The organism is Streptomyces sp. 3211.6, from assembly GCF_003634815.1.
Taxonomy (GTDB): Bacteria; Actinomycetota; Actinomycetes; order Streptomycetales; family Streptomycetaceae; genus Streptomyces; species Streptomyces katrae_A.
The window spans coordinates 1-115343 of sequence record NZ_RBXC01000002.1; the positions used below are offsets into that span (position 1 = coordinate 1).

General features: G+C 73.6%; 78 protein-coding genes and 2 pseudogenes (1 of these 80 running past the window's edge). 53 read left to right on the plus strand and 27 right to left on the minus strand.

Annotation, left to right across the window (positions count from 1 at the left end; genetic code table 11):
- The 7 genes from BX286_RS34155 to BX286_RS34185 form a co-directional block, all read right to left on the minus strand.
- On the minus strand, positions 1–399 hold a 399-nt coding region (locus tag BX286_RS34155), incomplete at its 3' end, for a MarR family winged helix-turn-helix transcriptional regulator (protein WP_121017918.1).
- A 138-nt stretch (positions 400–537) separates the two neighbouring features.
- Positions 538–1092 carry a telomere-protecting terminal protein Tpg gene (gene tpg / locus BX286_RS34160; RefSeq protein ID WP_100865017.1) on the minus strand — a complete coding sequence of 185 codons (555 nt, stop codon included), beginning with the start codon at positions 1090–1092 and terminating at the stop codon, positions 538–540.
- 3 nt (positions 1093–1095) lie between these two features.
- Positions 1096–3336: a telomere-associated protein Tap gene (tap, locus tag BX286_RS34165; protein ID WP_121017819.1), complete on the minus strand. Its 2241-nt coding sequence runs from the start codon at positions 3334–3336 to the stop codon at positions 1096–1098.
- Positions 3337–3450: 114 nt separating this feature from the next.
- Positions 3451–4377 carry a ParB/RepB/Spo0J family partition protein gene (locus BX286_RS34170; RefSeq protein WP_100865016.1) on the minus strand — a complete coding sequence of 309 codons (927 nt, stop codon included), beginning with the start codon at positions 4375–4377 and terminating at the stop codon, positions 3451–3453.
- Complete coding sequence (locus BX286_RS34175) at positions 4374–5636, minus strand: ParA family protein (RefSeq protein ID WP_121017820.1); 1263 nt, start codon at positions 5634–5636, stop codon at positions 4374–4376. The genes BX286_RS34170 and BX286_RS34175 overlap by 4 nt, the downstream gene beginning before the upstream one ends.
- Before the next feature lie 135 nt (positions 5637–5771).
- Positions 5772–6443 (minus strand): ScbR family autoregulator-binding transcription factor, encoded by a 672-nt coding sequence (locus BX286_RS34180; RefSeq protein ID WP_237293446.1) that lies wholly within the window; start codon positions 6441–6443, stop codon positions 5772–5774.
- A gap of 217 nt (positions 6444–6660) precedes the next feature.
- Positions 6661–7395 (minus strand): SDR family oxidoreductase, encoded by a 735-nt coding sequence (locus BX286_RS34185; protein ID WP_269467137.1) that lies wholly within the window; start codon positions 7393–7395, stop codon positions 6661–6663.
- Between the two features lie 213 nt (positions 7396–7608).
- Here BX286_RS34185 and BX286_RS34190 point away from each other — a divergent pair, with 213 nt between their 5' ends.
- The 7 genes from BX286_RS34190 (at position 7609) to BX286_RS34220 (ending at position 13997) form a co-directional block, all read left to right on the plus strand.
- Positions 7609–8574: an NAD(P)-dependent oxidoreductase gene (locus tag BX286_RS34190; RefSeq protein WP_079432380.1), complete on the plus strand. Its 966-nt coding sequence runs from the start codon at positions 7609–7611 to the stop codon at positions 8572–8574.
- Between the two features lie 89 nt (positions 8575–8663).
- Entirely contained in the window at positions 8664–9401 is a 738-nt protein-coding gene (locus BX286_RS34195; protein ID WP_261993667.1) for a TetR/AcrR family transcriptional regulator, read from the plus strand.
- A gap of 429 nt (positions 9402–9830) precedes the next feature.
- Positions 9831–10466: a ScbR family autoregulator-binding transcription factor gene (locus tag BX286_RS34200; protein WP_187344320.1), complete on the plus strand. Its 636-nt coding sequence runs from the start codon at positions 9831–9833 to the stop codon at positions 10464–10466.
- 239 nt (positions 10467–10705) lie between these two features.
- Positions 10706–11554 carry an AfsR/SARP family transcriptional regulator gene (locus BX286_RS34205; protein WP_079432378.1) on the plus strand — a complete coding sequence of 283 codons (849 nt, stop codon included), beginning with the start codon at positions 10706–10708 and terminating at the stop codon, positions 11552–11554.
- Between the two features lie 84 nt (positions 11555–11638).
- Positions 11639–12367: a ScbR family autoregulator-binding transcription factor gene (locus BX286_RS36860; protein ID WP_079432377.1), complete on the plus strand. Its 729-nt coding sequence runs from the start codon at positions 11639–11641 to the stop codon at positions 12365–12367.
- Positions 12368–12531: 164 nt separating this feature from the next.
- Positions 12532–13353: an AfsR/SARP family transcriptional regulator gene (locus BX286_RS34215; protein WP_079432376.1), complete on the plus strand. Its 822-nt coding sequence runs from the start codon at positions 12532–12534 to the stop codon at positions 13351–13353.
- 137 nt (positions 13354–13490) lie between these two features.
- Positions 13491–13997 (plus strand): DinB family protein, encoded by a 507-nt coding sequence (locus BX286_RS34220; RefSeq protein WP_121017822.1) that lies wholly within the window; start codon positions 13491–13493, stop codon positions 13995–13997.
- A gap of 4 nt (positions 13998–14001) precedes the next feature.
- On the opposite strand, the gene BX286_RS34225 is transcribed toward BX286_RS34220, so the two are convergent.
- Positions 14002–14550 (minus strand): flavoprotein, encoded by a 549-nt coding sequence (locus BX286_RS34225; protein ID WP_079432419.1) that lies wholly within the window; start codon positions 14548–14550, stop codon positions 14002–14004.
- 204 nt (positions 14551–14754) lie between these two features.
- Between BX286_RS34225 and BX286_RS34230 the strand changes: the two genes are divergently transcribed.
- From BX286_RS34230 to BX286_RS34240, 3 genes are all read left to right on the plus strand, one after another.
- The gene (locus BX286_RS34230; RefSeq protein ID WP_121017823.1) at positions 14755–14964 is read left to right on the plus strand and encodes a DUF4287 domain-containing protein; all 210 of its coding nucleotides are present in this window, start codon (positions 14755–14757) and stop codon (positions 14962–14964) included.
- Between the two features lie 73 nt (positions 14965–15037).
- Positions 15038–15865: an NAD(P)H-binding protein gene (locus BX286_RS34235; RefSeq protein ID WP_121017824.1), complete on the plus strand. Its 828-nt coding sequence runs from the start codon at positions 15038–15040 to the stop codon at positions 15863–15865.
- 27 nt (positions 15866–15892) lie between these two features.
- Positions 15893–16888 (plus strand): AraC family transcriptional regulator, encoded by a 996-nt coding sequence (locus tag BX286_RS34240; RefSeq protein ID WP_121017825.1) that lies wholly within the window; start codon positions 15893–15895, stop codon positions 16886–16888.
- On the opposite strand, the gene BX286_RS34245 is transcribed toward BX286_RS34240, so the two are convergent.
- The 3 genes from BX286_RS34245 to BX286_RS34255 all read right to left on the minus strand — a co-directional run bounded on the left by BX286_RS34245 (position 16885) and on the right by BX286_RS34255 (position 19542).
- Positions 16885–17388 (minus strand): GNAT family N-acetyltransferase, encoded by a 504-nt coding sequence (locus tag BX286_RS34245; protein WP_185117376.1) that lies wholly within the window; start codon positions 17386–17388, stop codon positions 16885–16887. The two genes, BX286_RS34240 and BX286_RS34245, sit on opposite strands and share 4 nt — an antisense overlap.
- Positions 17389–17684: 296 nt before the next feature.
- Positions 17685–18359, minus strand: a complete 675-nt coding sequence (locus tag BX286_RS34250; RefSeq protein WP_079432371.1) for a ScbR family autoregulator-binding transcription factor — start codon at positions 18357–18359, stop codon at positions 17685–17687.
- 187 nt (positions 18360–18546) lie between these two features.
- Positions 18547–19542 carry a ScbA/BarX family gamma-butyrolactone biosynthesis protein gene (locus tag BX286_RS34255; RefSeq protein WP_315974788.1) on the minus strand — a complete coding sequence of 332 codons (996 nt, stop codon included), beginning with the start codon at positions 19540–19542 and terminating at the stop codon, positions 18547–18549.
- Positions 19543–20692: 1150 nt separating this feature from the next.
- On the opposite strand from BX286_RS34255, the gene BX286_RS34260 reads away from it, so the two are divergent.
- The 4 genes from BX286_RS34260 (at position 20693) to BX286_RS34275 (ending at position 24113) form a co-directional block, all read left to right on the plus strand.
- On the plus strand, positions 20693–21514 hold the full coding sequence (locus BX286_RS34260; protein ID WP_079432370.1) for an AfsR/SARP family transcriptional regulator: 822 nt from the start codon (positions 20693–20695) through the stop codon (positions 21512–21514).
- Between the two features lie 324 nt (positions 21515–21838).
- Entirely contained in the window at positions 21839–22660 is an 822-nt protein-coding gene (locus tag BX286_RS34265) for an AfsR/SARP family transcriptional regulator (protein ID WP_045946957.1), read from the plus strand.
- A 153-nt stretch (positions 22661–22813) separates the two neighbouring features.
- Positions 22814–23077: a phosphopantetheine-binding protein gene (locus BX286_RS34270; protein WP_159036903.1), complete on the plus strand. Its 264-nt coding sequence runs from the start codon at positions 22814–22816 to the stop codon at positions 23075–23077.
- A 76-nt stretch (positions 23078–23153) separates the two neighbouring features.
- On the plus strand, positions 23154–24113 hold the full coding sequence (locus tag BX286_RS34275; protein WP_121017826.1) for an SRPBCC family protein: 960 nt from the start codon (positions 23154–23156) through the stop codon (positions 24111–24113).
- An 87-nt stretch (positions 24114–24200) separates the two neighbouring features.
- On the opposite strand, the gene BX286_RS34280 is transcribed toward BX286_RS34275, so the two are convergent.
- Positions 24201–24815, minus strand: a complete 615-nt coding sequence (locus BX286_RS34280; RefSeq protein WP_257790384.1) for a ScbR family autoregulator-binding transcription factor — start codon at positions 24813–24815, stop codon at positions 24201–24203.
- A 231-nt stretch (positions 24816–25046) separates the two neighbouring features.
- Here BX286_RS34280 and BX286_RS34285 point away from each other — a divergent pair, with 231 nt between their 5' ends.
- The 25 genes from BX286_RS34285 to BX286_RS34405 all read left to right on the plus strand — a co-directional run bounded on the left by BX286_RS34285 (position 25047) and on the right by BX286_RS34405 (position 51819).
- Entirely contained in the window at positions 25047–25817 is a 771-nt protein-coding gene (locus tag BX286_RS34285) for a response regulator transcription factor (protein WP_079432366.1), read from the plus strand.
- A gap of 37 nt (positions 25818–25854) precedes the next feature.
- Positions 25855–26715: a hypothetical protein gene (locus BX286_RS37735; RefSeq protein ID WP_261993669.1), complete on the plus strand. Its 861-nt coding sequence runs from the start codon at positions 25855–25857 to the stop codon at positions 26713–26715.
- Between the two features lie 237 nt (positions 26716–26952).
- Complete coding sequence (locus tag BX286_RS34295) at positions 26953–28416, plus strand: FAD-dependent monooxygenase (protein ID WP_121017827.1); 1464 nt, start codon at positions 26953–26955, stop codon at positions 28414–28416.
- Between the two features lie 82 nt (positions 28417–28498).
- Complete coding sequence (locus BX286_RS34300; protein ID WP_079432364.1) at positions 28499–29176, plus strand: TetR/AcrR family transcriptional regulator C-terminal domain-containing protein; 678 nt, start codon at positions 28499–28501, stop codon at positions 29174–29176.
- Positions 29177–29220: 44 nt separating this feature from the next.
- Positions 29221–29550, plus strand: coding sequence for a TcmI family type II polyketide cyclase (locus BX286_RS34305; RefSeq protein ID WP_100865011.1), 330 nt, complete (start codon positions 29221–29223; stop codon positions 29548–29550).
- Positions 29551–29587: 37 nt separating this feature from the next.
- Positions 29588–30856, plus strand: coding sequence for a beta-ketoacyl synthase (locus BX286_RS34310; RefSeq protein ID WP_079432362.1), 1269 nt, complete (start codon positions 29588–29590; stop codon positions 30854–30856).
- Entirely contained in the window at positions 30853–32070 is a 1218-nt protein-coding gene (locus BX286_RS34315) for a ketosynthase chain-length factor (RefSeq protein WP_079432361.1), read from the plus strand. Before BX286_RS34310 ends, BX286_RS34315 begins: the two co-directional genes overlap by 4 nt.
- A gap of 130 nt (positions 32071–32200) precedes the next feature.
- Positions 32201–32470: an acyl carrier protein gene (locus BX286_RS34320; protein WP_079432415.1), complete on the plus strand. Its 270-nt coding sequence runs from the start codon at positions 32201–32203 to the stop codon at positions 32468–32470.
- A gap of 107 nt (positions 32471–32577) precedes the next feature.
- Positions 32578–34965: an SDR family oxidoreductase gene (locus BX286_RS34325; protein ID WP_121017828.1), complete on the plus strand. Its 2388-nt coding sequence runs from the start codon at positions 32578–32580 to the stop codon at positions 34963–34965.
- A 170-nt stretch (positions 34966–35135) separates the two neighbouring features.
- Positions 35136–36545 (plus strand): MFS transporter, encoded by a 1410-nt coding sequence (locus tag BX286_RS34330; protein ID WP_079432359.1) that lies wholly within the window; start codon positions 35136–35138, stop codon positions 36543–36545.
- Positions 36542–36919, plus strand: coding sequence for an acyl carrier protein (locus tag BX286_RS34335; protein ID WP_123996004.1), 378 nt, complete (start codon positions 36542–36544; stop codon positions 36917–36919). Before BX286_RS34330 ends, BX286_RS34335 begins: the two co-directional genes overlap by 4 nt.
- A complete protein-coding gene (locus BX286_RS34340) occupies positions 36916–37743 on the plus strand; it encodes a 4'-phosphopantetheinyl transferase superfamily protein (RefSeq protein ID WP_079432357.1) in 828 nt (275 codons plus the stop codon). Before BX286_RS34335 ends, BX286_RS34340 begins: the two co-directional genes overlap by 4 nt.
- 23 nt (positions 37744–37766) lie before the next feature.
- On the plus strand, positions 37767–38717 hold the full coding sequence (locus tag BX286_RS34345) for an ACP S-malonyltransferase (RefSeq protein ID WP_079432356.1): 951 nt from the start codon (positions 37767–37769) through the stop codon (positions 38715–38717).
- An 83-nt stretch (positions 38718–38800) separates the two neighbouring features.
- Positions 38801–39040 (plus strand): acyl-CoA carboxylase subunit epsilon, encoded by a 240-nt coding sequence (locus tag BX286_RS34350; protein WP_045946973.1) that lies wholly within the window; start codon positions 38801–38803, stop codon positions 39038–39040.
- 188 nt (positions 39041–39228) lie between these two features.
- Entirely contained in the window at positions 39229–39726 is a 498-nt protein-coding gene (locus tag BX286_RS34355; protein ID WP_079432355.1) for a nuclear transport factor 2 family protein, read from the plus strand.
- 7 nt (positions 39727–39733) lie between these two features.
- On the plus strand, positions 39734–40648 hold the full coding sequence (locus BX286_RS34360; RefSeq protein WP_100865007.1) for an alpha/beta hydrolase: 915 nt from the start codon (positions 39734–39736) through the stop codon (positions 40646–40648).
- Between the two features lie 161 nt (positions 40649–40809).
- Positions 40810–41499: a phosphoribosylanthranilate isomerase gene (locus BX286_RS34365; RefSeq protein ID WP_221265298.1), complete on the plus strand. Its 690-nt coding sequence runs from the start codon at positions 40810–40812 to the stop codon at positions 41497–41499.
- Between the two features lie 98 nt (positions 41500–41597).
- Positions 41598–42263: a uracil phosphoribosyltransferase gene (upp, locus tag BX286_RS34370; protein ID WP_079432353.1), complete on the plus strand. Its 666-nt coding sequence runs from the start codon at positions 41598–41600 to the stop codon at positions 42261–42263.
- A complete protein-coding gene (locus BX286_RS34375) occupies positions 42263–43180 on the plus strand; it encodes an EamA family transporter (protein ID WP_100865006.1) in 918 nt (305 codons plus the stop codon). The genes upp and BX286_RS34375 overlap by 1 nt, the downstream gene beginning before the upstream one ends.
- A 138-nt stretch (positions 43181–43318) precedes the next feature.
- Complete coding sequence (locus tag BX286_RS34380; protein ID WP_079432351.1) at positions 43319–43552, plus strand: tautomerase family protein; 234 nt, start codon at positions 43319–43321, stop codon at positions 43550–43552.
- A 10-nt stretch (positions 43553–43562) separates the two neighbouring features.
- Positions 43563–44507, plus strand: coding sequence for a pseudouridine-5'-phosphate glycosidase (locus tag BX286_RS34385; protein ID WP_079432350.1), 945 nt, complete (start codon positions 43563–43565; stop codon positions 44505–44507).
- 59 nt (positions 44508–44566) lie between these two features.
- Positions 44567–45643 carry an alkene reductase gene (locus BX286_RS34390; RefSeq protein WP_079432349.1) on the plus strand — a complete coding sequence of 359 codons (1077 nt, stop codon included), beginning with the start codon at positions 44567–44569 and terminating at the stop codon, positions 45641–45643.
- A 14-nt stretch (positions 45644–45657) separates the two neighbouring features.
- Positions 45658–46599 (plus strand): ribose-phosphate diphosphokinase, encoded by a 942-nt coding sequence (locus BX286_RS34395; protein WP_079432413.1) that lies wholly within the window; start codon positions 45658–45660, stop codon positions 46597–46599.
- Between the two features lie 311 nt (positions 46600–46910).
- Entirely contained in the window at positions 46911–50759 is a 3849-nt protein-coding gene (locus tag BX286_RS34400) for an amino acid adenylation domain-containing protein (protein WP_079432348.1), read from the plus strand.
- Between the two features lie 271 nt (positions 50760–51030).
- A complete protein-coding gene (locus BX286_RS34405) occupies positions 51031–51819 on the plus strand; it encodes an AfsR/SARP family transcriptional regulator (RefSeq protein WP_100865005.1) in 789 nt (262 codons plus the stop codon).
- 39 nt (positions 51820–51858) lie between these two features.
- On the opposite strand, the gene BX286_RS34410 is transcribed toward BX286_RS34405, so the two are convergent.
- From BX286_RS34410 to BX286_RS34420, 3 genes are all read right to left on the minus strand, one after another.
- A complete protein-coding gene (locus BX286_RS34410) occupies positions 51859–53181 on the minus strand; it encodes a UDP-glucose/GDP-mannose dehydrogenase family protein (RefSeq protein WP_121017829.1) in 1323 nt (440 codons plus the stop codon).
- An 85-nt stretch (positions 53182–53266) separates the two neighbouring features.
- Positions 53267–54511: a hypothetical protein gene (locus tag BX286_RS34415; RefSeq protein ID WP_100865003.1), complete on the minus strand. Its 1245-nt coding sequence runs from the start codon at positions 54509–54511 to the stop codon at positions 53267–53269.
- Between the two features lie 60 nt (positions 54512–54571).
- A complete protein-coding gene (locus tag BX286_RS34420) occupies positions 54572–55870 on the minus strand; it encodes an aminotransferase class III-fold pyridoxal phosphate-dependent enzyme (protein WP_159036901.1) in 1299 nt (432 codons plus the stop codon).
- 159 nt (positions 55871–56029) lie between these two features.
- On the opposite strand from BX286_RS34420, the gene BX286_RS34425 reads away from it, so the two are divergent.
- The 3 genes from BX286_RS34425 to metK all read left to right on the plus strand — a co-directional run bounded on the left by BX286_RS34425 (position 56030) and on the right by metK (position 59913).
- Positions 56030–57463: a helix-turn-helix domain-containing protein gene (locus tag BX286_RS34425; protein WP_121017921.1), complete on the plus strand. Its 1434-nt coding sequence runs from the start codon at positions 56030–56032 to the stop codon at positions 57461–57463.
- A 509-nt stretch (positions 57464–57972) separates the two neighbouring features.
- The gene (locus BX286_RS34430; protein ID WP_148710327.1) at positions 57973–58587 is read left to right on the plus strand and encodes a replication/maintenance protein RepL; all 615 of its coding nucleotides are present in this window, start codon (positions 57973–57975) and stop codon (positions 58585–58587) included.
- Between the two features lie 117 nt (positions 58588–58704).
- Positions 58705–59913: a methionine adenosyltransferase gene (gene metK, locus BX286_RS34435; protein ID WP_121017831.1), complete on the plus strand. Its 1209-nt coding sequence runs from the start codon at positions 58705–58707 to the stop codon at positions 59911–59913.
- Positions 59914–59941: 28 nt separating this feature from the next.
- Here the strand turns inward: metK and BX286_RS34440 are convergent, their stop codons facing one another.
- From BX286_RS34440 to BX286_RS34450, 3 genes are all read right to left on the minus strand, one after another.
- Entirely contained in the window at positions 59942–60790 is an 849-nt protein-coding gene (locus BX286_RS34440) for an SDR family NAD(P)-dependent oxidoreductase (RefSeq protein WP_121017832.1), read from the minus strand.
- On the minus strand, positions 60787–61740 hold the full coding sequence (locus BX286_RS34445) for an aromatase/cyclase (protein WP_100864998.1): 954 nt from the start codon (positions 61738–61740) through the stop codon (positions 60787–60789). Before BX286_RS34445 ends, BX286_RS34440 begins: the two co-directional genes overlap by 4 nt.
- Positions 61741–61803: 63 nt before the next feature.
- Positions 61804–62607 (minus strand): SDR family NAD(P)-dependent oxidoreductase, encoded by an 804-nt coding sequence (locus BX286_RS34450; RefSeq protein WP_079432343.1) that lies wholly within the window; start codon positions 62605–62607, stop codon positions 61804–61806.
- Positions 62608–62782: 175 nt separating this feature from the next.
- Between BX286_RS34450 and BX286_RS34455 the strand changes: the two genes are divergently transcribed.
- The 4 genes from BX286_RS34455 to BX286_RS34470 are packed head-to-tail and all read left to right on the plus strand — an operon-like array spanning position 62783 to position 67399.
- Positions 62783–63961: a DegT/DnrJ/EryC1/StrS aminotransferase family protein gene (locus BX286_RS34455; protein ID WP_079432342.1), complete on the plus strand. Its 1179-nt coding sequence runs from the start codon at positions 62783–62785 to the stop codon at positions 63959–63961.
- Complete coding sequence (locus tag BX286_RS34460) at positions 63958–65229, plus strand: beta-ketoacyl synthase (protein WP_079432341.1); 1272 nt, start codon at positions 63958–63960, stop codon at positions 65227–65229. Before BX286_RS34455 ends, BX286_RS34460 begins: the two co-directional genes overlap by 4 nt.
- On the plus strand, positions 65226–66485 hold the full coding sequence (locus BX286_RS34465) for a ketosynthase chain-length factor (protein ID WP_237293441.1): 1260 nt from the start codon (positions 65226–65228) through the stop codon (positions 66483–66485). Before BX286_RS34460 ends, BX286_RS34465 begins: the two co-directional genes overlap by 4 nt.
- A 23-nt stretch (positions 66486–66508) precedes the next feature.
- Positions 66509–67399 carry an MBL fold metallo-hydrolase gene (locus BX286_RS34470; protein WP_121017922.1) on the plus strand — a complete coding sequence of 297 codons (891 nt, stop codon included), beginning with the start codon at positions 66509–66511 and terminating at the stop codon, positions 67397–67399.
- A 210-nt stretch (positions 67400–67609) separates the two neighbouring features.
- On the opposite strand, the gene argG is transcribed toward BX286_RS34470, so the two are convergent.
- Both argG and ccrA read right to left on the minus strand, forming a co-directional pair.
- Positions 67610–69064, minus strand: a complete 1455-nt coding sequence (argG, locus tag BX286_RS34475) for an argininosuccinate synthase (RefSeq protein ID WP_079432340.1) — start codon at positions 69062–69064, stop codon at positions 67610–67612.
- A 110-nt stretch (positions 69065–69174) separates the two neighbouring features.
- Complete coding sequence (ccrA, locus tag BX286_RS34480; RefSeq protein WP_121017833.1) at positions 69175–70515, minus strand: crotonyl-CoA carboxylase/reductase; 1341 nt, start codon at positions 70513–70515, stop codon at positions 69175–69177.
- Positions 70516–70760: 245 nt separating this feature from the next.
- On the opposite strand from ccrA, the gene BX286_RS34485 reads away from it, so the two are divergent.
- The 7 genes from BX286_RS34485 (at position 70761) to BX286_RS34515 (ending at position 79432) form a co-directional block, all read left to right on the plus strand.
- Positions 70761–72413 carry a class I adenylate-forming enzyme family protein gene (locus tag BX286_RS34485; protein ID WP_261993670.1) on the plus strand — a complete coding sequence of 551 codons (1653 nt, stop codon included), beginning with the start codon at positions 70761–70763 and terminating at the stop codon, positions 72411–72413.
- 186 nt (positions 72414–72599) lie between these two features.
- The gene (locus BX286_RS34490; protein ID WP_167747667.1) at positions 72600–73568 is read left to right on the plus strand and encodes an aromatase/cyclase; all 969 of its coding nucleotides are present in this window, start codon (positions 72600–72602) and stop codon (positions 73566–73568) included.
- Complete coding sequence (locus BX286_RS34495; RefSeq protein ID WP_121017834.1) at positions 73565–75598, plus strand: condensation domain-containing protein; 2034 nt, start codon at positions 73565–73567, stop codon at positions 75596–75598. The genes BX286_RS34490 and BX286_RS34495 overlap by 4 nt, the downstream gene beginning before the upstream one ends.
- A 253-nt stretch (positions 75599–75851) precedes the next feature.
- Positions 75852–77477, plus strand: a complete 1626-nt coding sequence (locus tag BX286_RS34500) for a class I adenylate-forming enzyme family protein (RefSeq protein WP_261993671.1) — start codon at positions 75852–75854, stop codon at positions 77475–77477.
- A 53-nt stretch (positions 77478–77530) separates the two neighbouring features.
- Positions 77531–77833, plus strand: a complete 303-nt coding sequence (locus tag BX286_RS34505; RefSeq protein ID WP_079432409.1) for an antibiotic biosynthesis monooxygenase — start codon at positions 77531–77533, stop codon at positions 77831–77833.
- Positions 77834–77940: 107 nt separating this feature from the next.
- Positions 77941–79143 carry a hypothetical protein gene (locus BX286_RS34510; protein WP_121017835.1) on the plus strand — a complete coding sequence of 401 codons (1203 nt, stop codon included), beginning with the start codon at positions 77941–77943 and terminating at the stop codon, positions 79141–79143.
- A 100-nt stretch (positions 79144–79243) separates the two neighbouring features.
- A complete protein-coding gene (locus BX286_RS34515) occupies positions 79244–79432 on the plus strand; it encodes a DUF5302 domain-containing protein (protein ID WP_079432334.1) in 189 nt (62 codons plus the stop codon).
- Positions 79433–79488: 56 nt separating this feature from the next.
- Here BX286_RS34515 and BX286_RS34520 read toward each other — a convergent pair whose 3' ends face one another.
- The 7 genes and pseudogenes from BX286_RS34520 to BX286_RS34550 all read right to left on the minus strand — a co-directional run.
- Positions 79489–80925: a DHA2 family efflux MFS transporter permease subunit gene (locus BX286_RS34520; protein WP_260338142.1), complete on the minus strand. Its 1437-nt coding sequence runs from the start codon at positions 80923–80925 to the stop codon at positions 79489–79491.
- A gap of 26 nt (positions 80926–80951) precedes the next feature.
- Positions 80952–81728 (minus strand): thioesterase II family protein, encoded by a 777-nt coding sequence (locus BX286_RS34525; RefSeq protein ID WP_079432333.1) that lies wholly within the window; start codon positions 81726–81728, stop codon positions 80952–80954.
- A 107-nt stretch (positions 81729–81835) separates the two neighbouring features.
- Complete coding sequence (locus BX286_RS34530; protein WP_079432332.1) at positions 81836–82684, minus strand: metallophosphoesterase; 849 nt, start codon at positions 82682–82684, stop codon at positions 81836–81838.
- Positions 82684–88971 (minus strand): annotated as a pseudogene (locus BX286_RS34535) (acyltransferase domain-containing protein); the annotation flags it as partial. The pseudogene BX286_RS34535 and the gene BX286_RS34530, both read right to left, overlap by 1 nt.
- 108 nt (positions 88972–89079) lie before the next feature.
- Complete coding sequence (locus tag BX286_RS34540) at positions 89080–100839, minus strand: type I polyketide synthase (protein WP_261993672.1); 11760 nt, start codon at positions 100837–100839, stop codon at positions 89080–89082.
- Between the two features lie 108 nt (positions 100840–100947).
- Complete coding sequence (locus BX286_RS34545; RefSeq protein ID WP_121017838.1) at positions 100948–111543, minus strand: type I polyketide synthase; 10596 nt, start codon at positions 111541–111543, stop codon at positions 100948–100950.
- Positions 111544–111683: 140 nt separating this feature from the next.
- Positions 111684–115343, minus strand: a pseudogene (locus BX286_RS34550) (type I polyketide synthase); its annotated part runs 1215 nt beyond the window's last position; the annotation flags it as partial.

The window sequence follows — 115343 nt, forward strand, 5'->3', positions numbered from 1 at the left end:
GCTGTCCTGGCCGCCGAACGGCTCGAGGAGCTGGTCCAGCAGGTGTTGGACCGTGGTGATCGCGCGGCCTGTGAGCTCGTGGCCCCGTTCGGTGAGCGACAGCTGCATGGCGCGCGGGTCGTCCGGGTCGCGGGTGCGGGTGACGAGGCCGGAGGACTCCAGGGCGCGGGCGAGCTTGGAGACGTACAGCGGTTCGAGGCCGGTGTGGTCGGCGAGCCGGCGCTGGCTGGGGCGGAGGCCGGTGCGGGCCATGCCGTAGAGGGAGGCCAGGAGGGCGTACTGGGCGTGCGTCATGCCCAGGGGGGCGACGGCCCGGTCGACTGCCACCCGCCACTTCGTCGACAGGCGCCAGACCAGGAAGCCGGCTGTGGCGTCTTCGGATGATGATGCTGCGCTCATGGGGATAGTGTGCATGGCTATTATGTACATGGCTAGTGTTTGGTGAGAGGAGGGGATGGGGGGACGACGTCGGGGGTTTTCCTTTCGATTCGTCGTTCCGGCTCGGGTATCTCGGGCCCTACGCCGGTGGGGGAGGGCTTAGAAGGCGAAGTCCACGTAGTCGATGTCGGTGAACTCGACCAGGAGGCTGGAGGCGCGGGCGCCGTTGTCCTTGAAGTAGATCTCCTGGAGGGCTTCGGCCGTGATGTGGCGCAGTTGGGCTTCGGTGGCGCCGGTGTCCTGGGCCGCGAAGAGGCGTTGGGCGTATTCCGGGGGGAGGTGCTGGGTGATGCGGCGCATGCGGCCGTCGTCGGTGGTGCCCGGGGCGGCGGTGAAGCCGAAGCGGGCGCGGGTCTCGATGACCAGGCCCGTGGTGCGGGCGGCCTTTTCGCGGGCGCGCTTGCGGACCAGGGGCTGCCAGCGGCGGCGTACCTCGGTTTCCATGCGGGCGGCGAGGGCCGGCTTGGGCTGCTTGATCTCGTTCTTCACGTAGCGCTCGACCGTGCGTTGGGAGATGCCGAGGAGGGTGGCGACGTTCTTCGTTGATTTGAGCTGCTTGACGAGGTAGCGCATCTGGGCGCCCGCGGACTTGGGGATGGGGCGGGTGAAGTGTTGTTCGTCGGCCTTGGTGAGGCTGTCGGAGATGTCGGACATTGCTTACTCGCCGTCTGCTGATGCGTCGTGGCCCTTGATGTGGCGGGCGGGGTTGAGGTGTTCGTCGAGGAGCTGGACGGCCCACAGGAGGGGCTGGGTGCCCTCGTGCTTGACCATGCCGGGGCTGACGCCGAGGCGGAAGCCGCCGGGCAGCGGCTTGCCCTCCGGGGTGCGGGGGAGGAAGTCCAGGGGGCTGGGGCCGTCGGAGAGGTAGACCGCGCAGTCGGAGAGGACCGCGATGGGGTAGAGGCCGGCGGCCGTGGCGAGCTTCTGCATCTTGCGGTGCATGTTGACGCGGGCCGTGGAGATGACGGCGGCGCGGATGTCGGGGCGCCAGGTGGGGCGTTCGAGGGCGGGCCAGGGCTCGCCCGGGCGGTAGCCGGCGCCCTGGGGGCGTTCGCGGAGTTTGCCGATGCCGCCCTTGACGGTGGACTTGATCGCGGAGAGGACGGCGGCGGGGAGGGGGGCGTGCTGTTTGTGGGTCTCCATGGCGGTGAGGAAGTCGGGTTCCGTGAGGGTGGTCGTGACGCCCATGTCCGCCATCGTGGCCAGGTAGGCGTCGCGGAGGCGGCTGTACCAGGCGTCGAGGTAGGCGCCGTGCTCCGGGCGGACCCAGGCCTCGGTGGGGTGGACGTCGTGGCCGAGCTCCTGGGCGTAGGCCAGGGTCGGGGTCGCGTACCAGGCCGGGCCGGCGGGGGGCCTGCCGTGCGGGGTGAAGGGGCTGGGGAGGCGGGGGTCGAGGGAGAGGGAGGAGAGGTCCGCGAGCCAGCAGCCGGGGAGCTTCGGGTCGAAGCGGGGGGCGGTGGTGTGGACGGCGGGGCCGGTGCCGACGGTGAGGCGGTTCGCGGCGGCGGCGAAGGCCATGTTCACGTCGATGCCCACGGCGTGGGTGCGGGCGCACTCGGCGTCGGTGAGGAGTTCCGGGTCGCGGATCCAGTCGTACGCCTCCTCGTCCAGGACCTGGTCCGGGGTGCGCTGGTGGGAGCGGGGGTAGAGGGAGGCGACCACCGGGTGCTCGTCGGGTGCCTCCGGCGGGGCCGGGTCGACGGGGCGGGTGAGGGAGCCGGGAACGGGGGCGGACTCCCAGGCGTTGGTCGCCGGGTTGCGGGCCGCGCGGGTGGGCGGGCGGAGGGCCGTCATCAGCTCCAGGCCCGTCACGGCGGTGGAGCCGCGGGGGGTGAGGACGCGGGCGGCGTAGGTGGTGAGGAGCTCGGCGAGTTCGGGGGCGGGGAGCTCGGAGGTGTCCTCGCCCCAGGCGCGGGGGTCCAGGGCGCCCCAGGGGAGCACCGCGAGCTGGACGCACTGGCGGCCGGTGGTGGGGGAGGCCGGGCGGTAGATGCGGGCCCAGGGGCCGAAGCCACGCCGGGTGAGCTGCCACTTGGCCTTGGTGAGCTGCTTGATGACGGGGTGGTTGTCCGGGAGGCGGAGGGCGCGGCGGTCCTCGAGGGTGAGGGGGAGGCCGAGGCGTTCGGCGGCGGGGGCGGTGAGGACGAGGAGGGGGTCGCCGTCCCTGCCGTTGCGGTGGAGGCGGGGGGCGCGCAGGTCGGCGTCGGGGCTGAGGGCCCAGGTGATGAGGGAGGGGAGGTCGGTGGTGGGGTGGGTGAGGAGGACCCCGCCTGCGGCGTGGGCGTGGCCGGTGCCGTCCAGGACGGCCAGGGGGCCGTTGCCCTGGAGGGGAGGGAGGGGGGTGGGGGGGGAGGGGTGGGTGGTTGGGGTGGCGTTAACGCCGTTAATGGTGGGTGGGTGGGTGGGTGGCGTGGTCTTGGGCTGGGGGGGCGTTGCTCGGGGGGTGGAGGGGGAGGGGGTGTTAACGGCGTTAACGGTTGCCGGGGGAGTGGGGGGAGTGGGGGGCTCGGCGTTAACGGCGTTAACGGCGTTAACGGGGGAGGGGGGGACGGGGGGCTCCGCGTTAACGGCGTTAACGGGGGCCGGGGGCTCGGTGGGGGGCTGGGTGTTAACGGCGTTAACGGTGGGGGTGGCCGGGTGGAGGGAGGCGAGGCCTTCCAGGAGGCGGGCGTAGGCCGCGCGCTTGGGGGGACGGGGGGCCGTGCGGCCGGTCTCCCAGGAGGTGACGGTTTCGCGGCGGACGGAGAGGGCCTTGGCGATCTGGTCCTGGCTGAGGCCGGCCGCCTCGCGCAGGCGCTTGCGCTCGTCGGGGGCGGGGAGGCCGTCCTTGGCCGCGGCTTCCTCCAGCAGGGCGTCGACCGCTGCGAAGAGGGTGGTCTGTTCGTTCGTCTCGCTCATTGCTACCTCCAGGGGCACCCTATGTGAACCGCACGGTTGAACGCACATGAAACGCACGTGGGGGCGTTAACGGCGTTAATGCCGTCAGCGCCCCCGGCGTGCGTGCGGTGCGGCTCAGATGCGCTGCATCAGGAGCTCCGTGACGGCCTTGAGGTCGTCCGGGGTCAGGTGGGCGGTCAGGGCGTCCGCGATGGTCTCCGGGGACTGGGCGGAGATCGTGATGCGGGGGGCGGGGCTGGGGGAGGGGGCGGGCTGGGAGGGCGGGGCGGGGGTGGGGGCGTTAACGGCGTTAACGGTCGGGGGGGCCGGGCGGGTGCGTTGGCGCGGGGGGTTGACGGCGTTGATGCTCTCCGTGGCGGCCGCCGCCTGTTCCTCCTGGGGGAGGCGGCCGATGCGGCGGGCCGGTTCCACCTTCAGCTCGCCCGTCTCGACCTTGTCCTGGAGCTCGGGCGTCAGGTTGAGGAGGGTCAGGCGCTGGGAGACCCAGGCGGGGGTCTTGCCGATCCGCTTGGCCACCTGGGCCTGGGAGCCGTGGACGTCGACGAGCTCCTGGAGGGCGCGTGCCTGGTCCATGGGGGCGACGTCGACCCGGTGGACGTTGGCGATGAGCGCCGATTCGAGGATGTCGGCGGCCGAGGCGGACAGGGCGTCGTTGACGTGGATGTGCATCGTCTTGAGCCCGGCCAGCTGGGCGGCCGCGAGGCGGCGGTTGCCGTCGATGACCACGTACGGGGCGCGGCCGAGGCCGTCGGTGGCGCCCGGGTGGGCCTCCATGAAGGCCATGCGGGTGGCGACCGCCAGGGGCTGGAGCTGGCCCCGTACGGCGAGGGACTGGGCCAGCTCGTCGAGGTCGGTGAGGTCCTCGCGGAGGTTGAACGGGTTGTGGGCCAGGGCCTCGATGGGTACCTCGGAGGGCGGGACCACACCGGAGGTGGGGGCGCCCGTGGCTTCGGCGATGGCGGCGCGGCGGGAGCTGACGCTGACGGGCTGGGCCCGTGCGAAGGACGCCGAGACGCCGAGCTTGTCGGCCTTGCTGCTCATGAGATCTCCCGGGCGAGGGCGCGCAGGGCGACGGCCTGGTCGCCGTTGGGGGCGTAGACGAAGAGGGGCTGCTTCAGGCGGACGGACTCGCGCTGTTCCTTGAGGTCGGGGACGATCGCCACGACCCGGGGGTCCTTTATGTCCATCCAGGCCTGGAGGGAGCTGGTGGCGATGTAGCCGCGGCGGCCGTCGTAGAGGTTCACGACGAGGCCGAGGTAGTCGATGTCCAGGCTGAGGTCGTCGCGCAGGTCGTTGATCTGGGAGGTGAGGAGGTCGTAGGCGTCGGCCGAGGAGTCCTCCGCCTGGACGACGATCAGCGCGCCGGAGGCGCCCGGCTGTTCGGCGTCGCGGCGGCGGCCGTAGTAGATCGCCGCGTCCATGCTCAGGCCGAGGCTGGGCGGGCAGTCGATGAGGATGACGTCGTAGTCGGACTCGACGGGGGCGAGGGCCCGTTCGAGGGCGGCCTCGCGGGCGCGGACCGTGGAGAGGCGGACGTCGAGGAGGAAGGCGTCGGTGCAGGCGGGCAGCAGGTGGAGGCGGTCGCCGAAGCGGTCGTGCTCGATGGGGGCGATCAGGTCCTGGAGGGGCCCCTTGGCCTCGCCCGCCATGTGGCAGGTGAGGCTGTCGCCGCCGATGGGGAGCGGCTGCTGGCCGAGCTGCTTGGTGAGGTGGCCCTGGGGGTCGAAGTCGACGAGCAGGACGCGCATGCCCAGGCCCGGGAGGTCTTCGAGGTCCAGGGGGGTCGTGGTGGTGGGGTTCGCGCCGTCCGCTTCGCCGGGGTCGGCGAGCTTCGCCAGTTGGCGGGCGATGCGGACGGGGTGCAGGGTCGCGGGGTCCTCGGCGAGGGCCTCGGCGGTGCCTGCGGTGATGGCGGTCTTACCGACGCCGCCCTTCTGGTTGCACACCACGATGCGGCGGACGACCGAGGGGCGCTGGACGGTGGGGGCCGGGTTCATCTCCAGCCAGAGGCGCACCGCTTGGGCCAGGCCCTGGATGAGGGAGACGCCCCGGTCCTTGGAGCCGGTGCGGAAGGACTCCCACTGGCCGGCGGGGAGCCACGTCGAGAACGACTCGGCGCCGGAGGTGTCGACGGGGGAGGGGGCGGAGGCGAGGGCGCTCCAGTGGGCGATGCCCTGGTGGACGGCGTCCTGGATGTCGACCCGCAGCTGGGCGGTGCGGATCTTCAACTCCTGGCGGAGCCACGGGGGGAGCTTGGAGACGACCTTCTCTCGGTCGTTCGGGGACGAGGGCGAAGTCATGAGAGGGACTTTACTAACGTTCTTGGGTCTGTGTGGGCGCCACGCTTGGGTTTTGCTAACGAAATGGGTGGGGAGGGGGGCCGGGCATGCGAAAGGGCGGCCCCGCGGGTGTGCGGGGCCGCCCTGGAGGGGGTGTCAGGGGACGGGGAGGGGTGGGGCGGTGGGCAGGTCGAACTGCCTGCGGCACTCGGGGGAGCCCGCCGGGTCGAAGAGGGCGAGGCGGTCGGCGGGCACGATCCCGGGGAGGAGGTGGGTCCAGAGGTCGAGGATCCGGGCGTGCAGGTCCTCGCGGCCGGTGCGGACGTACGAGGTGACCTGGACGCCGGTGAACGAGCCGACGAGGAAGGTCGAGAGGTCGTGCACGTCGACCGAGGGCAGCAGGTCGCCGCGCTCCTGGGCCGGCGTCAGGCAGCTGCGGCAGGTCTCGATCCAGGAGTTGTACGGGGACGGGTCCGGGTCCGTGAACGAGCCGAACTCGATGACCAGGCGGATGCCGGCGCGGATGCGGACGTTGGTGCGCAGCCCGAACGCCATCTGGTGGGTGAGGTCGATGACGGTCTGGAGGCCGGGGTCGTCGATGGCCTCGGGGACGCCTGCGGAGACCTGGAACTGCTCGTCCACCAGGGTGCGGGCGAGGGCCTGCTTGGACGGGAAGTGGAAGTAGAGGGCGCCCTTGGTGACTCCGGCGTGTTTGACCACGTCGCTGAGGCTGGTGCCGCCGAAGCCGGCGTGGTCGAAGGCGATGGCCGCGCCGTCGAGGATCGCCTGTCGGGTGATCTCGGCCCGTTCCTGCCTGACCCTCGCCACGTGTGTCTCCTGATGTCGGTTTCGTCCGGTGGTATTGAAGATCAATCTAAGGGGAGGGAGGGAAAGAAAACCAGTCGACCAGTACTTTTAAGGCGTTTAGTAGGTATGGATTCAGGGGTTGTTGGGGTGGTTTGCGGTGTTGTTTTTCGTCAGGTGGGTGGAGTGGGGCATTAACGCCGTTAACGGGGCCGGGTGTTAACGGCGTTAACGGAACCGGCTACAGGTGCATGCCGCCCGAGGCGTCGAGGAGCTGGCCGGTGACCCACAGGGCGTCGGGTGAGGCGAGGAAGGCCACGGCTCCGGCGATGTCGGAGGGTCTTCCGATGCGGTCGAAGACGGACAGGCCGGCCAGCCGCGCCACCCCCTCGGGCGTGGTGCGGAGTTTCGCGTTCATGTCGGTCGCGGTGAACCCGGGCGCCACCGCGTTCACGGTGATGCCCCGGGAGCCGAGCTCCTTGGCGAGGGCGAGGGTGAGGGTGTTGAGTGCGCCCTTGCTCATGGAGTACACGACGGACTCCGGGTAGGACATGCGGGTGATGGCCGAGGAGATGTTGATGACCCGGCCGCCTTCCGGCATGCGGGTCAGTCCCTCCCGGGTAAGCAGGAGCAGGGCCTTCACGTTGACGGAGAAGATCCTGTCGTACAGCTCCGCCGTTACCTCGTGGATCCGCGCCGAGCCGCTGACGGCGGCGTTGTTGACGAGGACGTCGAGCCGGGGTTCGATGCCCCGCCGGACAAGGGCGGAGTCGAACGCGGCGTAGAGGGTCTCCGTATCGCCGGCCACGCCCAGTTCGGTGCGCACGGGGAAGGCTTCGCCTCCAGCTGTCCGGATCGAGGACACGACCGCGTCGGCTGCCTCGGCGTTGCGCGCGTAGTGGACCGCCACCAGGGCGCCGTCGGCCGCCAGCCGCTCGGCTATCGCGCGGCCGATGCCGCGGCTCGCACCGGTCACCAGGGCCGTCTTCCCGGACAGGGGTCCCCGGACGGCGCCCGTGCGGGACCGTCCTGGGAGTTCGTCGTCTGCCGGATGCGGCTGCGTGGGAGCGACGGGCGGCGGCAGGGGCGACGGGATCAAGATGAGTGCCGTTCTGTGGGGCGGGTCGGGACGACCACACATAGCATTTCGGCCGATCGGTATTTTCCCTGGGGGAGGGGCAGTTATCTGATGGCCGAGCCGCAGCAGCTGGTGATCACCGGCGCCACCGGTTTCATAGGTTCGGCGGTACTCGCCGAACTCGCGCGCATCCGGGACGGAGCGGGGCCGGGGGGCCCGCGCCTGGTCCTGCGGGCCGTGGGCCGCGGGGCTCCGTCGGCCGACGGCCTGGCCGACGAGTGGCGGCGGGCCGATCTGGCCGACCCCGGATCGCTGAGCGGGAGCTGTGAGGGGGCGGACGTCCTGGTCCACCTGGCCTCGCGGATCGGCTCCGAGGAAAGCGAGTGTGCGGCCGTCAACATCGCGGGAACCGCGGCGCTGATGGCCGAGGCAGCGGCGGCCGGGGTCCGGCGGATCGTCCACCTGTCCACTGCTGCCGTCTACGGCCGGGGCCCCCACCGGGGGATCGGCGTCAACGCCGTCCTGCCCGCGCCCCAGTCCCCGGCGAGCCGGACCCGGCTCGCCGGGGAAGGGCCTGCGCTCGCCGCCGGGGCAGTGGTGCTCCGGCCCGGTCTGGTGATCGGAGCCGGGGACCGGTGGCTCGTGCCCGCCCTGGACCAGCTGCTCGAAGCCACCGGGGCGCTGTGGGACGGGGGACGGGCCCTGCTGTCGGTGGTGGCGGTCGGCGATCTCGCCCGGCTCGTCGCCCTTCTCGCGCTCGGAGCCGGCCCGGCCGGCGGGACGGTCTGGCACGCCAGCCATCCCGTGCCGGTACGGGCTGCCGACCTGATCGGGGCCCTCACCGAACGGGGTGTGCTGCGGCCCGTGGACGGACACCTTTCCGAGGCCGAGTGCCTGGAGCGCATGGCCGCCTCGGGCTGCCGGGTGGGCCCCAGCCAGTTCAAGCTCGTCGCGCAGGACCACTGGTACGACAGCGCGCCGGTCTGGGACGCCGTCGGCTGCCCGCCCGGGCCCGGCCCGCTGACGTGCCTGGACGAGGCCGCCCCCTGGTACAGGGAGTTCCTGGCCCGGGTGTGAGCCGGGCCGCGTGGGGCCGGGCCGATGGGTGCCGACACGTGTTGTGTACGGTGGACGCGGTTTTGGTGTCCGGGGTGAGGGAGTGTGTGGTGGCGGACGGGCAGTGGGGGGCGGCGGTGCGGTTGCTGTGGGGGCCGCCGGTGACGCCGGCGCGGGGGCCCCGGCGGGGGCTGACGCTGGAGCAGATCGCGGTGGCGGGGGTGGGGATCGCCGATGCGGACGGGCTCGGCGGGGTGTCCATGCAGGGGGTGGCAGCCGAGTTGGGGGTCACCAAGATGGCCCTCTACCGGTACGTGCCCGGCAAGGCGGAGCTCGTCGCGCTGATGGTGGAGGCGGCCCTGCCGGAGCCGGGCGCGGGGCTGGACCCCGCGTTGGCGGTGGCGGGGGACGGCTGGCGGGAGCGGATCGGGGTGTGGGCGCGGGAACTGCTGGCCGGGTACCGGGCGCATCCGTGGGTGCTGGACGCCACCGTGGGGGCGCGGGCGCTCGGGCCGCGGGAGGTCGGCTGGCTGGAGCGGGCGCTGGCCGCGCTGGAGGGGCTGGGGCTGAGCGGGGCTGAGGCCATGGACGTGGTGGTGCTGGTGACCGGGCACGTACGGGGGATCGTGGAGCAGGAGCGGGCCTCGGGTGGCGCGGGCGGGGTGGACGCCGAGTTGGGGGCCGTGCTCGGGCAGGTGGTGCGGGAGCGCGGGGAGGAGTACCCGGCGCTGGCGGCGGCCTTGGGGTCCCTCGCCGTGCACGGGGGGCAGGAGCAGGGGCTGGAGTTCGGGCTGGAGCGGATCCTCGACGGGGTCGGGTTGCTCGTGGAGCGGCGGGCGGGGCGCTGAACCGGGACGCCGGTTCCGGGGGTTCTTGCTGCGTGCCCTTGCTCGTGGCCGGGAGGATGCGTGGTGGGCAGGCGCCGCCCGCCCGGTTGACGTCGGGGGCGGGTGCTGCGGGTCGTACGCGGATCGGGGGGAGAGGGCCGCGCCGTGGGTGGCCGGGGGCGTTAACGGCGTTAACGGCGTTAACGCCGAGGAGCCGTGGTGCCTGCGCGGGAGCTGTGGGCGGTGTCGGGGGTTGGTGGGCTTGAGGGGTGAACGTGGCGGTCTGAGGGGGTTGGAGGAAAGGGCCGGTTTCCTCGGCGTGGACGGGGGCGGTGCTCCGGTGGGAGTCCGGTCCGGCTCCGGCGGGGGAACCGACTGTGACGCAGGATGTCTTGTACCCCATTTCTGCGGGGCGGACCGCTGATGCGGCGGATGTGTGGAGAGCCCCCCATGGTCAAGCAGGAACGTGCGGCGCGCACGCGGGAGTCGCTGGTGCACGCCGCCGCGGAGGTGTTCGCCGAGGAGGGGTTCGCCGCCGCGTCGATCGCCCAGATCAGCCGGCGGGCCGGAGTCACCTCAGGTGCCCTGCACTTCCACTTCGACGGCAAGACCTCCCTCGCCCTGGCCGTGGAAGAGCGGGCCGCGCGGGCGATGAGGGAGGCCGCCGCGGTGCTGGAGGAACGCGACCGGGCCGGCGGGCCGCTGCGGGTGCTGGTCGGATCCACCTACACGATGCTGTCGCTGCTGACCGAGGACGTGGCCGTGAGGGCGGCGTTCGCGCTGTGCGCGGACACCGCGCACAGCGGCCGGGTGGACCTGCGCCGGCAGTGGCGGTCGTGGGTCGAGGGGGTGCTGGCCGACGCCGAGCGGGCGCGACTGCTGGCCGAGGGGGTGGCCCTGCAGGACGCGGTGGACCTGGTGGTGGCGTTGACGGTGGGGCTCGACGGGCTGGGAGGGTTCGAGCCGGACCGTGGCGCACGGCAGCTTCTGAACCGGATCTGGACCGTGGTCCTGCCGGGGATCGCGGGCGGCGAGGTGGCGGCTGCGGTCCTCGTCGAGGCGTTGGCGGAAGACGAAACAGACTGACTGGTTTGCTTTTTGAGCCCCTGGGGGTGTTATATGGCTGCTGTTGCGAGGCGGCTGAAGAGCGCCGCACTGGCATGAGTGGGCGCGTGAACCCATAAAAGGCCAGGTCAGGCGTACTTCTGAGCGGCGTTGCGCATCTCGCCGAGGCGGAAACTGGCTGCCCGGTTTCGTATTGACAAACCGTCCGGCCTGTTTTCTACTGACTCTTGCGACTCATCCAAAGGACAGGGGAGTACGACGTGGACATCGATGTACTGGGCGCACTCGCCGTGCGGGAGAACGGGATCTCCATCACGCCCACCGCCCCCAAGCCCCGGCAGGTCCTGGCACTCCTGGCCCTCCACGCCGACCAGGTCGTACCGGTGTCGGCGCTGATAGAGGAGCTGTGGGGGACGATGCCCCCGCGCAGCGCCCGCACCACGCTGCAGACGTACGTGCTCCAGCTGCGCGCCCTGATCGCCACCGCCCTGGAGGGCACCGACGGGGAGCGCACCGCCAAGGACGTGCTCGTCACGCTGCCCGGCGGCTACCTGCTCAACAGCGACGGCGGGACCAGTGACGTGCGGGAGTTCGACCGGCTGGCCGGACTGGGCTACCGGGCGATCGACGCCGGCGACTTCCCGGTCGCCGCCCAGCGGTTGCGCGAGGCGCTGGCCCTGTGGTCCGGGCCCGCCTTCGCCGACGTACAGGGCGGAGTGCAGCTGGACATGGAGACGCGGCGGCTGGAGGAGACCCGGCTGTGCGCGCTCGACCAGCGCATCGAGGCCGACCTGAAGCTGGGCCGCCACCGGGAACTCCTCGCGGAGCTGACGGTGCTGGTGAGCCGGTACCGCACCCACGAGAACCTGCACGGGCAGTTCATGCTCGCCCTGCACCGTTCGGGCCGCCGGGGCGAGGCGCTGGACGTGTACCAGCGGCTGCGCGCCACGCTCGTCCGGGACCTGGGGCTGGAGCCGTCGACCACGCTGCGCCGGCTGCAGCGGTCGATCCTGATGGCGGGTCCGGAGGCGGGTGCGGGCAAGCCGGCGCCGGTGGCCGCCGCGGTCGCCGGAACGGGTGTGCGGGCCGACCGCCTCGTACGGGCCTGACCCGCGCGGGCGGTGCCGGCCCGGGCGGGTCGGCGGGGCCGGGGGACGGCCAGGGACGCAGCGGGGGCGGAAGGAGACGGAGCGGTGCAGGAAAGGTCGGAGCGGACGCGCAGGCGGTTGGTCTTCGCCGGGGCCGAGTTGTTCCACCGCAACGGATACGCCAACGCGACGCTCGGTGAGATCGCGGGTGCGGCCGGGGTGACGAAAGGGGCGCTGTACTTCCACTTCGCCTCGAAGGACGAGCTCGCGGACGCCGTCCAGCGGCGCGGCTGCGGTCTGCTGCACGAGGCGGTGCGCGGGCTGCGGGAGGGCGGAGCCTCGCCCTTGCAGGCACTGATCGACACCACGCACTGGCTGGCGCGGACGCTGCACGAGGATCCCGCGATCCCGGCGAGCTTCCGCATCACCAAGGAGTGCGCCGGTCAGCAGCCGCCCGCGGTGGACTTCCACGGGGCGTGGCTGGCGGTGGTGTACGAACTGCTGCGGATGGCGCGGGACGTGGGCGAGCTGCCGCTGGACCCGCCGGACGCGGGGCTGGACGGCGGGGACCCCGCCGGTGACGGGGCTCCGGCCGCCGACCGGTGGGAGAGCGCCGAGGCGCTGGTGTCCGCCGCCGTCTGCGGGATCGAGGTACTGGCCGGGACCGGGCTGTCCTACGCGGAACTCCAGCGGAAGGTGGCGGCCCTGTGGGGGCTGCTGCTGCCGAGCCTCGTCGGCGCGGAGCGGGCGCGGGAGTACCGGACGCGGGCGGGACGTGACACGCGCGTGGCGGACGGGGAACGGAGCTACGAGTTCCTCGGGAGCGGGGTCTAGCACCCCGTGCCCCGGTGTGGCCGGGGCGGAACGAACCTGCCGGGGCCGGGCCGTGGAGGAACCGGTCCGGCCCCGGCGCAAGAGGTCCTGCCGGCGCCGTGCGCAAGCCGGTCCGGCGGGGCGTGGAGGAGCGGGACGAAGCGACGGACTGAGGAGGGGAGACCATGAAGATTCAGGTTCTGGGTCCGCTGAGTGCGGAGGTCGACGGGGACTCGATCGTGCCGACGGCGTCCAAGCCGCGTCAGATCCTGGCCCTCCTCGCGCTGCACCCGGGGCAGGTGATGCCGGTGCCCACCCTCATGGAGGAGATCTGGGGGCACGAGCTGCCCAACAGCGCGCTGACCACGCTGCAGACGTACATCCTCCAGCTGCGCCGGCGGCTCGGCACCGCCATGGGGCCCGGCCGTCCGGGCGCCGCGAAGGAGGTCCTCACGACGCGGCACGGCGGGTACCTGCTCCAGGTGCCGCCCGGCGCCGTGGACGTCAACGTGTACGAGGGGCTCGTCGCCCGGGGACAGGCCGCCTTCGACGGCGGTGACGACGAGGGCGCGGCCGCGCTGCTGCGGGATGCGCTCGCGCTGTGGCAGGGGCCCGCGCTGGTCGACGTAAGGGTGGGGCCGGTCCTGGAGATCGAGGTGATGCGGCTGGAGGAGAGCCGGCTCGGCACCGTCGAGCGCCGGATCGACGCCGACCTGCGGCTCGGGCGGCACACCGAACTCCTCGCCGAGCTCACCGAACTGGGCGCCCGGCATGCGCAGCACGAGGGGCTGCACTCGCAGCTGATGGTCGCGCTGTACCGGTCCGGGCGGCAGGCGAGCGCGCTGGACGTGTACCGGAGGCTGCGCGGGCGGCTGATCGCGGAGCTGGGGGTCGAGCCGTCGCCGCAGCTCCAGCGGCTGCACCAGGCGATACTGCGGGTGGACCCCGCGTTGGACGTGGTGGCGGGGCCCAAGCGGGGGTCGACCTTCGACCTCTACGCGGCGTAGCCCTGCGGGATCCGTTCGCTATGCCCTTCGGGAACGTGTCACGTCCGGGTGCCGGTGGGCGTGGCGCGGGCGGGGGGCGGTGTCCGGTATGTGGAAACGGATCGGTGGGGTGGGCGTGGCGGTGTGATCATCGGCCGATGAGCGATGAGCAGCGGACCCCGCCCGAGCTGACGGGTGACGAACGGGCCACCCTGACCAGCGTCCTGCAGTGGCAGCGGGACACCCTGCGGATGAAGTGCGCGGGCCTGACGGACGAACAGCTGCGGCGCAAGGCCGTCCCGCCGTCCGGGCTGAGCCTGCTCGGGCTGGTGCGCCACCTCGCGGAGGTGGAGCGCGGCTGGTTCCGCAACGTGCTGGCCGGAGAGGACGTACGCGGCTACTTCCCGCAGAACGAGGCCGGGGAGTGGACGGAGTTCCACGTCGAGGACGCGGACCCGGCCGAGGCGTTCCGGATCTGGGAGGACACCTGTGAGCGCTCGCGGAAGATCGTGGCGGCCGCCGAATCCCTCGACGTGCGGGGGCACTTCGGCGACCAGCCGTACTCGCTGCACTACATCCTGGCCCACATGATCGAGGAGTACGCCCGGCACAACGGGCACGCGGACCTGCTGCGCGAGGCGATCGACGGGGCCACGGGGGAGTAGCGGCTCAGGAGGCCCGCTCGGCGGCGGCGCGGTCCACGGCGTCCAGGGCGGTCTGCCACGGGAAGTGCGCCGGGGCGTCCTGGCCGGCCGGGCCGGGGACGAAGCCGCCCTCGCCGAACAGCAGCTCGGCGCCCGCGCCGCGCAGGACGGCGAGGGACTGCTCGAACTGGGGGTGCGCGGCGAGCGCCGCGTTGGTGCAGGGCATGGCGACCACCGGGACGCCCTTGCCGAGCGCTTCGGCGGCGACCCCGACGGTGAACCGGTCGGTGAGGCCCAGCGCCCAGGCGTTGACGGTGTTGAAGGTGGCGGGGGCGAACAGCACGGCGTCCGCGGGCGGCCACACGTCCGGTTCCCCGGGGAGCTTGTACTGCCAGCGGACCGGGTTGCCGGTCAGGGCGGCGAGGCCGTCGAGGCTTCCGGCCACCCACTGCGCCGCCGTCGGGGTCAGGCCGACGCAGACGTCCCAGCCGCGCGACTGGGCATCCTCGATCACGTGGGCCACGTCGAAGACGGGCGGGGCGGCGGAGCAGAACAGGTAGAGAGTCCTCGTCATGTGGATCATGGGATCACATGCCCGGAGCCGGAGTGTCCTGAGGGTCCGACAGATCCGCAAAAGCCCGGTGGTTCTGGTGGTGGTGCTGGTGGCGGGGGCGGCCGGAAGATCTTTCGGGATCCGCGATGAGTTCCGGTGCGGGCCCCGGTCTACCTCTGTGGGGACGGGAGGCGTTCCCGCGGAACACCTACGAGGAGTCATGACATGAGCGAGCCGGTGAAGGGCCCCGCGAGCTACTTCCCCTCCATCGAGAAGAAGTACGGCCGTCCTGTAGCGGAGTGGACGGAGCTGATCCGGAGCTCTCCCCTGACCAAGCACATGGAGCTGGTCTCCTGGCTCAAGAGCGAGCACGGGTTCGGGCATGGCCACGCCAACGCCCTCGTCGCGCACACCCTCGCCGAGAAGCGGGGGTGAGCTGGACGCACGCGTATGCGAGCGAGCGTCTGGGCCATGTCGCGTCTCGTTGCGGGGGGATTGACTGGTCCCCATGACGACGAACACGAACGGGATGAGGAAGACCCTGGTCATCGGGGGTCACGGAAAGACCGGACGGCGCGTGGCGGAGCGGCTGCTGCTCCAGGGGCGGGAGGTGCGGATCGGGTCGCGGACGGGCGAGCCGGCCTTCGACTGGCACGCTCCGGCCACCTGGGGCCCGGCGCTGCGCGACGTGGACCGGGTCTACGTCACCTACCAGCCCGACCTCGCCTTCCCCGGGGCCGCCGACCAGGTCGGCGCCTTCGCGGAGGCGGCCGTCGCGGCCGGGGCGCGCCGGCTGGTGCTGCTGTCCGGGCGGGGCGAGGAGGCGGCCCGGCTCGCCGAGGACCGGCTGAAGGACTCCGGGGCCGACTGGACCGTCGTGCGGGCCAGCTGGTTCAACCAGAACTTCGACGAGAGCTTCTTCCTGGAGTCCGTGCGCGCCGGGCAGATCGCCCTTCCGGTGGCGGACGCGGTCGAACCCTTCGTGGACGCCGGTGACATCGCCGACGTGGTGGTGGCCGCGCTCGCCGACGACCGGCACGCGGGGCGGACCTACGAGCTGTCCGGGCCGCGGCTGCTCGGTTTCGGGGAGGTGGCGGGCGAGCTGTCGAAGGCGACCGGGCGCGAGATCGCGTACGTACCGGTCACCGACGGGGAGTTCCGGGCGGCGCTGCGGGAGGAAGGGCTGCCGGAGGAGTTCGCCGAGCTGTTCGCCCTGATCCTGGACGGGCGCAACGCGCACCTGGTCCACGGGGTGGAGGAGGTGCTCGGGCGTCCGCCCAGGGACTTCGCGGATTACGCGCGGGAGGTGGCGGCGACCGGCGTCTGGGACGTCTGAGGGACCGCGGGGACGAGGATGGGGCCCATGGACACGTTGACCGGGCTGCTCGACGGGCCCAAGGCCCGCGGCGCCGTGCTGCTGAAGTCCGTCTTCGATCCGCCCTGGGCCGTGCGGATCGAGGACCGGGCGCCGCTGTCGGTGATCGCGATGGTGCGCGGTCCGGCCTGGCTGCTGCCCGACGACGGGGAGCCGGCGCTGATCGGCCCGGGTGACGTGGCGGTCGTCCGGGGGCCCGGGGTGTACACCCTCGCGGACTCGCCGGACACGCCGGTGGAGATCACGGTCGGCCCCGACCAGCGGTGCAATTCGCCGGCGGGGGAGTACCTGGGCGAGCGGCTGGCGCTCGGGGTGCGGACCTGGGGCCGGCCGGGGCCGGGGGCCGGGGCGGCGGTGATGCTGAGCGGGACGTACCAGGCGCCGGGCGAGATAGGACGGCGGCTGCTGGGCGCCCTGCCCGCGGTGCTGGTCCGCCCGGCGGGGGCCGCCGACGCCACCCTGATCAGGCTGCTCGCCGCGGAGGTGGCACGGGACGAGCCGGGGCAGGAGATCGTGCTGGACCGGCTCCTCGACCTGCTGCTGATCGGAGTGCTGCGGGCCTGGCTCGCCGCGCCCGGGGCGGGGGCCCCGGGCTGGTGCCGGGCGCAGGAGGATCCGGTGGTCGGGGCGGCGCTGCGGCTGCTGCACGGGGACCCCGCACACGGGTGGACCGTGGCCGAGCTGGCGCGGCGGGCGGGGGTGTCGCGGGCCGCGCTGGCCCGGCGCTTCACGGAGCTCGTCGGGGAGCCGCCCGTCGCCTATCTGACGGGCTGGCGCCTCGCCCTGGCCGCCGACCTGCTGCGCGAGCCGGACGCCACGGTGGCGTCGGTGGCCCGGCGGGTGGGGTACGGCAGCGCGTTCGCGCTGTCGGCGGCCTTCAAGCGGGTCCGCGGGGTGAGCCCGCGGGAGTTCCGGGCGGGGGCGGCCTTGGCGGGGGACCCGGCGGGGGCGGGGGGCGCGGCCGGGACGGTGGTGCTCTGCTAGGCGGGCTCGGGGGCGGGGCCGGGGTTGGGGGCGAGGTCGAGGACGCCCACCGGTTCGCCGTCGTTGACCTCGCCGGTGCGGCGGAAGCCGAGGCCGAGGTAGAAGGGCTCCGGGTTGTTCTCGGCCGGCTTCCAGGTGACGTACACCTGCTTCCCGCCGCGGCGGCGGATCTCCTCCGTGACCGCTTCGACGGCGAAGCGGCCGTAGCCCCTTCCCTGCCGGTCGGCCGCTATGTTCAGGCGCCACAGGCCGGAGCGGACGTCCTCCGGATCCTTCGCGGGGTCCCACCGGTAGTCCATGAAGGCCATGACGAACCCGACCACCTCGTCCCCGTCGACCACGGCGCGCGGCCAGGCGGTCTCGCCGTGGACGTAGGCCTCGGCGAGGGACTTCACGACGGGGGAGACGAGGTGCTCCTGATCGGGGTGGACCCGTACGGCGCAGACCGCGGCGAAGTTGTCCGGGGTGACCGGGACCAGGCGGAGTGAAGAGCTGATCATGCGCGCAGCTTAGTGGGGGCGGAGGGCTTGAAAAGAACGGGATGCGCGGTATATTTTCTGCAGCAGACACCAGGGGGACACGTGTTGCAGGCACAAAGAGTGAGGGCCCACGGGGCGGCACCCCAGGGGCCGCGCGAGGGGCCGTTTCCGGTTCTCCGCGGCGCTCCGGGACCCGGCCGCCGAGGGACGCGGGAGCAGCCCGGCGCGCTCCGCGCGGGAGTGCGCCAGCCGGTGGTGCGCGGTGGGAAACGGAGCCGCCCCGGGGGTGGTGCGGAGCGGCCGGGCGAGGGGACCGCTCAGGGAGCGGTGGTGTCCTCGTCGGCCAGCTCCCGGGCCAGCTGCCGGGCCTCGTTGTAGACCTCTTCCGCACGGCTCTCGCCGAGGTGCAGGGAGGCGAGGACCGACGGCTGGGCGATGCTCGGCATGAGGTGGCGCAGCAGTGCATTGACCCGCCGGCCGAGATCCTGATGGTCGGTGAGGGCCTGGGACATCGACTGGACGCCGCCGTAGGCGCCCGTGATGACGTCGGCGGTCTCGGCCGGCACCACGTGGGGGAGCAGCTCCCCCTGGGCCTGGGCCTTCTCCAGGAGGTCTGTGAACTTGTCGACCCAGTTGCGGAACGGGCTGCTGCGGTCGAGTCCCACCGCGTTCACGTCGAGGCTCAGCCTGACGCCCGCACGGACCATGGGATTGGTCCGCAGGCGGTGCGTGTGCAGCATGACGGCATCCACCACCTCCTGGAGCTTGGCGGGGCGCTCCGGCAGCAGGAGGTCCTCGTTCTGCGCGGTGAGGACCCCCTGGGCCAGATCCTCCTTCGACTGGAAGTGGAAGTACAAGGCACCCTTGGTCACCCCGGCGGCCGTGAGGATCTCCGAAATGGTGGCCGCCTGGTAGCCCCGTTCGTCGAACACCTTGGCCGCCGCGCTCAGGATCGCTTGGCGCGTGCGGATGGCTCGGACCTGTTCAGCCACGTTGGCTCCTTCCCTCGCAGATGCCCGGAGCGTCGGAAGCGCTGCTGCAAACCGTCCGTCCCGTTCGTATCTTACAGCGGGTGATGCCAACGCCAATGAGCGGCCGCGCCGTGGAGCGAAAAATGACCGAGGTTGGTCAGGTCTCCGGGGTGGCCGAGATGCGGGGAGGGGCTGAGGGAGGTACGGGTCAGCAGCCGTAGGAGGGCGCCGTGACGATGCCGCTGAACGTGAGCTCCCCGTTCTGGTGGCCGGTCACGCGAACGACTTCCTCCGCGCCGGGTACGTCCTGGTACAGGCGCTCGGACTCGATGATGCAGGGTGCGTCCAGCTCCACGTACCGCTTGAACTCGCCGGCGACGGTGAGCGGCATGAAGGAGGGGCGTCCCAGGGTGGATGCGGCGGCCTGCCGGGCCGCCTCCATGAGGACCATGCCGGGCACGTGGTCGACCCAGTGGTCGAAGAGGACCGGGTGGTGGGTGTCGACCCGCAGCTGCCAGCGGTTCTCCTGGCCGCGGGGGGAGAGGACCACGTCGGTGGGGGACAGCCGGGCCACGCTCTGCGGAGCGGCCGGCGCCGTAAGCGGCAGCGGGCGGTGCTCGGGCGTCAGGACGTGCTCGGGCCGGATCCGCTGGTACACGGCCGGGCTGGCGCAGGTGATGGAGGCGCGGCCCGTCGCGACGACGTGTCCGTCACGGCGCACGACCGCTTCGTAGTCGAGCCCGGACAGCCGGCCGGCCCGCCGCTTGATCTCCACGCAGGTGATGTCGAGCTCGACGATGGCCGGTGCGAGGCCGACCCGCAGGCGCTGCGGTCTTACGACGTTGACGCTGAGGTCCCACAGGACGAACTGGTAACCGAACGGAACGGCGAATTCCGCATGCCCCAGGAGGTAGGCGATCTGACGAATCGTTTCGGCGCAAATGAGGGGATCGTAGTAACCCCCTGCCACGGGGGTGAAGAACGCGTGCGAGCGGGGCCATTGGGCGGTTACGGAGAAGTGGGCGTCGTCCTGTCGCCGCCAGTCGGTGAGCAGGACCTGCTCCTCGGAGGTGCGGTGCACCAGTTCCTTCGGAACGGTGGTGAGGGACGGGAAGCGGGATTCATGTCGTTCTTCCGGGGCCGTGGCCGGCTCCGCCCGGTCGTAGACCGCTGTGCGCCCAACGTGAAACGTGCTCGCGCTCATTGTTCCCCCTAGACAGCGCTGACCAGTAACAGGTGTGACTGCTCAAAAAATATATACCAACCGGTTTTTTCTCCAGGGGTAGCTGGAAGCAGGTCCGGGAAATATATGGAAGAGCAGATTCCGGCCAACTGCTCAGCGCGTGTTTGCCCAGGTCTCCGCCGGTCGGCCGGCGGAGAATCTTCGCCACACGCAGAGAATGATCTCAAGCGCGTCAAGAGCAATCCTTTAGCCGGAAGGCGGTTGCCGGGGGGCCGGGCGGGGCGGACGGGCAGTGGTTGCGCGGCGGCGGCTTCCCTTTGCGCTACGGGGGCCGGGGTGGCGACCCCCGGGGGGAGAAGAGCGCGGTGGGACAGCACGAGGGGGCTGGTGGCTGCCGAACGCGGCCGATATCTGCCAGTTCATGCGCTTTGGCCGGTCCCGTGGGGTACCCGCTCGTGCCCGGGGGAGAAATGGGGAGAGGGGCTCTGGCTGCGTCTGGGAGTCGCCGGGATGATTCGCCAACGTGAAGCTCCCGGGAGGTGGCGGTGCCCCGGAGAGGGTTCGTCCGACATGTGGACATACGGGAATCGGCCAAAAGGTGCCCTCTGGGCCACCTCGTGGGGGTGGGCGGGCCGCCCGGCAAGAGGGGTCGACAGCAGGCCGTCCGGAGCCCGGATGTCGCGAGGGGTTCCCGGTGCGGGGGAGGCCCTCGCCCCCCTGGCATCGAGTCACGCTCCAGCGGCGCTCGGCCACCGCTCTGCCGTCCGCCTATCGATGGACCACGTGAGCAAACCGGGAGAGCGGTTTGTCTAGTCCTGCTAATTCCGTACTGCCGGGCCTGGGGGGCCTTGGATGGGGCCCGCCCGGCGGAGCGCGAGAGGCCCGGTGGGGCGGGAATCAGCCAACTAGTTGGTCAATTTTCGGCCGTTTCCCCTCATTTGGAGGAAGGATCTACAGGGGCTGTCTGGCCCCTGAGGGCGGCCCTGAGGCCTTCTGGAGCATCGTCAGACCATTGAACGTGCAGTTCAGAGGCTGTTTTAAGGGGTTGATAGAGCGTCCGCAAGCAAAAAACGGAACAGCCGGTTTGGTATTGACAAACCGGCTCAGCTGTTTTTTGCTCGTTCCAGCGAACTTCGAGGGTTCATCCAAGGACGAAGCAGGGGAGTACGGCGTGGACATCGATGTACTGGGCGCACTGACCGTGCGGGAGAACGGGGTCTCGATCACTCCCACCGCCGCCAAGCCCCGCCAGGTGCTGGCGCTGCTCGCGCTCCACGCGGACCAGGTGGTGCCGGTGGCCGCGCTCATCGAGGAGCTGTGGGGCAACGAGCCGCCGCGCAGCGCCCGGACCACGCTCCAGACGTACGTGCTCCAGCTGCGCGGCCTCATCGGCACCGCGCTCGAGGGCACCGACGGGTCGCGCACCGCTAAGGACGTGCTCGTGACGCTGCCGGGCGGTTACATGCTCAACAGCGGCGGCGGCACCAGCGACGTCCGCGAATTCGACCGGCTGGCCGGAATGGGCTACCGGGCCATGGACGCGGGGGACTTCCCCACGGCGGCGCGGCTGCTGCGCGAGGCCCTCGCCCTGTGGTCGGGCTCGGCCTTCGCCGACGTCGACGGCGGCGTGCAGCTGGACATGGAGACGCGGCGGCTGGAAGAGACCCGGCTGTGCGCGCTCGACCAGCGCATCGAGGCCGACCTCCGGCTCGGCCGGCACCGCGAGCTGCTCGCGGAGCTGACCGTGCTGGCGAGCCGCTACCGCATCCACGAGAACCTGCACGGGCAGTTCATGCTCGCCCTGCACCGCTCGGGCCGGCGCGGCGAGGCGCTCAGCGTCTACCAGCGGCTGCGCGCCACCCTGGTCCGCGAGCTCGGCATCGAGCCGTCCGCCGCCCTGCGCAGCCTGCAGCGCTCGATCCTGATGAGCAGCCCCGAGAGCCCGGCGGAATCCCCCGAGACCGCGCGCAAGCGGCTCGCCCGCGTCGGCTGATCCCGAAGGAGCGCAAAACCGGCAGCTGATATGAGAAATCTTTGTCAGGTCTTTTGCAGAAGCTACCGGAAAACCTGAGACGCATTTTGCACAGCCGGGAATCGGAACAGATGCGACGAGCCCGATCCATGGGCTGAGCACGGGGTTTGACGTCCTGTCGGAATCTTGTGCTGGGAATCCGTCGTCTGTTCGCCCGTTTCGGAGGTCCGCTCGACGTCGGCTTGAGTGCCCGGTGATGTTGCCCTGGGCTGGCTTACCGTCATCGGGTCGAATACTGATAACCGAGGGTATCTCGACGAAATGTGGAGGGGAGACGGGGAGACCGTGGAGATTCAGGTTCTGGGTCCGTTGAGTGCCGAGGTCAACGGGGCATCGATCGTTCCTACGGCGGGCAAGCCGCGTCAGATCCTGGCGCTTCTCGCGCTCTACCCGGGCCGGGTGATGCCCGTACCGACCCTCATGGAGGAGATCTGGGGCACCAAACTGCCCGAGAGCGCGCTCACCACCCTGCAGACGTACATCCTCCAGCTGCGCCGCAGGCTGGGCACGGCCATGGGGCCGGGCGCACCGGGCACGGCCAAGGACGTGCTCGCGACGCGGCACGGGGGCTACCTGCTCCAGATCCCGCAGGAGTCCGTGGACGTCCACAGCTACGAGGCCCTTGCGGCCGCCGGCCAGAACGCCTTCGACGAGGGCGACGACGAGCGCGCAGCGGACCTGCTGCGCAAGGCGCTCGACCTGTGGCAGGGCCCCGCCCTGGTCGACGTACGGGTCGGGCCGATCCTGGAGATCGAGGTGCTGCGGCTCGCCGAGAGCCGGCTCGTGACCACCGAGCGGCGCATCGACGTCGACCTCCGGCTGGGCCGGCACACCGAACTCCTCGCGGAGCTCACCGAGCTGATGGCCCGCAACCCGCAGCACGAGGGCCTGCACTCGCAGGCCATGGTGGCTCTCTACCGCTCGGGCCGGCAGGCGACCGCCCTGGACGTCTACCGCCGGCTCCGCGCCCGGCTGATCGGCGAGCTGGGGGTGGAGCCCTCGCAGCAGCTCCAGCGCCTGCACCAGGCGATGCTGCGGGTGGACCCCGCGCTGGACGTGGTCGCGGGACCGCGCCGCAGCTCCACCTTCGATCTGTACGCCGCATAGGTATATCAGGGGACGGCCGGACGGCCGGGCGGTGCGGTGGCGGGGCTCCAGCGCGGCTGGGGCCCGGTGTGAGCGTCCCTCCAGAACCCTCGGCCAGGCTCCTGGCGACCCGGTATGCGTCGCCACGCCGGCGGACCAGGAGAGAGGCACACCATGCACCGGCTGGAACTCACCGACCTGACCCGCATCCTGCGGTTCTGGGGAGGCGAGGAGGAGTGCGTCGAGCTGACCGAGGAGGTCCAGGACCTCTACTGGGACGAGCTCGGCTACGACTCGCTGTCCGTCCTGCAGACCACCGGCTCCATCGAGCGCAAGTTCGACGTCCTCCTCGACGGGGAGCTCCTCGAACTGGGCGACACCCCCCGGCGCTTCCTCGAGCTGGTCAACCGCGTCCTGGGCAGCCGGGCCGCGGTCTGAGGCTCCAGCGGCGTTCCGTCCGGACTCCGGCGGACCGCGACAGGATCTGTGGCAAGAGCCGAGAGAGGGGTGCCCGATGTCAGTCGAGCGAGTGCACCGGCTGTCGTACGCGGTCGACGCGGCCGCGCCGGCCGCGGCCCTGTACGCCCTGGTGGCCGACACCGCGCCGTGGCCGCTGTTCCTGCCGGACACCGTCCACACCGAACGGCTGGACTTCGACGGCACCGTCGAGCGGTACTCCCACTGGGCGGGAACGGACGGGCGGGCCGGGCGGTCGCTGTGGCGGCGGGCCCTGGACGCCGGGCGGCGGCGCGTGGACTTCCGCGAGGAGCGGCCCGCCGGCCCCGTGACGGGGGCGGCCGGCAGCTGGCGCGTGGAGGAACTGGCACCGGGCTGGTCGCGGCTGCTCCTGGAGCAGGACCTCACCGTCGCGGACGGCCCCGGGACGGAACGGGTCCTCGCCGAGGCCGGGGCGCGGGGGCGGGCGGCGGCCGACGGGCTGCGGGCCGTCGCCGAGCGGTGGCGGCGGCTGGAGGGGCTGCTGTTGTCCTTCGAGGAGTCCGTACGGATCCAGGGGCCCGCCGAGCCGGTCCACGCCTTCCTCTACGAGACGGGCTCCTGGCCCGGCCGGGTGGCGCACGTCGCGCAGGCCGAGGTGGTGGAGGACCGGCCCGGGGTGCAGCGCGTCCGGCTGGTGAGCCTGGCCGAGGACGGCTCCTCGTACCCGGTGGAGGAGGTGCGGGTGTGTTTCCCGGCGGCCGGGCGCATCGTCTTCAAGCGGCCCCGGCCGCACCCGCTGCTCGCGGCGCACGCCGGGGAGTGGTCGGTGGAGCCGGATCCGGGCGGGGTGAACCTGGTGTGCCGCAACGACGTCCTGCTGGACGAGAGGGCGGTGGAGCAGGTGCTGGGGCCCGGCGCCGACCTGGGGCGGGCGCGCCGGTACGTGCGCGAGCTGCTGGGGAAGGAGAGCAGGGCCGTGCTCGGGCCTGCGGGGGAGTACGCGGGGGAGCCGGTCAGGGCGCTGCGGTCGGTGTGAGGCCGTAGGGTCCCGTTGTCGTCCCGCGAGTCGCCGGGCGGGACCGTGGCCCGCCGCCGCGGTGTGCGGCGGCGGGCCACGGGCGCGTCAGCTGCCGCGCCCGGCCGTGTCGAGTTCGCGCAGCACGGCGGGCGCGGCCAGACAGGGCATGACCACCCGCCAGAACCCGGCCAGCGTACGGGGGGCGAGCCACTGGGGGTCGTCCCGGCCGAGGGCCTCGAAGCCGAGGGTGGCCGCCACCACCGTCGTCGCGACGTTGCGGTGGTTGAGCCCGGGCAGCAGGGCGCCCTCCTCCGCGGCCTCGACGAGCAGCCGGTACACGTAGTCGTGCCACTCCCTGGGCAGGGCGAAGGACGACGGATAGGCCGGCTCCCGGTTGAGCTGGAACGCGGCCCGGGCCACGACGTCGGACAGCAGCAGCCCGGCGAGCGCCTGGGAGCTGTCCGCCAGGGCCTGGAGGGCCGACGTCCGCCGCGTGTACACCTCACGGGTGACCGCGCGCAGGGTCCGGGCCCCGGCGGCCTCGACGGCCTGCGCGACGGCCGCCTTGTTCTCGAAGTGGAAGTGGAGCGCGCCCGGGCTCACTCCGGCGCCGACGCTGATCATGTTCAGCGTCGCCTCTGCGTACCCGCGCCGTCCGAACACCGTGGCCGCTGACTCGAGCAGTGCTTGACGGGTTCGGACGGCGCGTTCTTGTTTCATCACGCATAGCTCCTGTATCAGTTTCCTTCTATTATTAAACCGCCCCGTTGGTATGGGAAGAGGGCGCCGGGCGCCTCTGATGGCTTGATCAACGGCGATTCCTGCCCCGCTGTGGCCTGATTCGATCCACTTATCGCGAACCTTGCCGCGATTTGCGGGCTTTGACAAACCGACGAAGCGGTTTGTATCTTCGTTGACGTTGGCTCGACTGAGCTTGAGGGAGGGGGGCAGATGAACCAGCGGACGTTCGCTGTACTGGAACCTCATACAACCGCCGCGGGGGCGAACGGTGGGTTCCTACCGGCCGAGGGACTGAGGGTGCCACCGCACGCGCCGGCCCAGTCGGCCCTGTGGCGGGTCCTCATCGTGGAGAGCAACGCGATGGAGGCCGAGACGCTGGCGCGCGGTCTGCGCCGGCACGGACACGAAGTGGACATCGTCGGCACCGGGAGCGAGGCGCTGCGCGGCTACGCCGACGCCGACCTGGTCCTGCTCGACCTGGAACTGCCCGACCTCGACGGACTGGAGGTCTGCCGGGGCATCCGCGCCGCCCACGAGATCCCCGTCATCGCGGTCACCGCCCGCGGCAGCGAGCTGGACCGGGTGCTGGGCCTGCAGGCCGGAGCGGACGACTACCTCGTCAAGCCCTACGGCTTCCGCGAGCTGATGGCCCGTATGGAGGCGGTCATGCGCCGCGCCCGGCCGTCGAGGCCCGCGGCGGCCACGATCACCTGCGGGCCGCTGCGCATCGACGCGGGCACCCGGGAGGTGACCCTGAACGGGGAGCCCGTCGAGACCACCCGCAAGGAGTTCGACATGCTCTACCTCCTCGCCTCGCACCCCGACACGGTCATCCCGCGCAAGATGCTGATGCAGCAGGTCTGGGGGGACTCCTGGTCCCGCCGCACCGTCGACACGCACGTGAGCACGCTCCGCAACAAGATCGGCGCCAACTGGATCATCACCATCCGCGGCGTCGGCTTCCGGTTCGGCCAGGGCTGAACCCGTCCGCACCGCGATGAGCCGAGGGGGGAAGACCATGGCAGTGACGGCACCGTGCCAGGGGGAGGGCTGCCGCCGCCGGACCGCCGACGGGCGCTCCCGCCGGCGCACGGCCGAGGTCGGGCGGCTGTGCCGGCCCTGCCGGGAACGCCTCGACGCGGGGCTGGCCGAACTCGCGCACCTCTACGAGGAGTGCGGCAGGATGCTCGCCGGCGCCGCGCCCGGCAGCCTGCGCGAGCGCACCACCGGCGGCGACCTGCCCGGACTGCCCTTCAACGGGGCCGCCGCCGACGTACGGGCCAGGATGGTCTCCGTACTGGGCTCCTGGAGCGGACTGGTCGCGCAGGAGCGCGGCTTCGCCTCCCCGCCGCGCACCGTCGCCGCGCTCACCGCCTTCCTGCGCCGCAACGGGGACTGGCTCGCCGCCCACCCCGCCGCCGCCGAGGCCACCGAGGAGACGGCCCGCCTGGTGCGTGCCGGACGCCGCGCCGCCTTCCCCGACCGCGCCCGCAGCATCCGCCTCGGCGCCTGCCCCGAATCCGGCTGCTCCGGCTCCCTCACCGTCGCCGTCCGCACCACCGACCGGGACACCGGACGCGACAGCGGCCAGGCGGTCGTGTGCGACGCCGACCCGGCGCACCGCTGGACCAGCGACCAGTGGAGCGAGCTCAGCGACACCATGGACTCCGGCCGCGCCGGCGCCGCCCCGGCGGCCGCGCCCACCGAACGCTGGCTCACCGCAGCCGACATCGCCCGCCTGTGGCACACGCCGACCGGCACCGTCTACCGGCTGGCCAGCGAGCAGCGGTGGCGCCGGCGCCGGCGCGCGGGCCGTACCTACTACAACGAGACCGACGTGCGGACCTGCTTCGACCAGCGGGCGGCCGCGCGCACCTGAAACGGTCTTCCCCCGCACGATCTTCCACAGCGGTCCGCACTCGATCCGGTAGGAGCCGGATCGAGGAGTCTGACCGCGGTTTGACATTCCCTTGGCCGGTTCGCGAAGCAGCGGACCGGCCCTTGTGGAACCTGACCGACTCCTGAACCCCACGCCATTGAACGGCCGCTCGCGCCCGAAGAACCTTGTAGTCAAGATCCGGTGCACTGTCTCCGGAGGCGAATTCAAGGAGACGTGATGGACGCCCCTGTGATCGTCGTCGGCGCGGGTCCCGCGGGACTGATGCTCGCCGGTGAACTGCGGCTGGCGGGAGTCGCCGTCGTCGTCCTGGAACGCCTGGAGCGGCGTACGGGAGAATCGCGCGGCCTCGGCTTCACCACGCGCACGCTGGAGACCTTCGACCAGCGCGGCATCCTCGCCCGCTTCGGCGACATCGAGCGCAGCACGCTGGGCCACTTCGGCGGGCTGCCCCTCGACTTCGGCGTGCTCGACGGCGCCTGCCAGGCGGCCAAGACCGTGCCGCAGTCGGTCACCGAAACGCATCTGGAGGAGTGGGCCACCGGCCTGGGCGCCGACATCCGGCGCGGCTGGGACGTCCTCTCCCTCCACGACGACGGCGAGGGCGTCGAAGTGGAGGTCCGCGGCCCCGGCGCCGCCACGCGGACCCTGCGCGCCTCCTGGCTGGTGGGCTGCGACGGCGGGCGCAGCACCGTGCGCAAGGCCGCCGGCTTCGACTTCCCCGGCACCCCGGCCACCATGGAGATGTTCCTCGCCGACATCAAGGGCATCGAGCTCAAGCCCCGGATGATCGGCGAGACCCTCCCCGGCGGCATGGTCATGGTCGGCCCGCTGCCCGGCGGCACCACCCGCATCGTGGTCTGCGAACGCGGCACGCCCCCGCGGCGGCGCGAGAGCGCGCCCTCCTTCGACGAGGTCGCCGCCGCCTGGCAGCGGCTCACCGGCGAGGACATCTCGGCCGCCGAACCGGTGTGGGTCAGCGCCTTCGGCGACGCCGCCCGGCAGGTCACCGAGTACCGGCGCGGCCGCGTCCTGCTGGCCGGCGACGCCGCACACATTCACCTGCCCGCCGGCGGACAGGGCATGAACACCGGCATCCAGGACGCCTTCAACCTCGGCTGGAAACTCGCCTCCGTGGTGCAGGGACGGGCCCCGCTGGGCCTGCTCGACACCTACCACACCGAACGGCACGCGGTCGGCCAGCGGCTGCTGATGAACACCCGCGCCCAGGGGCTGCTCTTCCTCAGCGGCGCCGAGGTGCAGCCGCTGCGCGACTCGCTGCGCGCACTCATGGAGTACGAGGACGTGGCCCGCCACCTCGCCGCCATGGTCACCGGCCTGGAGATCACCTACGAGGTCGGCAAGGGCTCCCACCCGCTGCTCGGCCGGCGCATGCCCCACCTGGAGCTGGCCGCGGCCGACGGCACCACCTCCAGCACCGAACTGCTGCGCCCCGGCCGCGGGGTGCTCCTCGACCTGGCGGACAACCCGCGGCTGCGCGGACGTGCCGCCGCCTGGGCGGAACGGGTCGACACCGTGACCGCCCGGCCGCGCGGGGCCGCCGACGGACTGCACGACACCACCGCCCTGCTGATCCGGCCCGACGGATACGTGGCATGGGCCGCGCCCGGCAGCCACCACGACCTGCCGATGGCGCTCGAGCGCTGGTTCGGGACCCCCTGACGACCGGGGCCCCGGCGACCGGCACCCCCTGAGGCCGACGCATCTGACGGCCGGACGAGCACGTCAACCGGAGGAACCACACATGGCAACGCCGCAAGCAACGATCGAGCGCGCCCCCGCAGGGCCCGGAGCCGGCCAGGCCGGCCCCGACGGGGAGCGAAGCGACATCGTCCGGGCGGCCCGGACCGTCCTCGCCCGCGAGGGCTGGAGGCACTGCACCGCCGAGGCCACCGCCGCCGAGGCCGGGCTCCCGACGGCCGCCGTCGGCCGGCACTTCCCCGACCACGAGCAACTGCTGCTGGGCGTCCTCCTGGACAGCTCCGCCTCCGTCGCCGCCTCCCTCGCGGCCGTCGCCGAGAGCTACCTCGCCGAGATCCACGACCTCCGCGAGGACCTGATCGCGCTCGGCCGGGCCTGGCTGGCGCCGCTGGAGGCCTTCCGCGAACACTTCGCGATCGTCCGGCACATCAGCGCCGAGGTCACCCACCTGCCCGCCCAGGCCGTCGACAAGTGGCAGGCCACCGGCCCCCGCCAGGCCCGGCGCGAACTGGCCCGCCGCCTCCAGCAGGTCGCCGCCCGCGGCCTGCTCGACATCGCCGACGCCGACCAGGCCGCGGAGCGCTTCATCCTGCTGGTCCCCTCGTCCGTCGTGCAGCGCTCCTTCCACGGCGCGCTGCCGCTCGGGCGCGCGGAGGAGGACGCGCTCATCGCCGACGGAGTAGACGACTTCATCCGCCTGTACGGCCCGGCCTCCCGCTGACCGCCGGCCCGCCGACCCGCCGATTCCCGGAGAGAGTGGAAACAATGCACAGCAACCTGATCGTGGCGCGGATGGACGTCCGTTCGAGCGCCGAGGTGGCCAAGATCTTCGCCGAGTTCGACCGCACCGACATGCCGGAGCGCATGGGCACGCTCCGCCGGCGCCTGTTCTCGTACAACGGGCTCTACTTCCACCTCCAGGACTTCGCCGAGGACGACGGCGGCGAGCGCATCGAGCAGTCCCGCAACGACCCGCGGTTCATGCGCATCAGCTACGACCTCCAGCCCTTCATCCAGCCGTACGACCCGGAGACCTGGCGCTCCCCGGCCGACGCGATGGCGACCCGCTTCTACGACTGGACGGCGACGGAGTGATGTCCGCGACCGCAGAGATGACGGGAGGGCACCGACCGTGGGCCGCCGGGTAGTCATCACGGGCATCGGGGTGCTGGCGCCGGGCGGCATCGGTGTCCGGGAGTTCTGGGAACTGCTGAGCTCGGGGCGCACGGCCACGCGCGAGATCACCCACTTCGACGCCTCCCCCTTCCGCTCCCGGGTGGCGGCCGAGGCCGACTTCCTGCCGGAGCTCCACGGGCTGACCGACGAGGAGATCCGCCGCATGGACCGCGCCGCCCAGTTCGGCGTGGTCGCGGCGCGCGAGGCGGTCGCCGACAGCGGCCTCGACTTCGCCGCGCTCGACCCCTACCGCACCGGCGTCAGCATCGGCACCGGCGTGGGCGCGGTCTCCAGCCTCGACAAGGCCTACCGGACGGCCACCGACCACGGCCGGCTCGCGGCGGTGGACCACATGCGCGCCCCCGCCGACCTCTACGACCACTTCGTGCCCGGCTCCTTCGCCACCGAAGTGGCCTGGGCCGTCGGCGCCGAAGGCCCCGCCACGGTGGTCTCCACCGGCTGCACCTCCGGCATCGACTCGGTGGCGCACGCCGTCGATCTCATCCGCGAGGGCAGCGCCGACGTCATGGTCACCGGCGCCACCGACGCCCCGATCACGCCCCTCACCCTGGCGTGCTTCGACGCGGTCAAGGCGACGACCAGCCTCAACGACGATCCGGCGCGGGCCTCCCGGCCCTTCGACGCCACCCGCCGGGGCTTCGTCCTCGGCGAGGGCGCCGCCGTGTTCGTCCTGGAGGAACTGGAGGCGGCCCGCCGCCGCGGCGCGACCGTCTACGCGGAGGTCGCCGGCCACGCCTCCCGTTCCAGCGCCTTCCACATGACGGGACTGCGTCCCGACGGCCGCGAACTGGCCGAGGCCATCACGGTGGCGCTCGACGAGGCGCACCTGAACCCGTCCGACCTCGACTACGTCAACGCCCACGGCTCCGGCACCCGGCAGAACGACGCCCACGAGACGGCCGCCTACAAGCTGGCGCTCGGCCCGTACGCCCACCGCACCCCGGTGAGCTCGGTCAAGTCGATGATCGGGCACTCGCTGGGTTCCGTCGGCTCCATCGAGATCGCCGCGTCCGTCCTCGCGATGCGCCACCACCTCGTGCCGCCGACCGCGAACCTGCGCACCCGGGACCCCCAGTGCGACCTCGACTACGTCCCGCTCGTCGCGCGGGAGCACCGCACCGATGCCGTCCTCACGGTCAGCAGCGGGTTCGGCGGGTTCCAGAGCGCGATGGTGCTGGCCCGGCCCGACAGGAGGACCGCATGAGCGCCCGAACCCTGGTCACGGGCATCGGCGTGGCCGCCCCCAGCGGCCTGGGGGTGGAGGACTTCTGGGCGGCGACCCGGATCGGCAAGAACGCCATCGGTCCCGTCACCCGCTTCGACGCCTCCTCCTACCCCGCGCGCCTGGCCGGGGAGATCCACGGCTTCGAGCCCGCCCAGCACCTCCCGGGCCGGCTCGTCCCCCAGACCGACCGGGTGACGCAGCTCGCCCTCGTCGCCACGGACTGCGCGTTCGAGGACGCGGGCCTGGACCCGGGGGACCTCCACCCCTGCGACATGGGCGTGGTCACCGCGGCCGGCTCCGGGGGCGCCGAGTTCGGCGAGAAGGAACTGCGCAAGTTCTGGAGCCAGGGGCCCAAGCACGTCAGCGCGTACCAGTCGTTCGCCTGGTTCTACGCGGTGAACACCGGCCAGATCGCCGTCCGCAACGACCTGCGCGGGCCCACCGGGGTCCTCGTCGGCGACCAGGCCGGCGGGCTCGACGCCCTCGCCCAGGCGCGGCGCCGGCTGCGCAAGGGCAGCCGGCTGATCGCCGCCGGCGGCTTCGACGCACCGATCTGCTCGCTCGGCTGGGCCGCGCACCTCGCCGGGGGCGACCTGTCCACCAGCGACGAACCCGAACGGGCCTACCTGCCCTTCGACGAGGCCGCCCGCGGCTACGTCCCGGGCGAGGGCGGCGCGCTGATCATCCTGGAGGACGAGGAGGGCGCGGTCGCCCGCGGGGCACGGGACGCCTACGCCGAGTTCGCCGGATACGGTGCCACGCTCGACCCCCGGCCCGGCAGCGGCCGCGAACCCGGTCTGCGCCGGGCCGCCCTGACGGCGCTCGCCGACGCCGGCTGCCATCCGGCCGAGGTCGACGTGGTCTTCGCCGACGGGGCTGGCGTGCCGCGGCTCGACCGGGAGGAGGCCGAGGCCATCACCGCGGTCTTCGGCCCGCTCGGCGTGCCGGTCACCGCGCCCAAGACGACGACCGGCCGGATCGGGGCGGGCGGAGCCCCCGTCGACGTGGTCTCCGCGGTCCTCTCCATGCGGGAGGGACTGATCCCGCCGACCACCAACGTGGAGCTCTCGCCCGCGTACGACATCGACCTGGTGGCCCTCCGGCCGCGGACGGCGTCGGTGCGCACCGCGCTCGTCCTCGCGCGCGGCCGCGGCGGCTTCAACTCCGCGGTGGTGCTGCGCGCGCTCGACTGAGCGGCCCCGTCCTCCCGGCCCGCGCCCGTCCCCGCCCCCTTCCCCGGGCGGGAACGGGCGCTCCCCATGCCCCGCACCGAACTCCCGCAGCCGGAAACACCGGTGCGGTACACCGATGAAGGGACCCCACGTGTCCAAGCAGGAATTCACCTTCGCCGACCTCAAGCGCATCCTCCTGGACGGCGCCGGAGCCGACGAGGAGATCGACCTCGACGGCGACATCCTCGACACCGACTTCGAGTCGCTGGGCTACGAGTCGCTGGCGCTGCTCGAGACCGGCAGCCGGATCGAGCGCGAGTTCGACATCACGCTGGACGACGACATCTTCGCCGACCACACCACCCCGCGCTCGCTCGTCGAGGCCGTCAACGCGAGCCTCAAGGTCACGGTCGACGCCTGAGCCGCCCGGACCGGCCGGAGCCGCGGCACCTCCGCGAGGGCCGCGGCTCCGGGCCTGCGCCACCACCTCTTCCGCCCCCACCCCGCCCACAGAAAGGGAGTACGCCCATGGCCATCGATCAGGACCTCACCGAGAGCCAGGTGATCGTGGTCGGCGCGGGCCCCGTCGGACTGCTGCTCGCCGGAGAACTCCGGCTGGCGGGCACGGACGTGGTGGTGCTCGACACGCTCACCGCCCCCACCTCCGAATCGCGGGCGTCCACCCTGCACGCCCGCACCATGGAGATCCTCGACAGCCGAGGCCTGCTGGAGCCGATCGGCGAGGTACCGCACGACAGCGCCGGACACTTCGGGGGCATCCCCCTCGACCTCGGCCTGCCCGGCCCCTACCCGGGGCAGTGGAAGGTGGCCCAGACCCGCCTGGAGGAAGTCCTCGGGGAATGGGCCGCCGACCTGGGCGCGGACATCCGGCGCGGCCACGAGCTGACCGGACTGTCCCAGACGCGGGACGGCGTGGTCGCCACCGTGCGCACCGAGGGCGGAACGCTGTCCCTGCGGGCCGCGTACGTCGTCGGCTGCGACGGCGAGAACAGCGCCGTCCGCCGGCTGGGCGGCTTCGACTTCCCCGGCACCGACGCCGAACGCGAGCTGCTGCGCGCGGACGTCGCCGGCATCGACATCCCGAACCGCCGCTTCGAGCGCCGGGAGGGCGGTCTCGTCATCGCCGCCCGCCGGCCCGACGGGGTGACCCGGGTGATGGTGCACGAGTTCGGGGCGCGGCCCCGGCCCGGGCAGCCCTCGTTCGAGGAGGTCGCCGACAGCTGGAAGCGCATCACCGGCGAGGACATCGGCGGCGGCACCCCGCTGTGGGTGAACTCGTTCGGCGACGCCTCCCGGCAGGCCTCCGAGTACCGGCGGGGCCGGCTGCTGCTCGCCGGGGACGCGGCGCACCAGCAGATGCCGATCGGCGGCCAGGCCCTCAACCTCGGGCTGCAGGACGCCTTCAACCTCGGCTGGAAGCTGGGCGCCCGGATCGCCGGGCACGGCACCGACGCGCTGCTGGACACGTACCACGAGGAGCGGCACGCGGTCGGGCAGGCCGTCCAGAGCAACGTCAGGACCCAGGCGCTGCTGCTGCTCGGGGGGCCCGAAGTGGACGCGGTGCGGGAGGTGTTCGCGGAGCTGAGCGCCAGTGAGAACGTACGGACGCACCTGGCGGGGCTGGTCTCGGGGCTGTCCGTCCGCCACGACGTGGGGGAGGACGGCCACGGCCCGGCCGGCTCGCGCGTGCCGGCCTGGGAGGTCACCACCGCCGAGGGGAGCACCACCACGCTGGGGCTGCTGCGGCCGGGGCGGGGGCTGCTGCTCCTGCCGCCGGGCGAGGAGGCGCGGCGGGCGGAGCTCGCGCAGACTGCGGGGGCCTGGGGCGACCGGGTCCGGGTCGTGCCGGCGGTGTCGGTGACCGGCGGGGCGGGTGCGTCCGGTGTGGCTGATGTGCCTGAGGGTGCGGTGCTCGTGCGGCCCGACGGGTACGTGGTCTGGGCCGACGGGCCGGAGGCGGGGGCGCTGGACGAGGCGCTCGCGCGGTGGTTCGGAGCCGGGGGCACCGGTGCGGGCGGGGGCGCGGGGGTGCGGGAATCCCGCGCTCCGGCCGTCGCCGCCGTCCCCGCTTCGGAGCCGGCCCGTACGGCCGCCGCGCCGCAGGCCCTCGCCGGGGTCCGGCGGGGCGTCGGCGCGGAGCGGCTCACCGGCCGGACCGCGCTGGTCACCGGGTCGAGCCGGGGCATGGGCCGGGCGGCCGCGATCCGGCTCGCCCAGGAGGGCGCGCTCGTCGCCGTCCACTACCACCGGGACGAGGCGGCGGCGCGTGAGGTCGTCACCTCGGTGGAGAAGGACGGCGGGCGGGCCTTCGCGGTACGGGGAGAGCTGGGTGTCGACGGTGACGTGGACGGCCTGTTCGCCGTGCTGGAGGAGGACCTGCGGGAGCGCACCGGCTCCACCGACCTGCACATCCTGGTGAACAACGCCGGGGTGATGGGCGGGGTCTCGGCGGACGAGGTCACGCCGGAGCAGTTCGACCGGATCTTCGCCGTCAACGCGAAGGCGCCGTTCTTTCTGATCCAGCGGGCGTTGCGGAACATGCCGGACGGCGGCCGGATCATCAACATCTCGTCCGGCCTGACGCGGTTCGCCAACCCGGACGAGATCGCGTACGCGATGAGCAAGGGCGCGCTGGAACAGCTCGCGCTGCACTTCGCGAAGGCGCTCGGGCCGCGCCGGATCACCATCAACTCGGTCGCGCCGGGGATCACCCGGAACGGGAACCCGGTGTTCGACATCCCCGAGGCGGTGGAGCAGATGGCGGGGCTGTCGGCGTTCGGGCGGATCGGTGAGCCTGAGGACGTCGCGGACGTGGTGGCGTTCCTCGCCACCGACGAGGCCCGCTGGATCACCGGGTCGTTCGTGGATGCCACGGGCGGCACGCTGCTGGGCTGACGCCGCCGCTGCGCGGTGCTCCTCCCCGCCCCGCAGCGGACACCGTGTCCCCTTCGACTCCGTCGGCGTGTGTATCCCACGCCGCCACGCCGGCGGTGGGCGGGGCCGGCCGGGGATCCCTCCCCGGGCGGCCCCGCCCCCTTCTTTCGAATGCGAGTGTGTACTCCCCGATGAGCATTGCCTCCGGCGCCCGGGCCGGGGCCCGTTGGGCTCTGGTGGCCGTGCTTGCCGCGAACATGTTGGTGGACGCCCTGGAGGTGTCCGCGACCCTGGTGGCGCTGCCGGCCGTCGGCAGCGGGCTGGGGTCTTCCGTCACCCGGGTGCAGTGGATCGTCACCGGCTTCGCCGCCGGGTTCGCCGGGTCGGTGCTGCTCGGCGGGCGGCTGGTGGAGTGGTTCGGGCGGCGGCGGGTCTTCCTCCTCGCGCTGCTCCTCTTCGCCGCCGCCTCGCTCGGCGGCGCGCTGACCGACCGGCTGGACCTGCTCGTCGCCACCCGGGTGGTGAAAGGTTTCTGCGTCGCGCTGACCGCGCCCACCGGGCTCGCCATCATCGTGGCCTCCGTCTCCGGACGGGAGGCGCGGCGGCGGGCCGTGTCGGTGTACACGCTGTTCGGGGCCGCCGGGTTCTGTTCCGGGCTGCTGCTGTCCGGGCTGCTCACCGGGGCGGCCGGCTGGCGCTGGACCCTGGCCTTCCCGGCGCCCGTCGCGCTGGCCCTGTTCGCCGTCGCGCTGCGGGTCGTGCCGCGGGAGCCCGCCCCGGCGGGCGGCGGCGGGGCGCGGTGGCACGCCGTGGTGGCCGGGGGCGCGTTGACCTCGGCCGTGCTGTGGCTGGTGGAGGCCCTGGCCCGCCGGTGGTGGGGCGGCGCCCTCGCGGCCGCGGCGGCGGCGCTGGTCTGCGTACGGGCCGAACGGGCCTCCGCGCGGCCGCTCGTGAACACCGCGCTGCTGGGGCACGGGCCGCTGGTGCGCTCGGCGCTGGGGGCGGCCGCGCTCAACGGCTCGTACGTGAGCTTCCTGCTGGTGGCCGCGCTCGATCTGCGGCGCGGCGGCTGGAGTTCGTGGGAGACGGCCCTCGGGTTCCTGCCCGCCGGCGCGCCCCTGGCCCTGACCGCCCTGCACTCGGGGCGGATCGCCTCCCGGCTGGGGCCGGCGCGGGCGGTGGCCGCCGGCGCGCTCGCCGCCCCGGCCGGATACGCGCTCTACCCGCGCTCCGGCGCGGGCGGGGCACGGTATGTCGAACTGTTGCCCTCCATGTCCCTCGTCGGCCTCGCCTTCGTGCTCGCCTTCACGGCGCTGCACCTCCAGGCGACCGGCTCCCTCCCCTCCGGCCTCCAGGCGGCGGCCGGCGGGCTCTACCAGACCTCCGTGCAGCTCGGCGCGGCGCTCACCCCGGCGCTGACGTCCGCGCTGTACGCGGCCTCCGGCCGGAGCGCGGCGCTCTGGCTGGTCACCGCCGTCGGCCTGGGCGGCGCGGGCGTCGCCCTCGCCGGCCTCGCACACCCATCGACCGACCCGTCCCGAGAACCGCCGGAGCTCCCTCTCCCTCCCGCGGTGCCCACCTCGACCAGGAAAGCATCATGACCACACTTCACATGTCACAGACATACGAAACAGACAACGGCCTGGTCCACATGACCCGGCCCGACATGGCCGTCCTGGCCACCGCCGGCCTGCGCGAGCGCACGCGGATCCTCGAGCAGTACGTGCGCGAGGAGCTCGGGCGCATCCTCGGCATCGAACCGCACCTCGTCGACACCACGGGCCGCCCCATGGGCTGCCTCGGCATCGGCTCGATCTCCGGCATCGAACTCCAGTACCGGATGGAAGCCACGCTCGGAGTCGACGTCAACCTCCAGCGGCTGCTGCTCGCCAACAGCGCCCAGGAGCTCATCGACTGCCTCGCCGGTCAGCTCGGCCCCGAGGCCCACCTGCACGGGGCAGCGGTGCCGGCATGACGACTACCGCTCTGCTGCCGGCCGCCCGCCCGGTGGTGAACCACCAGGGCCTGGACCGGCCCGACTTCACCCTCTCCGCCGACCGGGTCGACCTCTGGCTGATCCGCCGCCCGACCGGTCCGGACGCCGACGCCCTCGCGGTCGGCGAACTCGACGCGGAGGAGCGCAAGCGCGCCGACGCCTTCATCCGCCGCTCGGACGGCATGCTCTACGCCGCCGCGCACGTCGCCGTGCGCCGGCTGCTCGGACGTTACACGGCCACTCTGCCCCAGGACGTCCGCTTCATGCGCGAGCCCTGCCCCGGCTGCGGCGAGGCGCACGGCCGCCCGGCGCTGTCACCCCCGCCGCCGCCCCTGCACTACTCGCTCTCGCACAGCGGGGGAGTGGCCATGGTCGGTGTCGGAACGGTTCCGCTCGGCGTTGACGTGGAGAAACTCCCCGGCGCCGAGACGGTGGACATCTGCTCCAAGGCGCTGCACCCCGACGAGCAGATCGAGATAGCCGAGGCCGGGTCCGCGGAGACGCGCCGGCACCTCTTCGGGCAGATCTGGACCCGCAAGGAAGCGTTTCTCAAGGGGCTTGGGACAGGGTTGAGCCGCTCGCCCGCCGAGGACTACCTGGGCACCGAACTGGACCGGCACCCCGAGGGCTGGACCATGGTCGGCGTTCCCGCGGACACCACCCACGCCGCCGCGGTGGCGGTCAAGGGACAGCCCCCGAAGGTCGTCAACGTCAGGTGGGTGCCCGACACCTGGCTGGCCGCAGGCAACACCGTGTGCGGCGCCGCCGCCCCCGGACCGAACGACACGGTCCTCGCCAGTTGAACCGCAAGTAAGGACGTGACCGGATGACCCGCACCGCCTTCCTCTTCCCGGGCCAGGGCTCCGAATGCGCCGGTATGGGCAAGGAGCTGATCGCCCTGCGGCCGGACCTCGCCGACACCTACTACCGCACCGCCGACGACCTCCTCGGCTTCCCGCTGTCCCGGCTGTGCGTCGACGGGTCCCCCCGGGACCTGGAGGACCCGACGGTCGCGCAGCCGGCCGCCTTCCTGACCAGCATGGCCGTACTGGAGGTGCTGCGCGGCCGGGGCCTGGAGCCGGACGCGGTGGCCGGCCACAGCCTGGGCGAGTACGCGGCGCTGGTGGCCGCGGGCGCCCTGGAGTGGACCGAGGCGCTGTGGCTGGTCCGGCTGCGCAGCGAACTGGTGGCGACCGTCGGGGACCGGGTCGGCAGCGCCACGGCCGCGGTCATCGGCCTGAGCCGCCCCGACCTGACGCGCCTGTGCGCCGAGACCCGGGCGGCCACCGGCCAGGTCGTGGAGGTGGCCGGGGACAACGAGCCCCGGCAGACCGTGGTGTCCGGGCAGGCCGAGGCGGTGGCCCGGGTGACGCAGGAGGCCCGGGCGGCCGGGGCGCGGGTGGAATGGCTGCGGACCGGCGGTCCGTTCCACTCCAGCCTGCTCGGCGAGGCCGAGGCGGAGTTCACCGAGACGCTGATCGCGACCGAGTTCCGCGACCCGGCCGTACCCCTGGTCTCCGGTGTCACCGGCGGGTGGGTGACGACGGCCGCCGAGGCCGTGGTCGCCCTGCGCTGCCAGCTCACCACCCCGGTGCGCTGGACCGGGGCGGTGGAGACGCTCGCCGCCTCGGGCGCGGACCGGTTCGTGGAGGTGGGCCCCGGCCGGGTGCTCGGCGGTCTGGTCCGCCGCATCCTGCCGGGGGCCCGCGTCCACAGCACGCACACGCCGGAGCGGCTGGCGCAGGCCGTCGACGAGCTGAGCACCACCACGGTCTGACCGGCCCGCCCCATCCCCGCCGCACGCACGTCAGACCCGCCGCGCCGAAGGCCGGCGGGAGGTCACGAGACGAGGAGCAGTCCATGGACACGCATCCGGAGGCCGGCCGCCTCATCCACGTGGTCAAGGGGCGGCCCGACGCCGAGGAACTGGCGGCGCTCACCGCCGTCGTCCTGGCCCGGGCGGCGGCGTACGAGGGCCAGCACGGCGGCACGGCCGGCTGCGGGCCCACCCTGGCGGGCTGGCGCTGCCCACAGCAGCCCCGGGCCTTCCACGGCGCGCGCACCTGGCGGGAGAACCCCGCCGGGACGCGCCCGGCCTGATCCGGCCGCGATCCGGCCGCGCCACCCGCGCCCGGCCGGATCCGGCCCGGTCCGACAGGACACCACCCGGGGCCGTAGCGCCCCGCGGCCCTCGTGGACGGCCGGCCCCGTCGCCGGCCCGGTCAAGGAGTTCGCGGGCGGACGCTCCAGACCGCGGTATCCCGTGAGTCCGCCCACAGGAGAGGGCCATGCCACCGACCTACGACGACATCGCGGAGCTGCGCGACCAGATACGGATCCTGCGCGACCGCGCCGAGCTGCGGGAGCTGTTCGACCGCTACGTCACCGCCCTGGACACCTTCGACGGGACCGGCCCGGACGAGGCCCGGTTCGCCACGCTGTTCACCGAGGGCGCCACCTTCGCCTTCCCGATCGGCGTGTGCACGGGCGTCGAGGCCTTCGCCGCCCTCCAGCGCGAGGCCCGGGGCCGGTGGGCGCGCACGCACCACGTGAGCGCCAACCACTCCATCACCCTCGACGGGGACCGGGCCGTCGTCCGGGCCCAGCAGGTGACCACCCACGTCCACCACGCCGGCGCGGGTCCGGCCGCCCACTTCGACGTGGGCGGCCACACCGAGGCCCGTGCCGTGCGCACGGCGGACGGCTGGCGGCTGAGCCACGTCTCGTTCCGCGTGGTGTGGGACTCCGGCGTCCGGCTGCCCGAGCTCGCGGGCGTCCGCCTGTGAGCGGCGGATGACCGCCGTGCGGCCCGTCGTCCTCGACGCGGACGGGATCCCGCTGTCCGGGCTGCTCGCGCTGCCCGCGGACCCCGTGCCGCGGGCCGTGGTGGTGGCCCTGCACGGGGCGGGGATGAGGGCGGGCTACTTCGACAGCCGGGTGCGGCCCGGCTTCTCCCTGCTGGAGCTCGGCGCCTCGCTGGGCTTCGCCGTCCTCGCCCTGGACCGGCCCGGCTACGGGGCCTCCGCGGACCCGCTGCCCCGGGGGCTGGACCTCGCCGGGCAGACCGGCGTCCTGCTCGCCGCCCTCGACGGGTACGCCCGGGGGCACGAGACCGGCGCGGGCTTCTTCCTCGTGGCGCACTCCAACGGCGGCCGCCTCGCTCTGTCCGCGGCGGCCGCCGCCCGGGGCCGGACCGCGCCGCTGGGCGTGGACCTGTGCGGTGTCGGGCGCCATTTCGCCGTGGAGCCAGGGCAGTTGCCCGGGACGGACTTCCCCGGCCAGTGGCGCCGGCACTGGGGCGCGCTGCGCTTCTACCCGCCGGAGGCCTTCCGGGCCTGCACCGGCCTGGTGTGCCCGGTTCCCGCCGAGGAGGCCCGCGAGACCCCGCTGTGGCCGCACATGTACCCCGCCGTGGCCGCCGGCGTACGGGCCCCGGTGCGCTTCACCTTCGCCGAACAGGAGCTGTGGTGGAGGCATGACGGCGCGGCGCTGGAGGAACTGCTGAGTCCGCTGACCGGGGCCTCCACAGAACTGGTCATCCAGCCCCATGCTGGACACAACACCAGTCTGGGCTGGGCCTCCCGCTCCTACCACCTGCGGGTCATGGCCTTCCTGGAGGAGTGCCTACTCGCCCGGGAGCCGGGGACGGAGCGGGTCTCGGCCACAACTGACCGGGAAATGAAGAAGGTTGACCGGGATCTGACATAGATCCCGTTGACCAACAGATGGGTACCAACGAGGCTTTTCGTGAGCATCCCGTGACGTGTACCGAAGTCCGTCAAACCGGGACACGTCCACTCGGCCTCTCGCAAGTCTGTTTGATTCATCAAACTGTTTGATTCATCAGATCATTCCGCAAAGGAACACACATGAGTGACGTGAAGGACCTGGTGCAGGTCGCCGGCATCATCGACGCCGAGGAGGCCAAGATGCTGGCCGAGGAGGGCGTCGACTGGTTCGGCTTCCCGCTCCGCCTCCCGTCGGGCAAGGACGACATCTCCGAGGCCGCGGCCACGGAGATCATCGCCGGCCTGACGGCTCCCCAGGAGGGCGTCCTCATCAGCTACATGGTGGACGCCGACGAGATCAGCGCGTTCACCACGCAGCTGGGCGTCAAGGCCGTCCAGCTCCACGGCGACGTCGAGCCGGAGCAGCTGCGCAAGCTCAAGGCCGACCGCCCCGACCTCTACGTGCTCAAGAGCCTGGTCGTGAAGGAGGACAACGCCGAGGAGCTCCTCCAGTTCGTCGACGAGGTCGCCGAGTTCGTGGACATGTTCATCACCGACACCTTCAACCCGGCCACCGGTGCCAAGGGCGCCACCGGCCTCACCCACGACTGGAACGTCAGCGCCGAGCTCGTGCGCCGTTCCCCCAAGCCCCTGATGATGGCGGGCGGCCTGAGCCCGGAGAACGTCGCCGACGCGATCCGCTTCGTCAAGCCCGCCGCCGTCGACGCCCACAGCCTCCTGGAGGGCGACGACCGCCGCAAGGACCGCGCCAAGGTCGCGAAGTTCGTGGCCGAGTCGCGGAAGGCCTTCGCCGAGATCGCCAACGGCTGATCCCGGCACCCGACCACACGGTTGCGGTTCCCGGGGCCCCGCGGGGCCCCGGGCCCGGCCGCAGCACGTCTCCACGACCGACGAGAAGCAGGTTTCTCATGGCGACCGGCCACCACAATGTCCACCCGCTGCCGCAGACCAACCAGCTCCGCGCCATGCACACGATCATCCGTGACCGCAGAGCCTCCCGCGCGGACTTCGTGTTCTACTCCCGGCGCATCATCCGCCTCCTGCTCGAATCGGCGCTCAACCAGCTGCCGTTCGACCAGCACGAGGCCATCACGCCGGTCGGAGAGACGTACGAGGGCCTGAGACTCGGCCCCCAGCTGTGCGCCGTGCCCGTGGTCCGGGCCGGCGACTCGATGCTCGACGAGCTGCGCCAGGTCATCCCCGACATCACCGTCGGCAAGCTGCTCATCCAGCGGGACAAGACCACCAAGCTCCCGCACCTCTACTACAAGAACTTCCCCGAGGACATCGCCGACCGGCACGTCCTGCTCCTGGAGCCGATGCTCGCCACCGGCGGCAGCGCCAAGGCCGCCATCGAGGTCCTCCTCGACTCCGGCGTGCAGGAGGGGAACATCGTCTTCGTCAACTTCCTCGCCTCCCCCGAGGGCATCGAGGCCGTCCACGCCGCGTACCCGCTCGTCAAGATCGTCACGTCCTCGATCGAGCAGCGCCTCAACGAGAACGCGTTCATGATCCCGGGCATCGGCGACTTCGGCGACCGCTACTTCGGAACCACCGACTCGGCAGTCGCCTGATGAAGAGCAGCCGTACCGTTGTCGACTCCGCGCTGACGGCCCTCGCGCCGGCCATCTGGGGGTCCACGTACCTGGTCACCACGGAGCTGCTGCCGGAGGGCCGGCCGCTGCTGGCCTCCCTGCTCCGTGCCCTTCCCGCCGGCCTGATCCTCGTGGCCATCGGCCGGACGCTGCCCAAGGGCATCTGGTGGTGGCGCGCCCTGGTGCTCGGCGTGCTGAACATCGGCGCCTTCTTCTACCTGCTCTTCGTGGCCGCCTACCACCTGCCGGGCGGCGTCGCGGCGCTGGTGATGTCCATCCAGCCGATGATCGTGCTCCTGCTCGGTGCCGCCCTGCTGAAGGACAAGATCAAGGCGATCCACCTGATCTCCTGCGCCCTCGGCGCGGCCGGCGTGGCCCTGCTGGTCCTCCAGCCCAACGCCGGGCTCAACGCCACCGGTGTCATCGCCGGTCTGCTGGGCGCGCTCAGCATGGCCTCCGGCATCGTGCTGACCAAGCGCTGGGGACGTCCCGAAGGCGTGGGCCTGCTGCCCTTCACCGGCTGGCAGCTCACCGTCGGCGGCCTGGTCCTGCTCCCGATCGCACTGATCGGCGAGGGCCTGCCGAGCGAGATCACCGGCAAGAACCTGCTGGGCTTCGCCTACCTCGGCCTCGTCGGCGCCCTGTTCGCCTACGCGATCTGGTTCCGCGGTGTGGCCCGGCTGCCCGCGCTGGCGGTGTCGTTCCTGAGCTTCGCCTCGCCCCTGGCGGCCACGCTGCTGGGCTACTTCGTCCTCGACCAGTCGCTCTCGCCGATCCAGCTCCTCGGAGCCCTGACCGTGGTCGCGTCCGTGATCCTGGCCCAGCCGCGCAAGGGCAAGCCCAAGCCCCAAGCAGAGCCGGTCCCACAGACCTCGCGGGAATCCGTCCAGGCGTAAGCCGGGACCCCGCCCGAGACTCCCCGCCCGCCCCCGCCCCCGAGGCGGGCGGGGAGTGGTGGTGGCACACCGCGGCCTCCCCCGTCCGCGGTGTGCCACCAACCCCCCTGCACGAACGACTCGCGAGAGGACCCAGCGGTGCCCCACATCCACATCTGGCACTACCCGCGGGACTTCACGGCCGAGCAGCTCAAGGCGATCGACGAGGCGGTCACCGCCGCCGTGACGAAGACCTTCGCCACCGGCGAGGACGCCGTCTCGATCTCCCTGGAGCCGGTCGGCCCGGAGGACTGGGAGTCCCAGGTCCTCTCCGAGATAGCGGCCCGCCCGGATCTGCTGGTCAAGCGACCCGGCTACCTGAACGAGAGTTGAGAGAGACCCGATGAGCGCAAGCAGCGGCATCCCCGTCGTCTACACCGAGGAAGTCCGCGAGGCCCTCCACGAGGGCAAGGCCGTCGTCGCCCTCGAGAGCAACGTCATCACCCACGGCCTGCCCTACCCGGACAACGCGGCCACCGCCCGCAAGGTGGAGGACGCGGTACGGGCCGGGGGCGCCGTCCCGGCGACGATCTGCATCGAGGCCGGCGAGATCCGCGTCGGCATGTCGGACGCCGACATCGAGCGCTTCGCCTCCCTCCCGGACATCCCCAAGGTGTCCAGCCGGGACCTGCCCGTCATCCTGGCGCAGGGCGGTCTGGGCGCCACCACGGTGGCCTCCTCCGTCGTGGCGGCCGAGCTCGCGGGGATCCCCTTCTTCTCCTCCGCCGGCATCGGCGGCGTGCACCGCGGCGCCCAGGAGACCTGGGACGTCTCCTCGGACCTGATCCAGTTCACCCGGTCCAAGGTCGCCGTGGTCTGCGCCGGCGCCAAGATGATCCTCGACCTCGGGCTGACCCTGGAGTACCTGGAGACGCAGTGCGTCCCCGTCGTCGCCTACCGCTCGGACGACTTCCCCGCGTTCTACTGCCGTACGAGCGGCCACAAGGCGCCCCACCGCCTGGACGACGAACAGGTCATCGCCCGCGCCGTCGAGGCCCACTGGGCGCTCGGCAACAACAGCTCCTTCCTGATCACCACCCCGGTCCGGGAGGAGGACGCCATCGACTCCGCCGAGGTGGACACGGCCATCCGGGCCGCGGTCGCCGAGGCCACCCGCGACGGGGTCTCCGGCCAGGCCATCACCAAGTACCTGATGCGCGCCGTCGACGCCGCCACCGACGGCCGCAGCGCCAAGGCCAACATGGCCGTCCTCGCCTCCTGCGCCGAGGCGGCGGGCCGGCTGGCCGTGGCGCACGCCGCGCACCTCGCCGAGCGCGCCGGGCGCTGACCCGCCCGTACGAACCACCACCGCACCACGCGTTGAACTCAGTCTGGAGAGACACACACATGTCCGAGAAGCTGCTGGCGCCGGTCACCCTGGGCAAGCTGGCCCTGCGCAACCGGGTCGTCATGGCGCCCATGTCCCGCAACCGGGCCACCGCCGATGGCCTCGCCACCGACCTGATGGCCACCTACTACGGCCAGCGCGCGGGCGCCGGTCTGATCATCACCGAGGGCGTCCAGCCCTCGGTCACCGGTCAGGGCTTCGGCAACAGCCCGGGTCTGCACACCCAGGAGCAGGCCGAGTCCTGGAAGCCGGTCACCGAGGCCGTGCACGCGAACGGCGGTCTGATCGTCGCGCAGCTCATGCACTGCGGCCGCATCGGCCACCCCTCGCTCTACCCGAGCGGCCACCAGTCCGTCGCCCCGTCCGCCGTCACCGCGGCCGGCCAGGCCTACGGCCCCGAGGGCCCGCTGGACTACCCCGAGCCGCGCGCCCTGACGGTCGAGGAGATCGCCGAGGTCGTCAAGGAGCACGCGGACGCCGCCGAGCTCGCCATCGAGGCCGGCTTCGACGGCGTGGAGATCCACGCGGGCAACGGCTTCCTGCTCCACCAGTTCCTGGCGGAGAACACCAACCAGCGCACCGACCAGTACGGTGGCTCCGTCGAGAACCGCATCCGCTTCGCGATCGAGGTGATCGAGGCGGTCTCCGAGCGCATCGGCGCCGACCGCGTCGGCGTGCGCATCTCCCCGTCGAACCCGTACAACGACATCGTCGAGGGCGACACGCACGCCATCTACGAGGCGCTCGTCGCGGCCCTGCCGCCCATCGCCTTCCTGCACATCCTCGAGGGCGGCAACCGCGACCACATCGCGGCCCTGCGCGCGCAGTGGACCGGCACCATCGTGCTGTGCCCGCACCCGGAGAACGGCGTCCCGGTCAGCGGCGAGATCGCCGAGGCGGCGCTCGAGGCCGGCGTCGCCTGCGCCGTGGCCTTCGGGTCGTCCTTCATCGCCAACCCGGACCTGCCGGAGCGCATCCGCACCGGCGCCGCTCTGGCCGAGGCCGACCAGAGCAAGTTCTACGGTGGTGACCACACCGGTTACACCGACTACCCGACGCTCGAGAGCGCCGCGTGAGCGACTCCGGGAAGATGCTGCTCTTCTCGGGGCGCGCGCACCCCGAGCTGGCCGAGGCCATCGCGGCGGAGCTGGGCACGGAGCTGGTCGAGACGAAGGCGATCGACTTCGCCAACGGCGAGATCTACATCCGCTACCACGCCTCCGTGCGCGGCGCGGACTGCTTCGTGGTCCAGAGCCACACGGCCCCCATCAACAAGTCGATCATGGAACAGCTCATCATGATCGACGCGCTGAAGCGGGCCTCGGCGCGCAGCGTCACGGTCATCCTGCCCTTCTACGGATACGCGCGACAGGACCGCAAGCACAGCGGCCGGGAACCCATCTCGGCCCGCCTGGTGGCGGACCTGCTCAAGACCGCCGGCGCCGACCGGATCCTGACGATCGATCTGCACGCGGACCAGATCCAGGGATTCTTCGACGGCCCGGTGGACCACCTGTTCGCCATGCCGGTCCTCGCGGACTACATCGGCTCCAAGGTGGACCGCGAGGCCCTGACCGTGGTCTCGCCCGACGCCGGCCGCGTGCGCGTGGCCGACGGCTGGTGCGACCGCCTCGGCGCTCCGCTGGCCATCGTCCACAAGCGGCGCGACAAGGACGTGGCCCACCAGGTCACCGCCCACGAGGTGGTCGGCGACGTGCACGACCGGGTCTGCGTCCTGGTCGACGACATGATCGACACCGGCGGCACGATCTGTGCCGCCGCCGACGCCCTCTTCGCCCAGGGGGCGAGGGACGTCATCGTGGCGGCCACGCACGGGGTGCTTTCCGGCCCCGCGGCGGACCGCCTCAAGAACTCGCGGGTCAGCGAGTTCGTGTTCACGGACACCCTGCCGGTGCCCGGGGCCCTCGGACTGGACAAGGTCACCGTCCTGTCCATCGCCCCGCTCATCGCGGGCGCCTCGCGCGCGGTGTTCGAGAACGGATCAGTAACCCGGCTCCTGCAGAGCCGGTGATCGCCCGGGCGGACGGGTCCCACGGGGCCCGTCCGTCCGAAGGGGGAGGCGGCCGCACGCACCGCGCCGTTCCGGTCTTTCCGGGTGGTGAGGCTTTGCCCTTGCGCCCCTCAGTTCTTCGGTACTTCCCGGCCGGGCTGCAGCCCGGCCACCGGCACCCACCGCGTTCGAAGCGGCGTCCGCCCCGTGCGGACGCCACCCCCCACGCTTCGCGGTGAGGCGTCGTCCGCCGGGCTCGCCCGCACCGGGAGCCCGGCAGCCGGGGCGCTGACCGCGCCCGTGCTCCACAACGGAACGTTAGGAAGCGGGAAATGACTCTTCAGGAGACCAGCGTGCTCGAGCCCACCCTGCAGGGGACCAACACGTTGCCCGGCCTGCTCGCTCAGCGTGTGGCCGAGCACCCCGACGCGATCGCGGTCGCCTACCGGGACGACAAGCTCACCTTCCGCGAGCTCGCGTCCAGAAGCTCGGCCCTGGCCGACTACCTGGAGCACCTCGGTGTCTCCGCGGACGACTGCGTGGGCCTGTTCGTCGAGCCGTCCATCGACCTCATGGTCGGCGCCTGGGGCATCCTCAATGCCGGCGCCGCCTACCTGCCGCTGTCCCCGGAGTACCCCGAGGACCGGCTCCGCTACATGATCGAGAACAGCCAGGCGAAGATCATCCTGGCGCAGCAGCGCCTGGTCTCGCGCCTGCGCGAACTCGCCCCGCAGGACGTCACCATCGTGACCCTGCGCGAGTCCGAGGCCTTCGTCCGCCCGGAGGGCCGGGAGGCCCCGGCCGCCGGCGGCGCCCGCCCGGACACCCTCGCGTACGTCATCTACACCTCCGGCAGCACGGGCAAGCCGAAGGGTGTGATGATCGAGCACCGCAGCATCGTCAACCAGCTCGGCTGGCTGCGCGAGACCTACGCGATCGACCGCAGCAAGGTGATCCTGCAGAAGACCCCGATGAGCTTCGACGCCGCCCAGTGGGAGATCCTCTCCCCGGCCAACGGCGCCACCGTCGTCATGGGCGCCCCCGGCGTCTACGCCGACCCCGAGGGCCTCATCGAGACCATCGTCAAGCACAACGTGACCACCCTCCAGTGCGTCCCGACCCTGCTCCAGGGCCTGCTCGACACCGAGAAGTTCCCCGAGTGCGTCTCCCTCCAGCAGATCTTCAGCGGTGGCGAGGCCCTTTCCCGGCTGCTGGCGATCCAGACCACGCAGGAGATGCCCGGCCGGGCGCTCATCAACGTCTACGGGCCGACCGAGACGACCATCAACTCGTCCTCGTTCCCCGTGGACCCCGCCGACCTGGACGAGGGACCGCAGTCCATCTCCATCGGCTCCCCGGTGCACGGCACCACGTACCACATCCTCGACAAGGAGACCCTCAAGCCGGTCGGCGTGGGGGAGATAGGCGAGCTGTACATCGGCGGCATCCAGCTGGCCCGCGGCTACCTGCACCGCGAGGACCTGACCGCCGAGCGCTTCCTGGAGATCGAGCTCGAGGAGGGCGCCGAGCCCGTCCGCCTGTACAAGACGGGCGACCTCGGCCAGTGGAACGCCGACGGCACGGTGCAGTTCGCCGGCCGCGCCGACAACCAGGTCAAGCTGCGCGGCTACCGCGTCGAGCTCGACGAGATCTCCCTGGCGATCGAGAACCACGACTGGGTCCGCAACGCCGCCGTCATCGTCAAGAACGACGGCCGCACCGGCTTCCAGAACCTGATCGCCTGCATCGAGCTCAGCGAGAAGGAAGCCGCCCTGATGGACCAGGGCAACCACGGCTCCCACCACGCGTCGAAGAAGAGCAAGCTCCAGGTCAAGGCGCAGCTGTCCAACCCGGGCCTGCGCGACGACGCCGAGCTGGCCGCCCGCCCGGCCTTCGACCTGGAGGGCTCCGAGCCCACCCCCGAGCAGCGCGCCCGCGTCTTCGCCCGCAAGACGTACCGCTTCTACGAGGGCGGCCCCGTCACCCAGGCCGACCTCCTCGGCCTGCTCGGCGCCACGGTCACCGCCGGCTACTCGCGCAAGGCGGCCGACCTGGCCCCCGCCGAGCTCGGCCAGATCCTGCGCTGGTTCGGCCAGTACATCAGCGAGGAGCGCCTGCTGCCGAAGTACGGCTACGCCTCCCCGGGCGCGCTGTACGCGACGCAGATGTACTTCGAGCTGGAGGGCGTCGGCGGTCTCAAGCCGGGCTACTACTACTACCAGCCGGTCCGCCACCAGCTCGTGCTCATCAGCGAGCGCGAGGCCACCGGCAAGCCGACGGCGCAGATCCACTTCATCGGCAAGAAGAGCGGCATCGAGCCGGTCTACAAGAACAACATCGTCGAGGTCCTGGAGATCGAGACCGGCCACATGGTCGGCCTCTTCGAGCAGATCCTGCCGGCCTACGGCCTGGACATCCACGACCGCGCCTACGAGCCGGCCGTCAAGGACCTGCTCGACGTCGCCGAGGAGGACTACTACCTGGGCACCTTCGAGCTGGTCCCGCACGCGGGCCCGCGCGAGGACCACGCCGAGGTCTACGTCCAGACGCACGGCAACAAGATCGCCGGCCTGCCCGAGGGCCAGTACCGCTACGAGAACGGCGAGCTGACCCGCTTCTCGGACGACATCGTCCTCAAGAAGCACGTCATCGCGATCAACCAGTCGGTGTACCAGGCCGCCAGCTTCGGCATCAGCGTCTACAGCCGCGCCGAGGAGGAGTGGCTGAAGTACGTCACCCTCGGCAAGAAGCTCCAGCACCTGATGATGAACGGGCTGAACCTGGGCTTCATGTCCTCCGGCTACAGCTCCAAGACGGGCAACCCGCTGCCGGCCTCGCGCCGCATGGACGCGGTCCTGGCCGCGAACGGCGTCGAGAGCGGTCCGATGTACTTCTTCGTCGGCGGCCGCATCAGCGACGAGCAGGTCAGCCACGAGGGCATGCGCGAGGACAGCGTCCACATGCGCGGTCCGGCCGAGCTCATCCGCGACGACCTCGTCAGCTTCCTGCCGGACTACATGATCCCCAACCGGGTCGTGGTCTTCGAGCGGCTGCCGCTGTCCGCCAACGGCAAGATCGACGTCAAGGCGCTCGCCGCCTCCGACCAGGTCAACGCCGAGCTCGTGGAGCGCCCCTTCGTCGCCCCGCGCACGGAGACGGAGAAGGAGATCGCGGGCGTCTGGGAGAAGGCCCTGCGCCGCGAGAACGCCTCCGTCCAGGACGACTTCTTCGAGTCGGGCGGCAACTCGCTGATCGCCGTCGGCCTGGTGCGCGAGCTCAACTCCCGCCTGGGCGTCTCCCTGCCGCTGCAGAGCGTCCTGGAGTCCCCGACCATCGAGAAGCTGGCCCGCCGCCTGGAGCGCGAGGTCGCCCAGGAGTCCTCGCGCTTCGTCCGCCTGCACGCGGAGACCGGCAAGGCCCGGCCCGTGATCTGCTGGCCGGGTCTGGGCGGCTACCCGATGAACCTGCGCAGCCTGGCCGGCGAGATCGGCCTCGGCCGCTCGTTCTACGGCGTCCAGTCCTACGGCATCAACGAGGGCGAGACCCCGTACGAGACCATCACCGAGATGGCCAAGAAGGACATCGAGGCCCTCAAGGAGATCCAGCCGGCCGGCCCCTACACCCTGTGGGGCTACTCCTTCGGTGCCCGTGTCGCCTTCGAGACGGCCTACCAGCTGGAGCAGGCGGGCGAGAAGGTGGACAACCTCTTCCTGATCGCCCCGGGCTCCCCGAAGGTCCGCGCCGAGAACGGCAAGGTGTGGGGCCGTGAGGCGTCCTTCGCCAACCGCGGCTACACCACGATCCTGTTCTCCGTCTTCACCGGCACGATTTCCGGTCCGGACCTGGACCGGTGCCTGGAGACGGTGACGGACGAGGCGTCCTTCGCCGAGTTCATCAGCGAACTCAAGGGGATCGACGTCGAGCTGGCCCGCCGGATCATCTCGGTCGTGGGCCAGACCTACGAATTCGAGTACAGCTTCCACGAGCTGGCCGAGCGCACGCTCCAGGCGCCGATCAGCATCTTCAAGGCCGTGGGCGACGACTACTCGTTCCTGGAGAACAGCAGCGGCTACTCGGCCGAGCCGCCGACGGTCATCGACCTCGACGCCGACCACTACAGCCTGCTGCGCGAGGACATCGGCGAGCTGGTCAAGCACATCCGCTACCTGCTCGGCGAGTGAGTGCCTGAGTAAGGGAGAGCGGCCCGAATGAGGACGGCCGCCCCGCCGGAGAATTCCGGCGGGGCGGCCGTCCTTTCGTGTTTTTCGGCTGTTTTCCGGATGCTTTTCGGCGGTGGAGGAAAAACCGGCCAGTAGGTGGCTCAATTCTGACGCAGCTTGACCGCGTTCTGACATCGCCGCCGTTGACGTGCACATTCCCTACACAAGACACTTCTATTGATTCCAGCCGTCCTGTTTTTTTGCTCTTCTCGCTGATGAGGAGTCATCTTCCATGCGCTTCAATCTCATCGGCCCCTTCGAGATCGTCACCGACGACGGCCGGACCTACGAGCCGGGCACCCCCAAGGTCTGCCAGACGCTCGCGCTGCTGCTCACCCGGCCCGGCGAGGTCGTCACGGCCGAGGCCCTGATCCGGGAGCTGTGGGGCGAGAACCCCCCGCGCAGTGCCGTCACCACGCTCCAGACGTACGTCTACCACGCGCGCCGGATGTTCACCCAGGAGCAGCTCGCGCCCGCCGGCCGCTGCCTGATCGTCACCGGCCCGTCCGGGTACGTGATGCGCGTCGAGGACTCCGAGGTCGACGTACGGATCTTCGAGCGGCTGGTCACCCGGGCCCGGTACGAACTGGCTGAGGAGGAGCCGCAGCGGGCGCTGCGCACGGTCGGCCAGGCGCTCGACCTGTGGCGCGGGCCGGCCCTGTCGAACTTCCCCGCCGGCGACGTGCTCGCCGGGCACATCGTGCACCTGGAGGAGCTGCGGATCAGGGCGTTCGAGACCCGGATCGAGGCCCAGGAGGCGCTGGGCCGGCACCGCGAGTCCATACCGGAGCTGCGCAAGCTGATCAACGACTACCCGCTCAACGAGTGGTTCCACAGCCGGCTCATCGGCGCCCTCGGCGCCGCCGGCCGCCGCGCGGAGGCCCTGCAGGCCTACCAGAAGGTGCGCCGGCTGCTCGCCGAGGAACTGGGCCTGGAGCCCTCCGCGGAGCTCAAGCGGCTGCACGGGCGGCTCCTGAGCCCGGCCCGCGGCGACCGGGTCGCGATGAGCGCGGCGGTCTGAACCGCGGTGTTCGTGGGCCATCGCCGCCGAGGCCCCGTTCTATTTCCCGGGTCGTCCGAGCTGGTGGAGGGTCCAGCCCGCCGTGCGCCAGGGCTCGGGGTCGAGCGTGGTGCGGCAGTCGACGAGCAGGGGGGTGGCCGGGCGCTTGACGAGGGCCGCGGGGTTCGCCTGCTGGTACTCGGGCCATTCGGTGGCCAGGACGACAAGGTCGGCGTCATCGAGGGAGGCGGGGAGGTCGTCGGTGTAGTCGAACTCGGGGTTGCGGATCACGGCCGTGGCCACGGCCTGCGGGTCGTGGACGGTGACGGTGGCACCGGCCTGCTGGAGGGCCTGGGCCAGGGCGAGGGCAGGGGACTCACGAACGTCGTTCGTGCCGGGCTTGAAGGCGGCTCCCCACACCGTGGCCTGTGTGCCCTTGAGGGGGCGGCCCGCCAGGGCGCTGTTGATGAGGTTCATGGCGACGTCGGTCCGCGACTCGTTGATCTCCTCGGCGGCGCGCAGGAGGGTTGCGGCCCGGTCGGCGCCGAGCTGGCGGGCGGAGGCGGTGAAGGCGCGGACGTCCTTGGGGAGGCAGCCGCCGCCGTACCCGATGCCGGGGCGCATGCCGCCGCTGCCGATGCGCGGGTCGATGCCGAGGATGTCGACGATCTGGGAGACGTCGCCGCCGGCGGCCTCGCACATGTCGGCGACGGCGTTGATGTAACTGATCTTCAGGCCGAGGAAGGTGTTTGCGGCGCCCTTGGCGAGCTCGGCGGTCGCAGGGTCGGTGACGAAGATGGGGACGCCGGCGTCGAGGATCGGGGCGTAGACGGCGCGGATCGCCTTCTCGCCCGCGGTGGTGGTCAACCCGGCGATGAGACGGTCCGGGCGCAGGGTGTCCTCCACCGCGTGGCCCTCGCGGAGGAACTCGGGGTTCCAGACGATGTCGACGGCTTCGCCGGCAGGTGCCAGACGCTGGGCGAGGGTGGTGACCTGGGCGGTGGTTCCGACGGTGACCGTGGACTTCCCGACGATCGTGCACGGCTGGTCGAGGTGCGGGGCGAGCTGGCGGATCGCGCCGTAGACCTGCCCGGTGTCGTAGGAACGGCCGTCCGCGTCGATGGGGGTGCCGACGCCGATGAAGTGCAGCTCGGCGAAAGCGGCGGCCTTGCGGATGTCGGTGGTGAACCGCAGGCGCCTGCTCGCGGTGTGGCGGGCGAGCAGCTCGGGCAGCCCGGTCTCGTAGATGGGGCACTCGCCGGCGTTGAGGCGGTCGACCTTGGCCTGGTCGACGTCCACGCCGATGACTTCGTGGCCGAGTTCCGCCATCGCGGCCGCGTGCGGGATGCCGAGATGTCCGCAGCCGATCACTGAAACGCGCATTCCTTGACTCTCACTTCGGGAGGGGCCTCGCATGCGGGGCCGGGGAACAGCTCCCAGAGGCTAGCGCCGTTCCCCGGCCCGCGTGTCAGGCCTTGTCGGTTCCGAGGTTCAGCAGGCGCTCCAGCTCCCCGATCGCGTGGGCGGCCGTCTGCCGTACGACCACGTCACCGGTCTGCGGCGCCTCCAGCGGATAGGGGAACCAGGATCCGTCCGGACGGGGGAATCCCTCCGGGTCGACGAGGAACACCTTCAGTCCGGCTGCGCGGGCCCGCTTGGCCACCCACCGCCGGTCGGCGTGCAGGCCGATGACGATCAAGGCCTTGGCGTCGGGGTGGAAGGTGACCGGCGGGATCCGCTGGTCGTAGCGGCGCATGAACTGCTCCTCGAACCCGGCGCGCGCACCCAGGCCGTCGAAGTTGTTCGTGATGAACGGCCCCACCATGTGCCCGGCCTCCTCCATGCGCTTGAGTGCGTGCAGGGCCGGGGTGACTTCGGCGTTGAAGCAGGTCCGGTACATCTCCGACAGCTCGCACACCTTGTCCTCGGTCTGAAGGAACATCTCCGCGAGCAGTGGGTCCCGTCCCGGGGCGAGCACGAAGGTGAAGCCCTTTCCGAGGAGCTCGTCCTCGATCTCGTTGACGTGGTAGATCTCGTGGAGGCGGTGCAGGGGCGGGATTCCGGCCTCGTAGGAGACGCCACAGCCGACCTCGACCTGGAACGGCAGGAAGTCCGTCAGCTGCGCCAGGTCGTCTGCGTAGACGGGGCGGCCCGGGGCGTCTTTGACGCGGACCCCGTGGGTGAGGACCTCCCACGGCCGGCGCCGGACGGCCCGCGGAGGGAACGTGTTGACCGACGTGAACGTGGTGTCGATGACCTCGTAGTCGGCCGGGAGCGCGCGGCGCGCCCGCAGGTCTTCCGGGTGCTCCTCGTAGCGGACCATGTGTACGCGCAGGTCACCCAGCTCGAACCGGCCCGCCCCGACCTGCTTCCAGCCGCCCTCGGTCAGCATCAGGTGGTTCTGCTCCCACGCCTCGTCGATCTCGCTCCTGGGAGCTGCCACCGAGTGGTACAGGTACATCTGCGTCATGGCGAGCGCTGGAGCCGCGGTGGTGTCCACGAGCCCGTACTGGTGCCAGTAGTGGACGATCCGCCGGCGCGCGTCGCCGTCACCGGTCCAGCCGGAGTTGGCGGCGGTTTCCTTCTGCTGGGTGCGCCGCCAGATGCCCTCCTCCTCGAAGCGGGGCCGGTCCGCGGTCACCCCGTAGAAGTCGTGCCACTTGCGGAGCTGGTCCTCGTCGAGCTGGTCGATGACTGTGACGGGAAACTGCATGGTGTCTCCTCGATCTCTTCTGTCGGAACAGGCCGCCCGTCGAAACCGGGCGGCTGCGGGTCAGCTGACGGCGGCTACCGCGTCGGTGAGCGCGCCGGTCAGGAAGTCGATGTCCTGGCTGTCGCAGTTCAGCGGGGGCGCGACGACCAGGCCCTCGCTCTGCGGGTGGCCGGCTCCGGTGAAGGGGTAGAAGAAGACGCCACGCCGCTCGCACTCCTGCATCAGGGGCCAGAGCAGGCCGGGGGCGACCTCCACCCCGTAGAGGTGGCCGATGCCCCGGACGTCCCGGACCGGCGCCCGGTCGGTCAGGGGCCGCAAGGCCGCCCCGAGACGCTCGCCGCGCGCGGCGAAGGCGTCGAAGTCCATCGACTCCAGCTCGTCCAGGACTCCGAGGCAGGCCGCTGCCTGGAGGGGGTGGGTGGCCATGGTGCCCATCGCGGGTAGCGGGTCCGCGTCCTTGTGCCGTAGCAGCGGCGCGATCTCCGGCGCCACCAGGACCGCCCCGACGCCGGCGTATCCGGCGCCCAGGCCCTTGGACAGGACGACCAGGTCGGGCTCGCACCCGTCCCAGTGCCGACTCGCCAGCGGCGTGCCGGTGCGCCACAGGCCGGTGAGCACCTCGTCGTGGATGACCAGGACGTCCCGCTTCCGGCAGATCTCCGACACCCTGCGCAGGTAGCCGGCCGGGGGCACGAAGGCACCGCCCGTGGTTCCGTTGACCGGCTCGATGAGGACCGCGGCGACGTTCTCGGCGCCCCTGCTGTCGATCGCCCGCGCCACCTCGCCGGCACACGCGGTATCGCAGCCGAATCCCTCGTGGGCATGGCCGTGCGTGGGCGGGTATGGCGCGGGGAAGGCCGGGCCGAGACCGCAGCGGTCTTCCGGACGGGGGTTGCGGACCTGGTTGCCCGCCACGCCGAGGGTGAAGACGCTGTGGCCGTGGTATGAGAGGTCGGACGTCAGGATCTCCCCGCGCCGCTTCCCGTCGCGGACCCGCACGATGTTCCGCGCCAGGCCCACGGCGACTTCCACGCCGAGGGTCCCGCACGTGGTGAGGGCGACGGAGTCCTCCGGCCGGCCCACGGCCCGGCACAGGCGGTCCATCAGCTCCAACTGGATGTGAGGCCGGACGACGGCCGCGCCACCGAAGGAGTAGCGGGAGAACTGCTTCTCGACGCGGGAGAACACCGCCGGGCTCCCCTGCCCGACGTTCGCGCACAGCAGGCCGCTCGATCCGTCGAGGACCCGGCGGCCGTCTGCGGTGTGGAGCCAGGGGCCGTTAGATCCGACGGCTTCGAAGTCCGGCAGGGGCCTGGACGACGTCAGGAGACGTTCTCGGTGCGGCAGGTACCGATCCACGAAGTAATCCCTTCCTGGGCGTGGACTGGGGAGGGTGGGCGTGCCGGGCGCTGGTGAACCGCGGCAACTCCAAGACCACCGCAACGGAAGGCGGTACAACAGTCCGTAGCCATAGGGCTGCAAGGGGTTTGCATCTCGTGCAAGTGCGGACGGCTGCGCATGGGCTCGGAACCATGGCCGTGCGGCCTCGAGTACATCGGGACGGTGGTTGTGGACGCAGTTCGAAGGCCGCAGGTGAGCGCCACAGCGGCGGCAACACCTGGCGAGGTGGTCCGCCGAACCCGCAGAGCCCAGGACATGACCCTGGCCCGGCTCGGCTCCTTGACTGGATACTCGGCCGCCCAGGTGTCCCGGCTGGAGCGCGGGAAGTCCGCCATGACGGACGTCTCCGTGCTCCACAGGTTCGCCCAGGCCCTCGGAATTCCACCCCAGGACCTCGGCCTCGCACCGGCCTCGGGCGGTCAACCGGAACCGTCCGTTCAACGAACTGGACCGTATCCGCATCTGCCCGCCCCTACCCTGGGATTCCCAGGTCACGATGAGGGGGAGGACCCGGTGCGCACGCGAAGGCAGTTACTTGCGAACCTCGCGGTCACCGCAGCGGCCGCCATGGGAGCCCCCGTCGCCGGACCCGACCGGGGCGAGACCGAGGAGGCGCAACTCGGCGAGACGCTGGTCGCAGGGCTGCGCGACGCGATGCTGGGCCTCGGCCGCGTTGCCGCGGACATGCCCCCGGAACGCCTCGTCGCGGAACTGCGACGTGCCTCCGCCGAATTCAACGAATGCGCCTACTCCAGCCTCGCCCTCCGCCTTCCGCGCCTGATCTCCGCCGGGCACCGGTCCACCAGCGACAGTTGCCGCGTGCTGGCGCAGGCGTACCTCTTGGCGACTCGGATCCTCGTCAAGCTCGACGAACCGCAACTCGGCTGGATGGCAGCCGACCGTGCACGGCAGATCGCCGCCGCCGGCGATGCACCAGTGGCAGTGGCGGAGGCAGCTCGTCAGCAGGCCGTGCTCGCCCGCAAAGCAGGCTGGCACGATCAGGCACTCACCCTCGCTCTGCACGCGGCTGATGAACCGGCATTGCGTGAGCTCGGGAACGCCGGGATCGCCCAGAGGGGCCTGCTGATCCAGTGCGCCGCGTATACCGTGGCCCATCAACGTGATCAGGCCGGCATGCGTGAGCTGACCCGCGAGGCCGCCGCCATCGCCAGAAGCCTGGGTGCCGTCACCCACCTCCGAGACACCAACGGCGGGTTCAGCCAGGCAACCGTACAGCTGCACCTGATCTCGGCGGAGACCACCGCAGGGGATCCTTCAGCGGCCATCACCGCTGCTGACGCCCTTGCTCCCCAGGCGCTCCCCACCACAGAGCGACGCGCGCTCTACTTCACCGACCGCGCGAAGGCGTTCGCCCAGTGGGGCCGGCGAGACGAATGCATCCGTGCTCTCCTCCAGGCCGAGTACTGGGCCCCTCAGGAGACCCACGCCCGTCCGGCTGTGAAGACCCTTGTTTCCGGCCTGCTCGTTTCCGGGCGCACCACACCCGAACTACGAGGCCTCGCCGCACGTACGGGCGTTCCGCACAGCTAGTGAGCGCGTGACCAGTGGGGAGTGCTGGGTGAGTGTCTCGCATGTCGCCTTCCCCAGTGATGGGGTATCGGTGGCCCAGCACCGTCGTGGTGGCCACCGCAAGCCGGTGCGCGCCCTGAAACGCCACGGCCGTTCTATCGGCTGCGGGCTGTGGGGGCGGGCCGTGTGAGCGCAGCTGCGTGGCTGGTGCGGGTGGGTGGCTGAGCGAGGCGCCCGTACACCGGGACCGTGTGCACGCCGATGGGGGCACACCTTCTGTGGCTGAGGCCGGAAGGGGGCCCCGGGGAGGTGGAAGCGTCGGAAGGCCGCAGGGTGCGCTGCTTCAAAGAAGGCACACCCGTTTGACCGGCGCTTTCGCCGCCGATGTGCGCAGCTCTGCTTCCCACTACCTTTGGGTAATGAGTCCCCCAGTTGCGCACAACGGGTGGGCGGCCTTCGAGGCGAGAAGTAAGGGTTCTCTTTATGGGCTTTAGTGGGAAGCTGGATTTCTCATTTGGTAGCGTCGGGGTGTGGCAACCAGCAGCAGCGCACGTACGCGTGCGGCGCGTACCCGCGTGCAGGTCGCAGAGGCCGTCGCATCCCTCATCCAGCCTGGAGAGTCTGCTGACATCACGATCCGCAGACGCGGCCCGTACACCATGCTCGTCACCACGGACGCGGCCATGACCGGCGATGACTCCGGGCCCATCCACGTTGTCGTCAGCCTGGACTTCCTGCGGCACCTGCCGGACTACAACGTCGGCTCCTTGGCCAAGGACACGTTCTGGAAGATCGTCGGCGCGCTGGCAGAGGTCGACGAGAACGGCCGCTACCTGCACATGAACGAGAACGGCGAGGTGGCCATCAAGCAGGACGAGTTGGCAGCTGCCCTTGGGGTCAGCCGACGCTCCGTCAACACCGCCGTCGGTCAGCTCATGGAGCGCTCGTTCATCTGGAAGTCCGGACGCGGCCGCTACCAGATCCACCCGTACATCCTCTACTTCGGCACTTCCACGGCGCAGGCACGAGCCATCGGCTACGCCGAAGCGAAGCGGAAGGACGGCAAGCTTCCGCCGATTCCCCGGCCGGGCGCTGTCATCGCCCGTCAGATCAGTGAGGACGGCGTCACGGACGTTATCGCCTGACGCCGCCGGAGCCGCCGGGCGCGCCGCGTTCGAGCGGGGCTCCAGGGGGGTCGGGGACGGTCGGCCTTCCGGCCGTGCACAGAGCCGTGCGCGGGGCCGTACACAGGAGGAAGCCGCATGTCCCGTCGTCTGTTCACCTCGGAGTCCGTGACCGAGGGCCACCCCGACAAGATCGCCGATCAGATCAGCGACACCATCCTCGACGCGCTGCTGCGACGGGATCCGACCTCGCGCGTGGCCGTGGAGACCCTGATCACCACCGGCCAGGTCCACATCGCGGGCGAGGTGACGACGAAGGCGTACGCGCCGATCGCCCAGCTCGTCCGCGACAAGATCCTGGAGATCGGCTACGACTCGTCCAACAAGGGTTTCGACGGCGCCTCCTGCGGCGTCTCGGTGTCCATCGGCGCGCAGTCCCCGGACATCGCGCAGGGCGTCGACACGGCGTACGAGCGGCGGGTGGAGGGCGAGGGCGACGAGCTCGACCGGCAGGGCGCGGGCGACCAGGGTCTGATGTTCGGCTACGCCTGCGACGAGACGCCCGAACTGATGCCGCTGCCGATCCACCTCGCGCACCGGCTGTCCCGGCGCCTGTCCGAGGTGCGCAAGAGCGCGATCGTTCCCTACCTGCGGCCCGACGGCAAGACGCAGGTCACCATCGAGTACGACGGGGACAAGCCGGTCCGGCTCGACACGGTCGTGGTCTCCACGCAGCACGCCGCCGACATCGCACTGGAGGTGCGGCTCACCCCGGACATCCGGGAGTTCGTCGTCGAGCACGTGCTCGGGCAGCTGGCCGCCGAGGGCATCAAGCTGGACACCGAGGGGTACCGGCTGCTGGTCAACCCGACCGGGCGCTTCGAGATCGGCGGCCCGATGGGCGACGCAGGCCTGACCGGCCGCAAGATCATCATCGACACCTACGGCGGTATGGCCCGTCACGGCGGCGGTGCCTTCTCGGGCAAGGACCCGTCGAAGGTGGACCGCTCGGCGGCGTACGCGATGCGCTGGGTCGCCAAGAACGTCGTCGCCGCCGGCCTCGCGGCCCGCTGCGAGGTGCAGGTCGCGTACGCGATCGGCAAGGCCGAGCCCGTCGGCCTCTTCGTGGAGACCTTCGGCACCGGCACCCTGCCCGACGAGCGGATCCAGGAGGCGGTCTCCAGCGTCTTCGACCTCCGCCCGGCCGCCATCATCCGCGACCTGGACCTGCTGCGCCCGATCTACGCGCAGACCGCCGCCTACGGCCACTTCGGCCGCGAGCTCCCCGACTTCACCTGGGAGCGCACGGACCGCGCCGACGCCCTGCGCGCCGCGGCCGGTCTCTAGGGCTCCAGGGGGTCAGGGCGCCAGGGGCTCAGGCCGGCGGGAAGTCCGTCGTCGGGGCCAGGGGGGCCCACTCCTCCCAGCCGGCCAGCCGCTCGCGCAGCACCGCCGGGGCGCGGTCGGCCGCACTGGCGCCCAGGAGGAGGCGGAGTGGGGGCTCATCGGCCTCCAGCAGCTTCAGCAACGCCACCCCGGCCCGGCGCGGGTCGCCGGGCTGGAGGTGGGCGAAGGCACCCGACAGTCCGTGCCGGCGCTGGGCCAGCACGGTGTCGTAGGCGGTCTTGGGCGTGGCCCGCACCAGGGAGCTCGCGCTCCACTCGGTGCGGAATTCGCCGGCCTCGATCAGGGTGACCTTGATCCCGAAGCCGGCGACCTCCTGGGCCAGGGTCTCGCCCATCGCCTCCAGGGCCCATTTGCTGGCGCAGTACATGCCCAGGTTGGGGTACGTGGTCACGCCCGCGATGCTGGACATCTGAAGGAGGTGGCCCGAGCCCTGGCGGCGCATCAGCGGGAGTACGGCCTGGGTGGTCCACAGGGCGCCGAGGAAGTTCACGTCGAACTGGTCGCGGACTTGTCGTTCGGTGACCTCCTCCACCGCACCGGCCAGCCCGTACCCGGCGTTGTTGAGCAGGACGTCGATCCGCCCGGCCCGCTCCCCGGCCTCGGCCACGGTCGCGAACACCGCCGCGCGGTCGCTGACGTCCAGGGTCATGGGGACGACCTGCGCGCCGAAGCGCTCGACGAGTCCGTCGAGCGCCTCGACGCGCCGGGCCGTGGCGACCACGGTGTCCCCTGCCTCCAGGACGACCTCGGCGACGGCCCGTCCCAGGCCCCTGGAGGCACCGGTGACGAACCAGACCCGGGGCGTCCCCTCCGTCATCGACGGGCCCGCTGCTCGGCGAAGGCCTTGGCGTGGTTGAGGGTGGCCGTGCTGTTGGTGCTGAGGGCGGACCGGACGTACGCCTTGGCGTCCTCGACCGTGGCCTCGGGGCCCAGGATCCGGGCGATGTTCGCGGTGTTGATCGTCACCGTGTGCTGGGAGGAGGCGGACACGCCGCCCTCGCCGTCCTCGGCGAACGTCCAGTAGCCGGTGTGCAGGCTCATCAGCGCAGGCAGGGTCGTCTGCTTGTAGGCGATCCGCTCGTCCGGGAACGTCACCCGGTAGGACTTGGTGGTGTGGACGGAGCCGTCCTTGGCCCGGGTGTCCATCTCCAGTTCCTGCAGGCCCGGGGTGTCCTCGGTCAGCCGGACGACCGCCACGTGCGGCAGCCGCTCGGGCCACAGGTGCGCCTCGTTGACGAAGTCGTAGACGTCCTTGGCGGAGCCCTCGACGCGGACCGTGTCCTCGAAGGAGAACGTCAGGTCCTCGGTGGCGTGGGCGTGCTCGACGTTGGTCTTGAGCGCGGCCAGCTCCGAGCGCGAGTTGCGGTCGACCGCGCGGTCGATCCACTCCAGCTTCTGCGGGTCGTCGTCCTCGGCCCGGTAGTCGTGCAGCAGCCGCACCCGGGACTCGCCCTCCGAGACCGGCTCGATGATCCAGGTGCCGCCCATCGCGGCGACCGGGGGAGCCGGGACCTCCTGGCGGAAGGTGATCGTCAGCTTCTCCGGGTCCAGGGTGCGGCGGGAGGTCCAGTTCTTGGGCTCGCCGTTGGCGGTGGCCCAGATCCGGATGCGCTCCTCGTTCCCGCCCTGCGGGATGTGGTCCACGTAGATGGTCGGGGGGAAGATCCGCGGCCAGTTCTGCACCTCGGCGATCAACCGGTACACGGCGGCGGCCGGGGCCGAGACCGTGATCTCGTGCTCCACTTCACGCAGGCCGGGCTGCGGCATGGTCTTGCTCCTCGGTTCGGGGTCGTACACGCGTACGTGCGTACGGGGTCGGGCGGGGCGGGCTCAGAAGTTGCCGAGGCCGCCGCAGACGTTGAGGGCCTGCGAGGTGATGGAGGCGGCGGTGTCGGAGGCCAGGTAGCCCACGAGCCCGGCGACCTCCTGCGGGGTGGAGTAGCGGCCGAGGGGGATCTTGGCCTGGAACTTCTCCAGCACGGCCTCCTCGGTGGTCTGGTACGCGGCGGCGTAGCCCTGGCGGACCCGCTCGGCCATCGGCGTCTCGACGTAGCCGGGGCAGACGGCGTTGACGGTGATGCCCGTCGGGGCCAGCTCGTTGCCCAGCGCCTTGGTGAAGCCCACCACGCCGTGCTTGGACGCCGAGTAGGGGGCGCCCAGGACCACGCCCTGCTTGCCGGCGGTGGAGGCGATGTTGATGATGCGGCCGCGGTTCTTGGCGCGCATGCCGCCGGTGTTCAGGACCTCGCGGGTGACGCGGAAGACGCTGTTGAGGTTGGTCTCGATGACGTCGTACCAGAGCTCGTCGGCGATGTCGGCGGTGACGCCGCCGCCCGAGCGGCCGGCGTTGTTGACCACCACGTCGATGGTGCCGAACCGCTCCACGGCCGCCTCGACCCAGGCCTTGACGCCCTCGCCGCTGCGCACGTCCACGCTCGCGCCGTCGACCTCCAGGCCCTCGGCGGTGAGCTCCTTGACGGTACGGGCCACGTTGTCGGCGTCGCGGGCGCCGATGAACACCCGGTGTCCCTGCGCGGCCAGGGTGCGGGCCGCTTCCAGGCCGATACCACTGGTCGCTCCGGTGACGACGGCGACGCGCTTGGTCTGGTCCTGCTCCTGGGCCTGGTCGGGCATGAGAACTCCTCGGTGAATCGACTGGTGGCGCACGCGGAGGATCCGTCACCGCGATGGAGCGGTACTCGAAGGCGTCTCGGCCCCGGTGTCGCGACCGGGGGGACCACCGGCCCTCCATCGTTCGTCGAGCGGCGGTCGACAAGATCGGGGAGACACCCGCACGCGAGAGGCGACCATGATCAACTTGTTTCAGCCCCAGGTCGGGGCGGAGGAACTCGACGCGGTCGCCGGGGTGTTCCACGACCGCAGGCTCGGCAGCGGACGGCGTACCACGGCCTTCGAGACGGCCTTCGCCGAGCACCTGGGCATCGAGCCCGGCCACGTCGTCTTCACCAGCTCCGGCACGACCGCACTGCACCTGGCCGTCGAGACCCTCGACCTCGAGGAGGGCGACGAGGTCGTCCTGCCCTCCCTCGGCCTGCCCGCCACCGCCGAGGCCGTGGCCGCGCGCGGCGGCCGCCCCGTCTTCTGCGACGTCGACCGCCGCACCCTCAACCCGTCCCTGGAGGACGTCGAGGCCGCCCTCACCGACCGCACCCGCGCGGTCCTCTTCCTCCACTACGGGGGACGCGCCGGCGACATCGTCCGCATCGCCGCGCACTGCCGGGAACGGGGCCTGGCCCTGATCGAGGACGGCGCCTGCTCCGTCGCCTCCCGCGTCGACGGCCGGCCCGCCGGCACCTTCGGCGACCTCGCCGTGTGGAGCTTCGACCCCGGCCGGGTCCTGGTCACCGGCGACGGCGGCATGGTCTACGCGAAGGACCCCGAACGGGCCGCCCGCACCCGCCTCCTCGCCCGCCGCGGCCTGGTCCGCGCCAGCGGCTTCGGCCATGCCTCCCTGCCCGGCGAACCGGACCTGCCCGAGTACGGGCGCGGGATCGCCGGCAACGACCTGACCGCCGCCATCGGCACCGTCCAGCTGCGCCGCCTCCCCGAGATGGTGGAGCGGCGCCGCGAGATCGCCGCCCGCTACGACCGGGAGCTGGCCGGCACCGACGGACTGCTGACGCCCCCGCCGCTGCCCGAGGGCCACGAGTCCACGGACTGCCTGTACTGGGTGCAGCTCCACCCCGCCATCAAGGACGGGGTCGTCGCCGACCTGCTGGCCGAGGAGATCTACACGACCTCCCACCACGCGCCCCTGCACCGGTTCCCGGCCGACGGCGACGGGGAGCCCCCGGCGGCCCCGCTGCCCTCCTGCGACTGGGCGGTGGACCGCACCGTGCGCCTGCCCCTGCACCCCGGGCTCAGCGACGCGGACGTGACCACCGTCATCGACGCGCTGCGCAGGTCGGTGCGGTCCAGGCTCTCCGACCGTACCGACGAAGGACTCACCGTGAAGGACACCCCATGAACCGACGCGTCGTCATCACCGGGATCGGCGTGGTCGCACCCGGGGGAGTGGGCACCAAGGCGTACTGGGCCCGGCTCACCTCCGGGCGGACCGCCACCCGCGCCATAAGCCTCTTCGACGCCTCCGGCTTCCGTTCGCGGATCGCCGCCGAGGCCGACTTCGACCCGCTCGCCCACGGGTTCACCCCCGAGGAGGCCGCCCGCCTGGACCGGGCCGCCCAGTTCGCGCTGGTCAGCGCCGACGAGGCGGTCCGTGACAGCGGGCTCGACACCGCGGCCCTGGACCCCACGCGCACCGGCGTCACCCTGGGCAGCGCGGTGGGCTGCACCACGGGCCTGGACAACGAGTACAACGCCGTCAGCGGGGGCGGCTCCACCTGGCAGGTGGACCACACCCTCGCCGTGCCCCACCTGTTCGACTACTTCGTGCCCAGCTCGATGGCGGCCGAGGTGGCCTGGCGCGTCGGCGCCCAGGGCCCCGTCTCCATGGTCTCCACCGGCTGCACCTCGGGCCTGGACTCCATCGGCCACGCCGTGGAACTGATCCGCGAGGGCAGCGCCGACGTGATGGTCACCGGCGCCACCGAGGCGCCGATCTCGCCGATCACCGTGGCCTGCTTCGACGCCATCAAGGCCACCTCGCCCAGCAACGACCACCCGGAGACCGCCTCGCGCCCCTTCGACGCCACCCGCAACGGGTTCGTCCTCGGCGAGGGCTCGGCGGTCCTGGTCCTGGAGGAGCTGGAGAGCGCCCGCCGCCGCGGCGCCCACGTCTACGCCGAGATAGCCGGGTTCGCCAGCCGCGGCAACGCCTACCACATGACCGGGCTGAAGGCCGAGGGCCGCGAGATGGCCGAGGCCATCACCGTCGCCCTCGACGAGGCCCGCCTGCCCGCCACCGCCGTCGACTACGTCAACGCCCACGGCTCCGGCACCAAGCAGAACGACCGGCACGAGACCGCCGCCTTCAAGCGCAGCCTCGGACAGCACGCCTACGAGACCCCGGTCAGCTCCATCAAGTCGATGATCGGGCACTCGCTCGGCGCGATCGGCTCCCTGGAGGTGGCCGCCAGCGCCCTGGCCATCGAGCACAACACCGTCCCCCCGACGGCCAACCTGCACCACCCCGACCCGGGCTGCGACCTGGACTACATCCCGCTGACCGCGCGCGAGCACCGCACGGACACCGTGCTCAGCGTCGGCAGCGGCTTCGGCGGCTTCCAGAGCGCCATGATCCTGACCCGCCCGCGCCTGGGAGCCGCCGCATGAGCACGCAGACCGCAGCCGCCCCGGTGATGTCGGCGGCGGCCGCCTCCGCCGCCCCCGTGATCACCGGGATCGGCGTCGCCGCCCCGAACGGGCTGGGCACCGAGGCCTGGTGGAGCGCGGTCCTGCGCGGCGAGAGCGGCATCCGCCCGGTCACCCGCTTCGACGCCGGCCAGTACCCGGCGAAGCTGGCCGGGGAGGTCCGGGGCTTCGACGCCGCCGAGCACCTGCCCGGCCGGCTGCTGCCGCAGACCGACCAGGTGACCCGGCTCGCCCTCACCGCCGCCGACGAGGCCCTCGCCGACGCCGGCGTGGATCCCGCCGGGCTGCCCGACTACGCGGCCGGGGTGATCACCGCCAGCTCGGCCGGCGGCTACGAGTTCGGGCAGCGCGAGCTCCAGGCCCTGTGGAGCAAGGGCGGCCAGTACGTCAGCGCCTACCAGTCCTTCGCCTGGTTCTACGCCGTCAACAGCGGCCAGATCTCCATCAAGAACGGCATGCGCGGCCCCAACAGCGTCCTGGTCAGCGAGCAGGCCGGCGGGCTCGACGCGGTGGCGCAGGCCCGCCGCCAGCTCCGCAAGGGCATCCGGCTCGTCGTCACCGGCGGCATGGACTCCTCCCTCTGCCCCTGGGGCTGGGCCGCCCACCTGGCCTCCGGCGAGCTCAGCACCAGCGAGGACCCCGAGCGCGCCTACCTGCCCTTCTCCGAGGAGGCCGGCGGGCACGTCGTCGGCGAGGGCGGGGCCCTGCTGGTCCTGGAGGACGCGGCCGCCGCCCGCGAGCGCGGCGCCCGCCCCTACGGGGAGGTCGCCGGCTACGCGGCCACCTTCGATCCGCCGCCCGGCTCGGGCGGCGCCCCCCGGCTGCGTGACGCCGCCGCGCTGGCCCTGCGCGAGGCCGGGCTGGCCCCCGCCGACGTGGACGTGGTCTTCGCCGACGCGGCCGGGCGGCGCGCGGCCGACCGGGCCGAGGCCGCGGCCCTCGCCGAGGTCTTCGGGGAGTACGGGGTCCCGGTGACCGCCCCCAAGACCATGACGGGCCGGCTCGCCGCGGGCGGCGCCTCCCTCGACCTGGCCGCGGCCCTGCTGTCGCTGCGCGACGGCGTGATCCCGCCGACCGTGCACGCCGGGCCGCCCGCCGCGGACTGCCCGGTCGACCTCGTGACCGAGGTGCGCCGGCCCGCCCGGCTGCGCACGGCGCTGGTGCTGGCACGGGGCCGGGGCGGCTTCAACGCGGCCATGGTGGTCCGGGGACGGTGACCGGCAGCGTCGGCGGGCCCCGGATGGAGGAGGTGGCCGAGCACGTCTGGGCCTACCTCCAGCCCGACGGCGGCTGGTGCCTGAACAACGCCGGGCTGATCGCCCCGGACGGCGGCCGGCCCGTGCTGGTCGACACGGCCGCCACCGAGGCCCGTACGCGGGCCCTGAGGGAGGCGGTCGCCCGGATCACCCCGCACGCCCCGCGCTTCGTGGTGAACACCCACTCGCACGGCGACCACACGTTCGGGAACCGGTTCTTCGCCGACCGGGCGCTGGTCGTCGCCCACGAGGCGGCGCGCGCCGAGATGGCCCTGGCCGGTCTGCACCTGACGCGGCTGTGGCCGGACGTCCCCTGGGGGGAGGTCCGCGTGGAACTGCCCGGGCTGACCTTCCGCGACCGGCTCACCCTGCACCCGGGGGAGTTCCCCGTCGAGCTGATCCACCCCGGCACCGCCCACACCGTCGGGGACACGGTGGTCTGGCTGCCGCGGCAGCGGGTCCTGTTCACCGGGGACATCGTGATGTCCGGGGCCACGCCGTTCTGCCTGACCGGCTCGGTCTCCGGCTCCCTCGCCGTCGTCGAGCGGCTGCGCGCCCTCGGCCCGCGGACCGTCGTCGCCGGTCACGGGCCGGTCGGCGGCCCCGCACTGCTCGACGCCACCGTCGGCTACCTGCGCCTGCTCCAGCGGCTGGCCGTCGAGGGCCTTGCGGCGGGGCTGACCCCGCTGGAGGCCGCGCGGGAGGCCGACCTCGGCCCGTACGCGGAGCTCCTGGACGCCGAGCGGCTGGTGCCCAACCTGCACCGCGCCTACGCGGAGGCGCGGGGCGCGGAGCCGGGGCACCGGCTCGACGTGGAGCAGATGTTCTGCGAGATGGTCGAGTACCACGGCGGACTGCCCGCCTGCGCCGCCTGAGGGCGGTGCGGACGGGCAGTCCGGGGGCCGTGGGGTACGGGGTCTGCCAGGCCGTCTCTTCCGGATCTTGCCTGGCCCGCGCCGCCCGGCACCGCACCTCGCCGCCTTGGCGGGGCACCAAGTACGTCCAGTACGGCGGCGCCCCGCCAAGGCGCCGATGCACGGCACCGAACGACGCGGGCTTAACCGGCAAGATCCGAAAGAGATGACCTAGTCGGTGCCGGACTCCATCGCGGCGCGGTCCAGCAGCTCCTCGTCCGCGGAGACCTCGCCGCGCGAGGCGATGGCCTCGGCGCCGCCCTCCGGCATCTCCTGCATGGTGCCGATCAGCCCGGTCGCGGCCGCCTGGGCGGCGCCGACGGCGGGGCTGCCGCTGCCGATCAGGCCGAGCACCGCGTACTGCTCCAGCTTGGCGCGGGAGTCGGCGATGTCGAGGTTGCGCATGGTCAGCTGGCCGATGCGGTCCACCGGGCCGAAGGCCGAGTCCTCGGTGCGCTCCATGGACAGCTTGTCCGGGTGGTAGCTGAACGCCGGGCCCTGGGTGTCGAGGATCGAGTAGTCCTCGCCGCGCCGCAGCCGCAGGGTCACCTCGCCGGTGACGGCCGCGCCGACCCAGCGCTGGAGGGACTCGCGGACCATCAGGGCCTGCGGGTCCAGCCAGCGGCCCTCGTACATCAGCCGGCCGAGGCGCCGGCCCTCGTTGTGGTACTGGGCGAGGGTGTCCTCGTTGTGGATGGCGTTGACCAGGCGCTCGTAGGCGGCGTGCAGCAGGGCCATGCCGGGCGCCTCGTAGATGCCGCGGCTCTTCGCCTCGATGATCCGGTTCTCGATCTGGTCGGACATGCCCATGCCGTGCCGGCCGCCGATGGCGTTGGCCTCCATGACCAGGTCGACGGCGGAGGAGAACTGCTTGCCGTTGATCGTGACGGGGCGGCCCTGCTCGAAGCCGATGGTCACGTCCTCGGTGTCGATGTCGACCGAGGGGTCCCAGAACCGGACGCCCATGATCGGCTCGACGGTCTCGACGCCGGTGTCCAGGTGCTCCAGGGTCTTGGCCTCGTGGGTGGCGCCCCAGATGTTGGCGTCGGTGGAGTACGCCTTCTCCGTGCTGTCCCGGTAGGGGAGGCCGTGGGCCAGCAGCCACTCCGACATCTCCTTGCGGCCGCCGAGCTCGGTGACGAAGTCCGCGTCCAGCCAGGGCTTGTAGATCCGCAGGTGGGGGTTGGCGAGCAGGCCGTAGCGGTAGAACCGCTCGATGTCGTTGCCCTTGAAGGTCGAGCCGTCGCCCCAGATCTGGACGTCGTCCTCCAGCATCGCCCGCACCAGCAGGGTGCCGGTGACGGCGCGGCCGAGCGGGGTGGTGTTGAAGTAGGCGCGGCCGCCGGAGCGGATGTGGAACGCGCCGCAGGTCAGCGCGGCCAGGCCCTCCTCGACCAGCGCCGCGCGGCAGTCGACCAGACGTGCGACCTCGGCGCCGTAGGCCTTGGCGCGCCCGGGCACCGAGGCGATGTCGGGCTCGTCGTACTGGCCGATGTCGGCGGTGTAGGTGCACGGGACGGCGCCCTTGTCGCGCATCCACGCGACCGCGACGGAGGTGTCGAGTCCGCCGGAGAAGGCGATGCCGACGCGCTCGCCGACGGGAAGGGAGGTGAGGACCTTAGACATGGGATGAGTATGCAGAAGGATGCATGTTCATGCAAGTGGAGCGAGCTCCGCCGTTAACGGCGGCGTGGCGGCGGCGCGGCGTTAACGCCGTTAATGATCGACAAGCAGGGTCAGGCCCGGGGGCGGAAGCGGTTGACCGCCTCCAGGTGCTTCGCGCGCAGCTCGTGGTCGCGCACGCCCAGGCCCTCCCCGGGGGCGAGCGCCAGGACGCCGACCTTGCCCTGGTGGAGGTTGCGGTGGACGTCGTAGGCGGCCTGCCCGGTCTGCTCCAGCGGGTACACCTTCGACAGGGTGGGGTGGATCTTGCCCTTGGCGATGAGGCGGTTGGCCTCCCAGGCCTCGCGGTAGTTCGCGAAGTGCGAGCCGATGATCCGCTTCAGCGACATCCACAGGTAGCGGTTGTCGTACTCGTGCATGTAGCCCGAGGTCGAGGCGCAGGTGGTGATCGTGCCGCCCTTGCGGGTGACGTAGACGGAGGCGCCGAAGGTCTCGCGGCCCGGGTGCTCGAAGACGATGTCCACGTCCTCCCCGCCCGTCAGCTCCCGGATGCGCTTGCCGAAGCGCTTCCACTCCCCGGGATCCTGCGTCCGCTCGTCCTTCCAGAACCTGTACCCCTCGGCGGTCCGGTCGATGACCGCCTCGGCGCCCATGGAACGGCAGATCTCCGCCTTCTCCGGGGAGGAGACCACGCAGACCGGGTGGGCGCCGCCGGCCAGCGCCAGCTGGGTGGCGTACGAGCCCAGGCCGCCGCTGGCGCCCCAGATCAGCACGTTGTCGCCCTGCTTCATCCCGGCGCCGTTGCGGGAGACCAGCTGGCGGTAGGCGGTGGAGTTCACCAGACCCGGGGCGGCGGCCTCCTCCCAGGTCAGGTGCTCGGGCTTGGGCATCAGCTGGTTGGACTTCACCAGGGCCAGCTCCGCCAGACCGCCGAAGTTGGTCTCGAAGCCCCAGATCCGCTGCTCCGGATCGAGCATCGTGTCGTCGTGCCCGTCGGCCGACTCCAGCTCCACCGACAGGCAGTGCGCCACCACCCGGTCGCCCGCCTTCCACCGGTTCACACCCGGGCCGGTGCGCAGCACCACGCCCGCCAGGTCCGAACCCAGCACGTGGTACGGGAGGTCGTGGCGGCGGGTGAGCTCCGAGAGACGGCCGTAGCGCTCCAGGAAACCGAAGGTCGGCAGCGGCTCGAAGATCGAGCTCCAGACGGTGTTGTAGTTGATCGCGCTCGCCATCACCGCGACCAGCGCCTCGCCCGGACCCGGCTGCGGCGTCGGCACCTCCTGCAGGTGCAGGGACTTGCGCGGGTCCTTCTCCGCCGAGGGGATCCCCGTGAACATGCCGGTCTCGTCCCGGCGCACCACGTTGCCCCGGTACGCCTCCGGCAGCGGCAGCGCCGCGAAGTCCCCGGGCAGCGCGTCCTCGGAGAGCAGGGCCTCGACGATCTCGTCCACGTGACTTCCCTTGCGACGGAGGGATGCGGCGGCGCCGGACGTGCGGGTCCGCCGAAGCGCGTGCCCGCAGGCTCCGCCCCGGGCGTCGAAGGCCGCCGGAGGAACGCTCGACGACGGCGGGATCGAGTCACCTTCGAAGCGCCCTCAACCGGAGGTGCGGACCGTGATGCGTCGGGATCAGCGACCAGGGACCAGCGACCAGGGATCCGGAGATCCAGGGATCAGCCCGACCAGGAGGACGCGCCGTGCCGATCTACCGCCTCAGCCGCCGCCCGCAACCGACCCGCCGCAGGGAGCTGCCGCTCGACGGACTGCTGCGCCGGGCCGCGGAACGCGACCCCGCCGCCTGTGCGTTCCGCTCCCCCCACGGTACGCGGACCTTCGCCGAACTCGACGCCCGCGCCGACCGGTTCGCCGCCTACCTCGAACACGCCCTCGGCCGGCGCGGGGCCCGCGTCGGCGTCGCCAACACCCTCGACGAGGAGTTCGCCGCCGCCTACTACGGCACCATCCGCAGCGGCAACACCGTCGTCCTCCTCAACCCCCTGATCCGGGCCGCGGGACTGCGCCGCGTCTGCGAACTGGCCGACGTCGAGATCGCCTTCCTGCCCACCGCCGCCGCCGAACAGCTCGTCAAGACCGCCGACCGGCTGCCCCTGCTGCGCGAGATCGTCGTCACCGACGCACCCGACGGGATCGTGCCCGCCGACGCCCTGCCGCTGTCCGTCGCCCTCGACCGCGCCCCGCAGCCCGGCCCTCGCCCCGACGAGGCCCCCTTCGACCCGAACGCCGTGGTGTGCGTGCAGTTCACCACCGGGACCACCGGCCGCCCCAAGGGCGTCCGGCTGACCCACCGCAACCTGCTCGCCAACGCCGCGCAGACGGCCGCCGCCCACCGGCTCGACTCCGGCTCGGTGGTCCTCAACCACCTGCCGCTCTACCAGCCGATGCACCTCAACTCGGCCGTCCTCGCGGGCGCCTGCCAGGTGCTGTGCCCCGCCCCGCGCCCCGCGGCCGCCCTCGCCCTGGCCGCCCGTACCGGCGCCACCCACCTCTACAGCCTGCCCGCCCGGCTGCACCAGCTCGCCGCCGACCTGCGCCACGGCGAACTCCCGGGCGCCGGGGAACTGCCCGGCTTCCCCCTGCCCGCCGCTCCCGCCCTCGACCGGCTCACCGCCGTCCTCTCCGGCGGCAGCGCCCTCGCCCCCGCGGACGCCCGGCTGCTCTCCGACCGGCTCGGCGTCCCCGTCCTGCAGGGGTACGGCCTGGTCGAACTCGCCCCGCTCACCCACTCCCAGCGGCCCGGCGAGGACCTTTCCGGCTCCGGCTCCGTCGGCACCCCCGTCCCCGGCACCGCCTGCCGCATCGTGCACCCCGGCACCGGCCTGCCGCTCGGCCCCGGCGAGACCGGCGAGGTGCAGCTGAGCGGGCCCCAGCTGATGGCCGGCTACCTCGGGGAGAACGGGCCGGCCGCCGGGGAGGACGGCTGGTTCTCCACCAAGGACGTCGGCCGCATCGGCCCGGACGGGGAGCTGTACCTCGTCGACCGGCTCGACGACGTCTTCTCCTACGACGGCGAACTCGTCTCGCCCACCGCCGTCGAATCCGTCCTCGCCGCCGACCCCCGGGTCGCCGACTGCGTCGTCGTCGGCTGGCCCGACCCGGTCCACGGAGCCGTCGCCTGGCTCGGGCTCGTCCTGCACGACCCGACCGCGCCCGGGCTGCTCGACGTCCTCGACTCCATCGTCGAGACGGCCAACGGACAGCTCGGCCCGCACGAGCAGATCCGGCGCGTCGAGCTGATCGGCGCCGTGCCGCGCACCCCCGCCGGAAAGCCCGAGCGGCGCTCCCTGCGCCGCGAACTGCACCACCGGGCGGCGGCCGAAGCCTCCCTCTGACACATGCCCGGGGGCCGGCCCGGGGGGTATGCGCACGGCCCCGGGGTACCCGTACGGCCCGGGGGGTCTTCGCAAGGCCTCCCGAGAGCCCGTGGACGGCCCGTGCAGCCGGGGTCCAGGGCCTTTCGAGCGGAGCTCCGCCGACTGCCGCGAAGTTGGTGGACCGAGGCAGAGAGGTGTGAACCGATGTCAGGTGAGCGTGTGCAGCACACGTCGTACTCGGTGGACGTGGCCGCCCCCGCGGGTGTGGTCTACGCGCTGCTCGCGGACACGACGCAGTGGCCGCTGTTCGTCCCGCCCAGCATCCACGTGGAGCGGCTGGACTTCGACGGGACCAGCGACCGCTTCGGGATGTGGGCGACCGCGGGCGATACCGTCACCTCCTGGGTGTCGCGGCGCTCCCTGGACCCCGCACGGCGCACCATCGACTTCCACCAGGAGGTCCCGGCGCCCCCGGCCACCGCCATGAGCGGCCGCTGGGAGGTCGCCGAACTCGCCGGCGGCCGCTCCCGGCTGACCCTGCACCACCGGTTCGCGGTGGCCCCCGGGGACGGGGCCGGCGCCCGGTGGCTCGCCGACGCCACCGACGCCAACAGCCACGCCGAACTCCAGCAGCTGAAGCGGACCGCCGAGCAGTGGACCGCCCTGGACGGCCTGCTGCTGTCCTTCGAGGACTCGGTGCGCGTCGAGGGACCCCCGGAACTCGTCTACGACTTCCTGTACCGGGCCGGGGACTGGCCCGCCCACCTGCCCGAGGTCACCCGCGCACACGTGGCCGAGGACCGTACGGGCGTCCAGCTGCTGACCATGGACACCCGCGCGGCCGACGGCACCACCGACACCAGCGAGTCCGTACGGATCTGCCTCCCGCACGCCGGACGGATCGTCTACAAGCGGACCCGCACCCCGCGGCTGCTCGCCGCCCACACCGGCGAATGGTCGGTCGACCCCGATGAGACCGGGGTCACCGCCGTCGCCAGCCACCGGGTCCTGCTGCGCGCCGAGGACATCGAGCCGGTCCTCGGCCCGGGCGCCGACCTCGCCCAGGCCCGCGACCACGTACGCCGCAGCCTGGGCGGTGCCTGCACCCGCGTCCTGCACCTGGCCCGGCGGCACGCGGAGACGGCCGTCCCGAGCCTGAGCGCGAGGCGGTGACCGGCCGCCCCGGCGACGGCCCGCGCCGGGCCCCGGCGTCCCGGGTTCTCGCCGCCCCCCGGCCGAGGGTCCACCCCGCCGCCCCCCTCCAGGTCGACGTGCTCCTCGACGGCCTCACCCACCCGGGCCGCGGCCTGCACACCGGGCAGCTGCACTGGCGGCTGCCCGGCCCCTTCGACGCCGAGCGGTTCACCCGGGCCTGGCAGACCGTCACCGACCAGGAGGCGGTGCTGCGGACCGGGCTCGCGCCGGCTGCTTCCGGCACCGGTACCGGGCTGCCGGGTTTCGCCGTCCACCCGGCCGCCGGTCCGCTGATCGTCCGCCACCCGGTGGGCGGCGCCCAGTGGGAGGCGCTGCTCGCCGCCGAGCGGATGCGCGAGTTCGACCTCACCCGGTCCGACCCGCTGCGGATCGCCCTGCTGGAGGAGCCCGACGGTTCGACGCGGGTCCTGCTCACGTACCACCGCGCGTTCCTCGACCCGGTCGGCGCGGAGCAGCTCGTGCGCGCCTTCCACCGCGCCCACGCCGCCGACGGCCGCCCCCGGGGCGGTGAGCGGCGGCCCGACCTGCGTGACCACCTCCAGTGGATCGGCACCCGGGACCGGGCCCCCGCCCGCGAGTTCTGGGCCCGTGCCGCCCCGCCCGCGGGCTCCGCCACCCTCCCGGCCGGCGACCGCGGCCGCCCCACGCACCAGCGCGGGCACGGCCGTACCCGGCAGCGGCTCACCCCGGCCGAAGCGGCCCGGCTGCGCGGCTGGGCCGCCGCCCGGGGCGCTGCGGAGAGCACCGCCCTCCAGGCGGTGTGGGCGCTGCTGCTGTACCGGGCGGCCGACGGCGGTCCGGGACCGGTCCCGGTGGCCTTCGGCGCCGCCGTGTCCGGCCGGGGCATCCCGCTCGACGGCGCCGACCGCCTGCCGGGGCCGCTGCTGGGCGCCCTGCCCGTGGGCGTGGAGGTCCGCCCCGGCGGCACCCTCGCGGACCTGCTGTCCGCCCTCGCGGGGCGGGCCGTCGACCTCGCCGCGTACGAGTGGGTCTCGGCCGGCCAGGTCCACCGCTGGTCGGGCCGCGACCCGTACGACCCGCTCACGGAGTCGGTCCTGGCCTTCCTGCCCCCACGCGAACCCCGCCTCCCCTCGGCACCGCGCCCCCTCGCCGCCGGGGGTCCTCCGCAGCCGGAGCTCCCGGCGGGGGCGTTGGGGGAGTCCCCGTTCCCGGTGGGGGAGTTGGGGGAGACCGCGTCCCCGGTGGGGCCGTGGGCGGAGTCCCCGTTCCCGGCGGGGCCGTTCGTGGAGCCCGCGTCCGCGCCGGGGTGGCCCCGGCGGCCCGCCTCCCCGGCGGGGCCGTTCGCGGAGCCTGCCTTCCCGGCGGGGCCGGAAGCGCCGTCCGGGCCGTTCGGTGCGGCGGGCGGGGACGGCGTCGGCCCCGCCGAGGAGTGCGAGGCCTACACGGGGACGCCGTTGGTGCTCACGGCCCGGCACGACGTGGACGGCGGGCTGCTGCTGACGCTCGTCCACGACCGGACCCGGATCGCCGACGGCGACGCCGACGAGATCCTGTGGCAGGTCGCCTGCCTGCTGCGCGGCCTCCCGGCCGACGCGGACCCCGGAGCCACCGTCACCGAGGCGCTGCGGCTGCTGGACGGAGCCCCCGTGCCGCTGGCGGCCGCGCCCCCCGACCCGCCGCCGCGCACCCTGCGCGCGGCGGCCGCCCCCGGGACGGGACTGGTCTGCCTGCTGCGGCCGCCCGGCGCGCCCGAGGACTGTTACGACGGCCTCGTGCACGGCCGGCGCGGAAGGCGGGCCCTGCTGTCCGTGGCCCCCAGGGCCTCGGCCGCCCTGGCCGCGCTGGCCCCCGCGCTGGCGGCCGGGGAGCCCGTCGTGCTGGGCGGGTACCCGGAGGTCGCGGACCTCGCGCACCAGGTCGCGGGCCGCGTCGCCGCGTACGGCTGGGCCCGGCCGCCGGTCGCGGTAGCCGCCACCGAACGCGAGCTCGCGGCGGCCCTGACGGCGGCCGGACGCAAGAGGCCGTAGGCCGCGTCGCACCGGATCGGTCCGTCCCGGCCCGGCTTGCGGAGTCCGGCGCTCGCCTGACGGGCCGGGGAACGACCCGCCTGGCCCTCCTGCGGGCGGGGTTCGGGCCGTGGCGGGTGGCGTGGGTTTCGGTCGGGGCCGGAGGTGTGCACCAGAGGGGTTCGAGTGGTCCTGGAGTGGATTGCGAGCGGTGGCGTGGACCGTGGGAGGGCCCTGTCGCCCGCCGGGACGCAGTGCAGAGGGGAGCAGAGCCGTGCCGACACCCGCCCATCCGGAACTGCCGCGACTGCCGCACCTGCCGCTCGACGGGCTGCTGCGCCGCGCCGCCCTGCGGGCCCCCGGGGCCCCGGCGCTGCGCGTGGGCGCGCAGACGCTCACCTTCGGGGAGCTCGACGCCCGCGCCGACCGGATCGCCGCCTACCTGGAGTGCTCGGTGGGCCGGCGCGGGGCGCGCGTGGCCGTCGTGAACACCCTGGACGCCGAGTTCGCGGCCGCGTACTACGCCACCGTCCGCAGCGGCAACACCGTCGTCGTCCTCAACCCGCTGCTCGCGCCCGCCCGGACGGCGAAGGTGCTCGCCGCCGCCGGTGCCGAGCTGGCCTTCGCGCCGCGGGCCGCCGCCGAGGCGCTGTGCGCGCTGCCCGACCGGCCCGAGAGCCTGTCCCTGGTGCTGGTCACCGGGGCCGAGGACGGCGGCCCGCTGCCCGGCGCCGCCGTCCCGCTGGACCTCGTCCTCGACGCCGTCGCCCCGGCCGCCGGATCCGCCGCCCCGCGCGCGGCCGTCTCCGTGGACCTCGACGCCGAGGCCTGCGTCCAGTTCACGACGGGCACCACCGCGAGCCCCAAGGGCGTCCGGCTGACCCACCGCAACCTCGTCGCCAACGCCGTCCAGACGGCCCTGGCCCACCGGCTCGGCGAGGACTCCACCACCCTCAACCACCTCCCGCTGTACCAGCCGATGCACCTCAACTCGGCCGTGTACGCGGGCGCCTGCCAGGTGCTGTGCCCCGACCCCGACCCGTTCGCCTCCTTCGCCCTCGCCGAGGAGGCCGGCGCCACCCACTACTACGGGCTGCCCGCCCGCCTCCACCGGCTCGCCGCCGACGAGCGGCTGCACGGCGGCCCCCTGCCCGGCCTGCCCGCCGGCCCCCGGCTGACCGCCGTCCTCTCGGGCGGCAGCGCCCTCAACCCGGCCGCCGCCCGCACCCTCGCCCACCGGATCGGCGTCCCCGTCGTCCAGGGCTACGGCATGACCGAGCTCTCCCCGCTCACCCACTGCCAGCGCCCCGACGGCACGACCGGCACCGGCTCCGTCGGCACCCCCGTGCCCGGTACCGGATGCCGCGTCGTCCACCCCGACACCGGGGTCCCGCTGCCGCCCGGGGAGAGCGGCGAGGTACAGGTGCGCGGCCCGCAGCTGATGGCCGGCTACCTGGGCACCGAGGAGGCGCCGGCCGGCCCCGACGGCTGGTTCTCCACCGGCGACGTCGGCCGGATCGGCCCGGACGGGGAGCTGTTCCTCGTCGACCGGCTCGGGGACGTCTTCCTCCACGACGGGGAACTCGTCTCGCCCAGCGCCGTCGAGCGGGTCCTCGGCTCCGACCCCCGGGTCGCCGAATGCGCGGTCGTCGGCTGGCCCGACGCCGTGCACGGGTCCGTCACCTGGGCCGGCATCGTCCTGCGCGAGCGCGGCGCGGCCGACCCCGCGCCCCTGCTGGCGGAGATCGCCGCCCGCGCCAACGAGCGCCTGGCGCCCTTCGAACGCATCCGCCGCGTCGAGGCCATCGACGCGGTCCCGCGCACCCCCGTCGGCAAGCCCGTACGGGGCGTGCTGCGCCGCAGCATCCGCAGCCGCGCGGCCGCCGAGGCGAACGCCTGACACCACCCGTCCGGCCCCCCCCGAGACCCATCCAAGGAGCAGGAGCGCCCGTCATGGTGACCTACGTCAACAAGCTGAACGTCCACGGCGACCTCGTGCGCTTCATGGACGCCAAGGACCGCCTCACCCGCTTCGTCAGCGCCCAGCCCGGCTGCGTCAGCCACCAGACGCTCCGCCTGGTCGGCACCGCCAACTTCTTCGTGGAACTCTCCGTCTGGGAGGACACCGCCGCGCACCGCGCCGCCGTGACCAGCGAGGACTTCCGCGAACTGGCCCGGGAGATCGCCGTCCTCGCCACCCGTGAGCAGGGCCTGTACGAGTCGCTGCCCGAGCAGGCTCCCGCCACCGCCGCCTGACCGGCGACCGGGCCGGGTCCCGGCGGGACTCCGGCCGGCCGCATCCGGGCGCCCCGCCCGCGCGCCCGGTGTTCCCGCGTCCGGCGGGATGGCATGCTGGACGCAACATGAGCTCCGAGCTGCTGGCCGGGGACCCCGGCCGGGAGGCCGACCGCCGGGCCCGCAGGAACCAACTCACCCGGGCCGCCCAGTGGTTCGCCGCCCTCGAAGCCGACCCGTACGCCCGGGTCCTGCGCACCGGCACCGAGACGCCCGACGCCGCCGAGGAGGCCGTCCGCGCCCTCGGCCCGCTGCACCGCAGCGCCCTGCCGGACACCTGGGTCACCGCCGAGCGGGCCGTCGCCGAGGAGGTCGTCGGACATCCCGCCTTCGACGCCCCGGCCCCCGCCCCCGCCCCCGGCGTGTCCGGCGGCGCCCCGCCGCCCTTCCGTAGCGCCGTCCTCACCCTCGACCGGGCCTCGGCCGCGCCGCTCGCCGCGCTCACCGCCTTCGGCGGGCCCCTGCTGTGGGCGGACGACGCCGACCGGCTGGAGAAGCGGACCGCCACCTGGGCCCGCAGGCTCCTGGCCGCCCTGGGCGACCGCTTCGACCTCGCCGAGCACTACGCACGCCGCCTGACCGGCCCGGTCCTCGCCGAGCAGCTGGGCCTCCCCGAGGCCGCGCACGAGCGGTTCTGCCGCCTCCTGCCCGACTGCCGCCACGCCCTCGACGGCCTGCTGTGCCCGCAGAGCCACGCCGCCGCGCGGGCCGGGGAGGCCGCCGAGACCGCCCTGGCCGGGCTCCTGGCCGAAGCCCTGTACCGGCCCACGGCCGACGCCCTGCGGGCTTCGCAGATCATGGCCCTCGGCGTGGCCGAGCCCACCGCCGTCCTCGTCTCCAACGCCGTCCGCCTGCTGCTCGCCGAACCCGGCGGCTGGCGGCGGCTGGCCGAGGACCCGGGCCGGGCCGGGGAGGCCGTCGCACGCACCCTGCGCACGGCGCCCCCCGTACGCCTGGAGTCCCGGGCCGTGCGCTGCGCCGTCACCCTCGCCGGCACCGCGCTGCCCGTGGGCGCCCGCGTCACCCTCCTCGTCGCCGCCGTCAACCGCGACCCGCTGGCCGCGCCGGACGCCCCGCCCTTCGGCCTCTGCACCGACCTGCACTTCGGGCTGTCCGCGCACCTGGTCGGGCCCATCGCCCGGGCCGCCTTGCGCACCCTCGCCGAGACCCTTCCCGACCTGCGCGCCGACGGCGACCCCGTGACCCGCCTGCGCTCCCCCGTCCTGCGCGCCCCGGCGTCCCAGCCGGTGGCAGCGGGCCCCGTTGCCTGAATGGCGCCATTGATCCGAAAAGGGGTCGCTCTCCACCCGCCCGGCTGCGACACTGACGGGCTCCAGCAGTACATCGTTTGTCCGGGCCCAGGAGGCAACCATGACCGATACGCCGGAAGACCAGGCGGCCGCAGCCGAGCCCGACGGCAAGGAGAAGTTCCGCGAGGCCCTGGAGCGCAAGGCCCGGGGCGCCCGCGCCCAGCAGGCCCACCACGAGGGCCGCCTGAAGATCAAGGGCGCCAGCGGCCCCAACGGCCAGAGCCGCACCTTCCGCCGCAAGTCCGGCTGAAACGGGCCGTGCCACCGGATCTCGCGATCCGGTGGCACGGAGAGGGAAGCGACGGGTCACGCCGTGGCGCCGGCCGGCTCCTTCGCCTGGGGGGCCGGAGCGGCCGCCGGGGCCGGGGCCGCCTTCGGGCGGGGGATGGCCAGGGCGAACAGGGCGCCCACGAGGACCACCGCGACCGCGATCCAGATGGCCGGCACCAGGCCGTCCACGAAACGCTGCTGCCCGGTGAAGTCGCCCTGGGCGGCGAAGACGCTCGCCAGGACCGCGATGCCGAGCGCGCCGCCCAGTTCGCGGACCGTGGTGTTGGCGCCCGAGGCCTTGCCCATGTGCTGCGGCGCGACAGCGCCCATGACCACCGTCGCGGTGGGGGCGAAGACCAGGCCCATGCCCGCCCCGGCCAGGACGAACGGGCCGACGAACGCCCAGTCCGACGTGCCGACCCCGACCACCAGGGCGAACCAGGCCAGGCCGGCCCCGGACACCGCCAGGCCCAGCGCCATCAGCCGGCCCGCGCCGACCTTCGCGGCCAGCTTGCCGGCCTGCGGGGCGATGAACATCGGCATGACCGCCCACGGCAGCGTCCACAGGCCCGCCACGAACGCCGAGTGGCCCAGGCCCGTCTGGAGGTACTGGGCGATCAGGAAGGTGGCGCCGAACATGCCGAAGTACACGGCCAGGGAGACCACGTTCGAGAGGGTGAAGGCACGGACGCGGTAGAAGGACAGCGGCAGCAGCGGGGCCGACGCCTTGCGCTCCCAGGCGATGAAGGCCCCCAGGAGGACCACGGCCGCCGCGAACGCGGAGACGACCGGAGCCGAACCCCAGCCCTTCTCGTGCCCGTTGACGATGGCCCAGACGAGGGAGACCACGCCGGCGCAGGCCAGGACCAGGCCCAGCAGGTCCAGCTTCACCGGGGCGCCCCGGCTCTCCGAGACCGCCTTCAGGACCAGCGGGACCGCCACGACGCCCACCGGGACGTTCACCCAGAAGATCCACTGCCAGTCGAGACCGGAGGTGATCGCACCGCCGATCAGCGGCGACAGGGCCACGGCCAGGCCGCTGATGCCGCTCCACAGGCCGATCGCCGCGCCGCGCTTCTCCGCCGGCACCGCCATCGCGAGCAGCGTCAGCGACAGCGGCATCACCGCGGCCGCGCTCATGCCCTGCAGGGCGCGGAAGAGGACCAGCGCCTCCGTGGAGGAGGACAGGGCGCCGCCGACCGAGGTCAGGGTGAACGCGGTGATGCCCGTGACGAAGACGCGCTTGCGGCCGAACCGGTCGCCGAGCGCGGCCGCCGCGAGCAGCAGGCCGGCGAAGCCCAGGATGTAGGCGTTGGTGATCCACTGGAGGTCCTCGACCGAGGCGCCCAGGTCGGCGCGGATCGAGGTCAGCGCGTTGGTCACCATCAGGTTGTCGAGGGCCACCATGAACATCGGCAGGGACACGGCGAGGATGACCGTCCCGAACGAGGGACGGGCGGGTGCACTACTCAACTGATTCTCCAAGAGGGGGTGGCGGGTCACACTCGAGCCGGCAGGGCGAACGCGGCCAGGTCTTCGGCCAGGGCCGCGTTCACCGCGTCCCGCTGCGCGTTGAGGTAGAAGTGGCCGCCGGGGAAGGTGCGGAGGCGGAACGCGCCGTCCGTGGCCCCGGCCCAGGCCGCGGCCTCCTCGGCCGTCACCTGCGGGTCGGCGTCCCCGGTGAGCACGCTGACGGGGCAGCGCAGCCGCGCCCCCGGCCGGGGCGCGTACGTCTCCACCGCCGTGTAGTCGCCGCGCAGGGCGGGCAGCACCATCCCGGCGATGTCCGGGTCGGCGAGCAGGGCGGCGCTGCCGCGGTCCAGGCGGACCACCTCCTCGATGATCCCGGCGTCGTCCCGCAGGTGGACCGTCTCCCGGCGGACCGTGGCGGGGCCGCGGCGGCCCGAGACGACCAGCCCGAGCAGCCGCTCCCCGGACGGCCCGTCCTGCAGCCGCAGCGCGGTCTCGTAGGCGAGCGTGGAGCCCATGCTGTGGCCGAAGAAGACCAGCGGGCCGTCCTCGCAGGAGGACAGGACCCCGGCCAGCTCGTCGGCGAGGGCGTGCAGGTCCGTGCGGACCGGCTCGCCGCGGCGGTCCTGGCGGCCCGGGTACTGCACCGACAGCACCCGCACTCCGGGCGACAGGGCCTCGGAGAGCGGGTGGTAGTAGCTGGCCGCCCCGCCCGCGTAGGGGAAGCAGACCAGGGTCGTCCCGTCGTCGGGGGCCGGGTGGTACTGCCTGAGCCACAGGTCGCGCAGAGGCTGGGGGTCCGCCATGGGGAAGGGTCCGTTCTCTCGTCCGTCGGGGCGGCCGCGCCGCGTCCGTCGGCTCCTACGGCACCAGCACCGGCTCGCCCCCCGCTCGAGAACTCCCGGAGAAGCGCTCAGGCTCCGCCCTCGTGCGGCCGCAGCACGTCCCGCAGCACCCCGCGCGGCAGGCCGCGCAGACGGCGTTCGCGCGGATAGCCGATGGAGACCTCGTCGAAGCGGACCCCGTCGTGGTAGGTGGTCCGCGGGATGTGCAGGTGCCCGTACACCACGGCCGCCGCCCGGTAGCGCAGGTGCCAGTCCGCGGTGAGGGTGGTGCCGCACCACTGGGCGAACTGCGGGTAGCGCAGCACGTCGGTGGGCTCACGCACCAGGGGGTAGTGGTTGACCAGGACGGTCGCCAGCGCCGGGTCCACCTCGTCGAGGCGGGCCTCCGTCGCCGCCACCCGGGCCCGGCACCAGCTGTCGGCGTCCGGGTAGGGATCGGGGTGCAGCAGGAACTCGTCCGTGCACACCACCCCCGACGCGTGGGCGGCGGCCAGGGACTGCTCCTTCGTCAGCCCCGGCGCCCGGAACGAGTAGTCGTAGTGCACGAAGAGCGGGGCGACGGCCACCGGGCCGCCCGCCCCCTCCCACACCGGGTACGGGTCCTCCGGGGTCAGGACGTCCAGCGACCGGCACAGCTCCACCAGGTACCGGTACCGGGCCTCCCCGCGCAGCGAGACCGCGTCGTCCTTCGGCGTCCACAGGTCGTGGTTGCCCGGCGTCCACACCACCCGCGCGAACCGCTCGCGCAGCAGGCCCAGCGCCCACTCGATCTCCGCCGCCGTCTCGCTGACGTCCCCGGCCACCAGCAGCCAGTCCTGCGGCGACCGGGGCACGAGCTGCTCCTCGACCAGCCGCCGGTTCTCCGCGTACACCACGTGCAGGTCGGAGACGGCGAGCAGCCGCCCGGCCGCCGCCATCAGCGGGCCACCTTCCGCAGCCAGGCGTCCACGGCGGCCGCGACGGTGCCCGCGTCCGCGCCCAGCAGCGAGAAGTGGTCGCCGCCCACCTCCGCCACGTGGTCGGCGTACTCCCAGCCGGCCGCGCCCGAGGCCGCCGACGCGGAGGCCCGCACCAGCAGCGTCGGCGCCGCCGCGGGCTCCGGCGTCCAGTCGGCGAACACCCGCAGATGGCCGCCCATCGCGAGGAACCTCCCGTCGTCGGGCACCCCGAGCGGGCCGTCCGGGTCGAGGAGCCGTTCCGTCAGCACCTCCAGTCCGTGCCGGCCCTCGGCGCGCGCGTACGTGTCGAGCAGCACGACCGCCGCCGCCTCCCGGCCGATCTCCAGCAGCTCCCGGGCCACGGCGTGCGCGATCCAGCCGCCGGAGGAGTGCCCCAGCAGCACCGGCCGCGCCGCGCCCGCCGCCTCGGCGACGGCCTCGGCCTGGGCCCGTACCAGCGCCTGCCGGCTGCGCGGCAGCACCGCCTCGCCGCCGAACCCGGGGTGCGCCAGCACCGTCAGGCCCCGCACCCCGGCCAGGGCACCGGCCAGCGCCAGGTACTCGTGCGGGCCGGAGGCCGCGCCCAGCGACGGGAACGCGAACAGGCCCGCCGCGCCCTCCCGGTGCGGCGCCAGTTCCGCGGGGGCCGGCCAGTGCTCCACCGCGGCGCGGGAGTCGTAGCCGGGCACCAGCTCGGCCGCCGCCATCAGCAGCGCCGCGCCCTCGGCGGTACGGCCCTGCGCGTGGGCGCCCCGCAGCAGTCCGGCGAACGTGCCCCCGGCCGGCCGCGGGACCTCCTCGGAGCAGGCTCCGCCGAGCAGCCCGGCCAGGTGCCCGGCCAGCCGCGTCACCGACGGGTGGTCGAAGACGGTGACGGGGGCGAGGGTCAGCCCGGTCGCCTCGCGCAGCGAGCGGACCAGCTGCAGAGCGGTCAGCGACTGGAAGCCCAGCTCGGTGAACGAGCGCTCCACGGACAGCGCTTCGGCGTCGGCGTGCCCGAGCGCGGCGGCCGCGTGGCCGCGCACCAGGGCCGTCAGGGCCGCCGTCCGCTCCGCGGCGGGCAGCGCCGCGAGCCGTTCGCGCGGCGGGATCCCGTCGTCGGCCCGCCGGTTGGCCGCCCGGCGCGGAGGTACGGGCACCAGGGTGCGCAGCAGCGCCGGCACGGGCCGGCCCGAGGCCCGCAACGGGCCCGCGTCGGCCCGGGCGGAGACCAGGGTCAGGCTCCGCGCGAGCGCGTGCCCGAGGGGCGCTGGCCCGGCCGCCCCCGCCAGCGGGGCCAGCCCCGCCGGGGTGCCCTCGGGGTCCGCGCCCCAGCCCAGTACGGCCGCCGGCAGTCCGGCGGCACGGCGGCGGGCGGCCAGCGCGGTGAGGAACGCGCCCAGGACGGCGGTCTCCTCGGCGCAGCCCGCGCCGACGGCGCCGCCGACGCTGGTGACGAACGCCAGCGGGGTGGTGTGCCCGTCCAGGGCGAGCGCGGCGTCCACCGCGGCTTCCAGCGAGGGCCCGTCCGGCCCGGCCAGGTGGACGATGGCCGCGGCCTCCTCGCCGGGCCCCGCCAGCCGTACGCCGTGCCCCTCGGCCAGCTGCCGGGCGGCCTCCTCGGCGCACGGCCCGTCGGAGGCGCCGCTCAGCCGGACCGGCTCCAGGCCTTCGGCGAGCGGGCCCGCCGGGACCGGTTCGGCCCGCACCAGGCGCCGGGCGTAGGCGACGCCGTCGCGCAGGGCCAGCTCCGGCTCCTCGCCGCCCAGCGCCCGCACCAGGGCCTTGCGGCTCGCGTCGCTGTCGTCCACGTCCACCAGCATGAGGCGGCGCGCCCCCTCCTCGGCGAGCCACGCCTGCACCGAGCGCACGAAGCCGCGTACGGCCGCGCCGGCCAGGTCGGGGACGTCCTCCCCATCCAGCACCGCCTCGGCGCCGCTGGTCACCACGGCCAGCGCCGTACCGGCGCACCGGGGTTCGGCGAGCCAGGCGCCGACCAGCTCGCGGACCCCGTCCACCGCGGCCCGCACCCGCGCCCCCGACACCTCGGGCGCACCGCCGCCCCGGATCAACGGCACGAGCAGCAGCCCGGGCAACACCGCCACCGCCCCGGTTCCGTTCCGGGCTTCGGTCCCGGGTGCGGTCCCAGATCCGGCCCGGGCGCCGGTTCCGGTCGCGGCTCCAGCGCCTCCCCCGGTTCCGGTCCCGGTTGTGGTTTCGGCGCCCGCCCCGGTTCCGGCCGCGGCCGCCGTCCCGGTCGCCGCCAGCAGGGCCGGCAGGCCGGGGTACGCGGGCGCCCCGTCGCAGGCCGGGAGCACCGACGGGCCCCGTCCACCGCCGTCCGGTACGCCGACCAGCGCCCGGGTCACGCCCGAGGCCGCCTCGGGGGCTTCGGCGGCCCGCTCCCACACCAGGTGCAGCGGGGTGACGGGCCGTCCGCCCCGGCCGCCCCCCGCCGGGGCCGACAGAGTCACGGTGGCGGCCGCCACCGGCCCGCCCCCGGCGTCGGCCAGCTCCAGCTCCACCACCCCGAACGCCCCGCGCACCGCCCGCACCCGCAGCGAGGACGCACCCGTCGCGTACAGGGCCGTACCGCTCCAGGCGAGCGGCGCCAACGGCTGCTCGCCGGCGGCGAGTACGGGGTACAGGGCCGCTTCCAGCAGGGCCGGGTGCAGGGCGTACCCGTCCGCCTGCTCGTGCAGCGCCTCCGGCAGCACGGCCTCGGCGAAGAACTCCTCACCCCGCCGCCAGACCCGCTCCAGCAGGGGGTGCTCGTCGTCGAGCTCCACCGGCTCGACGCCCCGCGGCGGCCACACCTCCGACCAGCCCCCACGACCCGCCACCCCGAGGCCGGCGTCCGGCCCGAAGCCCGCGTCCGGCCTGACGGCCGCGCCCGTGCCGGCTGTTGCGTCCGCGCCGATGGGCCCGCCCGTGCCGGCTGTTGCGCCCGCGCCGATGGGCCCGCCCGTGCCGGCTCCCGCGCCCGCGCCGACGGTCGCGCCGGAACTGCCTGCCGGAACCGGCCCGGTGGCCGCGCCGGCCGGCCCCGTGAGCATGCCCGCCGCGGCGGTTGCGACCGGTCCGGCGTCCGTGCCCGCGGCGGCGGTGACGCCCGTGCCCGTGCCCGGGGTGAAGGACGGGGCCCGGCCGGGGGCCAGGAGGGCCGTCAGGTGGCGTACCCACGGCTCCTCCCCGTCCGCCGCCTCCGGCCGCGAGACCGCGGTCAGCCTGCGCCGGCCCGCCTCGTCCGGGGCCCCCACCAGCAGCTGGAGCCGGACCCCGCCCCGCTCGGGCAGGACCAGCGCGGCCTCGGCGGCCGCCTCGGCGACCTCCGGCAGGCCGACGGCCCCGCCCGCCGCCAGCGCCGCCTCCACCAGCGCCTCGACGGGCACTTCGCCGCCCGCCGGCCACGGGTGGCTGCGCGCCGAGACCGTCCCGGTGAACAGCACCGAGCCGGCTTCCGGCAGGTCCAGCCGGAACGCGGCCAGCGGATGGCCCGTCGCCGTCATCCCGGACGTGCCCGCCCCCTCGCCGCCCGGCGCGCTGTGCAGCCAGTACGGCTCGTGCCGGAACGCGTACGTCGGCAGCGGCACGGTCCGCGGCCGGTGCGCCGCGAACGCGGGCCGCCAGTCCGCCGGCCCGCCCTGCACGTACAGCTCCGCCACCGAGGCCAGGAACCGCTCCGGGCCCCCGTCGTCACGGCGCAGCGACTCCACGACCGCCGCCCGCCCGGACGCACCGCCCGCGCCGGCCACCGCGTCGAGGGTCTCGGTGATGCCCAGGGTCAGCACCGGGTGCGGGCTGACCTCCACGAAGTAGCGGTGCCCGTCGGCCAGCAGCGCCCGCACCGCCCCCTCGAACCGCACCGTGCTGCGCAGGTTCTCGTACCAGTACTCGGCGTCCAGCGCGGCGCTCTCCACCACCTCGCCGGTCACCGACGAGTACAGCGGCAGCTCCGGCCGCAGCGGCCGCACCGGCGCCAGCACCTCCAGCAGCCGCTCCCGGATCGACTCCACCTGCGGGGAGTGCGAGGCGTAGTCCACGGGGATGATCCGGGCCCGCACCCCCTCGGACTCGTACCGGGCCCGCAGCTCCTCCAGCGCGGCCGGCTCGCCCGCCACCACCGTGGCGGCGGGCCCGTTGACGGTGGCCACCGCGATCCGGCCCGAGTAGCCGGCCACGTCCAGGGCGGCCTGCTCGTGCGACAGCGCCACCGACATCATCCCGCCGCGCCCCGACAGCTCCGTCAGGAGCCGGCTGCGCCGGGCCACGACGAGGGCGCCGTCCTCCAGCGACAGGGCCCCGGCGACCACGGCCGCCGCGATCTCGCCCTGCGAGTGCCCGACGACGGCCGCCGGCTCCACCCCGTACGCCCGCCACAGCGCCGCCAGCGACACCATCACCGCCCACAGCGCCGGCTGGACCACGTCCACCCGCTCCAGGCCCGGCGCGTCCGGCCGGCCCGCGAGCACGTCGAGCAGCGACCAGTCGGTGTGCGGGGCGAGGGCCGCCGCGCACTCCTCGATCCGCGCCCGGAACACCGGTTCGGCGTCCAGCAGGCCGACGGCCATCCCCACCCACTGGGCGCCCTGCCCGGGGAACACGAACGCCACCCTGCCGTACGCACCGGTCTCGGCCGAGCCCGTCACCAGCCCCGGCGCCGCCTCGCCGGCCGCGAGGGCCGCCAGACCCGCCCGGAACTCCTGCGGACCGGAACCCAGCAGCACCGCCCGGTGCTCGAACGCGGACCGGCCCGTCGCCAGCGAGAACCCCACGTCGGCGGGACGGGCTTCCGCAGCCGCCTCCAGGTGCCCGGCCAGCCGGGCGGCCTGCGCCCGCAGCGCCGCCCCCGTCCGGCCCGACAGCACCCACGGCACCACGCCCGGCACCGGCCCGGCGGCGGGAGCCTCCTGCGCCGCGGCCTCCGGCGGTGCCTGCTCCAGGATCACGTGCGCGTTGGTCCCGCTCATCCCGAACGAGGACACCCCCGCACGCCGCGGACGGCCCGTCTCCGGCCAGGGCCGCTCCTGCGTCAGCAGCTCCACCTCGCCCATCGACCAGTCGATCTGCGCCGACGGGGCGTCCACGTTGAGGGTGCGCGGCAGCGTGCCGTGCCGCATCGCCTGCACCATCTTGATGACGCCCGCCACCCCTGCCGCGGCCTGCGTGTGCCCGATGTTCGACTTGACCGACCCCAGCCACAGCGGCAGCCCCGCCGCCCGGCCCTGCCCGTACGTCGCGAGCAGCGCCTGAGCCTCGATCGGGTCGCCCAGCCGCGTCCCCGTCCCGTGCGCCTCCACCGCGTCCACATCGGCCGGACCCAGCCCGGCGCTCTCCAGGGCCTGCCGGATGACCCGCTGCTGCGCCCGCCCGCTCGGCGCGGTCAGCCCGTTGCTGGCCCCGTCCTGGTTGACGGCGGAGCCGCGCACGACGGCCAGCACCCGGTGCCCCTTCGCCACCGCGTCCGAGAGCCGCTCCACCAGCAGCATGCCGACGCCCTCGCCCCACGCCGTGCCGTCGGCGCCGTCCGCGAAGGACTTGCAGCGCCCGTCCGGGGCGAGCCCGCGCTGCCGGCTGAACTCCACGAAAGCGCCCGGCGAGGACATGATCGTGACCCCGCCCGCGAGGGCCATCGTGCACTCACCGCGCCGCAGCGCCTGCACCGCCAGGTGCAGGGCGACCAGGGAGGAGGAGCAGGCGGTGTCCACGGTCACCGCCGGGCCCTCCAGGCCCAGCGTGTACGCGATCCGGCCCGAGGCCACACTGCCCGCGCTGCCCGTGCTGAGGTAGCCGCCGAAACCGTCGGGGACCCGCGCGAGCCGGGTCACGTAGTCGTGGTGGATGACCCCCGCGAACACCCCGACGTCCGTCTGCCGCACCGAGACCGGGTCGATGGACGCGTCCTCGAACGCCTCCCACGCCCCCTCCAGCAGCAGCCGCTGCTGCGAGTCCATCGCCAGGGCCTCGCGCGGGGAGATGCCGAAGAACCCCGCGTCGAAGTCGACGGCCTCGTGCAGGAACCCGCCCTCGCGCACGTACGAGGTCCCCGGCCGGGCCGGGTCCTCGTCGAACAGGGCGTCCACGTCCCAGCCCCGGTTCTCCGGGAACGGCGTGCGCCCGTGCCCGCCGCGCCGCACGAGGTCCCACAGCCCGTCGGGGGAGCCGGCACCGCCCGGGAACCGGCAGCTCATGCCGACGATCGCGATCGGCTCGCGCTCCTTCGCCCCGGCCCGCTCCTCCGCCTCCGCGAGCCGGCGTTTGGTCTCACGCAGGTCGGCGGTGGCCCGCTTCAAGTAGTCGAGGAGCTTGGCCTCGTTGTTCTGGCTGGTGTTCGTCACGTGCGATCGCTCCAACAGGGGTCGGGCTTGCGGGGGGTGCGGCTTCGGGTGGCGGCGTCAGAGCGTCCCCAGCTCGCCGTCGAGCAGGTCGAAGATGTCCTCGGCGGTCGCCCCTTCGAGGTCCGCCGTGCCGGTGTCCGGCGCGACCGCCGCCGTCCGGCCGTTCCAGGCGGCCAGGAGCTCCCGCAGCCGGGCCCCGACCGCCGCCTCGTCGGCCGCGTCCACCGCGCCGATCGCCGACTCCAGCCGGTCGATCTCCGCCAGGACCGCCGCCGGCCCGGCCGGCTCCCCGGCCGTGGCCCCGGCGCCGCCGCCGGCGCCCGCGAACTCCTCCAGCAGCCGCTCCGCGAGCGCCGCCGGCGTCGGGCAGTCGAACACCAGCGTCGGCGGCAGCCGCAGCCCCGTCGCCGCCGTCACCCGGTTGCGCAGCTCCAGCGCCGTCAGCGAGTCGATGCCCAGCGCCTTGAACGGCTTCGCCACGTCGACCGTGTCACCGCTCGCGTGCCCGAACACCACCGCCGTGTTCTCCCGGACGATCTCCAGCAGTTCGCGCTCCCGCGCCACCGGCGACAGCCCCGCCAGCCGCTCCGCCGGCGACACCCCGCCGGGCTGCTGCTGCGCCGCGGCCGCCGCCCGCCGGCCCGCCGAACGGACCAGGCCCCGCAGCAGCGGCGGCACCGGACCGGCCGACCCGGACACCGCGCGCAGGTCCAGCCGCGCCGGGACCAGCACCGCCGCACCGTCCGCGAACGCCGCGTCGAACAGCGCCAGCCCCTCCCGCGAGCCCAGCGCCCCCGCGCCGCCCCGCCGGGGCCGCGACCGCTCGCCGCCGTCCAGATGGGCCGTCATCTCGCTGGCCTCCTCCCACATGCCCCACGCCAGGGACACCGCGGGCAGGCCCAGCGCCCGCCGGTGCAGCGCCAGCGCGTCCAGGGAGGCGTTCGCCGCCGCGTAGTTGGCCTGCCCCGGGTTGCCGAACACCCCGGCCGCCGAGGAGAACAGCACGAACGCCGACAGGTCCAGGTCCCGCGTCAGCTCGTGCAGCGCCAGCGCCGCCCCCGTCTTCGGGCGCAGCACCCGCTCCAGCCGCTCCCCGGTCAGCGACCCGAGGATCCCGTCGTCGAGCACACCGGCCGTGTGCACGACCGCCGTCAGCGGGTGCGCCGCCGGGATCCCCGCCAGCAGCCCCGCCAGCGCCTCCCGGTCCGCCACGTCACAGGCCACGACCTCCGCCCGCGCGCCCAGCTCCGCCAGGGCGGCGGTCAGCTCCGCCGCCCCGGCCGCCCGCGGCCCGCGCCGGCTGGTCAGCAGCAGGTGCCGCACCCCGTACTCCCGCACCAGGTGACGGGCCAGCAGCGCGCCCAGCGCGCCCGTACCGCCCGTGACCAGCACCGTGCCCTCCGGGTCGAAGCCCGCCGGGACCGTCAGCACCACCTTGCCGGTGTGCTTGGCCCCGCTGACGTACCGGAACGCGTCCTTGGCCTGCCGGACGTCCCAGGTCGTGACCGGCAGCGGCGACAACTCCCCGCTCTCGAACAGCTCCACCAGCGCGGCGAGCATCTCGCCGATCCGCTCCGGACCGGCGTCCACCAGGTCGAACGCCCGGTACTCCACCCCCGGGTGCGTCTCGGCGACCTCCGCCGGCACCCGGATGTCGGTCTTGCCCATCTCCAGGAACCGGCCACCGCCCGGCAGCAGCCGCAGCGAGGCGTCCACGAACTCCCGGGCCAGGGAGTCGAGGACGATGTCCACGCCCCGCCCGCCGGTGGCCTCCAGGAACGCGCCCTCGAAGTCCAGGGTCCGCGAGTTCGCCAGGTGCGCCCCGTCCAGGCCCGCCGCCCGCAGCACGTCCCACTTGCCGGGGCTGGCCGTGCCGTACACCTCCAGCCCCAGGTGCCGGGCCAGCTGCACGGCGGCCATGCCGACGCCGCCGGCCGCCGCGTGGATCAGCACCCGCTCGCCGCGCCGCGCCCGGGCCAGGTCCACCAGCCCGTAGTACGCGGTCATGAACACGATCGGCACGGCCGCGGCCTGGGCGAACGTCCACCCCTTCGGGATGCGGTGCACGCTCCGCGCGTCGGCGACGGCCACCGGCCCGAACGCCCCGTCGAAGATGCCCATCACCCGGTCGCCCGGCTTCACCGAGGTCACCCCCGGCCCCGTCTCCAGGACCACGCCCGCGCCCTCGCCGCCGAGCACGAACTCGCCCGGGTACAGGCCCAGCGAGAGCATCACGTCACGGAAGTTGAGGCCCGCCGCACGGACCCCGATCCGCACCTGTCCGGCGCCGAGCGGCAGGTCCGCCTCCGGCGCGGGCACCAGCGCCAGGTTCTCCAGGGTCCCCCGGCCCCGCACGTCCAGCCGCCACGACCCCTCACCGGCAGGCGCGGCCAGCGCCTCCGAGGCCAGCGCCCGCGCCAGCCGCGGCACGAAGAACTCCCCGCCGCGCAAGGCCAGCTGGGGCTCGTCGGCGGCCAGGGCGGCGGGCAGCACGTCCCAGCCGAGGCCGGCGCCCGCATGCCCGGGGCGCGGCCCGTCGGCCAGCACGATCCTGCCCGGGTTCTCCGCCTGCGCGGACCGCACCAGACCCCAGACGGCGGCCGCCGCGAGATCGTGCACGGCCTCTCCCGCCCGGGCGACGACCGCACCGGAGGTCAGCAGCAGCAGCCGGGTCCCGGCGAACCGCTCGTCCGCCTGCCAGTCCCGCAGCAGCTCCAGGACCCGCCCGACCAGCTCCCGCACCCGCTCCGCCGAAGCCTCCCCGGCACCCTCCACGGGCACCACCAGCACCTGCGGAGCCACGGCCGCGGCGGCCGCCTCGGCGAGACCGGCGTACGCGTCGAAGCCGACGCCCGCACCGCGCAGGGCCGTGGCGGCGTAGCCGTCCGCGCCGCCCAGCACGGCCCACGTGCCGCCCGCGTCGGCGGCGCCGTCGAGGGCCAGGCCGGCCCAGTCCAGGCGGAACAGGACGTCGCGCGGCGAGCCGTCCTCCAGCTGTTCGGCGGTGACGGCGCGCAGGGCGAGGGATTCGACGGTGGCGACCGGGGCGCCGGTCTGGTCGGCGAGGGTCAGCGCCACGGAGTCCGTTCCGGCGGCGGTGATGCGCACGCGCAGGGCGGTGGCCCCGGTGGCGTGGAGGGAGAGTCCCGTCCAGGCGAAGGGCAGTCGTGCTGCGCCGTCGCCGGTGACGAAGGAGCCGAGGCCGATGCCGTGCAGGGCGGCGTCGAGGAGGGCGGGGTGGATGCCGTAGCGGTCCGCGTCGGTGGTGGCGTCCTCGGGGAGGGCGATCTCGGCGTAGATCTCCTCGCCGAGTTTCCAGGCGGCCTTCAGCCCCTGGAAGACCGGGCCGTAGGCGAGTCCGGCCGTGCTCAGGGCCTCGTACAGGCCGTCGGTGTCGAGCCGTTCGGCGCCGGCGGGCGGCCACACGGCCAGGCCTTCCCCGGGGGCGGACCCGCCGGGAGCCACCGAACCGGAGGCGTGCCGGGTCCACGGGGTGTCCTCGGGGGCGTCCTCCGACCGCGAGAACACCGTGACCGGGCGCGAGCCCGGCCCCTCGGCCGCAGCCTCCCCGACCAGCACCCGCAGCTGGACACCGCCGTCCTCGGGGAGGACGAGCGGGGCTTCGAGGGTCAGCTCGTCCAGGAACCCACAGCCGGCCTCGTCACCGGCCCGCACCGCGAGCTCCGCGACGGCCGCACCGGGCACCACCGGCTTCCCCAACACCCGGTGGTCGCCGATCCAGGCCGGCCCCCGGGTCGTCAGCCGTCCGGTGAACATCACCCCGTCGGAATCGGGCAGGGCGATCGCGGCACCCAGCAGCGGGTGCCCCGCCGCCTTGAGACCGACCGACTCCACGTCCTGCGGGGCCTGCGGGCCGGTGTCCTCCAGCCAGAAACGCTGCCGCTGGAAGGCGTAGGTGGGCAGGTCGACGCGGGAGGCACCGGACTCGGCGAAGAAGGTGTCCCAGTCGACGGACATCCCGCAGAGGGCTTCCCAGTCCAGGTCCACACCGTGGCGGTGCAGCTCGGAGACCGCCGCGGTCAGGCCCTGTACCTCGTCGCGGCCCCGGCGGAGGGTGGGGACGAGTGCGGTGTTCTCGTCGGTGAGGCAGGGGCGGGCCATGGCGGTCAATACGGCGTCGGGGCCCAGCTCCAGGATGGTGGTGGCGCCTTCGGTTTCGAGGGTGTGGATGGCGTCGTGGAAGCGGACGGCTTCGCGGACGTGGCTGACCCAGTAGTCGGGGCGGGCGATCTCGTCGGTGACGAGGCTGCCGGTGAGGGCGGAGACGAAGGGGATGTTCGGCTGGTGGAAGTCCAGGCCGGAGATGGCGTTCCGGAACTCCTCCAGCATCGGGTCCATGAGGGGGGAGTGGAAGGCGTGGCTGACGCGCAGGGCCTTGGACTTGACGCCCAGGGGGGTGAGCAGCGCGACGACTTCCTCGACGGCTTCCCGCGCGCCGGAGATGACGACGGCCTCGGGGCCGTTGACGGCGGCGATGGCCGCGCCGGGGACCAGCAGCGGGGCGACCTGTTCCTCGCCCGCCCGGACGGAGACCATGACCCCGCCCTCGGGCAGGGCTTCCATGAGCCGCCCGCGTGCGCTGACCAGGACTGCCGCGTCGTGCAGCGACAGCACCCCGGCGACGTGCGCGGCGGCGATCTCGCCGACCGAGTGCCCGCCGACGAACCGCGGGGTGATGCCCCAGGACTCCACCAGGCGGTAGAGGGCGACCTCGATGGCGAAGAGGGCGGGCTGGGTGGTTCCGGTGCGGTCCAGGGCTTCGGCGTTCTCGCCGAAGACGATCTCCTTGAGGCCGTCCCCGAGTTCCGCGCACACCGCGTCGAAGGCGGCCGCGAACACCGGGAACGTCTCGTACAGCTCGCGGCCCATGCCGATCCGCTGGCTGCCCTGCCCTGTGAACAGCACCGCGGGCCCGCTGCCCGGCCCGTTCGCGGACACCGGAGCCGTCGTGGTGGCGCCGTCGCGGGCGAGGGTGCGCAGACCGGCCAGGAACTCCTCGCGGTCCCGGCCCACGACCACGGCGCGGTGTTCCATCTCGGACCGCCCCATCAGGGAGTACGCCACGTCGGCGACGGCCAGCTCGGGCCGTGCCTCGACGTGCGCCAACAGGCGCTCGGCCTGCGCCCGCAGGGCTTCCGCCGAGCGGCCCGAGAGCATCCACGGCACCAGTGCGCCGTCCGCGAGCGGCCGGGCGGTCGTGGTGGCCGGTTCCTGCTCGGGGGCCTGCTCCAAGATGACGTGGGCGTTGGTGCCGCTGATGCCGAACGAGGACACGCCCGCGCGGCGCGTGCGGCCGGTCTCGGGCCAGGCCCGGTCCTCGGTCAGCAGCTCCACCGCGCCGGCCGACCAGTCGACCTGGCTCGACGGGGCGTCGATGTGCAGGGTGCGGGGGAGGACCCCGTGGCGCATGGCCTGCACCATCTTGATGATGCTCGCGACACCGGCGGCGGCCTGGGTGTGCCCGATGTTGGACTTGATGGAGCCCAGCCACAGCGGTTCGCCGTCCGCACGTTCCTGTCCGTAGGTGGCGAGGAGGGCCTGGGCTTCGATGGGGTCGCCGAGCTTGGTTCCCGTGCCGTGGGCTTCGACGGCGTCGACGTCGGCGGCGGTCAGCCCGGCGGCGTCGAGGGCTTGGCGGATGACGCGCTGCTGGGAGGGGCCGTTGGGGGCGGTCAGGCCGTTGCTGGCGCCGTCCTGGTTGACCGCGCTGCCGCGGACGACGGCCAGGACGCGGTGTCCGTTGGCCACGGCGTCCGAGAGCCGTTCCACGAGCAGCATGCCGACGCCCTCGCCCCAGCCGGTGCCGTCGGCGCCCTCTGCGAAGGACTTGCAGCGGCCGTCCGCCGACAGCCCGCGCTGACGGCTGAACTCCACGAAGGTGCCGGCCGAGGACATCACCGTCACCCCGCCCGCCAGGGCCATCGTGCACTCACCGCGCCGCAGCGCCTGCACCGCCAGGTGCAGGGCGACGAGGGAGGAGGAGCAGGCGGTGTCCACGGTCACCGCCGGGCCCTCCAGCCCGAACAGGTACGAGACGCGTCCGGAGGCGACGCTGCCGCTGCTTGCGGTGCCCCGGAAGCCTTCGAGTTCCTGCGGGATCGAGGAGAGCCGCGTCAGGTAGTCGCGGTACATCAGCCCGGCGAAGACGCCCGTACGCGAGCCCTTCATCGCCTTGGGGTCGATCCCGGCCCGCTCGAAGGCCTCCCAGGCGGCCTGGAGCAGCAGCCGCTGCTGCGGGTCCATCGCGAGGGCTTCGCGCGGGGAGATCCCGAAGAACTCCGCGTCGAACTCGGCCACGTCGTGCAGGAAGCCGCCCTCGCGGGTGTACGAGGTCCCCCGGTGCTCGGGGTCGGGGTGGTAGATGGCCTCCAGGTCCCAGCCGCGGTTCTCCGGGAAGCCGGTGATGCCGTCCCGGCCGTCGGCGACCAGCCGCCACAGGTCCTCGGGGGTTTCGACGCCGCCCGGGTAGCGGCAGCTCATGCCGACGATCGCGATCGGCTCGTCGTCGCCGGCCGCCACCGGGGCGGCGGACCGGGCGTCGGTGTCCTCGCCGACCAGCTCGGTCCGCAGGAACTCGGCGAGGGCGGCCGGATTGGGGTGGTCGAAGACCACCGTCGAGGAGAGCCGGACACCCGTCTCGGCCATCAGCAGGTTGCGGAACTCGACCGCCGTGAGGGAGTCGAAGCCCAGCTCGCGGAAGGCCCGCTCGGCGTCCACCGCACCGCCGCCGACGTGCCCGAGGACCGCGGCGGCCCGCGTGCACACCAGGTCCAGCAGGAGCGCCCGCTGTTCGGTCCGGCCCAGTACCGCCAGGCGGTTCGCCAGCGAGGATCCGGTGTCCGCCGCCGCCGCGGCGGTACCGCGCCGCCGGGTCGTGCCGACCAGGGTCCGCAGGAGGCCGGGGGTCTGGTCGCGGGTGCGCAGGGTGCGCAGGTCGAGGGGGACAGGGACGAGGAGGGGTTCTCCGGTGCCGAGGGCGGCGTCGAAGAGGGCCAGGCCCTGGTCGATGGTGAGGGCGTGGATGCCGGAGCGGCCGATGCGTTCGACGTCCTCGTCGGAGAGGGTGTCGCCCATGCCGCCGACCCCGGCCCACAGGCCCCAGGCGAGCGACAGGCCGGGCAGGCCGGCGGCCCGGCGTTCGGCCATGAGGGCGTCGAGGTAGCTGTTCGCGGCCGCGTAGCCGGCCTGTCCCGCACCGCCGAAGACTCCGGCGACGGAGGAGAAGACCACGAAGGCGGAGAGCCCGGCATCCCGGGTCAGCTCGTGCAGGTGGTGGGCCGCGTCCGCCTTGGGGCGCAGGACGGCGGTTACGCGCTCGGGGGTCAGCGCCCCGATCACCCCGTCGTCCAGTACACCGGCGGAGTGCAGGACGGCGGTCAGGGGCCGGTCGAGGGTGTCCAGGAGCGCGGCGAGTGCTTCGCGGTCGGCGGCGTCGCAGGCGGCGATGCGGACGCGTGCCCCCAACTCTTCCAGATCCGTGGCGAGTTCGGTGGCGCCGGGGGCGTTCTCGCCGCGTCGGCTGGTCAGCAGCAGGTCGCGGACGCCGTGCTCGGTGACCAGGTGCCGGGCGAACAGCGCGCCCAGGCCGCCCGTGCCGCCGGTGATCAGGACGGTGCCGTCCCCGAACGCCGGCCCCTCGGCCGGGGCGGGCGTGGCCCGGGCCAGGCGGGGGACGAGGGTCCGGCCGTCCCGCAGGGCGATCTGCTCCTCGCCGGCGGCGAGCGCGGTGGAGATCTCTTCCCAGGTGGCTTCGATGTCGGCGGTCTCGACCAGGGCGAACCTGCCGGGGTTCTCGGTCTGCGCGGTACGCACCAGTCCCCACACGGCGGCCGTGGCCGGGTCCTGCCGCTCGGCGGTGAACACCAGCCGGGAGGCGGCGAAGCGCTCCTCGGCCAGCCAGGACCGCACCAGCCGCAGGGCCTCGGCGACGGCGGAATGCACCTCGCCTGCCGGGGTGCGGGTGACCAGGTACGGGGGAACGCCGTCGCCGTCGCCCTCCTCGTCCAGCCAGGCCCACTCCCCGCCGGTACCGTCCCCGAGCACGGGCTCGACCCATTCCAGGCGGAACAGGGCGTCGCGCAGCGAGCCGTCCTCCAGCTGCTCGGCGGTGACGGCACGCAGGGCGAGGGACTCGACGGTGGCGACGGGCGCCCCGGTCTGGTCGGCGAGGGTGAGTGCCACCGAGTCCGTCCCGGTGGGGGCGATGCGGACCCGCAGGGCAGAGGCGCCGGCCGCGTGCAGGGACACCCCCGACCAGTTGAACGGCAGTCGTGCTGCGCCGTCGCCGGTGACGAAGGAGCCGAGGCCGATGCCGTGCAGGGCGGCGTCGAGGAGGGCGGGGTGGATGCCGTAGCGGTCCGCGTCGGTGGTGGCGTCCTCGGGGAGGGCGATCTCGGCGTAGATCTCCTCGCCGAGTTTCCAGGCGGCCTTCAGCCCCTGGAAGACCGGGCCGTAGGCGAGTCCGGCCGTGCTCAGGGCCTCGTACAGGCCGTCGGTGTCGAGCCGTTCGGCGCCGGTGGGCGGCCACACGGCCAGGCCTTCGCCGGGGGCGGACCCGCCGGGGGAGAGTGAACCGGAGGCGTGCCGGGTCCACGGGGTGTCCTCGGGGGCGTCCTCCGGGCGGGAGTACAGGCTCAGCGCCCGCCGGCCCTGCCCGTCCGGCTCCGCCACCGTGAGCCGCAGCTGGACCCCGCCGTCCTCGGGCAGCACCAGGGGCGCGGCCAGGGTCAGTTCGTCGAGGGTGCCGCAGCCGGCCTCGTCACCGGCCCGCACGGCCAGCTCCACGAGCGCCGCGCCGGGAACGACCGCCCGGCCCAGCACCCGGTGGTCCGCCAGCCAGCCGTGCGAGCGCAGCGACAGCCGGGCGGTGAACAGGAAGCCCCCGGAGTCGGCCAGGGAGATCGCGGTACCGAGCAGCGGATGCCCGGCCAGGCTCAGCCCCAGCTCGGCTGCGACCGCACCGGCGCCGAGCGCGCCCGGGGTACCGGCGGACTTCAGCCAGTACCGCTCGCGCTGGAAGGCGTACGTCGGCAGGTCCGTCACCGCCGGGCGGGTGTCGGCGTGGAAGCGTTCCCAGTCCACCCGTACGCCCCGCACGTGCAGCTGGGCGACGGCGTGCACCAGCGACCACACCTCGGGCCGGTCCCGGCGCAGCGACGGCACCAGCGCGGCCTCGGACTCGGCGGTCAGGCAGGCGCGGGCCATCAGGCTCTGCATGGCGAGCGGCCCGACCTCCAGGTAGGTCGTCACCCCCTCCGACTCCAGCGTCCGCACCGCGTCGACGAACCGCACGGCCTCGCGGACGTGCCGCACCCAGTACTCGGGGTCGCACATCCGGTCGGCGTCCATCAGCTCGCCGGTCAGTGCGTCGACCATCGGGATGCGCGGCGCCCGGAAGGTGAGCGAACGGGCGACCTCCCGGAAGGCGTCGAGCATCGGGTCCATGTGCGGGGAGTGGAAGGCGTGCCCGACGGTCAGCCGCTTGATGCGGTAGCCCTCGGCCTTCCAGCGGTCGCCGAGCCCGGCGATCAGGTCCTCGTCGCCCGAGACCACGAACGCCTCCGGCCCGTTGACGAGGCCGATGCTCACCCGCCCGTCGAGTTCGTCCAGGGCCTCGCGGACCACCTGCTCGGGAGCCTCGACGGCGACCATGCCGCCGCCCGCGGGCAGCTCGTTCATCAGCCGGCTGCGGGCGGTCACCAGGGTCGCGGCGTCGGCGAGCGAGAGCACGCCGGTGACGTGGATGGCGGCCGAGTCGCCGATCGAGCCGCCCGAGACCAGGTCGGGGCGGATGCCCCAGTGCTCCAGCAGCCGGTACAGGGCGACTTCGAGGGCGAAGATGGCCGGCGAGGAGTACAGGGTGCGGTCGATGAGGGCGGACTCGGGGGTGCCCTCGGGGGCGAACACGATCTCGCGGATCGGCCGGTCCAGGTGTCGGTCGAGTTCGGCGCAGACCTCGTCGAAGGCGGCGGCGAACACCGGGAACGCCTCGTACAGTTCACGGCCCATGCCGGGGCGCTGGCTGCCCTGGAAGGTGAACAGGAACGCCGTGCGGCCCTTCCCGGCCGTGCCCCGCACCAGCCCGGGCGCGGCTCCGGCGCCGCCGGCGAGGGCGTCGAGGGCGCCGAGCAGTTCCTCGCGGTCGTCGGCGACGACGGCGACCCGGTGCTCCCAGGTGGAGCGGGATGCGGCCAGCGAGTAGGCGAGGTCGACGGGGGCGGCGGCCGCCGCCTCGGGGGACTCCCGCAGGAACGCGGCCAGCCGCCCGGCCTGGGCCCGCAGGGCCTCGGGGGTGCGGCCGGAGACGAGGAACGGGAGGGTGGCGGGCGGGGTGACGGCGGCGGCCTGCGGCTGCGGCTCCGCGCCCTCGGGCTCCGCGTCGGCGGGGACGGCCTCGGGAGCCTGCTCCAGGATGATGTGCGCGTTGGTGCCGCTGATGCCGAACGAGGAGACGCCCGCGCGGCGCGCGCGGCCGGTCTCGGGCCAGGGCCGGGCCTCGGTCAGCAGCTCGACGGCTCCCGCCGACCAGTCGACGTGGCTCGACGGGGCGTCGACGTGCAGGGTGCGCGGGAGGGAGCCGTGGCGCATGGCCTGCACCATCTTGATGACGCCCGCGACACCGGCGGCGGCCTGCGTGTGCCCGATGTTGGACTTCACCGAGCCCAGCCACAGGGGTGCGGAGCCTGCCCGGTCCTGTCCGTAGGTGGCGAGGAGGGCCTGGGCTTCGATGGGGTCGCCGAGCTTGGTTCCCGTGCCGTGGGCTTCGACGGCGTCGACGTCGGCGGTGGTGAGCCCGGCGCTGTCGAGGGCTTGGCGGATGACGCGCTGCTGGGAGGGGCCGTTGGGGGCGGTCAGGCCGTTGCTGGCGCCGTCCTGGTTGACCGCGCTGCCGCGGACGACGGCCAGGACGCGGTGTCCGTTGGCCACGGCGTCCGAGAGCCGTTCCACGAGCAGCATGCCGACGCCTTCGCCCCAGCCGGTGCCGTCGGCGCCGTCGGCGAAGGACTTGCAGCGGCCGTCCGCCGACAGGCCCCGCTGGCGGCTGAACTCCACGAAGGTCGCGGGCGTCGCCATGACGGTGACCCCGCCCGCGAGGGCCATCGTGCACTCACCGCGCCGCAGCGCCTGCACGGCCAGGTGCAGGGCGACGAGGGAGGAGGAGCAGGCGGTGTCCACGGTCACCGCCGGGCCCTCCAGGCCCAGCGTGTACGAGATGCGGCCGGAGGCGATGCTGCCCGCGCTGCCGTTGCCGAGGTAGCCCTCCAGCTCCTCGGGCACCTCGGCGACGCTCGTCCCGTAGTCGTGGTACATCAGCCCGGCGAAGACCCCGACCCGCTGCCCCTTCACCGACAGCGGGTCGATGCCCGCCCGCTCGAACGCCTCCCACGAGGTCTCCAGCAGCAACCGGTGCTGCGGGTCCATCGCCTGCGCCTCGCGCGGCGACACCCCGAAGAACCCCGCGTCGAACTCCCCGGCGGCGTCGAGGAAACCGCCTTCGCGGGTGTACGAGGTCCCCCGCCGCTCCGGGTCCTCGTCGTACAGGGCCTCCACGTCCCAGCCCCGGTCGGAGGGGAAGACGCAGATGCCGTCCCGGCCGCCCGACACCAGCTCCCACAGGTCCTCCGGTGTCCGCACGCCACCGGGGTAGCGGCAGCTCATCCCGACGATCGCGATCGGCTCGGTGGCCTCCGCCTCCACCTCGCGAAGCCGTCGAGTCGTCTGACGCAGGTCGGCGGTGACCCGCTTCAGGTAGTCAACGAGCTTCGTTTCGTCCGACATCGGTGTATCGCCTTTCAAGGAATTCCTGTGCTTCGGAGCTTCGGAGCTTCGGATCGGTGCGGGGAGGAACGGGGGGGCGGGACGTGGGCGGGATGTGGGGGAAGGGGGCGGGGAGGACGGTGGTGGCTACAGGGATCCGAATTCCTTGTCGATCAGGTCGAAGAGTTCGTCGGTGGTGGCCGATTCGATCTCACGCTCCTCGGACGCGGCACGAGCGCCGCTCGCGGCGTCCACGGGCTGGGACGCCGCCGCGCCGGAGGCGCCGAGCCGCTCCAGGAGGGCGCGCAGCCGGGCCTCCGCCTTCCCGCGCAGCACGTCGTCCTGCGCGAGGGAGGCGAGGACGGGCTCCAGGGAATCCAGCCGTTCGGCGAAGGCGTGCTCCGCGTACGCGTCGACCAGCTCGGCCCGCAGGTACCCGGCGAGCGCGGCTGGCGTCGGGTAGTCGAACACCACCGTCGCGGGCAGGGCGAGACCCGTCACCGGGCCCAGCCCGTTGCGCAGTTCGAGCGCGGTGAGGGAGTCGAAGCCCAGCTCGCGGAACTGCCGTTCGCCGTCCACCGCCGAGGCCCGCGCATGCCCGAGGACCAGCGCCACCTGACCGCACACGAGGTCCAGCAGGACGCCGTCCCGCTCCTCGGCGGGCAGCGCCAGCAGCCGGTCGCGCAGCGACGGCCCGGTGGCCGCGGCCCCGCTGGGCTCCGCCGCCCGGGCGACGGCCCGCCGGGCCGATCCGGCGGTCAGGGCCCGCAGGAGGCCGGGGGTCTGGTCGCGGGTGCGCAGGGTGCGCAGGTCGAGGGGGACGGGGACGAGGAGGGGTTCTCCGGTGCCGAGGGCGGCGTCGAAGAGGGCCAGGCCCTGGTCGACGGTCAGCGGGCGGACGCCGGAGCGGCCGATGCGTTCGATGTCTTCTGCGGAGAGGGTGTCGCCCATGCCGCCGACTCCGGCCCACAGGCCCCAGGCGAGCGACAGGCCGGGCAGGCCTGCGGCCCGGCGTTCGGCCATGAGGGCGTCGAGGTAGCTGTTGGCGGCCGCGTAAGCACCCTGGCCGGCACTGCCGAAGACCCCGGCGACGGAGGAGAAGACCACGAACGCCGACAGGTCCGAGCCTGCGTCCCGGGTCAGCTCGTGCAGATTGACCACCGCATCCGCCTTGGGCCGCATGACCTCGGCCACCCGCTCGGGGGTCAGCGCCCCGATCACCCCGTCGTCCAGCACACCGGCGGAGTGCAGGACGGCGGTCAGGGGCCGGTCGAGGGAGTCCAGGAGGGCGGCGAGTGCCTCGCGGTCGGCGGCGTCGCAGGCGGCGATCCGTACCCGTGCCCCCAGCTGTTGGAGTTCGGTGGCGAGTTCGGTGGCGCCGGGGGCGTTCTCGCCGCGTCGGCTGGTCAGCAGCAGGTCGCGGACGCCGTGCTCGGTGACCAGGTGGCGGGCGAACAGCGCGCCCAGGCCGCCCGTGCCGCCGGTGATCAGGACCGTGCCGTCCCCGAACACCGGACCCTCGACTGGGGTAGCGGCGGCCCGGGCCAGGCGCGGCACGAGCACCAGGCCGTCCCGCAGGGCGAACTGGGCCTCGTCCGTGCCGAGGGCCCGCGGCAGCAGGTTCCAGCCCGAGTCCACGTCCGCGGCCTCCACGAGCACGAACCTGCCGGGGTTCTCGGCCTGCGCGGAACGCACCAGCCCCCACACAGCCGCCGTGTCCGGGGCCGGCCCGGTGGCGGTGAACACCAGACGGGACGCGGTGTACCGCTCGTCCGCCAGCCAGGACTGGAGCACCGCCAGCGCCCCGGCCACCGTCCCCGGCGCGGGCAGCACCACCAGGTCCGGCACCGTCCGGCCCCCGTCCACGGCCGCCCGCAGCCCGGCCAGGTCCGGGTACGCGGCGAACGGAACGCCCGCACGCTCCAGCCCCCGCGCGGCGGGCGACCCTTCGGCGTCGACCACCGCCCAGTCGAGGACCGACTCGGCGGCCTCCGCAGAGGAGGCCTCCGCCCACTCCAGGCGGAACAGCGCGTCCCGCAGCGCTGCGTCACCGAACTGCTCGGCCGACACGGCGCGCAGGGCGAGGGATGCGACGGCCGCGACGGGTGCCCCGGCCGGGTCGGTGAGGGTCAGCGCCACGGAGTCCGCCCCGGCGGGCGCGATCCGCACCCGCACGGCAGAGGCCCCGGCCGCGAACAGCGACACCCCGGTCCAGACGAAGGGCAGTCGCGCCCCGCCGCCGTCGGAGTCGGAGAGGAACGGGCCCAGGCCGATGCCGTGCAGGGCGGCGTCGAGGAGGGCGGGGTGGATGCCGTAGCGGCCCGCGTCGGTGGTGGTGTCCTCGGGGAGGGCGATGTCGGCGTAGACGTCCTCGCCGAGCTTCCAGGCAGCCTTCAGCCCCTGGAACACCGGCCCGTAGTCGAGGCCTACCTCGGACATCGCGGCGTACAGACCCTCCGCGTCCAGGGGCACGGCCCCGGCCGGCGGCCACTCGGCCGGACCGGCCTCGGGGGCGCGGTCGGCGAACGACAGCGTCCCGTCGGCGTGCCGGGTCCAGGGCTCCCCCGCAGGGGCGTCCTCGGCCCGGGAGTAGACCCGTACGGACCGCCGCTCCTCCGCGTCGGGCCCGCCGACCAGCACCCGGACCTGGACCCCGCCGTCCTCGGGCAGCACCAGCGGGGCCTCCAGGGTCAGTTCGTCCAGCGTGTTGCAGCCGGCCTCGTCACCGGCCCGCACGGCCAGCTCCACCAGCGCGGCGCCCGGTACGACGGCCTGCCCCATGACCCGGTGGTCGTCCAGCCAGCGGTGGGTGCGCAGGGACAGCCGGGCGGTGAGCAGGAACTCCTCGGACTCGGGCAGCGTGACCGCCGCCCCGAGCAGCGGGTGGTCCGCCGCGTCGAGCCCGGCGTGCCCGGCGTCGGCGGTGGCCGGGGCCGTGTCGTGGATCCAGAAGGTCTCGTGCTGGAAGGCGTAGGCGGGGAGGCCGACGCGGGTGACGTCCGTGCCGGTGAAGAAGGCGGTGCGGTCGGCGAGGCCGCCTGCGGTGAGGAGGTGGGCGAGCGCGGTGACCGCGGAGTCGGCCTCGTCGCGGTCCCGGCGGAGGGTGGGGACGAGTGCGGTGTTCTCGTCGGTGAGGCAGGGGCGGGCCATGGCGGTGAGTACGGCGTCGGGGCCCAGTTCCAGGATGGTGGTGGCGCCTTCGGACTCCAGCCTCCGGACGGCGTCGTGGAAGCGGACGGCTTCGCGGACGTGGCTGACCCAGTAGTCGGGGTGGGCGATCTCGTCGGTGACGAGGCTGCCGGTGAGGGCGGAGACGAAGGGGATGTTCGGCTGGTGGAAGTCCAGGCCGGAGATGGCGTTCCGGAACTCCTCCAGCATGGGATCCATGAGGGGGGAGTGGAAGGCGTGGCTGACGCGCAGGGCCTTGGACTTGACGTCCTGCGCCGCGAGCAGCGCGACGACACCTTCGACGGCTTCCCGGACCCCGGAGATGACCACGGCGTTCGGTCCGTTGACGGCGGCGATGGCCGCGCCGGGCACGAGCAGCGGTGTGACCTGGTCTTCGGAGGCCTGGACGGAGACCATGATCCCGCCCTCGGGCAGGGCTTCCATGAGCCGCCCGCGTGCGCTGACCAGGACTGCCGCGTCGTGCAGGGACAGCACTCCGGCGACGTGTGCGGCGGCGATCTCGCCGACCGAGTGGCCGCCGACGAACCGCGGGGTGATGCCCCAGGATTCGACGAGTCGGTAGAGGGCGACCTCGATGGCGAACAGGGCGGGCTGGGTGGTTCCGGTGCGGTCCAGGGCTTCGGTGTCCTCGCCGAAGACGATCTCCTTGAGGCCGTCCCCGAGTTCCGCGCACACCGCGTCGAAGGCGGCCGCGAACACCGGGTACGTCTCGTACAGCTCGCGGCCCATGCCGATCCGCTGGCTGCCCTGGCCCGTGAAGAGCACCGCCAGCCGCCCGCGTCCCGTCGCCTGGCCGGTGACCACCGACGGGTCCGGCTCGCCGGAGGCCAGGGCCGTCAGGCCCCGCACCAGCGTGTCGCGGTCCCGGCCCACGACCACGGCGCGGTGTTCCATCTCGGACCGCCCCGTGAGGGAGTACGCCACATCGGCCACGTCCAGCTCGGGCCGCTGTTCCAGGTGGTCGGCCAGCCGGGCGGCCTGTGCCCGCAGGGCTTCGGGCGAACGGGCCGACAGCGCCACCGGCACCGGACCGGACACCGGCTCGCCGTCCCGCCCGGGGTTCTGCTCCGGGGCGGCCTCCAGGATCACGTGGGCGTTGGTGCCGCTGATGCCGAACGAGGAGACGCCCGCGCGGCGCGGCCGCCCCGTCTCCGGCCACGGCCGGGCCTCGGTAAGGAGCTCGACGGCTCCGGCCGACCAGTCGATGTGGCTCGACGGGGCGTCCACGTGCAGGGTGGGCGGCAGCACGCCGTTGCGCATCGCCTGCACCATCTTGATGACCCCCGCCGCGCCGGCGGCGGCCTGGGTGTGCCCGATGTTGGACTTGATGGAGCCCAGCCACAGCGGTTCGCCGTCCGCTCGCTCCTGCCCGTAGGTGGCGAGGAGGGCCTGGGCTTCGATGGGGTCGCCGAGCTTGGTTCCCGTGCCGTGGGCTTCGACGGCGTCGACGTCGGCGGTGGTGAGTCCGGCGCTGTCGAGGGCTTGGCGGATGACGCGCTGCTGGGAGGGGCCGTTGGGGGCGGTGAGGCCGTTGCTGGCGCCGTCCTGGTTGACGGCGGAGCCGCGGACGACGGCCAGGACGCGGTGTCCGTTGGCCACGGCGTCCGAGAGCCGTTCCACGAGCAGCATGCCGACGCCCTCGCCCCAGCCGGTGCCGTCGGCGCCCTCTGCGAAGGACTTGCAGCGGCCGTCGGCCGCGAGCCCGCGCTGACGGCTGAAGTCGACGAAGGTCTCCGGGGTCGACATGACGGCCACGCCGCCCGCGAGGGCCATCGTGCACTCACCACGCCGCAGGGCCTGCACCGCCAGGTGCAGGGCGACGAGGGAGGAGGAGCAGGCCGTGTCGACCGTCACCGCCGGGCCCTCCAGGCCCAGCGTGTACGAGACGCGTCCCGAGGCCACGCTGCCCGCCCCCGCCGTGCCGCGGAAGCCCTCCAGCCCGTCCGGAATCGCCGAGAGCCGGGCGAGGTAGTCGTGGTACATCAGGCCGGTGAAGACGCCGGTCCGCGTGCCCCGGGCGCGCTCCGGGTCGATGCCCGCGTCCTCGAAGGCCTCCCAGGCCGTCTCCAGCAGCAGCCGCTGCTGCGGGTCCATCGCAAGGGCCTCGCGCGGGGAGACGCCGAAGAAGCCGGCGTCGAACTCCGCCGCGCCGTGCAGGAACCCGCCCTGGTCCGCGTACGAGGTGCCCGGGTGGTCCGGGTCCGGGTCGAAGAGGTGGTCGAGGTCCCAGCCGCGGTTGTCGGGGAAGGCGGTGATGCCGTCCCGGCCGTCGGCGACCAGCCGCCACAGGTCCTCGGGGGTTTCGACGCCGCCCGGGTAGCGGCAGCTCATGCCGACGATCGCGATCGGCTCGTCGTCGGCGATCCCCGCCGCGGGCGCCTGTCCGTCCCCTACGCCGGTGTCCTCGCCGACCAGCTCGGTCCGCAGGAACTCGGCCAGGGCGGCCGGATTGGGGTGGTCGAAGACCAGGGTGGCCGAGAGCCGGATCCCGGTCTGCGCGATCAGCGCGTTGCGGAACTCGACGGCGGTGAGGGAGTCGAAGCCCAGCTCGCGGAAGGCCCGCTCGGGCTCCACGACGGACGGATCGCTGTGCCCCAGCACCGCCGCGGCCTGCGCACTGACCAGGTCGAACAGGAGCGCCCGCTGCTCGGCGACCGCCAGGCCGGCCAGCCGGTCCGCCCAGGCCGACCCGCCCTGGGCGGTGGCACCGGAGCCGACGGCGGCGGTCCGGCGGCGCGGCGCGGGCACCAGCCCGCGCAGCAGGACCGGGATCCGGCTCTGGCGGCGCAGGGTGCGCAGGTCGAGGGGGACGGGGACGAGGAGGGGTTCTCCGGTGCCGAGGGCGGCGTCGAAGAGGGCCAGGCCCTGGTCGACGGTCAGCGGGCGGACGCCGGAGCGGCCGATGCGTTCGACGTCCTCTGCGGAGAGGGTGTCGCCCATGCCGCCGGCCCCGGCCCACAGGCCCCAGGCGAGCGACAGGCCGGGCAGGCCGGCGGCCCGGCGCTCGGCTATGAGGGCGTCGAGGTAGCTGTTCGCGGCCGCGTAGCCGGCCTGCCCGGCGCCGCCGAACAGGCCGGCGGCAGAGGAGAAGACGACGAACGCGGCGAGGTCCGCGCCCGCGTCCCGGGTCAGCTCGTGCAGGTGGCGTGCCGCGTCCGCCTTGGGGCGCAGCACGTCGGAGACGCGTTCCGGGGTCAGGGAGGACACCACTCCGTCGTCCAGTACACCGGCGGAGTGCAGGACGGCGGTCAGGGGCCGGTCGAGGGTGTCCAGGAGGGCGGCGAGTGCTTCGCGGTCGGCGGCGTCGCAGGCGGCGATGCGGACGCGTGCCCCCAACTCTTCCAGATCCGCGGCGAGTTCGGTGGCGCCGGGGGCGTTCTCGCCGCGTCGGCTGGTCAGCAGGAGGTCGCGGACGCCGTGCTCGGTGACCAGGTGCCGGGCGAACAGCGCGCCCAGGCCGCCCGTGCCGCCGGTGATCAGGACCGTGCCGTCCCCGAACGCGGGCCCCTGGGCCGGGGCGGGCGTGGCCCGGGCCAGGCGGGGGACGAGGACCCGGCCGTCGCGGAGGGCGATCTGCTCCTCGCCGGCGGCGAGCGCGGTGGAGATCTGTTCCCAGGTGGCTTCGATGTCGGCGGTCTCGACCAGGGCGAACCTGCCGGGGTTCTCGGTCTGCGCGGTACGCACCAGTCCCCATACGGCGGCCGTGGCCGGGTCCTGCCGCTCGGCGGTGAACACCAGCCGGGAGGTTGCGAAGCGCTCCTCGGCCAGCCAGGACCGCACCAGCCGCAGGGCCTCGGCGACGGCGGAATGCACCTCGCCGCCCGGGGTGGGCGTGACCACGTAGGCGGGGACGGTCTCCCCTTCCTCACCCAGCCGCACCCAGGTACCCAGCTCCCCGCCGCCGACGGCGACGGCCGCCTCGGCCCAGTCCAGGCGGAACAGGGCGTCGCGCAGCGAGCCGTCCTCCAGCTGTTCGGCGGTGACGGCGCGCAGGGCGAGGGATTCGACGGTGGCGACGGGCGCCCCGGTCTGGTCGGCGAGGGTGAGTGCCACCGAGTCCGTCCCGGTGGGGGCGATGCGGACCCGCAGGGCAGAGGCCCCGGCCGCGTGCAGGGAGACCCCCGACCAGTTGAACGGAAGCCGCGCCCGCCCAGGTTCCTCGGGCACGAAGGAACCGAGCCCGATCCCGTGCAGGGCGGCGTCCAGCAGCGCCGGGTGCAGGCCGAAGCGGGCGGCGTCGGCGGTCGCCGCCTCAGGGAGGGCGACCTCGGCGTAGACCTCCTCGCCGAGCTGCCAGGCGGCCGTCAGCCCCTGGAAGGCGGGCCCGTAGCCGAAGCCGAGCGCGTCCAGCACCTCGTACAGGCAGTCGGTGTCGAGCGCGGTGGCCCCCGCGGGCGGCCAGACGGCCAGGGGCACGCCCGGCACGTCCGGGGTGGCGACGACCGCACCGGCGGCGTGCCGGACCCACGGCTCGGCGGCGTCGGCGTCCTCCGGGCGGGAGAACAGGCTCAGCGCCCGTCGGCCGTGTCCGTCCGGTTCGGCCAGCATCAGCCGCAGCTGGACGCCGCCGGACGGCGGGAGGACGAGCGGGGCCTCGATCGTCAGGTCGTCGAGCAGCCCGTGGCCGACCTCCTCACCGGCCCGTACGGCCAGCTCCACCATGGCCGCGCCGGGGAACACGACCTGGCCGTGCACCTGGTGGTCGCGCAGCCACGGGTGGGAGTGGAGGGAGAGCCGGCCGGTGAACAGCATTCCCGATGCACCGGGGAGCGTGACGGCGGCGCCGAGGAGGGGGTGGTCGGCGGCGGCGACACCCGCCGAGGCCACGTCGCCGACCGAGCCGACGGAGGTGGACACCCAGAACGTCCGGTGCTGGAAGGCGTACGTGGGCAGGTCCACGCGCGCGGCGCGGGAACCGGCGAAGAACGCCGCACGATCGGCGACGGCCCCGGCGACGAACAGCCGCCCGAGGGCGGTGACGGCGCAGACGGCCTCGTCGCGGCCCCGGCGGAGGGTGGGGACGAGAGCGGTGTTCTCGTCGGCGAGGCAGGGGCGGGCCATGGCGGTCAGCACGCCGTCCGGGCCCAGCTCCAGGATGGTCGTGGCACCTTCGGACTCCAGCGTCCGGACCGCGTCGTGGAAGCGGACGGCTTCGCGGACGTGGCTGACCCAGTAGTCGGGGTGGGCGATCTCGTCCGTCACCAGGCCGCCGGTGAGGGCGGACACGAAGGGGATCTCGGGGCGGTGGAAGTCCAGGCCGGAGATGGCGCTCCGGAACTCCTCCAGCATCGGGTCCATGAGCGGGGAGTGGAACGCGTGGCTGACGCGCAGGGCCTTCGCCTTCACGTCCTGCGCCGCGAGCAGCGCCACGACACCCTCGACGGCTTCCCGAACCCCGGAGATGACCACGGCCTCGGGCCCGTTGACGGCGGCGATCGCGGCGCCGGGCACGAGCAGCGGAGTGACCTGCTCTTCGGAGGCCTGGACGGAGACCATGATCCCGCCCTCGGGGAGGGCTTCCATGAGCCGCCCGCGTGCGCTGACCAATGCGGCCGCGTCGTGCAGCGACAGCACCCCGGCGACGTGTGCGGCGGCGATCTCGCCGACAGAGTGCCCGCCGACGAACTCCGGGACCACACCCCAGGACTCCACCAGCCGGTACAGGGCCACCTCGATGGCGAACAGGGCCGGCTGGGTGGTTCCGGTGCGGTCCAGGGCTTCGGCGTCCTCGCCGAAGACGATCTCCTTGAGGCCGTCCCCGAGTTCCGCGCACACCGCGTCGAAGGCGGCCGCGAACACCGGGTACGTCTCGTACAGTTCCCGGCCCATGCCCGGCCGCTGGCTGCCCTGCCCCGTGAACAGCACCGCCGGGCCGCCGCCGGGACCGGCCGGCGAGCCGCCGCCGTCGCGCTCCAGGTTGCGCAGACCGGCCAGGACCTCCTCGCGGTCCCGGCCCACGACCACGGCGCGGTGTTCCAGGTCCGTACGTCCCGTCAGGGAGTACGCCACATCGGCCACGTCCAGCTCGGGCCGCTGCGCCAGGTGGTCGGCCAGCCGGGCGGCCTGTGCCCGCAGGGCTTCGGGCGAACGGGCCGACAGCGCCACCGGCACCGGACCGGACACCGGCTCGCCGTCCCGCCCGGGGTTCTGCTCCGGGGCGGCCTCCAGGATCACGTGGGCGTTGGTGCCGCTGATGCCGAACGAGGACACGCCCGCGCGGCGCGGCCGCCCCGTCTCCGGCCACGGCCGCTGCTCCGCGAGCACTTCCACCGCGCCCGCCGACCAGTCCACCTCCGCCGACGGCGCGTCCACGTGCAGGGTGCGCGGGAGGACCCCGTGCCGCATGGCCTGCACCATCTTGATGATCCCCGCGACACCGGCCGCGGCCTGGGTGTGCCCGATGTTGGACTTCACCGACCCGAGCCACAGCGGTTCGCCGCCCGCACGCTCCTGGCCGTAGGTGGCCAGCAGCGCCTGGGCCTCGATCGGGTCGCCCAGCTTCGTCCCCGTGCCGTGCGCCTCCACCGCGTCCACGTCGGCGGCGGTCAGCCCGGCCGCGTCGAGGGCCTGGCGGATGACCCGCTGCTGCGAGGGGCCGTTGGGGGCGGTCAGGCCGTTGCTGGCGCCGTCCTGGTTGACCGCCGAGCCCCGTACGACGGCCAGCACCGGATGCCCGTTGCGCACGGCGTCCGACAGGCGCTCCACCAGCAGCATGCCCACGCCCTCGGCGAAGCCGGTGCCGTCCGCGCCGTCGGCGAAGGACTTGCAGCGGCCGTCCGGGGCCAGCCCGCGCTGGCGGCTGAACTCCACGAACGTCGACGGCGTGGACATCACCGTCACCCCGCCCGCCAGGGCCAGCGTGCACTCCCCGCGCCGCAGCGCCTCACCGGCCAGGTGCAGGGCCACCAGGGACGCCGAGCAGGCCGTGTCCACGGTCACCGCCGGACCCTCCAGGCCCAGGACGTACGAGATGCGGCCCGACACCACGCTCGCCGCGCTGCCCGTCCCCACGTATCCGCCGAGGTCGTCGGCGGAGGCGGCGGCCAGCGTCCCGTAGTCCTGCCCGTTCGTGCCGATGAACACCCCGGTCGCGGATCCGCGCAGCGGCGCCGCGTCGAGCCCGGCCCGCTCCACGGCCTCCCAGGCCGTCTCCAGCAGCAGCCGCTGCTGCGGGTCCATCGCCAGGGCCTCGCGCGGGGAGATCCCGAAGAAGGCGGCGTCGAACTCCGCCGCGCCGCGCAGGAACCCGCCCTCCCGGACGTACGAGGTGCCCGTCCGCTCCGGGTCCTCGTCCACGAGCCGGTCGAGGTCCCAGCCGCGGTCGGCGGGGAACGCGGTGATCCCGTCGGCCCCGGACGCCAGCAGCTCCCAGAAGTCCTCCGGAGACTCCACCCCGCCCGGGAAGCGGCAGCTCATCCCGACGATGGCGATCGGCTCGCCGGCGGCGGCCTCCACCTCCCGCAGGCGGTCGTTCGCCTTGTCCAGGTCGGAGGTGACGCGCTTCAGGTACTGCAGCAGCTTCGCTTCGTTGGAGGTCTGGGGCGTGTTGGACATGCTGGAAGGTCACCCGGTTCGTGTGGTGGTGCGTGGCGGGCAGGCGTGGTGGTGGGGGAGGGGAGTACGGGAGGCCGTCGGCGCGGGGACGGGGCCCGGCCGGCACGGGGACGGCGCCCCGGCCGGCGCGGGGGAGCGGGCTAGAGCGCGCCGTACTTCTGGTCGATGTAGGCGAACACGTCCCCGGCGTCGGCGTCGTCGAGCTCCAGGGCCGCGGGCTCCTCCGCCCCGGCCGGGTCGATCTTCCCCAGCAGGACGCGCAGCCGGTCGGCGATCTCCGTACGGGCGCCGTCCGCCTCGTCCAGTGCGAGGGCCGCGCGTTCCAGCCGCTCCACGTCCGCGATCAGCGCGGCGGTGGGGTCCTCGTCCAGCCCCAGGTCGCAGAGGAGCTGTCCGGCGAGGGCGAGCGGCGTCGGGTGGTCGAACACCATCGTGGGGCTGAGCCGCATCCCGGTGGCGGAGCCGAGCCGGTTGCGGAACTCGACGGCGGTCAGGGAGGCGAAGCCCAGCTCGCGGAAGGTGCGGTGCGGCTGGACCGTCCGCTTGTCCGCGTGGCCCAGGACGACCGCGGTGTGCACGCACACCAGGTCCACCAGGGCCGCCGTCCGCTTCTCGGGGGCCAGCGCGGCGATCCGCTCGCGCAGCCCGGCCCCGGTCGCGGCGGTGTCCCCGTCCGCCCCGCGGCCCGGTCCGGCGGCCAGGGCGTCGAGCACCCGGGCGGCCTCCGGGACACCCGTGAGGAGGGCGCTGGGGCGGCCGGCGGTGAAGTCCCGGGTGAAGCGCTCCCAGTCGAGGTCGCCGATCACCGTCGTGGGGGCACCCGCGGCGACGGCCCGGGCGACCGCCGGGACCACGTGCTCGGGGCGCATCGGCACCACCCCGCCCCGGGCCAGCCGCTCGTCCACCTCGCCCGTGCCGTCGGTGGCCATGCCCCCGCCCGCCCAGGCGCCGAACGCGATCGACACGGCCGGCAGGCCGAGGCCCCGGCGCCGCTCGGCGAGCGCGTCCAGACCGGCGTTGGCGGCGGCGTAGTTGGCCTGCCCGGGAGAGCCCAGGGTGCCCGCGACGGAGGAGAACAGCACGAAGGCGTCCAGGTCCGCGTCCCGGGTGAGCTCGTCCAGGTGACGGGCCGCGAGCACCTTGGACCGCAGGACGGACTCGAACCGCTCGGGCGTCAGGGTCTCCACCAGGCCGTCGTCGAGGGTGCCCGCGGTGTGCAGGACAGCGGTCAGCGGCTCGTCGGCCGGGACGGCCGCGAGCAGCGCCGCAAGGGCGGCGCGGTCGCCGGCGTCGCAGGCGGCGATGGTGGTGGGGACGCCCAGCGCGGTGAGTTCCGTGAGGAGTTCGGGCGCTCCGGGCGCCTGGAGGCCGCGCCGGCTGGTGAGCAGGAGCCGGGTGGCGCCGTTCGCGGCGAGCCAGCGGGCGAAGCGGGCGCCGAGGGCGCCGGTTCCACCGGTGACGAGTACGGTCCCGCGCGGAGTCCAGCCGTCGGCGGGAGCGGCCGTCCGGGTGAGGCGGCGCCCGAGGACGCCGGAGGCCCGTACCGCGGCCTGGTCCTCGCCGCCGTCCGCCGCGAGCAGGGAGGCCAGCCGCTCCTGGGCCCGCGGGTCGGCGGGCTCGGACGGCAGGTCCACCAGCCCGCCCCACGACTGGGGGCACTCCAGCGCCGCGACCCGGCCCAGCCCCCACACCTCCGCCTGCCGGGCGTCGGCGGGCGACTCACCGGGGCCGGCCGCGACCGCGCCCCGGGTGACCGTCCACAGCGGAGCCGCTGAGGACGCGTCACCGAGGGCCTGGAGCAGCAGCAGCGTCCCGGCGAGCCCGCCGGAGACGGCGGAGCCGTCCGTACGGTCCCGGGTGTCGAGGGCGAGCAGCGACAGCACCCCGGCGAGGGCCGGGGCGTCGCGCTCCGCCTCCGCGAGGAACGCGCGGTACTCCGCCCGGCCGGCGGGGTGCGCGGGCACGGCCCGTACGAGCGCCTTGGCGCCGTACCGGGTCAGGGCCCGGACCACCGCGTCCGTCCAGGCGTCCGCCGTGTGCCCGGCGGGTACGGCCACCAGCCAGGTCCCCGACAGGGCGGGCCGGGCCGGCTCCTGCGCGAGCCGGGTCCACGTCACCTCGTACGTCCAGTCCGCCGCGGCCGACCGCTCCCGCTCCCGGGCCCGCCAGGAGGCGAGCAGCGGGAGCGCGGCGCGCAGCGCGTCCAGGGACGCCTCGTCCCCGGTGCCGTCCAGGTCCAGCGCCGAGGCCAGGGAGGCGGCGTCGGCCTCTTCGACGGCGGCCCAGAAGCGGGCGTCGCCCGCGTCCCGGGCGGCGGCCGGGAGGGTGGTCGTGGCGTCGAGCCAGTACGACGCGCGCTGGAAGGCGTAGGTGGGGAGGTCGACGGAGGCGGAGGGCGCGCCGGTGAAGAAGGCGGTGCGGTCGGCGAGGCCGCCTGCGGTGAGGAGGTGGGCGAGGGCGGTGACCGCGGAGTCGGCCTCGTCGCGGTCCCGGCGGAGGGTGGGGACGAGTGCGGTGTTCTCGTTGGTGAGGCAGGGGCGGGCCATGGCGGTCAGCACGCCGTCCGGGCCCAGTTCCAGGATGGTGGTGGCGCCTTCGGTTTCGAGGGTGCGGATGGCGTCGTGGAAGCGGACGGCCTCGCGGACGTGGGTGACCCAGTAGTCGGGGCGGGCGATCTCGTCCGTCACCAGGCTGCCGGTGAGGGCGGAGACGATGGGGACCTCGGGGCGGTGGAAGTCCAGGCCGGAGATGGCGGCGCGGAACTCCTCCAGCATGGGGTCCATGAGGGGGGAGTGGAAGGCGTGGCTGACGCGTAGGGCCTTGGACTTGACGTCCTGCGCCGCGAGCAGCGCGACGACACCTTCGACGGCTTCCCGGACCCCGGAGATGACCACGGCCTCGGGCCCGTTGACGGCGGCGATGGCCGCGCCGGGCACGAGCAGCGGTGTGACCTGGTCTTCGGAGGCCTGGACGGAGACCATGATCCCGCCCTCGGGGAGGGCTTCCATGAGCTGGCCCCGCGCAGTGACGAGTACGGCCGCGTCGTGCAGGGACAGCACTCCGGCGATGTGTGCGGCGGCGATCTCGCCGACCGAGTGGCCGCCGACGAACCGCGGGGTGATGCCCCAGGATTCGACGAGTCGGTAGAGGGCGACCTCGATGGCGAAGAGGGCGGGCTGGGTGGTTCCGGTGCGGTCCAGGGCTTCGGGGTCCTCGCCGAAGACGATCTCCTTGAGGCCGTCGCCCAGTTCCGCGCACACCGCGTCGAAGGCGGCGGCGAACACGGGGTACGTCTCGTACAGTTCCCGGCCCATGCCGATCCGCTGGCTGCCCTGGCCCGTGAACAGCACCGCCAGCCGCCCCCGCCCGGTCGCGTGACCGGAGACGACGGCCGGGTCCGGCTCGCCGGAGGCCAGGGCCGTCAGGCCCCGCACCAGCGTGTCGCGGTCCCGGCCCACGACCACCGCACGGTGCTCCAGCTCGGAGCGGCGGGTCAGTGCGTGCGCCACCTCGGCCGTGCCCAGTTCGGGGCGGGCCTCCAGGAACGACAGCAGCCGCCCCGCCTGCGCCCGCAGCGCCTCGGCCGAGCGCCCCGACAGCGCCACCGGGACCGGTCCGGAGACCGGCTCGGCGGCCGGTCCGGCGTCCGCCTCCACGGCGCCGGCTTCCGGGGCCTGCTCCAGGATCACGTGGGCGTTCGTGCCGCTCGCCCCGAAGGAGGAGACCCCCGCACGGCGGACCCGGCCGGTCTCCGGCCACGGCCGCTCCCGCGTCAGCAGCTCCACCGCTCCCGCCGACCA

Excerpts from the sequence above, each read along its gene's own strand:
- BX286_RS34545 (WP_121017838.1), bottom strand. The coding sequence starts at position 111,543 with ATGTCCAACACGCCCCAGACCTCCAACGAAGCGAAGCTGCTGCAGTAC.
- BX286_RS34360 (WP_100865007.1), top strand. The coding sequence starts at position 39,734 with ATGACCGCCGTGCGGCCCGTCGTCCTCGACGCGGACGGGATCCCGCTG.
- BX286_RS34470 (WP_121017922.1), top strand. The coding sequence starts at position 66,509 with ATGGAGGAGGTGGCCGAGCACGTCTGGGCCTACCTCCAGCCCGACGGC.
- BX286_RS34365 (WP_221265298.1), top strand. The coding sequence starts at position 40,810 with ATGAGTGACGTGAAGGACCTGGTGCAGGTCGCCGGCATCATCGACGCC.
- BX286_RS34350 (WP_045946973.1), top strand. The coding sequence starts at position 38,801 with ATGGACACGCATCCGGAGGCCGGCCGCCTCATCCACGTGGTCAAGGGG.
- BX286_RS34440 (WP_121017832.1), bottom strand. The coding sequence starts at position 60,790 with ATGACGGAGGGGACGCCCCGGGTCTGGTTCGTCACCGGTGCCTCCAGG.
- BX286_RS34345 (WP_079432356.1), top strand. The coding sequence starts at position 37,767 with ATGACCCGCACCGCCTTCCTCTTCCCGGGCCAGGGCTCCGAATGCGCC.
- BX286_RS34530 (WP_079432332.1), bottom strand. The coding sequence starts at position 82,684 with ATGGCGGCGGCCGGGCGGCTGCTCGCCGTCTCCGACCTGCACGTGGTG.
- upp (WP_079432353.1), top strand. The coding sequence starts at position 41,598 with ATGGCGACCGGCCACCACAATGTCCACCCGCTGCCGCAGACCAACCAG.
- BX286_RS34200 (WP_187344320.1), top strand. The coding sequence starts at position 9,831 with ATGGTCAAGCAGGAACGTGCGGCGCGCACGCGGGAGTCGCTGGTGCAC.
- BX286_RS34490 (WP_167747667.1), top strand. The coding sequence starts at position 72,600 with ATGTCAGGTGAGCGTGTGCAGCACACGTCGTACTCGGTGGACGTGGCC.
- BX286_RS34465 (WP_237293441.1), top strand. The coding sequence starts at position 65,226 with ATGAGCACGCAGACCGCAGCCGCCCCGGTGATGTCGGCGGCGGCCGCC.
- BX286_RS34415 (WP_100865003.1), bottom strand. The coding sequence starts at position 54,511 with ATGCAGTTTCCCGTCACAGTCATCGACCAGCTCGACGAGGACCAGCTC.
- BX286_RS34285 (WP_079432366.1), top strand. The coding sequence starts at position 25,047 with ATGAACCAGCGGACGTTCGCTGTACTGGAACCTCATACAACCGCCGCG.
- BX286_RS34330 (WP_079432359.1), top strand. The coding sequence starts at position 35,136 with ATGAGCATTGCCTCCGGCGCCCGGGCCGGGGCCCGTTGGGCTCTGGTG.
- BX286_RS34270 (WP_159036903.1), top strand. The coding sequence starts at position 22,814 with ATGCACCGGCTGGAACTCACCGACCTGACCCGCATCCTGCGGTTCTGG.
- BX286_RS34305 (WP_100865011.1), top strand. The coding sequence starts at position 29,221 with ATGCACAGCAACCTGATCGTGGCGCGGATGGACGTCCGTTCGAGCGCC.
- tpg (WP_100865017.1), bottom strand. The coding sequence starts at position 1,092 with ATGTCCGACATCTCCGACAGCCTCACCAAGGCCGACGAACAACACTTC.
- BX286_RS34400 (WP_079432348.1), top strand. The coding sequence starts at position 46,911 with ATGACTCTTCAGGAGACCAGCGTGCTCGAGCCCACCCTGCAGGGGACC.
- tap (WP_121017819.1), bottom strand. The coding sequence starts at position 3,336 with ATGAGCGAGACGAACGAACAGACCACCCTCTTCGCAGCGGTCGACGCC.
- BX286_RS34410 (WP_121017829.1), bottom strand. The coding sequence starts at position 53,181 with ATGCGCGTTTCAGTGATCGGCTGCGGACATCTCGGCATCCCGCACGCG.
- BX286_RS34230 (WP_121017823.1), top strand. The coding sequence starts at position 14,755 with ATGAGCGAGCCGGTGAAGGGCCCCGCGAGCTACTTCCCCTCCATCGAG.
- BX286_RS34255 (WP_315974788.1), bottom strand. The coding sequence starts at position 19,542 with ATGAGCGCGAGCACGTTTCACGTTGGGCGCACAGCGGTCTACGACCGG.
- BX286_RS34275 (WP_121017826.1), top strand. The coding sequence starts at position 23,154 with ATGTCAGTCGAGCGAGTGCACCGGCTGTCGTACGCGGTCGACGCGGCC.
- BX286_RS34215 (WP_079432376.1), top strand. The coding sequence starts at position 12,532 with ATGAAGATTCAGGTTCTGGGTCCGCTGAGTGCGGAGGTCGACGGGGAC.
- BX286_RS34280 (WP_257790384.1), bottom strand. The coding sequence starts at position 24,815 with ATGAAACAAGAACGCGCCGTCCGAACCCGTCAAGCACTGCTCGAGTCA.
- BX286_RS34340 (WP_079432357.1), top strand. The coding sequence starts at position 36,916 with ATGACGACTACCGCTCTGCTGCCGGCCGCCCGCCCGGTGGTGAACCAC.
- BX286_RS34390 (WP_079432349.1), top strand. The coding sequence starts at position 44,567 with ATGTCCGAGAAGCTGCTGGCGCCGGTCACCCTGGGCAAGCTGGCCCTG.
- BX286_RS34405 (WP_100865005.1), top strand. The coding sequence starts at position 51,031 with ATGCGCTTCAATCTCATCGGCCCCTTCGAGATCGTCACCGACGACGGC.
- BX286_RS34225 (WP_079432419.1), bottom strand. The coding sequence starts at position 14,550 with ATGACGAGGACTCTCTACCTGTTCTGCTCCGCCGCCCCGCCCGTCTTC.
- BX286_RS34300 (WP_079432364.1), top strand. The coding sequence starts at position 28,499 with ATGGCAACGCCGCAAGCAACGATCGAGCGCGCCCCCGCAGGGCCCGGA.
- BX286_RS34315 (WP_079432361.1), top strand. The coding sequence starts at position 30,853 with ATGAGCGCCCGAACCCTGGTCACGGGCATCGGCGTGGCCGCCCCCAGC.
- BX286_RS34175 (WP_121017820.1), bottom strand. The coding sequence starts at position 5,636 with ATGACTTCGCCCTCGTCCCCGAACGACCGAGAGAAGGTCGTCTCCAAG.
- BX286_RS34295 (WP_121017827.1), top strand. The coding sequence starts at position 26,953 with ATGGACGCCCCTGTGATCGTCGTCGGCGCGGGTCCCGCGGGACTGATG.
- BX286_RS34245 (WP_185117376.1), bottom strand. The coding sequence starts at position 17,388 with ATGATCAGCTCTTCACTCCGCCTGGTCCCGGTCACCCCGGACAACTTC.
- BX286_RS34235 (WP_121017824.1), top strand. The coding sequence starts at position 15,038 with ATGACGACGAACACGAACGGGATGAGGAAGACCCTGGTCATCGGGGGT.
- BX286_RS34460 (WP_079432341.1), top strand. The coding sequence starts at position 63,958 with ATGAACCGACGCGTCGTCATCACCGGGATCGGCGTGGTCGCACCCGGG.
- BX286_RS34335 (WP_123996004.1), top strand. The coding sequence starts at position 36,542 with ATGACCACACTTCACATGTCACAGACATACGAAACAGACAACGGCCTG.
- argG (WP_079432340.1), bottom strand. The coding sequence starts at position 69,064 with ATGTCTAAGGTCCTCACCTCCCTTCCCGTCGGCGAGCGCGTCGGCATC.
- BX286_RS34455 (WP_079432342.1), top strand. The coding sequence starts at position 62,783 with ATGATCAACTTGTTTCAGCCCCAGGTCGGGGCGGAGGAACTCGACGCG.
- BX286_RS34515 (WP_079432334.1), top strand. The coding sequence starts at position 79,244 with ATGACCGATACGCCGGAAGACCAGGCGGCCGCAGCCGAGCCCGACGGC.
- BX286_RS34220 (WP_121017822.1), top strand. The coding sequence starts at position 13,491 with ATGAGCGATGAGCAGCGGACCCCGCCCGAGCTGACGGGTGACGAACGG.
- BX286_RS34240 (WP_121017825.1), top strand. The coding sequence starts at position 15,893 with ATGGACACGTTGACCGGGCTGCTCGACGGGCCCAAGGCCCGCGGCGCC.
- BX286_RS34355 (WP_079432355.1), top strand. The coding sequence starts at position 39,229 with ATGCCACCGACCTACGACGACATCGCGGAGCTGCGCGACCAGATACGG.
- BX286_RS34510 (WP_121017835.1), top strand. The coding sequence starts at position 77,941 with ATGAGCTCCGAGCTGCTGGCCGGGGACCCCGGCCGGGAGGCCGACCGC.
- BX286_RS34445 (WP_100864998.1), bottom strand. The coding sequence starts at position 61,740 with ATGCCGCAGCCCGGCCTGCGTGAAGTGGAGCACGAGATCACGGTCTCG.
- BX286_RS34170 (WP_100865016.1), bottom strand. The coding sequence starts at position 4,377 with ATGAGCAGCAAGGCCGACAAGCTCGGCGTCTCGGCGTCCTTCGCACGG.
- BX286_RS34525 (WP_079432333.1), bottom strand. The coding sequence starts at position 81,728 with ATGGCGGACCCCCAGCCTCTGCGCGACCTGTGGCTCAGGCAGTACCAC.
- BX286_RS34425 (WP_121017921.1), top strand. The coding sequence starts at position 56,030 with ATGGGCTCGGAACCATGGCCGTGCGGCCTCGAGTACATCGGGACGGTG.
- BX286_RS34190 (WP_079432380.1), top strand. The coding sequence starts at position 7,609 with ATGGCCGAGCCGCAGCAGCTGGTGATCACCGGCGCCACCGGTTTCATA.
- BX286_RS34385 (WP_079432350.1), top strand. The coding sequence starts at position 43,563 with ATGAGCGCAAGCAGCGGCATCCCCGTCGTCTACACCGAGGAAGTCCGC.
- BX286_RS34325 (WP_121017828.1), top strand. The coding sequence starts at position 32,578 with ATGGCCATCGATCAGGACCTCACCGAGAGCCAGGTGATCGTGGTCGGC.
- metK (WP_121017831.1), top strand. The coding sequence starts at position 58,705 with ATGTCCCGTCGTCTGTTCACCTCGGAGTCCGTGACCGAGGGCCACCCC.
- BX286_RS37735 (WP_261993669.1), top strand. The coding sequence starts at position 25,855 with ATGGCAGTGACGGCACCGTGCCAGGGGGAGGGCTGCCGCCGCCGGACC.
- BX286_RS34450 (WP_079432343.1), bottom strand. The coding sequence starts at position 62,607 with ATGCCCGACCAGGCCCAGGAGCAGGACCAGACCAAGCGCGTCGCCGTC.
- BX286_RS34395 (WP_079432413.1), top strand. The coding sequence starts at position 45,658 with ATGCTGCTCTTCTCGGGGCGCGCGCACCCCGAGCTGGCCGAGGCCATC.
- BX286_RS34375 (WP_100865006.1), top strand. The coding sequence starts at position 42,263 with ATGAAGAGCAGCCGTACCGTTGTCGACTCCGCGCTGACGGCCCTCGCG.
- BX286_RS34505 (WP_079432409.1), top strand. The coding sequence starts at position 77,531 with ATGGTGACCTACGTCAACAAGCTGAACGTCCACGGCGACCTCGTGCGC.